The 93,413-nt window shown below is 41.4% G+C and carries 82 protein-coding genes and 10 tRNA genes (1 of these 92 only partly in view); 32 read left to right on the top strand and 60 right to left on the bottom strand.

All coding sequences use genetic code 11. From position 1 onward, the window contains the following. Positions 1-43: 43 nt before the first annotated feature. The 4 genes from J3455_RS17525 to J3455_RS17510 all read right to left on the bottom strand — a co-directional run bounded on the left by J3455_RS17525 (position 44) and on the right by J3455_RS17510 (position 503). Positions 44-119, bottom strand: a tRNA-Thr gene (locus tag J3455_RS17525). A 51-nt stretch (positions 120-170) separates the two neighbouring features. Further along, positions 171-246 (bottom strand) — tRNA-Phe (locus J3455_RS17520). A 35-nt stretch (positions 247-281) separates the two neighbouring features. Continuing rightward, positions 282-357: transfer RNA gene (locus J3455_RS17515), tRNA-Thr, on the bottom strand. A gap of 70 nt (positions 358-427) precedes the next feature. Continuing rightward, positions 428-503: transfer RNA gene (locus J3455_RS17510), tRNA-Phe, on the bottom strand. 393 nt (positions 504-896) lie between these two features. On the opposite strand from J3455_RS17510, the gene J3455_RS17505 reads away from it, so the two are divergent. Beyond that, a complete protein-coding gene (locus J3455_RS17505) occupies positions 897-3,659 on the top strand; it encodes a hybrid sensor histidine kinase/response regulator (RefSeq protein WP_167659065.1) in 2,763 nt (920 codons plus the stop codon). A 51-nt stretch (positions 3,660-3,710) separates the two neighbouring features. Here the strand turns inward: J3455_RS17505 and J3455_RS17500 are convergent, their stop codons facing one another. Together J3455_RS17500 and mutY are read right to left on the bottom strand one after the other, a co-directional pair. Further along, complete coding sequence (locus tag J3455_RS17500) at positions 3,711-3,983, bottom strand: oxidative damage protection protein (RefSeq protein WP_036970432.1); 273 nt, start codon at positions 3,981-3,983, stop codon at positions 3,711-3,713. A gap of 15 nt (positions 3,984-3,998) precedes the next feature. Continuing rightward, positions 3,999-5,075 carry an A/G-specific adenine glycosylase gene (mutY, locus tag J3455_RS17495; protein ID WP_175580500.1) on the bottom strand — a complete coding sequence of 359 codons (1,077 nt, stop codon included), beginning with the start codon at positions 5,073-5,075 and terminating at the stop codon, positions 3,999-4,001. Between the two features lie 203 nt (positions 5,076-5,278). Here mutY and trmB point away from each other — a divergent pair, with 203 nt between their 5' ends. The 5 genes from trmB (at position 5,279) to arcA (ending at position 10,134) form a co-directional block, all read left to right on the top strand. Next, a complete protein-coding gene (trmB, locus tag J3455_RS17490; protein WP_130050839.1) occupies positions 5,279-6,004 on the top strand; it encodes a tRNA (guanosine(46)-N7)-methyltransferase TrmB in 726 nt (241 codons plus the stop codon). A gap of 17 nt (positions 6,005-6,021) precedes the next feature. Beyond that, on the top strand, positions 6,022-7,050 hold the full coding sequence (gene rsmC, locus J3455_RS17485) for a 16S rRNA (guanine(1207)-N(2))-methyltransferase RsmC (protein ID WP_349562113.1): 1,029 nt from the start codon (positions 6,022-6,024) through the stop codon (positions 7,048-7,050). Between the two features lie 118 nt (positions 7,051-7,168). After that, a complete protein-coding gene (locus J3455_RS17480; protein ID WP_130050837.1) occupies positions 7,169-8,791 on the top strand; it encodes an ATP-binding protein in 1,623 nt (540 codons plus the stop codon). Beyond that, a complete protein-coding gene (locus tag J3455_RS17475) occupies positions 8,791-9,312 on the top strand; it encodes a YfiR family protein (RefSeq protein WP_130050836.1) in 522 nt (173 codons plus the stop codon). Before J3455_RS17480 ends, J3455_RS17475 begins: the two co-directional genes overlap by 1 nt. A gap of 105 nt (positions 9,313-9,417) precedes the next feature. Further along, positions 9,418-10,134, top strand: coding sequence for a two-component system response regulator ArcA (gene arcA, locus J3455_RS17470; protein WP_054551295.1), 717 nt, complete (start codon positions 9,418-9,420; stop codon positions 10,132-10,134). A 6-nt stretch (positions 10,135-10,140) separates the two neighbouring features. On the opposite strand, the gene arcB is transcribed toward arcA, so the two are convergent. Beyond that, positions 10,141-12,468, bottom strand: coding sequence for an aerobic respiration two-component sensor histidine kinase ArcB (gene arcB, locus J3455_RS17465; protein WP_130050835.1), 2,328 nt, complete (start codon positions 12,466-12,468; stop codon positions 10,141-10,143). 174 nt (positions 12,469-12,642) lie between these two features. On the opposite strand from arcB, the gene folE2 reads away from it, so the two are divergent. The 4 genes from folE2 to J3455_RS17445 all read left to right on the top strand — a co-directional run bounded on the left by folE2 (position 12,643) and on the right by J3455_RS17445 (position 16,001). Further along, on the top strand, positions 12,643-13,563 hold the full coding sequence (gene folE2 / locus J3455_RS17460; protein ID WP_130050834.1) for a GTP cyclohydrolase FolE2: 921 nt from the start codon (positions 12,643-12,645) through the stop codon (positions 13,561-13,563). A gap of 81 nt (positions 13,564-13,644) precedes the next feature. Further along, positions 13,645-14,238: a DUF2726 domain-containing protein gene (locus tag J3455_RS17455; protein ID WP_349562112.1), complete on the top strand. Its 594-nt coding sequence runs from the start codon at positions 13,645-13,647 to the stop codon at positions 14,236-14,238. Between the two features lie 103 nt (positions 14,239-14,341). Then, positions 14,342-15,049 (top strand): 5'-methylthioadenosine/S-adenosylhomocysteine nucleosidase, encoded by a 708-nt coding sequence (gene mtnN, locus J3455_RS17450; RefSeq protein ID WP_130050832.1) that lies wholly within the window; start codon positions 14,342-14,344, stop codon positions 15,047-15,049. Between the two features lies 1 nt (position 15,050). Beyond that, a complete protein-coding gene (locus J3455_RS17445) occupies positions 15,051-16,001 on the top strand; it encodes a cobalamin biosynthesis protein CobD/CbiB (RefSeq protein ID WP_130050831.1) in 951 nt (316 codons plus the stop codon). Between the two features lie 61 nt (positions 16,002-16,062). Here J3455_RS17445 and tyrS read toward each other — a convergent pair whose 3' ends face one another. Beyond that, positions 16,063-17,262: a tyrosine--tRNA ligase gene (gene tyrS / locus J3455_RS17440; protein WP_130050830.1), complete on the bottom strand. Its 1,200-nt coding sequence runs from the start codon at positions 17,260-17,262 to the stop codon at positions 16,063-16,065. A gap of 398 nt (positions 17,263-17,660) precedes the next feature. Here tyrS and J3455_RS17435 point away from each other — a divergent pair, with 398 nt between their 5' ends. Beyond that, on the top strand, positions 17,661-18,977 hold the full coding sequence (locus J3455_RS17435) for a peptidoglycan DD-metalloendopeptidase family protein (RefSeq protein WP_130050829.1): 1,317 nt from the start codon (positions 17,661-17,663) through the stop codon (positions 18,975-18,977). Positions 18,978-19,127: 150 nt separating this feature from the next. Here the strand turns inward: J3455_RS17435 and J3455_RS17430 are convergent, their stop codons facing one another. The 4 genes from J3455_RS17430 to J3455_RS17415 all read right to left on the bottom strand — a co-directional run bounded on the left by J3455_RS17430 (position 19,128) and on the right by J3455_RS17415 (position 22,581). Next, positions 19,128-19,304, bottom strand: coding sequence for a hypothetical protein (locus tag J3455_RS17430; protein ID WP_165385086.1), 177 nt, complete (start codon positions 19,302-19,304; stop codon positions 19,128-19,130). Positions 19,305-19,401: 97 nt separating this feature from the next. Continuing rightward, positions 19,402-20,532 carry a sodium ion-translocating decarboxylase subunit beta gene (locus J3455_RS17425; RefSeq protein WP_130050828.1) on the bottom strand — a complete coding sequence of 377 codons (1,131 nt, stop codon included), beginning with the start codon at positions 20,530-20,532 and terminating at the stop codon, positions 19,402-19,404. A 12-nt stretch (positions 20,533-20,544) separates the two neighbouring features. After that, complete coding sequence (gene oadA, locus J3455_RS17420; protein ID WP_130050827.1) at positions 20,545-22,317, bottom strand: sodium-extruding oxaloacetate decarboxylase subunit alpha; 1,773 nt, start codon at positions 22,315-22,317, stop codon at positions 20,545-20,547. Between the two features lie 15 nt (positions 22,318-22,332). After that, positions 22,333-22,581, bottom strand: coding sequence for an OadG family protein (locus J3455_RS17415; protein WP_130050826.1), 249 nt, complete (start codon positions 22,579-22,581; stop codon positions 22,333-22,335). Positions 22,582-23,115: 534 nt separating this feature from the next. Here J3455_RS17415 and J3455_RS17410 point away from each other — a divergent pair. Both J3455_RS17410 and J3455_RS17405 read left to right on the top strand, forming a co-directional pair. After that, positions 23,116-23,289, top strand: a complete 174-nt coding sequence (locus tag J3455_RS17410; RefSeq protein WP_130050825.1) for a DUF1328 domain-containing protein — start codon at positions 23,116-23,118, stop codon at positions 23,287-23,289. 49 nt (positions 23,290-23,338) lie between these two features. Then, positions 23,339-23,530 (top strand): hypothetical protein, encoded by a 192-nt coding sequence (locus J3455_RS17405; protein WP_054551284.1) that lies wholly within the window; start codon positions 23,339-23,341, stop codon positions 23,528-23,530. 280 nt (positions 23,531-23,810) lie between these two features. Here the strand turns inward: J3455_RS17405 and J3455_RS17400 are convergent, their stop codons facing one another. Further along, a complete protein-coding gene (locus J3455_RS17400; protein ID WP_349562111.1) occupies positions 23,811-24,734 on the bottom strand; it encodes a hypothetical protein in 924 nt (307 codons plus the stop codon). A 123-nt stretch (positions 24,735-24,857) separates the two neighbouring features. Here J3455_RS17400 and J3455_RS17395 point away from each other — a divergent pair, with 123 nt between their 5' ends. Next, entirely contained in the window at positions 24,858-25,325 is a 468-nt protein-coding gene (locus J3455_RS17395; protein WP_130050822.1) for a YcxB family protein, read from the top strand. A gap of 27 nt (positions 25,326-25,352) precedes the next feature. On the opposite strand, the gene csrA is transcribed toward J3455_RS17395, so the two are convergent. From csrA to J3455_RS17365, 6 genes are all read right to left on the bottom strand, one after another. After that, a complete protein-coding gene (gene csrA / locus J3455_RS17390) occupies positions 25,353-25,544 on the bottom strand; it encodes a carbon storage regulator CsrA (RefSeq protein ID WP_036970495.1) in 192 nt (63 codons plus the stop codon). Between the two features lie 93 nt (positions 25,545-25,637). Further along, the gene (locus tag J3455_RS17385) at positions 25,638-26,855 is read right to left on the bottom strand and encodes an aspartate kinase (RefSeq protein ID WP_178927316.1); all 1,218 of its coding nucleotides are present in this window, start codon (positions 26,853-26,855) and stop codon (positions 25,638-25,640) included. Between the two features lie 6 nt (positions 26,856-26,861). Further along, positions 26,862-29,462, bottom strand: coding sequence for an alanine--tRNA ligase (gene alaS / locus J3455_RS17380; protein ID WP_348709243.1), 2,601 nt, complete (start codon positions 29,460-29,462; stop codon positions 26,862-26,864). A 17-nt stretch (positions 29,463-29,479) separates the two neighbouring features. Then, positions 29,480-29,932: a regulatory protein RecX gene (locus J3455_RS17375; RefSeq protein WP_130050819.1), complete on the bottom strand. Its 453-nt coding sequence runs from the start codon at positions 29,930-29,932 to the stop codon at positions 29,480-29,482. Continuing rightward, the gene (locus tag J3455_RS17370; RefSeq protein ID WP_130050818.1) at positions 29,932-30,726 is read right to left on the bottom strand and encodes a BPSS1780 family membrane protein; all 795 of its coding nucleotides are present in this window, start codon (positions 30,724-30,726) and stop codon (positions 29,932-29,934) included. The genes J3455_RS17375 and J3455_RS17370 overlap by 1 nt, the downstream gene beginning before the upstream one ends. 78 nt (positions 30,727-30,804) lie before the next feature. Continuing rightward, complete coding sequence (locus tag J3455_RS17365) at positions 30,805-31,431, bottom strand: GTP cyclohydrolase II (RefSeq protein ID WP_130050817.1); 627 nt, start codon at positions 31,429-31,431, stop codon at positions 30,805-30,807. A gap of 543 nt (positions 31,432-31,974) precedes the next feature. Between J3455_RS17365 and J3455_RS17360 the strand changes: the two genes are divergently transcribed. Next, positions 31,975-33,048 carry an energy transducer TonB gene (locus tag J3455_RS17360; RefSeq protein WP_167659071.1) on the top strand — a complete coding sequence of 358 codons (1,074 nt, stop codon included), beginning with the start codon at positions 31,975-31,977 and terminating at the stop codon, positions 33,046-33,048. A gap of 190 nt (positions 33,049-33,238) precedes the next feature. Here the strand turns inward: J3455_RS17360 and J3455_RS17355 are convergent, their stop codons facing one another. Continuing rightward, a complete protein-coding gene (locus J3455_RS17355; RefSeq protein WP_167659072.1) occupies positions 33,239-33,688 on the bottom strand; it encodes a low molecular weight protein-tyrosine-phosphatase in 450 nt (149 codons plus the stop codon). Between the two features lie 9 nt (positions 33,689-33,697). Continuing rightward, positions 33,698-34,204 carry a DUF3087 domain-containing protein gene (locus J3455_RS17350; RefSeq protein WP_130050814.1) on the bottom strand — a complete coding sequence of 169 codons (507 nt, stop codon included), beginning with the start codon at positions 34,202-34,204 and terminating at the stop codon, positions 33,698-33,700. Between the two features lie 118 nt (positions 34,205-34,322). Here J3455_RS17350 and J3455_RS17345 point away from each other — a divergent pair, with 118 nt between their 5' ends. The 4 genes from J3455_RS17345 (at position 34,323) to J3455_RS17330 (ending at position 37,634) form a co-directional block, all read left to right on the top strand. After that, entirely contained in the window at positions 34,323-34,970 is a 648-nt protein-coding gene (locus J3455_RS17345) for an energy transducer TonB (protein WP_130050813.1), read from the top strand. 6 nt (positions 34,971-34,976) lie between these two features. Further along, a complete protein-coding gene (locus J3455_RS17340; RefSeq protein WP_178927319.1) occupies positions 34,977-35,528 on the top strand; it encodes an RNA polymerase sigma factor in 552 nt (183 codons plus the stop codon). Beyond that, positions 35,518-36,117 (top strand): hypothetical protein, encoded by a 600-nt coding sequence (locus J3455_RS17335; protein WP_349562110.1) that lies wholly within the window; start codon positions 35,518-35,520, stop codon positions 36,115-36,117. Before J3455_RS17340 ends, J3455_RS17335 begins: the two co-directional genes overlap by 11 nt. A gap of 380 nt (positions 36,118-36,497) precedes the next feature. Then, positions 36,498-37,634: a PQQ-dependent sugar dehydrogenase gene (locus tag J3455_RS17330; protein WP_167659074.1), complete on the top strand. Its 1,137-nt coding sequence runs from the start codon at positions 36,498-36,500 to the stop codon at positions 37,632-37,634. A gap of 441 nt (positions 37,635-38,075) precedes the next feature. Here the strand turns inward: J3455_RS17330 and J3455_RS17325 are convergent, their stop codons facing one another. Then, complete coding sequence (locus J3455_RS17325) at positions 38,076-39,452, bottom strand: Na+/H+ antiporter NhaC family protein (RefSeq protein WP_297330955.1); 1,377 nt, start codon at positions 39,450-39,452, stop codon at positions 38,076-38,078. 94 nt (positions 39,453-39,546) lie between these two features. Then, the gene (gene pbp4b, locus J3455_RS17320) at positions 39,547-41,994 is read right to left on the bottom strand and encodes a penicillin binding protein PBP4B (RefSeq protein WP_349562109.1); all 2,448 of its coding nucleotides are present in this window, start codon (positions 41,992-41,994) and stop codon (positions 39,547-39,549) included. Between the two features lie 337 nt (positions 41,995-42,331). On the opposite strand from pbp4b, the gene J3455_RS17315 reads away from it, so the two are divergent. Both J3455_RS17315 and J3455_RS17310 read left to right on the top strand, forming a co-directional pair. Beyond that, the gene (locus J3455_RS17315; protein WP_054560797.1) at positions 42,332-43,177 is read left to right on the top strand and encodes a MurR/RpiR family transcriptional regulator; all 846 of its coding nucleotides are present in this window, start codon (positions 42,332-42,334) and stop codon (positions 43,175-43,177) included. Between the two features lie 377 nt (positions 43,178-43,554). Next, on the top strand, positions 43,555-46,575 hold the full coding sequence (locus tag J3455_RS17310) for a carboxypeptidase regulatory-like domain-containing protein (RefSeq protein WP_349562108.1): 3,021 nt from the start codon (positions 43,555-43,557) through the stop codon (positions 46,573-46,575). Between the two features lie 70 nt (positions 46,576-46,645). On the opposite strand, the gene J3455_RS17305 is transcribed toward J3455_RS17310, so the two are convergent. The 20 genes from J3455_RS17305 to xerD all read right to left on the bottom strand — a co-directional run bounded on the left by J3455_RS17305 (position 46,646) and on the right by xerD (position 64,348). Further along, a complete protein-coding gene (locus tag J3455_RS17305) occupies positions 46,646-47,077 on the bottom strand; it encodes an energy transducer TonB (RefSeq protein ID WP_349562107.1) in 432 nt (143 codons plus the stop codon). 153 nt (positions 47,078-47,230) lie between these two features. After that, the gene (locus J3455_RS17300) at positions 47,231-48,409 is read right to left on the bottom strand and encodes an exo-beta-N-acetylmuramidase NamZ family protein (RefSeq protein WP_256854177.1); all 1,179 of its coding nucleotides are present in this window, start codon (positions 48,407-48,409) and stop codon (positions 47,231-47,233) included. Beyond that, positions 48,409-49,344: an N-acetylmuramic acid 6-phosphate etherase gene (murQ, locus tag J3455_RS17295; RefSeq protein ID WP_349562106.1), complete on the bottom strand. Its 936-nt coding sequence runs from the start codon at positions 49,342-49,344 to the stop codon at positions 48,409-48,411. Before murQ ends, J3455_RS17300 begins: the two co-directional genes overlap by 1 nt. After that, positions 49,334-50,245 (bottom strand): glucosamine kinase nucleotide-binding domain-containing protein, encoded by a 912-nt coding sequence (locus J3455_RS17290; RefSeq protein WP_349562105.1) that lies wholly within the window; start codon positions 50,243-50,245, stop codon positions 49,334-49,336. The genes murQ and J3455_RS17290 overlap by 11 nt, the downstream gene beginning before the upstream one ends. Then, positions 50,246-51,814 carry a sodium:solute symporter gene (locus J3455_RS17285; RefSeq protein ID WP_349562104.1) on the bottom strand — a complete coding sequence of 523 codons (1,569 nt, stop codon included), beginning with the start codon at positions 51,812-51,814 and terminating at the stop codon, positions 50,246-50,248. Positions 51,815-51,894: 80 nt separating this feature from the next. Then, positions 51,895-52,644: a L,D-transpeptidase family protein gene (locus J3455_RS17280; protein ID WP_256854179.1), complete on the bottom strand. Its 750-nt coding sequence runs from the start codon at positions 52,642-52,644 to the stop codon at positions 51,895-51,897. Beyond that, positions 52,641-53,753, bottom strand: coding sequence for a dipeptide epimerase (locus J3455_RS17275; RefSeq protein WP_130050798.1), 1,113 nt, complete (start codon positions 53,751-53,753; stop codon positions 52,641-52,643). Before J3455_RS17275 ends, J3455_RS17280 begins: the two co-directional genes overlap by 4 nt. Positions 53,754-53,761: 8 nt before the next feature. Next, on the bottom strand, positions 53,762-55,138 hold the full coding sequence (locus J3455_RS17270; protein ID WP_349562103.1) for an SH3 domain-containing protein: 1,377 nt from the start codon (positions 55,136-55,138) through the stop codon (positions 53,762-53,764). 16 nt (positions 55,139-55,154) lie between these two features. After that, complete coding sequence (locus tag J3455_RS17265; protein WP_349562102.1) at positions 55,155-56,417, bottom strand: peptide deformylase; 1,263 nt, start codon at positions 56,415-56,417, stop codon at positions 55,155-55,157. A gap of 473 nt (positions 56,418-56,890) precedes the next feature. Further along, positions 56,891-56,967, bottom strand: a tRNA-Arg gene (locus J3455_RS17260). Between the two features lie 111 nt (positions 56,968-57,078). Beyond that, positions 57,079-57,155, bottom strand: a tRNA-Arg gene (locus J3455_RS17255). A 46-nt stretch (positions 57,156-57,201) separates the two neighbouring features. Beyond that, positions 57,202-57,278: transfer RNA gene (locus tag J3455_RS17250), tRNA-Arg, on the bottom strand. Positions 57,279-57,300: 22 nt separating this feature from the next. Next, positions 57,301-57,377, bottom strand: a tRNA-Arg gene (locus J3455_RS17245). 33 nt (positions 57,378-57,410) lie between these two features. Further along, positions 57,411-57,503: transfer RNA gene (locus J3455_RS17240), tRNA-Ser, on the bottom strand. Positions 57,504-57,615: 112 nt separating this feature from the next. Further along, the gene (locus J3455_RS17235) at positions 57,616-57,813 is read right to left on the bottom strand and encodes a hypothetical protein (RefSeq protein ID WP_130050795.1); all 198 of its coding nucleotides are present in this window, start codon (positions 57,811-57,813) and stop codon (positions 57,616-57,618) included. Positions 57,814-58,065: 252 nt separating this feature from the next. Next, entirely contained in the window at positions 58,066-59,601 is a 1,536-nt protein-coding gene (gene lysS / locus J3455_RS17230; RefSeq protein WP_130050794.1) for a lysine--tRNA ligase, read from the bottom strand. A 26-nt stretch (positions 59,602-59,627) separates the two neighbouring features. After that, positions 59,628-60,726 (bottom strand): peptide chain release factor 2 gene (gene prfB / locus J3455_RS17225; protein WP_130050793.1). Its coding sequence is split into 2 segments (ribosomal slippage): positions 59,628-60,650 and positions 60,652-60,726, totalling 1,098 coding nucleotides; the frame shifts between segments, so codons are not numbered across the junction. 143 nt (positions 60,727-60,869) lie between these two features. Then, entirely contained in the window at positions 60,870-62,591 is a 1,722-nt protein-coding gene (recJ, locus tag J3455_RS17220) for a single-stranded-DNA-specific exonuclease RecJ (RefSeq protein ID WP_130050792.1), read from the bottom strand. Positions 62,592-62,666: 75 nt separating this feature from the next. Further along, positions 62,667-63,401: a bifunctional protein-disulfide isomerase/oxidoreductase DsbC gene (gene dsbC, locus J3455_RS17215; protein ID WP_130050791.1), complete on the bottom strand. Its 735-nt coding sequence runs from the start codon at positions 63,399-63,401 to the stop codon at positions 62,667-62,669. A gap of 59 nt (positions 63,402-63,460) precedes the next feature. Beyond that, positions 63,461-64,348: a site-specific tyrosine recombinase XerD gene (gene xerD, locus J3455_RS17210; RefSeq protein ID WP_502508500.1), complete on the bottom strand. Its 888-nt coding sequence runs from the start codon at positions 64,346-64,348 to the stop codon at positions 63,461-63,463. A 128-nt stretch (positions 64,349-64,476) separates the two neighbouring features. Between xerD and fldB the strand changes: the two genes are divergently transcribed. After that, positions 64,477-64,998, top strand: a complete 522-nt coding sequence (fldB, locus tag J3455_RS17205) for a flavodoxin FldB (RefSeq protein ID WP_130050789.1) — start codon at positions 64,477-64,479, stop codon at positions 64,996-64,998. Between the two features lie 47 nt (positions 64,999-65,045). Here the strand turns inward: fldB and J3455_RS17200 are convergent, their stop codons facing one another. Beyond that, positions 65,046-65,474, bottom strand: coding sequence for a DUF2147 domain-containing protein (locus J3455_RS17200; RefSeq protein WP_349562100.1), 429 nt, complete (start codon positions 65,472-65,474; stop codon positions 65,046-65,048). Positions 65,475-65,578: 104 nt separating this feature from the next. On the opposite strand from J3455_RS17200, the gene J3455_RS17195 reads away from it, so the two are divergent. Beyond that, complete coding sequence (locus J3455_RS17195; RefSeq protein ID WP_167658778.1) at positions 65,579-66,016, top strand: hypothetical protein; 438 nt, start codon at positions 65,579-65,581, stop codon at positions 66,014-66,016. Here the strand turns inward: J3455_RS17195 and J3455_RS17190 are convergent, their stop codons facing one another. Next, positions 66,017-66,715, bottom strand: coding sequence for a tRNA1(Val) (adenine(37)-N6)-methyltransferase (locus tag J3455_RS17190; RefSeq protein WP_349562099.1), 699 nt, complete (start codon positions 66,713-66,715; stop codon positions 66,017-66,019). 76 nt (positions 66,716-66,791) lie between these two features. Between J3455_RS17190 and srmB the strand changes: the two genes are divergently transcribed. Continuing rightward, positions 66,792-68,024: an ATP-dependent RNA helicase SrmB gene (gene srmB, locus J3455_RS17185; protein WP_130050785.1), complete on the top strand. Its 1,233-nt coding sequence runs from the start codon at positions 66,792-66,794 to the stop codon at positions 68,022-68,024. 215 nt (positions 68,025-68,239) lie between these two features. Further along, entirely contained in the window at positions 68,240-68,578 is a 339-nt protein-coding gene (locus J3455_RS17180) for a BON domain-containing protein (RefSeq protein ID WP_130050784.1), read from the top strand. A 25-nt stretch (positions 68,579-68,603) separates the two neighbouring features. On the opposite strand, the gene J3455_RS17175 is transcribed toward J3455_RS17180, so the two are convergent. Both J3455_RS17175 and radA read right to left on the bottom strand, forming a co-directional pair. Then, positions 68,604-69,536, bottom strand: coding sequence for an aq_1923 C-terminal domain (locus tag J3455_RS17175; RefSeq protein WP_130050783.1), 933 nt, complete (start codon positions 69,534-69,536; stop codon positions 68,604-68,606). Positions 69,537-69,586: 50 nt separating this feature from the next. Then, positions 69,587-70,972, bottom strand: coding sequence for a DNA repair protein RadA (gene radA, locus J3455_RS17170; RefSeq protein ID WP_167658776.1), 1,386 nt, complete (start codon positions 70,970-70,972; stop codon positions 69,587-69,589). Between the two features lie 351 nt (positions 70,973-71,323). On the opposite strand from radA, the gene J3455_RS17165 reads away from it, so the two are divergent. Beyond that, entirely contained in the window at positions 71,324-73,804 is a 2,481-nt protein-coding gene (locus tag J3455_RS17165) for a PilZ domain-containing protein (RefSeq protein ID WP_349562098.1), read from the top strand. Here J3455_RS17165 and serB read toward each other — a convergent pair. After that, positions 73,787-74,806: a phosphoserine phosphatase SerB gene (gene serB, locus J3455_RS17160; RefSeq protein ID WP_130050780.1), complete on the bottom strand. Its 1,020-nt coding sequence runs from the start codon at positions 74,804-74,806 to the stop codon at positions 73,787-73,789. The two genes, J3455_RS17165 and serB, sit on opposite strands and share 18 nt — an antisense overlap. A 125-nt stretch (positions 74,807-74,931) precedes the next feature. Here serB and J3455_RS17155 point away from each other — a divergent pair, with 125 nt between their 5' ends. Next, the gene (locus tag J3455_RS17155) at positions 74,932-75,552 is read left to right on the top strand and encodes an AhpA/YtjB family protein (protein ID WP_167658774.1); all 621 of its coding nucleotides are present in this window, start codon (positions 74,932-74,934) and stop codon (positions 75,550-75,552) included. Here J3455_RS17155 and J3455_RS17150 read toward each other — a convergent pair. The 4 genes from J3455_RS17150 to prfC all read right to left on the bottom strand — a co-directional run bounded on the left by J3455_RS17150 (position 75,519) and on the right by prfC (position 80,602). Beyond that, positions 75,519-76,292, bottom strand: coding sequence for a TatD family hydrolase (locus J3455_RS17150; protein ID WP_130050778.1), 774 nt, complete (start codon positions 76,290-76,292; stop codon positions 75,519-75,521). The genes J3455_RS17155 and J3455_RS17150 overlap by 34 nt on opposite strands. Beyond that, the gene (pdxH, locus tag J3455_RS17145) at positions 76,293-76,931 is read right to left on the bottom strand and encodes a pyridoxamine 5'-phosphate oxidase (RefSeq protein ID WP_130050777.1); all 639 of its coding nucleotides are present in this window, start codon (positions 76,929-76,931) and stop codon (positions 76,293-76,295) included. A gap of 283 nt (positions 76,932-77,214) precedes the next feature. Continuing rightward, positions 77,215-78,957: an arginine--tRNA ligase gene (gene argS, locus J3455_RS17140; protein WP_130050776.1), complete on the bottom strand. Its 1,743-nt coding sequence runs from the start codon at positions 78,955-78,957 to the stop codon at positions 77,215-77,217. A gap of 61 nt (positions 78,958-79,018) precedes the next feature. After that, on the bottom strand, positions 79,019-80,602 hold the full coding sequence (gene prfC, locus J3455_RS17135; RefSeq protein ID WP_178927336.1) for a peptide chain release factor 3: 1,584 nt from the start codon (positions 80,600-80,602) through the stop codon (positions 79,019-79,021). A gap of 251 nt (positions 80,603-80,853) precedes the next feature. Here prfC and J3455_RS17130 point away from each other — a divergent pair, with 251 nt between their 5' ends. Further along, positions 80,854-83,508, top strand: coding sequence for a hybrid sensor histidine kinase/response regulator (locus J3455_RS17130; RefSeq protein ID WP_130050774.1), 2,655 nt, complete (start codon positions 80,854-80,856; stop codon positions 83,506-83,508). Here J3455_RS17130 and rimI read toward each other — a convergent pair. The 5 genes from rimI to guaB form a co-directional block, all read right to left on the bottom strand. Then, complete coding sequence (rimI, locus tag J3455_RS17125) at positions 83,505-83,951, bottom strand: ribosomal protein S18-alanine N-acetyltransferase (protein WP_175580473.1); 447 nt, start codon at positions 83,949-83,951, stop codon at positions 83,505-83,507. The genes J3455_RS17130 and rimI overlap by 4 nt on opposite strands. Further along, complete coding sequence (locus J3455_RS17120) at positions 83,938-84,240, bottom strand: hypothetical protein (protein ID WP_130050773.1); 303 nt, start codon at positions 84,238-84,240, stop codon at positions 83,938-83,940. The genes rimI and J3455_RS17120 overlap by 14 nt, the downstream gene beginning before the upstream one ends. A 68-nt stretch (positions 84,241-84,308) precedes the next feature. After that, positions 84,309-84,385, bottom strand: a tRNA-Trp gene (locus tag J3455_RS17115). Positions 84,386-84,531: 146 nt separating this feature from the next. After that, positions 84,532-86,109: a glutamine-hydrolyzing GMP synthase gene (guaA, locus tag J3455_RS17110; RefSeq protein ID WP_130050772.1), complete on the bottom strand. Its 1,578-nt coding sequence runs from the start codon at positions 86,107-86,109 to the stop codon at positions 84,532-84,534. A 100-nt stretch (positions 86,110-86,209) separates the two neighbouring features. Then, positions 86,210-87,679: an IMP dehydrogenase gene (gene guaB / locus J3455_RS17105; protein ID WP_054551225.1), complete on the bottom strand. Its 1,470-nt coding sequence runs from the start codon at positions 87,677-87,679 to the stop codon at positions 86,210-86,212. 134 nt (positions 87,680-87,813) lie between these two features. Here guaB and xseA point away from each other — a divergent pair, with 134 nt between their 5' ends. Beyond that, the gene (gene xseA / locus J3455_RS17100; RefSeq protein ID WP_178927337.1) at positions 87,814-89,148 is read left to right on the top strand and encodes an exodeoxyribonuclease VII large subunit; all 1,335 of its coding nucleotides are present in this window, start codon (positions 87,814-87,816) and stop codon (positions 89,146-89,148) included. Between the two features lie 2 nt (positions 89,149-89,150). Here xseA and J3455_RS17095 read toward each other — a convergent pair whose 3' ends face one another. Together J3455_RS17095 and cysE are read right to left on the bottom strand one after the other, a co-directional pair. Continuing rightward, positions 89,151-89,738 carry a hypothetical protein gene (locus J3455_RS17095; protein WP_239976539.1) on the bottom strand — a complete coding sequence of 196 codons (588 nt, stop codon included), beginning with the start codon at positions 89,736-89,738 and terminating at the stop codon, positions 89,151-89,153. Between the two features lie 86 nt (positions 89,739-89,824). Continuing rightward, positions 89,825-90,649 carry a serine O-acetyltransferase gene (cysE, locus tag J3455_RS17090; protein ID WP_167658768.1) on the bottom strand — a complete coding sequence of 275 codons (825 nt, stop codon included), beginning with the start codon at positions 90,647-90,649 and terminating at the stop codon, positions 89,825-89,827. Positions 90,650-90,987: 338 nt separating this feature from the next. On the opposite strand from cysE, the gene J3455_RS17085 reads away from it, so the two are divergent. From J3455_RS17085 to J3455_RS17075, 3 genes are all read left to right on the top strand, one after another. Beyond that, positions 90,988-91,392 (top strand): hypothetical protein, encoded by a 405-nt coding sequence (locus J3455_RS17085; RefSeq protein ID WP_130050768.1) that lies wholly within the window; start codon positions 90,988-90,990, stop codon positions 91,390-91,392. Between the two features lie 3 nt (positions 91,393-91,395). Further along, entirely contained in the window at positions 91,396-91,713 is a 318-nt protein-coding gene (locus tag J3455_RS17080) for a helix-turn-helix transcriptional regulator (protein ID WP_349562097.1), read from the top strand. Between the two features lie 323 nt (positions 91,714-92,036). Then, positions 92,037-92,978: a sensor domain-containing diguanylate cyclase gene (locus tag J3455_RS17075; RefSeq protein WP_349562096.1), complete on the top strand. Its 942-nt coding sequence runs from the start codon at positions 92,037-92,039 to the stop codon at positions 92,976-92,978. A 28-nt stretch (positions 92,979-93,006) separates the two neighbouring features. On the opposite strand, the gene J3455_RS17070 is transcribed toward J3455_RS17075, so the two are convergent. After that, positions 93,007-93,413, bottom strand: the 3' portion of a protein-coding gene (locus J3455_RS17070; RefSeq protein ID WP_349562095.1) for a M16 family metallopeptidase. It continues 2,479 nt past the right edge of the window; the window shows 407 of its 2,886 coding nt (coding positions 2,480-2,886); the start codon falls outside the window, past its right edge; it ends in the stop codon at positions 93,007-93,009.

Here is a 93,413-nt window from a genome sequence, read left to right as displayed (position 1 = left end):
ATCTGGGCAAAACAATTAGCTAAATGCTAACTATTAAAATAAATGGTGCCGACTATCCGAGTTGAACGGATGACCTACTGATTACAAGTCAGTTGCTCTACCAACTGAGCTAAGTCGGCACACTAAACCTGTGTGCGTTGTGCACTTAATCACATTGTGATTATAAATAATGGTGCCCAGAGGCGGAATCGAACCACCGACACGAGGATTTTCAATCCTCTGCTCTACCGACTGAGCTATCTGGGCAAAACAATTAGCTAAATGCTAACTATTAAAATAAATGGTGCCGACTATCCGAGTTGAACGGATGACCTACTGATTACAAGTCAGTTGCTCTACCAACTGAGCTAAGTCGGCACACTAAATTTGTGTGCTATGCACTATACTGATGTTTTAATCAAAAATTAAACACCAATATATTTAATAATGGTGCCCAGAGGCGGAATCGAACCACCGACACGAGGATTTTCAATCCTCTGCTCTACCGACTGAGCTATCTGGGCAATATTTAGTTTTATGCAGAATATCCACAAGGATTTTCAATGCAATTCCAAACGGCTCTAATACCGAGCTATTTTGGCACTAAATTTTAAACGCACTTTTAAGCAACAAAACTGGTTGTCGCTGTCTGGGCGTGCGGCGTATTAAACGGGTTTTGCCCTCTCAAGTCAACTTTTTTTTGAGGATTCTAACTGTTTGCACAGTTTTCAATCAAGATTGCTGTTTTTAATAGCTTTTAGCTTATTTAATCTACAAACTTAGCGCCTTTGAGTTGACCCTCATCATAAAAGGGTTACCTATGTTAAAAACGTGGTGAATTTTTCTTCGTAGATGATAGGATTATCTAATAATCAAGAATATGCTCAATGTTGCTGTTTAATTGTTGGACTAATGCCATGCCAAGTAAATCGAATTCACCTGTTAAAGGCCTCTTACCGCTTTTTATAATCACGAACCTTGTCATCGCCTTGCTAGCGGTTGTTGCTTATTCCTTTTATCCAACTAGTAATAAACCACAAAAGATAGATAAACCTCAATTAACAGCTCAGCAACTATCAGCTCAACTCACTTCTCCACTTGTCAGCGCATTAACTATGCCAGGTCAAGACAAAGTAAAAGAAGTTTTAGACTTAGCACACCTCCTTCAGGCTAACTTTGATTATTACTTGTATAGATACGAATTCAATGGTGACGTTTCACTGGTTTACGCTAATAACAAAAAGCTCATAACGCCAAGTAAAGTAAACCAACAACTAGAACAAAACTCACTCATTCACACTGTACTTGAACTTAATGACCAACCTGTCGGTGAACTTATAGTAAAACAACATCCATCTGAGCAGCCTGTTACACAATCAACAGGGGTTTCACTCGCCCTTGCAGCCATGACTCTTCTTGCATTAATTATTTTATCCTTCGCACTGAGCATTTTTATCAATAAACGTTTTAGTAAAAGCAGTAACGCTTTGAGTCAAGAGTTAAAAGCAATTACCGAAAATGCAGATTATCAGACCCACGTAACTGAAGAATTGGATTTTGGATTAAACTCTGTAGCTAGACACATCAACTTGCTTCTAAATAAAGTTCAGTCAGCTATAACGGAAAACAAAGCTTCTCAGGCTGATTTACAAAAACTACAAAGCAGCCTTGAAAATGAAGTACACAAGCGAACCCTTGCTCTTGAGCAAGCAACCCTAAAAGCCGAGCAGGCAAACGAAACTAAAACTACTTTCTTGGCGACCATGAGCCATGAGATTCGCACCCCTATGAACGGGGTTATCGGAACTATTGATTTACTGCGCCAAACAGAGCTAGATGGTGCACAGCACAGACTAAGCACAATTATTCGTGATTCTGCATTTTCATTATTAGGAATATTAGATGACATTCTCGATTTCTCGAAAATTGAAGCGGGTAAATTAAACATCGATAACATTCCTTTTTCTGTGTCAGACACCATAGAAGAAGTCGCTCGTGTTTTATCATCGGTTGCTAAAAAGCGTGATCTTGAATTAGAACTTGCTATTGCCCCTGATATTCCTACGAACTTGATTGGTGATACAGTGCGAGTTCGCCAAGTTCTTTATAACTTATGTAGTAATGCGATTAAGTTCACCTCAACAGACGACAAACGTAAAGGACATGTCAAGATTTCGGTAGAGGTGGCACAAAACACCACTGACCACTACACCCTGCGTTTTAGTGTATTAGACAACGGTAAGGGTATGACGCAAGCACAGCTTCGCGAGATCTTTAACCCATTCATTCAAGCTGAAGGCTCAATCACCCGTGAATACGGTGGTACGGGCTTAGGTTTATCTATTTGCAAAAGCTTAACTGAGCTAATGCTAGGAACTATTTCTGTATCTAGTGACCTAGGAATAGGCAGTGAGTTTGTTGTCGAATTACCTTTTAGTACACAAGGTAAAGTTGAATATGCTCATAAGCAGGTAATGAAAAACCAACGCGTAGTGGTTGTAACTAACCATGATGGTCGTAAAAAGATACTTACTCGTTATCTATCATTTATGGGAGCAACTCCTGTTATCGCTGACAACAGCGATATAATCGAAGTAGAACAGGATAAAAAAGATATTATTTGGATCCTCGATGGTATCGAGAGCATGGAAGATATTAACTATATCTTGCGCCGCTTACTCTACACCCTAGAAGATAATAAACAACAAGTTATAGTTCTAAGTAAACTGGACGAAGCCGCCGTTAATCATAAAAATATTTTCTACCTAAACGCAGCACCGCTATGCAAGTCCAACTTTATGATGTCGCTACTTGTGGCAGCTGGTTTACATAAACCAAAACAAATAACTTCAAAAAAATCACTTAACGACTACTTAAGTGTTGATAAAGCCCGCGAAGAAAATAAGCTAGTATTACTTGTTGAAGATAACGTGCTAAATCAACAAGTGTTAACCGATCAACTACACCTGCTAGGCTATGGTGTTGAGCTGGCTGAAAATGGTGAAAAAGGCCTTGAAGCATGGCGTGAAGGAAAACACTCAATTATTCTGACCGACTTACATATGCCAAAAATGTCTGGTTACGATATGGTTGAAATAATTCGTAATGAAGCGTCACAGCTTGAAGATATCAATGCACAACCTTACGTGATTGCCATCACAGCTAATGCTCTTAAAGGTGAAAAAGAGCGCTGTTTGAGTATAGGTATGAACGATTACATCACTAAGCCAGTTGAATTAAATGTACTAGAAGCCACATTACACAAATGCGCTTACAAAACGAACCCTGAGGCTACTAAGCTCGAAGTGAAAAGACCGGCAGCACCAATCGATATGAATGTATTGGCTGATTATGTTGGTACTGACGAGAACAAAAAACTACGCTTCTTTAAAATGTACTTAGAGCAAAGCTACCAGCTAAGTAAGGAAGTCAACAGTGGTGTCATTGAGCAGGATCTAGAGGCCATTATATCAGCCTGTCATCAGCTCAAGTCTATTTCAAAAACGATTGGCGCAATGAAAGTTGCAGAACTAGCTGCTGTATTTGAACAACGCTGTAAAGAAGATGAACTTTCTAGTGATGACTTAATTGAACTGCGTGACAGCTATGAAATTGAATATTCCAAAGTAGCGCAGTATTTAAAAGAACAAATAAAAAAAGCAGAGCAAGATACTGAATAACACCTATCAAAAAAGGGCCATAACGGCCCTTTTTGCTTTTAGATCATAGGCTTATTTTTCTGGTGGACGGTAGCCTTCTATTTCTACGTCTTTACCTTCAAATAAGAAACCTACCATTTGCTCTTCTAAAAAAGCACGGTGCTCTGGGTCCATCATGTTCAGATGCTTTTCGTTGATCAGCATTGTTTGCTTGTGTTGCCATTGGCCCCAAGCTTCTTTACTGATATTGTTGAAAATCTTTTCACCAAGCTCACCTGGGTATAGTTGGAAGCCTAAGCCTTCAGCTTCTTTTTGTAACTTTTGACAAAATACTGTACGTGCCATAATTGCTCTCTACTCTTATTGCGTGATGCTATTGTAATCTATTGCGCTTAATTGTTTAACCAGCTTTTTCGTAGGCGCTGCAAGACCAACTTCAACTGACTCATCAAGCGGATACCAAACTAATTGACGCTCATTGATAAGATCAGGAATGTTCGGCAGTGTTAAAACATGCGGATTAATAGTCAGCTCAAAATGCGAAAATATATGGGTAAATGCTTCAAGTGCCTGCGTATCGTTAGATAAACCATGCTGGGCTAAAAATGTTTCTAGCTCAGTTAACTCGCTAAACTCAAAAAAGCCAAACAAACCACCCCATATCCCTGAACTTGGGCGTTTTTCCATGAGTACTTTATTGTCACAGGCTAGAATAAGCTGATGACATGACTTTTTAGGCACTGCTTTTTTAGGCTTTGAATGTGGAAACTCTTTAACTTTACCTTCATTAAAAGCAAGGCATTTACTATTTAAAGGGCAAGGCTCACAGTCGAATTTACTCCGCGAACAAAGGCTTGCTCCTAAATCCATCATTGCCTGATTAAACTCAGTGACCGACTCTTTAGGCGTTAATTGCGATGATAATGACCAAAGTTGATTTTCGACCTTTTTCACTCCATACCAGCCTTCAACCATAAAAAAGCGTGCTAGTACTCGTTTAACATTGCCGTCTAGAATTGGATGATGTTGGCCAAGCGATAAAGACAAGATTGCCCCAGCAGTTGAACGTCCAATACCCGGCAAGTCCATCACCTCTTCAAGAGTTGTTGGAAATTTACCTTGGTATTTATCGCGGACTATTTTTGCCGTTTTATGCAAGTTGCGCGCACGGGCGTAATAGCCAAGCCCTGTCCAGTGGTGTAGCACCTGATCTTCATCCGCATTTGCAAGCGCAATGATGTCAGGAAAGCTTTGCATAAACTTTTCAAAGTAAGGAATAACAGTAACGACCTGAGTCTGCTGTAGCATAACCTCAGAAATCCATACTTTATAAGGGGTTTTATTTAACTGCCATGGCAGCGTTTTACGGCCGTGAAGGTGATACCAGTCAACCACTTGGTTTGCAAACCAAGTTGACTCCTTATTGCTTAAATTCAAAATAACGTCTTTACCTGCTGAAGCTCATTGCGGCCAAGTCTATTGCAGTTAGTTAGGCCAAGCAAGTCGAACAGCAGCAGCTTTACCTCAATGTCAAAATTAATCTCGCAAGATAAACAGGCCCTGACTATTGTACTCAAGGCGCTGGTCAGGGATAATACGCAACCTTTTTCTATAGTCAGTGTTTTTATCAGGCCAAATTTATGAATGATTCAAGCAACCCAAACCTCGAGCAAGCAAAGCAAGAGGGTAAATATATCCGCACGATTCGTAGTTTCGTTAAGCGCGAAGGTCGCCTAACAAAAGGCCAAGCCGCCGCCATCGAAAAGTGTTGGCCAACGATGGGCCTTGAGCACAAAAATGGCATGCTAAACCTAGCTGAAGTGTTTGGTAACGATAACGATGTCGTACTAGAAATCGGCTTTGGCATGGGCAAATCGCTAGTTGAAATGGCTAAAAACGCACCTGAGCTTAACTTCATTGGTATTGAAGTTCACCGCCCGGGTGTGGGTGCCTGTTTAATGGATGCGGACGAAGCTGGTATAACAAACTTACGTGTATTCGAACACGATGCGGTTGAAGTGCTTGCTGATTGTATTGCTGATGAAAGCTTATCTAAGCTGCAATTATTCTTCCCTGATCCATGGCATAAAAAACGTCACCATAAGCGTCGTATTGTACAACCTGAGTTTGCGCAAAAATTACGTAGCAAGTTAAAAATTGGTGGTGTTTTCCATATGGCGACTGACTGGGAAAACTATGCTGAACATATGCTTGAAGTAATGCAAGTTGCTGAAGGTTACAAAAACCAGTCAGAAACTAACGATTATGTTCCTCGCCCAGACTCACGCCCACTGACAAAGTTTGAACAACGTGGTCACCGCTTAGGTCACGGCGTATGGGATCTAATGTTTGAGCGTACTAAGTAATAGAAGGTAAAAGCAACATGAGTAAGTTAACCAATCCAAGTTTATTATTGCTTCGAAATGAAGACGAACTTATTGGAAAATCGATTTTAGTGGTTAACTTTGAGCAAGATGGCTTTTTACACGAACTTAAAACACTCAATCCTAACTCAGTAATTACCGCGTTCAGCTATAACCACGCAAATTTCATGTATGCCAGCAAAATTGCCGGCGTACATGCTGTGGTTGATCACACTATTCCACATGGTAACTACGATTTAGTTATCTACTATTACCCTAAAGCTAAGCCAGAAGCACAAATGTGCCTTGATAACATCCGTGCTGTTTGTCATCAAGATGTACAACTTTTTGTGGTAGGTGAAAATAAAAGCGGTGTTAAATCAGCAGAGAAACAGCTAAAAGACCACTGTAATTTTAGTAACAAAATCGATAGTGCTAAGCACTGTATTTTGTATTTATTCTCTGAGCTTACGCTAAACGATAGCTTTAATATCAGCCGTTACCATAAGCAATTTCAGGTAAAAGCGGGCGAAGTCGAATTTACTGCGATCAGTGTGCCAGGGGTATTTAACCATGGTGCTCTTGATGTTGGTACTGCGGTACTTTTAAATAATGCGCCAAGTATTAGCAAGGGCAAAGTACTCGACTTTGCTTGCGGCGCCGGCATTATTGCTACTTACTTAGGTTTAAAGCAGCCTGAGCTTGAATTTGTTTGTAGCGATGTAAGTGCATTGGCAACTTATGCCACTGAGCAAACACTGGCGTTAAATCACCTTAAAGGCCAAACGGTATTGAGTGATGGCTTGGCAAATATTAATGGTAAGTTTGACTTAATCATCAGTAACCCGCCTTTCCATACCGGTATTGCTACAGACTACACCATTGCCGAAGCATTTCTTAGCTCAGCTAAGCAGCACTTAAGTAAACAAGGTCAGTTGACCATAGTTGCAAACAGCTTCTTAAAATACCCACCTATTTTAGAAGCGCAATTTGGCCAATACAGTACCGATTTCAAGAATACTAAATTTGCAGTTTACTCAGCTAAATAAAAGTTGAGTAAATAGCTTATTCGTAGTAAAAATATTTTTTAAAATATTTAGTTACTTTCAATTGTCTTTGCTAGACTAAACTCTTACTAATAACAAAAATTCTGGCCTTCAAAAGCGCATGCCGACATTTTCGACACAAACAAGTATTCGTAAAGCGTTGACCAATGCGGTAATGCTAGTTACTGCGTTATGTTTGTCTTTGTCTATTTCTATTTCGACTTACTTAGATGTCAAAGAGCAAAAAGCACTGATTGTCGATAAAATCTCTATTCTATCGAAAATAATCGCCTACAATGCACAAATCACCGTGTTGTTTGATGATAACGAAACAGAATCTGAGCGCTTAAAATCATTTGAGTCTGTGCCGCTCATTAAAAACATCCACATCTACTCAATCGATGAATTATCAAACGAACCAGTGTTTTTTAGTAGTTTTAATGCCAACCGAACACCACCTGTACCCATTAAAGTCGGTAGCATCGATAATTTATTAGAACCGCGTTTTAAAGATGAAGATATAGAGCTAATAACACCTATCGTATACGAAGGCGACACGATTGGTTACGTTTACGTTCGCGGCGGCTTAGATAGGCTAAACCAGTACATTAATCGTAAGATTATCATCGATATTTTGCTCACCTTATTTGTTCTAGTTCTGGTGTACTTTGTTGCTCGACGTATTCAAAAACGCATTGCAAACCCTATTGATGAGCTGAGTAACCTGCTGCAAGATGTATCGAAAAATCATAACTATGAAACTCGTGCGAAAAAAACCAATATTGATGAAATAAATCAACTTGCTGGCAGCTTAAACATCATGCTCGCGCGCACTAAAAAGCAAATTGAGCGCCACGAAAAAGACAAACAAGAGATTAAACAACTAAACCAAAGCCTTGAAGAAAAAGTAAACCAGCGCACAATCGCATTACGTGAGGCTAACCAAGAACTACTCAATACCCTTGAGCGAATGCATCAATACCAAAACCAAATCGTCGAAAACGAAAAAATGGCTTCACTAGGCCAAATGGTTGCTGGCGTTGCCCATGAGGTAAATACACCTATTGGCTTGGGTATTACAGGCTCTACTCTACTCCGTGATAAACTCGCTGAAATTAATGCCCTATTTGAACAAAAAACTCTAACTTCAGCACACTTAAAACGCTTTATTAATGACGGCATTGAAAACTTAGACCTCATCTATCGCAACCTAAATCGCGCTGCTGAACTAGTTTCTAGCTTTAAGAAAGTTGCCGTTAATCAAGATGTCGAAGTCACCACTAAAATAAACTTAAATAATTTATTGAGCGATGTAGTGATGTCGATGCGCTCTGAAATTCAATACCGTAATCCAAAAATCACGATTAACTGCAACAATGATGTTAGTATTGAAACCAAATCTGGACCGTTACAACAAGTGCTACAACAGCTGTTAAGTAACTCGGTGATACATGCATTTAGTGACGATCAAAATAACGAAATCACCTTTAACGTTGAGCGCAACGAAAGTAGCTTGAGCATTCATTACTTTGATAATGGCCATGGTGTTGAAAAATCGATTCGAAAACGTATTTTTGACCCATTTGTGACGACTAAACGTGGTGAAGGTGGTAGTGGTTTAGGCATGCACTTGGTGTATAACTTAGTGACTCAAGCACTCGGTGGTAGCATCGTATACGATGAACTAGTCCAAGAAGGTACACACTTTATAATTACCCTGCCGTTGCAAGAAGGTGCAGCGTAATGAGATTAGTGAGTTGTATCTTATTAACTTTGCTTGTTGTGTGCCCGGTATCTGCAAAATCACCTGACCAGGTAAAATCGGCATTTTTGTATCAAATTGCCAAGTTCACTAAGTTTAATGAGCAAATGGATCCTCCACCTATTTCATTCTGTTTTTATGACTTAGATAAAGGCCCTGGTGCGTTTCTTAAAGATAGAAATGAACTGCAAATTAACAAAAAGCCAATCAAAGTTATATTAGTGAAAAAAACCCAGCAAATTTCTGAACTTTCTCAAGTTTGTGATATCACATACATTGATGAAACATTAGAAAATGATATACTTCCACTTTGGACCGATACAATTTCATTGGATACTTTAACGATAGGTGAAAGTATCAGCTTTTTAGAAAATGGCGGTATAGCCTCTCTGGTTCAAGAAGGAAATAAAATCCGACTGTATATCAATAAGCAGCACGTATTGCAGCATAACTTTAAAGTGCAATCTCGATTGTTAGCTATGGCTAAGTTTTATCCAAATTGATTTTACTTGTTAACAATTGGATCTAATCCTATAATCTCTAGTATTCGGTTTTGCTTGATAATACCGAATTTTTGTAAATAAAATTTCCGAAAAGGTTAATATACAATGCAAACGCCAGTCATTCTGATCGTAGAGGATGAAGACGTAACTCGACTAAACCTCGTTAGTTTATTTGAAGCTGAAGGTTACAAAGTTATTGAAGCCATTGATGGCGATGATATGCATGACAAGCTTACAAATAATGATGATGTGAACCTTGTAGTTATGGACATCAACCTACCAGGTAAAAACGGGCTAATCTTAGCGCGTGAATTACGTCAAAAACGTAACGTTGGTTTAATTTTCTTAACAGGTCGTGACAACGACGTTGATCGCATTTTAGGTCTTGAAATTGGTGCTGATGATTACATCACTAAACCTTTCAACCCTCGCGAATTAACTATTCGTGCTCGTAACCTTATTTCGCGCACAGCACTAGGTGGCGAAGAAGCGAATATCGAAACAAATGGTGTTATCACATTTAACGGTTGGGAACTTGATGAAAACAGCCGTTGTTTAACATCACCAAGTGGCGATGCGAAGCGTTTACCTAAAGGTGAATACCGCGCGCTACGCTTAATGCTTGACTCACCGGGCCGTATTTTCAGCCGTGAGCAATTAATCAAGCACATGACTGGTCGTGAGCTTCGCGCTAATGACCGTACTGTAGACGTAACGATTCGTCGTATCAGAAAACACTTTGAAAGCGATAACAGCACATCTGAGCTAATCAGCACCATCCATGGTGAAGGCTACCGCTTCATTGGTAAAATCGACAGCTAATTAGAATTAATCTTCTAACTGTTGCAAGAATAATTGGAGGGCTTCACGCCCTTCATTTATTTTAACTGCTAGTTCATCAAGCCACAGTTGTAACTCTTCACTACTTTCATCAAGCGCGCCGTGTTCCATCTTCTTAGCGTGTAACTGCACATCGTTTAAGCCTACAGAACCAGCCGCACCTTTTAATTTGTGTGCCACCGATTTGTACTCTTCTCTATCATCTGCCGCTAAGGCATCTGCCAGCTCAGTTTGGTACTGAGGGTTTAACTTATTAAATAACTCACAGCTACGATTAAATATAACCAGCCCCATAGAGCCTACAAAGTCTTCGATGGTTTCTATGTCGAGTAACTCAATGCGAATACCTGATAAATCTTTTTCAGTCACGGCTTTGATTGGCTCAGGCTGACAGTTTTTTTGCTGTTTGATATCAAATAGCTCGCCGAGCATTTTATCGAGTTTAGTGGTGTTGATAGGCTTGGCAAGTGCTCCTTGAATATTGATGCCAGCAAGCTCTTCTTCGGCGCTACGTACGTTGGCAGTCAAGGCGACGATTGGCAGCTTATCAAAGTGTTCATCGTCACGAATTTGACGAGCTACTTCATCACCATTGATATCAGGTAATTGCATATCAAGCAGAACTAGATCTAAGTCATCTTCTGTATAGACAAACGACAGCGCATCTTCACCAGTTTCAGCCCAAATAACTTCGTGCCCTCGCTGCTCAAGTAAGTTAGTAGCTATTTCAGCATTTAACGGCACATCTTCCACTAAAAGAATGTTTAAGCTACGAACTGCATAACTTTGCTCTGTAGGCGCAATACATAACTGAAGCGGTATTTCGACTACAAAAACACTGCCCTCACCTTCTGTACTGCTGACATTAATTTCACCTTTCATCGCGCTAACGAGTGCTTTCGTTACCGCAAGGCCGATACCAGAGCCAATGGCATTAGTACCATTGATATCAGGTGCTTTATAGTACATGTCAAAAATACGGTGTAGTTGCTCTTGCGGAATACCCTGCCCTGTATCACTGACTCGCATAACTAACCACGGACCATCGGCACGATTCTCACGACGACATTCAAGTTCAACATGGCCTTGTTGAGTAAACTTAACCGCATTGTTGATAAGGTTCCAAACGACTTGGCGTAAACGAGTTGGGTCGAGCGATGCGTAAACATCCAGCGTACCTTTGCGCTTAATATTGAACTCTAGCCCTTTTTGTTCAGCAATCAGACCGGCAAAGTTCACTACATCATTAATAAAGTCGGCCACGTTGACTGAGTCGGCAACAATATCGAGCTGCTCACGGTCAATTTTATCTAAATCAATAATATCGTTAAAAATATTGCCAAGGGTTTCGGCACTCGAAAATACCGTGTTACACCAGCTACGTTGCTGTTTATCTAGTTCAGTATCAAGTAGCATGCGGGTTAAACCCACAATACCGTTAAGCGGCGTTCTTAACTCATGACTTAAAGTCGCAATGAACTTACCTTTATCTTTATAGGCTGCTTCAAGTGCTTGTGCTGCTTCTTTACGACTGGTGATATCACGTCCAAAAGCAAGTAAACCAATGTACTCACCTTTTTCATTAATAAAGGGTAACTTACGCATTTCAAACCAACGCTTTTCACCCCCTACTGGATATTCAACATCAAGAGTGAGAGCTTGGTGAGTTTGTGATACTTTTTTATCGGTGCGCAGTACCTCAGGTAAATAATCACTTGGGTAGATTTCTTCAACACTTTTACCTATTAACTCATCGCTGCTTTTCCCTATCACTTGTTCAAACATTTTATTACAGCCAGCAAATACGCCGTTGTTGTCGCGGTAATAAAACAAATCGGGAGACGAGTCGACAATAGAGCGCAATAACATACCTTGTTGTGCAAGCTCTTGTTGGGTTTTCTTACGCTCGGCAATTTCACGCCTGAGTTCTTCGATTGCTCTGTGTTTGGCATGAAACGCCATTTTACGCTCATCAATCTCTTCATTTAAGCGACTGATATTGTCTTTTAGCGTTTGGTTGAGTAGTTTTTCTTGTTTGGTTGCGCTATCTAGATAGCTGTAAGAGGCTTCTAACTGACGAATTGAGTTAAGCAGCACAGTAATTAAAATCGGCGATACCACCGCAGTGAAGAACATCACCGCCAAAACATCAACTAAAGTCACCGTACCGACTGCTACATAATAAAACATGCACGATAAGATCAGCGACATGACCAATAATAAGGCATAACAGGCGGCGGCAGTTTTAAACTCACCGTATTTAGAAATAAAGCTTGAGAGTGTGCGAGCCCACGGACTCAAAGAAGAATCAATCATATATTAAAGCTTAGGCACATAATCGAAAAAAAACAGCATAGCTGATTTTATCACTATTCCTTTAGAAATATTCATATTGTGCGATAAACATAGAATTTTTTCATCAACGCCGCTTTTTTATATTTTTTCATGTAAAATACCGCGCTTTAATAATTGCAAAGAATGAGTATTACCATGCAAACCACGATGCCAGATATTGCTGATACGGCTCCCGCCCTACAAACAGGTAAATTAGACTGGGTTGGCATGGGCGAAATTGAACTTCCTTTCATTTTTGAAACTCGCAATATTGCCCCTGTAAATGTAATTGCCAAGGCACGAGCTTTTGTAAACTTGCATAAAGAAGACGCGAAAGGCATTCACATGTCGCGTTTATTTTTAGCGTTAGACACTTTATCAACCGAGCAGCAAGTTAATCCACAAACACTTGCCCAAGCACTTGATGCCTTTATTAGTAGTCATGATGATTTAAGTGACCAAGCACAAATCGAATTTAAATTTGAGCTGCCTTTACGTCGTAAATCTTTATTAAGTGGCAAAGTGGGTTGGAAAAACTACCCTATTCACCTGATCGCGAAGATCAACCAAGGTGTTTTAAGCTTTGAGTTAATGGTTGATGTAACTTACTCGTCAACATGCCCATGTTCAGCAGCCCTTGCTCGTCAATTAATTCAAAATGCGTTTAGCGAAAAGTTTGCAGAGCAAAATGTTGATAAGCAAACTGTTTTAGAATGGCTAGGCACAACTGACGGAATTGTTGCTACACCACACTCACAGCGTTCAATTGCAAACGTGAAAGTAAAACTCGATAGTAACGTTGACAGTTTTGATGTGGTTGGCTTAATTGATGCGTTAGAAGCTGAGCTAAAAACACCTGTGCAAGCGGCAGTTAAACGTGAAGATGAGCAAGAATTTGCCCGCTTAAATGGTCAAAACTTAATGTTCTGCGAAGATGCTGCACGTAAAATTAAAGGCTTACTTGAACAGCATAACTACGCAGATTATTGGTTGCAAATCAATCACTACGAATCACTTCATGCCCATGACGCAGTAGCAATCGCAGTTAAAGGGATTGCAGGCGGATACACAGCTTAAAAATTTCGAGTACCTCCACACACTTAGGCACGCTAATTGCTTTTAATTTTCAGTGTCAATTTGTTGTTGTGGAGTTACCGTATGGAATTCGCTTTATTATCAATTTTAGTTTTAGTCGTAGTAGCCTCTGTTGTTGCGTCGAAGTTTACCGATGAAGGCGGAAACCCCTATCCTTTCACTCGTAAGCAAACTGTTTTTACGCAAGTTGAGAGTGCTTTTTTACATCTTCTTGAACGTGCTGTAGGCGATCAGTATAAAATCGTAAGCCGCGTTAAACTGATTGATTTAATCGACTGTAAACAAGGTTTATCGGTAAAAGCTAAACGCGCAGCGATTGCTAAAGCCAAAAACAAACAGTTAGATTATGTACTTATCGACAAAGATAAACTAACTATTGTTGCCGCTGTTGATTTGGTAAATAACACCAACCGCGACGGCCACAAAGCTCAACGAGATTGGTTTGTTAGCGGCGCATTAGAAGCTGCAGGCATTCCACATATTCGTATGAAGGTAAAATCAGGTTATCAACCAAGAGAAGTACGTGATGCAATCATGTTTAAGCTTGGTAAACCTGCAGCAGCACCAGTTAGGCCCGCACGCAACCGCGTAACTAAACCAGCCGTGTTGTCACCATCACAAGCAAAAGCACACTCAACGGCGCTCGCTGAAATCTAGCCTGTCATAATATTGGCAAAAGCAGACTTTAAAGTCTGCTTTTTTGTTTGTTTCAGCTGTTTTTAGGTATAATCATTCTATTCAATCTAAGGAATCAAATATTATGCACGTTGGTATTATTGGCGCGATGGAGCCAGAAGTAAAAATCTTACGCGAAGCGATGGCAAACCCAAGCATCATGACTAAAGCTGGTTTTACATTTTACACCGGTGAATTAGCGGGTAACACTGTTACTTTAGTTCAATCTGGCATTGGTAAAGTAGCTTCTGCAGTAGCAACAACACTACTAATCGATAACTTCAGCCCAGATTGTGTGATCAACACAGGTTCTGCAGGTGGTTTTGAACCGTCACTAAATGTAGGCGATGTGGTTATCTCTTCAGAAGTGCGCCATCACGATGTAGACGTTACTGCATTTGGTTACGAAATTGGCCAAGTACCACAAATGCCAGCAGGCTTTGCTGCTCACCCTAAACTGATTGAAGCGGCAGAGCAAAGCGTAAACCAAATCAGCGATGTTAAAACCATGATTGGCCTAATTTGTACCGGTGATTCATTTATGTGTGACCCAGTACGAATTGAAAAAACACGCGCTGAATTCCCAACGATGCTTGCTGTAGAAATGGAAGGTGCGGCAATTGCTCAAGCTTGCCACGTATTAGAAACACCATTTGTTGTGATTCGTTCAATGTCTGACATTGCTGGTAAAGAATCGCCGCAATCATTTGAAGAGTATATCGAAACTGCATCTATCAACTCTTCTAAAATGGTGGTTGCTCTACTTGAAAAACTGACGTCGGTGAGTTTATAAGGTGATTACAAATATTGTTCAAAACCATTTGGACATTATTGTATTTTTTGTAGCGCTCTTAGCTGAGCGCTTCTTTCCTTTGGTTAGTTGGTATCATCCAAACACCTTTTTAACCGTTATTTTCTCTGCACTCGGCGAGCGTTTATACAACCCAACGAACCCCAAAAGCTATCAGTATTTAGCCTCAACTTTGGCTTTTACACTCACTATTTTAGTGATAGTGACATTGATCGTGCTGTTTTTAGAGTTTGCTTTTTATCCTGAGTTATTAAATGGCTTAATTTTATATTTGTTACTCAGTAGCCGCGCTCAAGAGAAGAAATCTTTACGTATTGCCAGATTACTCAAGCTCAATCAAAAAGCGACAGCTAGAGAGCTGCTAGCTAGCCTCGTTGCCCGTGATGTATCACGTTTATCAGATCCTGGAATTTGCAAAGCAACGATGGAGTCACTGGTGCTACAAAGTGCACGGCATTATTTTGCCGTTATTTTCTTTTATATACTTGGCGGCGCTATCCTTGCTTTGGTTTATCGCTTACTCACATTAATTCATCAAGCATGGCGAAAAAACCGCAAACCCGACAACCCGTTTTTGGCTCCCATTGCTAAGCTCCTGTTTGTATTGGAGTGGCTACCCACTCGATTAGTCGCATTAACGATTGCAGCAACCAATGCCAGCAAGCAATGTATTCATTATATAAAACACTATGGCAGACACTTTTATCAAACCAATACAGGGTGGCTGTTGAGTGTTACATCGGCTGCTTTGCAAGTGCAGTTAGGTGGCCCTGCCCTATACCAAGGTGAGCGCTTTAATAAAATGCGTGTTGGTACCGATCGCCTACCAAATGCTGATGATATTCCCGCATTAGTCAATCGTTTAAATCAAGCGAAAGCATTTTGGTTACTGCTTATAGTCGGGATTGAAGTAATTAGCCTATTCACAAACTAATCAAAATATAAGCACAAAAAAACCAGCCGCAGCTGGTTTTTTTATTCTGTAGCTTATTTAATTAAGCTAAGGTGATTTTAGCAAACTTACGCTTACCTACTTGGTAAATCTGTGTTGTACCTTTAGCAACTTCAAGCTTAGTATCCGTTACTTTTTCTTCACCATTAATCTTTACAGCGCCTTGCTTAATCATACGCATTGCTTCTGATGTACTTGCTACAAGGTTAGCTTCTTTTAATAAATTAGTGATGAACACAGTGTCTTCAGCAATCGTTACTGTTACTTCAGGGATCTCATCTGGTAATGCATTCTTTTGGAAACGCTTGATAAAATCTTGATGAGCGCCTTCAGCTGCTTCTTCACTGTGAAAGCGAGCAATCATTTCTTTCGCTAGCTCAATCTTGATGTCGCGTGGGTTCGCACCATCAGCAACACGCTGTTTAAGTGCAGCAATTTCTTCGATTGATAAGGCACTTAATAAGTCATAGTAACGCCACATTAGCTCATCGCTAATAGACATGACTTTACCAAACATATCGTTAGGCTCATCAGTAATACCAATGTAGTTACCTAATGACTTAGACATTTTTTGAACGCCATCAGTACCTTCAAGCAGTGGCATCATTAATACTGTTTGTGGCTTCTGACCTTCATCTTTTTGTAATTCACGACCCATTAATAGGTTAAAGCGTTGGTCTGTACCGCCAAGCTCTACATCAGCTTCTAATGCAACAGAATCCCAACCTTGTACCAGTGGATATAAAAATTCGTGGATAGCAATTGATTGACCGCCGGCATAACGCTTTTTAAAGTCATCACGTTCTAGCATACGTGCTACTGTTTGACGCGCAGCCAATTTAATCATACCTGCAGCACCGAGGTTCTCCATCCAAGTAGAGTTGAACGCAACAGTAGTTTTAGCAGGGTCAAGTATCTTAAATACTTGCTCTTTATATGTTTCAGCGTTAGCTAGAACATCTTCACGAGTTAACGGTTTACGTGTTACGTTTTTACCCGTTGGATCGCCAATCATACCGGTGAAATCACCGATTAAGAAAATTACTTCATGACCTAGATCTTGGAAGGTTTTCATTTTGTTGATAAGAACTGTATGACCTAAATGCAGATCAGGCGCAGTTGGATCGAAACCCGCTTTGATCTTAAGTTTCTTACCCGACTTTAGCTTTTCAACTAATTCGTCTTCAATTAATATCTCTTCTGCACCGCGTTTTATCTCAGCTAGAGCGGTTTGTAAATCCACTGTGTATTACTCCAAAAATTCAGCTACCGGGGCGTGGTGGCCTGTCAGGGTTATAAATATAGAGCTAAAAACTTTAAAATTTAGCTAGTTAGCACCAAAAAGCGACACTAGAAAAAAGCCTAACTTAAATAGTTTAAGAAACAGCCCTGAAGGCAGCGCGCATGATTGTTCTTTATACCGCGTTATTGCAATTTTATGAAGGTACTTTAGTTAACTAATCTAGATTTAGTTTAACCATAGGCATCTGCTGCAATTTCAACCAAAAAAGTTTAACGCGCAGGCCAATTCTAGCGTAAAATAGCGCCAGTTTAAATCTACAAAACACTGGTATTTGCTCTATTTTAGGTATATCCTGCGATATTAGTATTTAAATTTCTTGACAGCAGAAAAGGCACGATATGGTTCACGTAGTGCACAAACTTCCCAAAAAACACAAACTGCTTATTCTCGGTTTGGTTTCTGCTATTGTCGGCTTGGCATTATTGCCTTCTGAAAAAGCCACCGCATCAAAGGACAACAGTGCGAACGCACTTGAAATTGGCAAACGCTACGAATTACAAGTTAAAGTTGATGATAACGAAAAACTAACTGAGCTAAATTCGGAGCAAGCAGCAGCAAAACTTCCAGAATACGAGCTTATCGACCATGAAGTACGTAATGGCGATAATTTAGCACTTATATTCAAGCGTGCGGGTTTCTCAGCGCAAACATTACACAAACTAGTTAATACCAACGCTGAAACTCGTAAGTTAACAAAAATTCACCCAGGCGAAATCTTAAGCTTTGCAACGGCCGAAGATGGCTCTCTAGCGCAGCTTCGTTATGTGATTTCAAAAACAGATACCTTATACGTTACATTAAATGACGAAGGTAACTACGACACTGCTATTGATAGCAAAGAAATCGAAACGCTAAGTAAATCAGCTGGCGGTGAGATCTCTAATAGTTTTTGGACGTCTGGTATTGCCGCTGGTTTAAGCGAGCGTCAAATTATGAATTTTGCTGACATCTTCGGTTGGGATGTCGACTTCGCTAATGACATTCGTAAAGGTGACCAATTTGGTCTTATTTACGAAGCTCACTATGTTGATGGTGAGTACATTGGTGATGGTAAAATTATTGCCGCAGAATTTATTAATCAAGGCGAGCGTTATACCGCTATTCGCCATACAGATGGTAACTTCTACACGCCTGAAGGCCGTAGCATGAAAAAAGCCTTCTTACGTGCGCCAGTTAACTTTAAGTATATTAGCTCGAGCTTTAATCCTCGCCGCTTACACCCTGTGACTAAGACGGTAAAACCACATAATGGTATTGATTACGCTGCACGTACAGGTACGCCAGTGGTTTCATCGGGTAATGGTAAAGTAATTAAAGCTGGTTACAGTAAGTACAATGGTAACTACGTATTTATTAGCCATGGCACACAGTATGTGACTAAATACTTACACTTAAACAAGAAAATGGTTAGAACAGGCCAAAAAGTGAAGCAAGGCCAAAAAATTGGTACCGTTGGTGCGACAGGCCGCGTAACAGGCCCACACTTACACTATGAATTCTTAGTAAACGGCGTGCATCGTAATCCGAAAACAGTCAAACTACCTAAATCAGAGCCTTTACCGCGCGATGAGCTAGCTAAGTTTAAACCAATTGCTGATAACTTCTTAGCGCAATTACAGCGTAATAGAGAGTTACAACTAGCGTTAAATAAGTAGCTAAGTAAACATAATAAAGCCGCTTCAATTGAAGCGGCTTTTTCGTTTCTGAGACAATTCAAGATAAAACGGTTATGGCGTTATCAAACTAAACTTATTGCCGACTCTATTCATAACTTAAATTAAACACGCTCATTACCGATACAATTATTATCTTAATAATACATAGATAAGCTGAATAATTAGCGAAATCATCACTAGTGGCCAAATATACTTTGCATATTTAGTTGCGCCATCAAGCCCCATTTTAGACTGATACTTTTCAAGTAGCGGTATTAGAATAACCAAGGCAACAAAAAGGCAGAGTAAGATAATAAAAATATTCATGATGGCTTCCTTACACAAGAATCATTTAACTACCTAGTCTATAGACAAAAAAAAGCGCAGTAAAATTACTGCGCCAGTCGGTTGGAAGTAAATCGACTTAGCCAACAATAGCTAACAGAATACCTGCTGCAACGGCACTTCCTAATACCCCTGCTACGTTTGGCCCCATGGCATGCATTAACAAGAAGTTATGCGGGTTGCTCTCAAGACCAACCTTATTAACCACACGTGCTGCCATTGGTACCGCTGATACACCTGCTGCGCCCACTAATGGGTTGATTGGCGATTTAGAGATCTTATTAAGCCCTTTTGCCATAAACACACCTGAAGCTGTACCTATCGCAAAGGCCAAAGCACCTAACACCAAAATACCTATTGTTTCTACGGTTAAGAACTTATCTGCCGCAAGCTTTGAGCCCACCGCTAAGCCTAAGAAAATGGTGGTAATGTTGATGATTTCGTTTTGTGCACTATTACTTAAACGATCAACCACGCCCGATTCACGCATCAAGTTACCCAAGCAGAACATACCTACCAGAGGTGTTGCAGCTGGTAAAAACAAGATGGTTAAACTCAACACCATTAACGGGAAAACAATTTTCTCTTTCTTCGATACAGTACGAAGTTGCGGCATTTGAATTTCACGCTCTTCTTGTGTAGTTAGTGCACGCATAATTGGCGGCTGAATAATTGGCACCAATGCCATGTATGAATAAGCCGCAACTGCGATTGCACCAAGTAAATCAGGCGCTAACTTAGATGCTAAGAAAATAGCTGTTGGACCATCTGCACCACCAATTATGGCAATCGCAGATGCATCTTGTAGTGTAAATTCAAAGCCAGGAATAAAGTTAAGTAGTATTGCACCAAATAGAGTAGCAAAAATACCAAACTGTGCAGCCGCACCTAACAACAACATACGAGGGTTTGCTATCAAGGCACTAAAGTCTGTAAGCGCACCAACCCCCATGAAGATCAAAAGTGGGAACACCCCAGAATCAATCCCGATGTGGTACACATAATAAAGTAACCCACCCGGCTCAGATAACCCGGCCACAGGGATATTCGTTAAAATAGCCCCAAAGCCAATAGGTAATAACAACAGTGGCTCAAAGTTACGTGCAATTGCTAAATAAAGTAACAAGCAACCAACCGCAATCATGATCAATGCCGCAAAGGTAAAATTAGCAATACCCGTGGCATGCCAGAGGTTTAAAACACCATCCATCCTCTGCCTCTCCTATGCTAGCGCGATTAGCGCATCGCCAGTGGCAACAGAGTCACCCTCAGCTACTAATACTTCTGCAATTGTACCTGAGTGTACGGCGCGAACTTCTGTTTCCATTTTCATCGCTTCCATGATAATAACCACATCACCTTCATTTACTGTTTGGCCTGGTTTCACTTTCACTTTAAAAATATTACCAGCCAACGGCGCATTGAGTGTTTCGCCTGCTGACGCTGAAGCAGACTGAGGAATTAATTCACTGTCTTTTAAAGTTACTTCTTTAAGCTCACCACCTTGTGCTACGACGACATCGTAAACTTTACCATCAACTTTAACGCTGTATTGCTCCGCTTTTACAGGGCTTGAAGAAGCAGGTTTGCTTTCAGACTTGGCAACTTCACCTGTTGGAATTGCTTCAAACGCATCTGGGTTGTTGCGGTTTTTAATAAATTTAAGGCCTATTTGTGGGAATAATGCATAAGTAAGTACATCATCAATCACGTCATCAGCAAGTTCTAAACCTTGCTCTTTGGCTTCACTTAATAACTCAGCTTCAAGTTTCTCAAGCTCAGGCTCTAATTTATCTGCAGGACGACAAGTAATTGCCTCTGCGCCTTCTAGCACTCGTTCTTGCAGCTCTTTATTCATAGGTGCAGGAGTGGCACCATATTCACCTTTGAGCACGCCCGCAGTTTCTTTAGTAATGGTTTTGTAACGCTCGCCAGTTAATACGTTAAGTACCGCTTGGGTACCTACAATTTGCGAGGTTGGCGTAACCAAAGGAATAAAACCTAAGTCTTCACGAACACGTGGGATCTCAAGTAATACTTGATCAAGCTTATCAGCCGCGCCTTGTTCTTTAAGCTGGTTTTCCATGTTAGTTAACATGCCGCCAGGTACCTGTGCTAATAAGATGCGACCATCAACGCCTTTTAAGCTACCTTCAAAAGCAGCATATTTCTTACGTACATCACGGAAGTAAGCTGCAATTTCTTCTAATTGGTTTAAATCAAGGCCAGTATCTCGCTCTGTGCCTTCGACAATTGAAACTATTGTCTCCGTTGCGCTATGACCATAAGTCATACTCATTGACGAAATCGCCGTATCAAGCATATCAATACCTGCATCGATTGCTTTTTGATAAGTTGCAGTGCTTAAGCCAGTAGTAGCATGGCATTGCATCGCAATAGGAATAGACACGGTTTCTTTTAGGCCTTTGATCAACTGCTCACAATCATATGGCTTTAATAAACCTGCCATATCTTTAATACAAATCGAATGACAGCCAAGCTCTTCAAGCTGTTTTGCAAGTTTCAGCCACATATCAAGTGTATGTACAGGACTTACTGTGTATGAAATTGTACCTTGAGCGTGAGCTCCCACTTTAACAGCTGCTTTAATAGCAGTTTCAAGGTTTCGTACATCGTTCATCGCATCGAAAATACGAAATACATCAACACCATTTTTGTGTGCTCGCTCGACAAACTTTTCGACCACATCATCAGCATAATGACGGTAGCCTAAAAGGTTTTGTCCACGAAGTAACATTTGCTGCTTAGTGTTTGGCATTGCAGCCTTTAGTTCGCGAATACGTTGCCAAGGATCTTCACCTAAATAACGGATACACGAGTCAAACGTTGCCCCCCCCCATGATTCAATTGACCAATAACCCGCATTGTCGAGTTTTTCGGCTATGGGTAGCATGTCGTCTAAGCGCATACGCGTTGCCAAAAGAGACTGGTGTGCGTCACGCAATACTAATTCGGTTAATTTTAATTTAGCCATGTTCGAGCTGCCCCGTTATTTTTGTTTATTTCGAAATTGAGCGATTGCAGCGCTTATTGCTGCAATATGTGCCTGAGGCACACCCTGTTGAGGTTGAATTTTTGCTGTTCGCGTAGGTTCTGCACTTGCTGGATCATCAAATCGACCCACTAGTTTTGACATTAAAGTGACTGCTGTAATCAGAATAGTCAGAAAAACAAACACGCCTACCATGCCTGTTACCATCAAACTGGCCGCAGTGGTGAGTAATCCACCTATATCCATACGACTCCCCTCGCTTACTTAAAATAAAAAGTTATTTTTGTTAAATAATTATGCACCAATAATAACAAACCAAAATCATTTGTATAGCACCATTGTAAATTGGTAAAACCAATTAATTTTAAAATAACATGCCGCACATATAATTAACACCCTACATTTCCATCATTCAAAGCCTCGATATAGATGATATAAATAGTCGATATAGCCATAAGTTATATGTTCAGCTATTAACTAAAAACCAGCAAGCGTCTAAAAACCACACACAACAAGGTGTTAGACTTTACCAACCAATAAAAAGTTAAATTGGTCTTACCAATGCTGTGGCAATCTGATGTTTTCCTCATGCAACTCAATATGAAAAAATATCACTATGAATAACTTACATGCTTACTCGTAAATGTTACCAAGTGATGAACATCTACCAGCATCACAAATAAAGGTAAACCATTGAAATAAAACAAGTAAAACATCTGGCACAGAACTCGCTTCAGTTACATCGAACTTTAGAAAATTTAAATAGCCAAGGAGACCATTATGTTACGCTGGACCATTACTTTTTTAGTTATCGCGTTAATCGCAGCAGTGTTAGGTTTTGGTGGTATCGCAGGAGCCGCTGCAGGCATCGCTAAAATTATCTTTTTTATATTTTTAGTACTACTAGTTATTTCACTGGTATCTGGAGCTCTTAGAGGTAACGCCCCTAAGTAGTTATAAGCAAATAACCACTTAATTTATTTTATTTACAAGGAATTTCGTTATGAAAAATTCAACTTTGAAAGCCGCTACTATCGCTCTATTTTCAGGTCTATTCATCATGGGTTGTGAAGATAACTCGGCAGAAGATGCAGGTGAGCGTATTGATGAAGCAATTACTGATACACAAAATGCTGTTGAAGACGCATGTGAAGAAGTAAAAGAAGGTGTTAACGCAGAAGAAACTAACTGCTAATCACAACACTTTATGAAAAAAGCGGCCAAGTGTCGCTTTTTTTGTGTATGCAAGTTAGCAAGTTAGCAACTCCAGGCTGCCTGCTGCTTGTGTCAAGGAGCTTGCTAACTTTACTCTTTCCCCCAGAAACACGCTAACTTGTTGGGTTTCGCTCCGCTCTACCCAACCTACAGGCTCTTTTGTTTTAATCTGATAGCTGACGGCTGAAAGCTGATAGCTCCTTTCTCTAGAAGCTCGCAACTTTACTCTTTCCCCTAGAAACTCGCTAACTTGTTGGGTTTCACTTACAACCCGTTGTGAGGGGTTCATTTGTTGTTACACTCGCTATATGCCACTTCCCATCAACAAAGCTCACTTTTGCTACATCACTCATAGCAAAATCACCAGGTACATTCAAGCGTGTTAAGTTACTTGCTAACTGTTGTTTACAGTATGGACCTGTATCACCATGCATCACTAACACAGGCTTATTGGTGTGCTTTGCGAAGTCACTAATGGCATCACGGTATACTTTAAAAGCATCACAGTTTGAGCGCTGTGATTCACTACAAACTGGTTTACTGGTCGGGTGGTAAATATCAGCCTGAAAGCCAAACACATACGCCTTAGCATCTTGCTGAACGAGTGCTTGTTTTAACCAAATTAAATTGTATTTATCACGTTTGTCGGCTGCATCAAGTGCTGCGCTTTTGTCACTTTTTAAAATTTGCGAGCGACCATTAAAAGTACCTGGTATATGTAAGGTGCGAAACTCAATGCCATCGAATTGCCAACGAGCATTCTCTAGCATTTCAGCTTGTGTTAAATAACCCTGTAATTGTTTTGCTTTTTGTCTATAAGCATCGTCGAACATTAAGCCTTTAACAAAACTTAGCCGTTCGAGCTCATCAAATTGAGGAGTTAATGTGACGCGGTCGCAATCTGTCCACTCATTATCACCTGGGGTGTAAATAAAAGGCTGCGTAGTCAGCGATGTTAATAACGCCTTATTAGTTTGCAAAAGCTTATTCGTGCAAGCAAGCGCTCCTGATTTCATATCGCCAAGGTGCATTAAAAAGCCATGGGGTGTTGCAGCGATTGCCTTAGTAACTTTTCCGTCATTTGCGAGATTAATTTCATCAATCGGGGTGTATGGCATATCGCCCATAACTAAAAAAGTATTTGAAGTCATTGCAAGCGCTAATGACATTGAACTAACAAACATACAACTTACCCCTAAAAATACAGATACCTTAAGCTCTCATAATGACAACTAAATGAAAACCAACTGCGGCAGTTTTTTTCTATCAATGTTAAACTGCTGCCAGTCGAATAAGTGAGTCTGAGAATGACATTAAGTACAAATTACACACTAGATAAACCGTATTATTACGAATGCTTTGATGAGTCTTTACCTTATTCATCACAAGCCAAGCCTAAATACCCGCTGTTGGCATTGTTAATAACCTTAGGCTTATTAGCTTTTTATCAATTAGAGAACCATTATCTGGGCAGCTTTATGATTATGCTTGCTGTCGTTGAGTGTTTATCGTTTTATTACAAGCGCCCATGGTGGGTCGCAAGACAAATGATGAGCCGAGCATCAGGTAGCGAAGTGACCATCACCTTTGATGATGAAGGAGTGAAGGCCGAAAACCCACATAAAAGCTACCAATTAAGCTGGCAACAAATTAGTGAGATTATTGAAACTGAGCGAGGTTATATTTTAAAGGCGCAGCGCGGTATGCAATATATTTCTAAACAAGCGCTAAATGATGAAATAACAGCTGAACTAAATAAAAGAGCCACTCAATGAGTGGCTCTTAAAAATATCTATCGCTGATTAAACATTGCCCGGATTTGGGTTAGATTTCTCTGCTTGGATTCGCATGTAGATTTCTTCACGATGTACTGATACATCTTTAGGTGCATTTACACCAATGCGAACTTGATTTCCTTTAACACCAAGAACAGTAACTGTTACTTCGTCACCGATCATAAGGGTTTCACCTACTCTACGAGTTAGTATTAGCATTCTCTTGCTCCCATGTTCCAAAAAATTAAAAGATTCCGCGTCAAAAACATTCTAATGAAATCTAGACTTAAAAGTAAGTAAAAACTCTAGATCTTATTCATTTTCAGTTAAAAAAACTTTGTGTAGTGCACGTACAGCCAGTTCTAAATATTTTTCATCAATTAAAACTGATATCTTTATTTCTGATGTCGATACAAGCATCACTTTGATGTTTTCTTCGCCAAGCGCATTAAAAAATAAGCTTGCCACACCAGAGTGAGATTTCATCCCTACACCTACAGCAGACACCTTGGCAACATTGCTGACCCCTTTAATAGATTCTGCGCTGATACCACCTTGGTTTTTGGTCAGAATTTCGAGCGCTTGCTCAAAATCATTCGTGTGCACAGTAAAAGCATAGTCTATTTTTTCAAAGTTATGATTAACTTGATTAATCATATCTATTTCGATGCCGAATTCTGCGAAAAGTTTCAATATTTTTGCAAGGTTTTCCGTCCCTTGGTGCACGCCATTGACGTAAATCAAACTTTCGTCACGATTAAAGGCGATACCCGACACAATGTTTGCTTGCACATCCGGTTCCTCAAAACTGATCAAGGTTCCTTGATCCGGGTTAAAACTCGATAACACTCTGAGCGGTATATTGTATTTTCCTGCGGCTTCGACACTGCGAATATGCAGAACCTTAGCCCCAAGACTGGCCATTTCAAGCATCTCTTCGAAGGTAACATGGCTCATACGTCGCGCATTTGGTTCAATACGCGGATCAGTGGTGTATACCCCATCAACATCGGTGTAAATTTGACATTCATCCGCATTGACAGCACCTGCAATCTCAACCGCAGAAGTATCTGTACCACCGCGACCGAGCGTGGTGATATTACCTTCAATATCGCGCCCCTGAAAGCCTGCAATTATGGCAATACGGTTATGCTCAAGCTCATGCTTTAGACGAGTCGCAGCAACCTCTTCAATACGCGCTTTACCAAACATATTGTCGGTGCGAATATTAACCTGATCGGCAAGTAAGCTTACCGCTGAATGACCACGTTTAATGATAGCCATTGCCAATAAAGAGACTGAGACTTGCTCACCTGTGGTCAGCAATACATCAAGCTCACGAGCGCTAGGTCGAGAATCGATTTGTTTAGCGAGTTCAATAAGACGGTTAGTTTCTCCCGACATAGCCGAAAGCACTACCACAACTTGGTGGCCTTGTTGCTTAGTTTTTACAACAAGGTCGGCGACGGCCTCAATTCGCTCTATTGAGCCAACTGAGGTGCCACCGAATTTTTGGACGATAAGTGCCACTAGTGATTAAGAACGCTCAGTTAACCAGCCAGTTACACTTTCTAAGGCTGCAGTAAGGTTCTCTGGCTGAGTACCACCTGCTTGTGCCATATCAGGACGACCACCGCCCTTACCGCCTACTTGTGCAGCCATGTGATTTACAAGCTCACCAGCTTTCACTTTACCTGTTAGGTCTTTAGTTACACCCGCGATCAGGCTTACTTTATCGCCATTGGCTACACCAAGAGCAATTACACCTGAACCAATCTTAGTTTTCAGGTCATCAACCATGCCACGTAGTGCTTTAGATTCAGTACCAGCAACATCAGCGACCAGAAGTTTGATACCATTCACTTCAACTACAGAGTCAAGTAACGATGCCCCTGCCGCACTTGCTAGCTTGTCGTTAAGCTGGGCAATTTGCTTCTCAAGCCCTTTTGACTTCTCAAGTAATGCTGTCACTTTTTCAAGTACACTGCTGCTATCACCTTTTACTAGCGCTGCAACATCATTTAGCTGTTGCTCTTGCTCACTAACATAGGCAACAGCTTCTGCACCTGTTACTGCTTCGATACGGCGAATACCTGCCGCGATACCACTTTCTGACACAATTTTGAATAAGCCGATATCACCAGCACGCTTAACGTGAGTACCACCACATAGTTCAATTGAGTAATCACCAATGGTTACTACGCGAACTTCGTCGTCGTATTTTTCACCGAATAATGCCATTGCACCTTTTGCTTTGGCATCTTCAATAGCCATTAGCTCAGTTTCAAGAGCAAAGTTACGACGGATCTCATCATTCACTGCGCGCTCGATTTGACGTAATTCGTCTTTTGTTACCGCTTCAAAGTGAGAGAAGTCAAAACGTAAACGCTCAGGGTCAACAAGTGAACCTTTTTGATTTACGTGCTCACCTAAAATTTGACGTAACGTCTCGTGCAATATGTGTGTTGCAGTGTGGTTTTTCTTGATGCTATCGCGACGTGCTGCATCAATTGTTGCCTCTGCTTTATCATTTGTACCAATACGTCCTTGAACACGACCGTGGTGCGCAAATGCGTTACCAAGCTTAGTAGTGTTAGTGACTACGAACTCACCACCAGCGACTTTTAACACACCCGTGTCACCAACCTGGCCACCAGATTCAGCATAAAAAGGTGTACGGTCTAAGATTGCGATACCTTCTTGACCATCTTCAAGTACAGAAACTGATTGACCTTCAGAGAAAAGCTCAACCACAGTGCCAGTGTAATGCTCTGCATCGTAGCCTTTAAAGTCAGTGTGTTTTTCTGACTTAAGTTGTTGGTTGTAATCAGCACCAAACTTACCAGCTTGCTGTGCTTGCTTACGCTGTACAGCCATACATTCTTGGAAGCCGTGCTCATCAATCGTCATGAAACGCTCACGCGCCACATCTGCTGTTAAGTCAGCAGGGAAACCGTAAGTGTCATAAAGCTTGAACACTAAGTCGCCAGGGATCACATCACCTTTGATGTCAGTAAGACTTTCTTCAAGAATAGTAAGACCACGCTCAAGTGTTTTACCAAACTGCTCTTCTTCAATACGTAGTACTTTCTCGATAATTTCTTGTTGCTTAGCAAGCTCTGGGTACGCTTGGCCCATTTGTTCGATTAGAGCAGCAACTAGCTTGTAGAAGAACGCACCTTTCGCGCCTAGCTTATTACCGTGACGAACTGCACGACGAATAATACGACGTAACACATAGCCACGGCCTTCGTTTGATGGCATAACGCCATCAGATACTAAGAACGCACATGAACGAATGTGGTCAGCAACAACGCGTAGTGATTTATCATCTAAGTCTTGCGCGTTTGTTACTTTAGCCGCAGCGGCAATAAGTGCTTGGAATAAATCGATTTCGTAGTTTGAGTGAACGCCTTGTAAAATTGCAGAGATACGCTCAAGACCCATACCTGTATCAACAGACTGCTTAGGAAGAGGTTCCATTGTGCCGTCGGCATGGCGGTTATACTGCATAAATACTAGGTTCCAGATCTCGATGAAGCGGTCACCGTCTTCTTCTGGAGAGCCAGGAGGACCACCCCAAATTTCTTCACCGTGATCGTAAAAGATTTCAGAACATGGACCACAAGGACCCGTATCACCCATTGACCAGAAGTTATCGCTAGTTGCAATGCGAATAATGCGATCTTCACTTAGACCCACTTCTTTATGCCAAATGTTGAAGGCTTCTTCATCATCGTGATAAATGGTTACTAGTAGCTTTTCTTGCGGTAGTTTTACAACATCAGTTAAAAACTCCCACGCAAACTTGATTGCGTCTTGCTTGAAGTAATCACCAAAGCTGAAGTTACCTAACATTTCAAAGAATGTATGGTGACGTGCAGTGTAACCTACGTTTTCTAGGTCGTTATGTTTACCACCTGCACGCACACAACGTTGTGAGCTGGTCGCACGTGAGTAAGGGCGGCTTTCGGCACCTAAAAATACATCTTTAAATTGCACCATACCGGCGTTATTAAATAATAACGTGGCATCGTTACCCGGGATCAGCGAGCTTGAAGGAACAATTTGGTGTTGTTTAGAGGCAAAAAAGTCTAAGAACTGTTGCCTGATCTGTGCGGTAGTCATATGCTGCATGTGAAAATCTCACCCGTTTATTGCTGTGCTTGCATTGCAAAATCAATTTGTTCGTAATTAAAGCCTCGATACATCAAGTAGCGTACACGTTTCGCTCTTTCTTTATGGTCGAGTTCTTTACCTGAATTTGAAAACTTCTTTAAATATGCGTCCTGCGCGAGTTCGAACCAATCGACTTCGAACTCCTCGAGCGTCTTATCTAATAATGCTCGGTCTATCCCTTTTGCCATTGCTTCGCTCTGAATGCGTTTTGCACCATGATACTTAGCTAAATGGCGGCGTACAAACCCTTCACAGTAGCGCTGTTCGTTGATAAAGTTGTGTGACTCACACCAGTCTAACAAGCGTTCTGTGAACTCAGGCGACGCCTCTTTTTGCAGTAACTTTCGTGTTAAATCTCGACGCGAATAATCTTGTCGAGACAGTAACCAAAGTACATAATTCTTTAACTTTTGTTCTTTATCATCCATTACGCGTCAAAGCGTCCTGATTGTGACTGTGCTTCAGGTGCTTTTGTTTGGTCATCACCTTTTGGCACAACCGGCATAAAAATAGCCTGAAAAGACACAAAGAAACTAATGTAACAAATTGGCATTAAAACCAATAGAGGAATAAATGATAAAGGAATACAGATTACCATTAAAACGGCGCAAATTAGACCATAAACACTCAGTGGTGCCATATTATGGTAAAACACCATGAATGAGGTTTTTAAAACCTGAAACATATTGCTTTGTTTTTGAAAGTAAACCAATGGCACTGCATAAGCAAAAGCTGTTAGATACACACAGATAGCCAATAGAAATACCGCAACTTGCCCCATTGAAATGGTTGCCAATAAATCTGTAATGTGTGTTTGGTTCTGCGGATCAAAAGTCTGGCTCGAAATAACTGCGTAAGCATCAGCAAAAATGAAATTAGAAAGTAAGGCTAATAAAATACCTGCTGCCATCTGATACACTGCAACGCGCACTAAACCTATACGGTTTCCTTTATTACTAAACGGCTTAAAGATATCAGCTTGGCTGATAGTCCCGCCTTGTTGTTTTGTTAATACAGCTTGATAAAAACCAGCCATCAAAAACGGGGTTACAAATGCACCAACAACTTGCAGTAAAGGTAGCAGCAATGCCAAAAAGCTAATTATCACGATTAGCAGGTGCATTAAAATAAAGGTAAACGGTTGCAGCTTAAAGATTTCCCATCCAGCTTTAAACCATTTAACGCCTGCACCTGCTTTAAAAATACGTACTTCGATCGACATAGTTTCTCATTCAATAACAACAAAACGCACCGAGTATAACTGGGTGCGCTACTTGTTTATAGTCACCTATAGTGAAAATTACTCAGGCTTTTTAATTTTTTTAATATCAAGCATGTGCGAGCCATGTTTGATTTTCGTTTCGAGGTAAGCTCGGTTACCTACCACACCCGCTTTGATGTGTGCATGAGTGCCAACCACCGACTCAACCTCAATGCCTGCATCACGCAGTGCTTTAAGCTTATTTGGGTTGTTTGTCATTAACTTAACGTGATTTAAGTTAAGCGCTTCTAACATTAACACTGCGTCTGAAAAGTCACGCAAATCGTCAGCAAAACCCAAGTGGTTATTCGCTTCGTAAGTATTCATGCCTTGTGACTGCAATACATACGCATCAATTTTATTGTATAAACCAATGCCACGGCCTTCTTGGCGTAAATATAATAAGATGCCACCTTGCTGGTGCATCATTTCGATACACTCATTTAATTGCTCACCACAATCACAACGAGACGAGTGAAATACATCTCCCGTTAAACATTCTGAATGCATACGAATTAATGGTACGTCTTGCTCTGTGTCGGCTTGATTAAAAACTAAAGCAACATGCTCTTGGCCATCTTTTAAGCCACTGAAAGATACGATTTCTGCAGGGATATCACTGTTTTTGCCAACATTCAGCTGGACTCTTGCTCTTACTTGCGCCACGACAAATCCAAATTAAAAAATAAATGCGATACTGCAAATGTGATTACAACAGCTTGAAGGTTGTAAGGATGCAACATACGACGAGTGATAACTAATATTGAGGCAGTTACCAGCAATTCAAGTATTATACACTCAAACCACCCCAAGATACGAGCTTTGCGCCTCGCTTTAGTGGCGCTAATAAAGTACCTTAAAAGCTCTACCCTCTACAGCTAGGCTATTGAATTAAAAAAATTACTTAATAAACCTTTGCAAATATTCGAAAAAATAGATTAGTTTAATCTCAATAAACCGCTAAGCCTTTTTTCAAACCATTAATAAAAACAACAATAATAGGGAATGTTATGAAAAAAGCCTTCGTGCTAATTTGTAGCGCCCTGCAACTAAGCCTGCCAATCATCAGTTCAACGAATCATACTTCGTACCTTAAACCTTAACAGTGACACATCGAGTGTAATTTGCTACCTTGCACCTAATGATGATAATAATTATCATCAACAAGTATTAATCCCCCCTTCTCTGGGCAAAATAATAAGGACTATTATGAAAAAAAGCTCACTTGCCTTATGCATTACACTACTGTTTAGCCAGCAAGGCATTGCCAATGAAACGACCACCCAAGAATTTAACGAGACCTACCGCGCTTATGTCGCCGCTGTAGAAAATAAGCAAGACAGTAGTGAGCTTGCCAAAAAAGCGTTTGAGCTTGGCAAAGAAATTTATGGAGAAAGCGCCGACAACACCGCTAATCTTGCTATTAACTATGCAAACAGCCTTGCTGAATACAAACAAGAACAACGCTTTGAGTTATATCGTACAGCCTACGAAATACTAGAACAAAACCATGGCAAGCTAAGTGTACAAGTGTATGACTCATTAATCGGCATGGCAGAATCAACTCCCTCAGCAAAGCGTGCTGATACATATCTTGATGATGTCATTGCTATTGCTGAAAAACAAAACTCAGCCAAGCTTGTTGCAGATGCAAAAATGACCGCCGCTCGTATCCTCGCTTACAAAGGTAGTGGCGAGCGCTATTACACAGCAAAGGAATATCTTGAAGAAGCCGATAAGTACTACCAAGAAAACTTACCAAATAACGCAGTTGATCGGATCAGTGCAGACTTTTTAGTTGCCGCATTTGCAGAAAATCAACGTAAATACAGCACCGCCATTGAACGTTTAAATCACGTAGTTAGTGTATTTGATCAAGAGTTAGACTTTGATCATCAAACCGAATTAAACGCCCATTCAAAGCTAGTTCACTTATACGAAAAAACAGGTAAAAGCGACGAAGCAACTAAACATTGCTTAGCGATAGCGAAAATGGTGCCATGGAAAGAGAGCCAAGAACAAGAACCACTATACCGCGTGCATCCTAAATATCCAAAATCAAAAGTTCAACGTATGGAAGATGGCAGTGTCGTAATGGAGTTTGAAGTAACCCCGTCTGGCTTTGTAGACAACATAACTGTGGTAGGTTCTGAGGGTGGCTCTGCATTTGAAAGAGAAGCGATTAAAGCAGTAAAACAATGGCGTTATGCCCCTAAGTTTGAAAACGGTCAAGCGATTGCTGCGACTTCTCGGGTGCAATTAGACTTTAAAATCAACAACTAAATAACAGGGTCGCAGTGCGACCCTTTTTTATACCAATTCGCTTTATTAAGTGATCTATTTTGAGGCAAGAAAACCTCGTTGATAGCAAGGCAAAAATTTCGTTATTTAGTTGTTCTAAATCAGAAATTTTTAACGTAGATAGCGACAGGTTTAATCCCTCAAAATGATTAAGTATTATTGCGGATTGGTATCATAGCTTTTTAAGCAGGTTATCGGCTGCGTCCTCAATTAAATCGAGTACTTTTTCAAAGCCTTGATCGCCACCATAATAGGGATCGGGGATTTCGCTCTCTCCTGCATCACCATGACTTAAAAACAGCGACAACTTATATTCTAAGTGCTCTGGGCACATGGCATGTAAATCAGCAAGATTTTGCTTGTCGGCTGCGAGAATTAAGTCAAACTCATGAAAATCAGCTTGAGCCACTGGTCGCGAATAAATCCCTTTAAAACTATAACCGCGCTTTTCAGCTGCTGCTTTTGAGCGTGAATCTGGAGGATTACCTTGGTGGTAACCAGTGGTGCCAGCAGAATCAACTTTGACATTGACACCCAGCGCCTTAGCACGACTTCTAAGTACCGCTTCAGCAGTAGGTGAACGGCAAATGTTGCCTAAGCAAACAATCAAAATCTTTTTCATTATTCGTCCTTAAAATTGCTTTAAGATTGACTCATCATAACGTTCTGCATCAAGAGTAAGATTGTATTTATCTGCAACATTATCAAGCTCTGCCTGCTTAATTGCCAGCTCATCCATGGTAATGGTGTTGTCATCGAGCTGCCATAACAAACGCGAACCAGCATAGCTGTATTGAATTGCTAATAAAGCATCTGCATTGCCTTCACGCCCTGCTGCTTTTAACTTAGGCATTTTACGGGTGATTTTATTAAGGGCTTTTTTAAGCTCCCACACATACACTATTTCAGTCATGTAATCATGATTGCGGTATTTATTAAGCACAAAGCCCACCAGCAAACTACACACAACAACACCTAATAGGTTCCAATGAAAATGACTACCGCTTGAGTCAGGGAATAACGCAATTAGCGTTTGTGAAATAGCTAAACTGCCAATGGCTAAAGCAATTACACAGGCAATAATCACTTGGTTTAAATGTTTACGGTAACGTGCTTTGTCTATTTGAATAAGTTTCATAACAACCTAAAAAGTCACACTAAAATTAGTGAAGAAATAAAAAGTGAAAAAAATTTCACCCCTTTTTTATTTGCCAGCCGTTTTAGCTATGAAAGCAATTATCCAAAGAGGAACGGCTATGCATACTTTACCACTAAACTCAGCAAGCTTGAATAACAGCAAGGCGGCTTTAAAGACAACCGCAGCAATTATTGGCGGCGGTGTCATGACCTTTGCAGCATTTGCATTTATGCAGTACTTAATTTCTGCTGAGCAAAGAGCCGATGTAAAAACAGGCCCAGATATCACGGTTGAAATTTATGAAGTACCCAAAGACTCAAAAGTACAAGTAAAGCAAACACTGCCGCCACCACCAACTGCAAAAATGCCACCAAAAACGCCACCACGCCCAGCGATTGATAACCCTGATACAGTTGTGGTAGCAGATTTAACACCAACGATGACATTCGATAACATTGGCGACACGCTAAGCAAAAGCATTAATCAACCAACGGGAGATGCAACGCCAATTGTGCGCATAAACCCTAAGTACCCACCAGTAGCAGCTCGTGATGGCATTGAAGGCTGGGTGCAAATTAGCTTTAGCATTTCACCGACTGGTGAAGTGATTGACCCTGTTATTATTGATGCTGAGCCTAAGCGAGTATTTGACCGTGAAGCAATTCGCGCTATTAAACGTTGGAAATATCGCCCTAAAGTTGTTGAAGGTGTGGCACAATTACAAGCAAACCAAAGTGTTCAACTTGATTTTAAAATAGATGGATAACTGCCTATGCTAATGAGCATCAAGACATGGTTATTTGACAAGCCAAACACAGATTGTTTGGCGCAGTATGCCAAAACGGGCGACAACCGTTACCTTAACCAACTCGTTGCTCAATACGGGAACGATCTTTATCACTACCTAGTCACTCAGAGTGATAAAGATCTGGCCCTTGATATATGCCAGCAAACCTGGTTAAAAGTCATTGATAAACGCGACTTTTACAATGATCAGAACAACCCAAAAGCGTGGCTTTTCCGGTTAGCACGTAATTTATTAATTGATGAATTTCGTAAGCAACAAAAGTTCGTTGAGTTAGAAGACAACCAACTCTTTACTGAATCTCAGGATACAAGTTATCACTACGACTACGAAGCCTTTGATAAAGCACTTATGGGGCTTAGCTTTGTACAACGTGAAGCGCTGACCTTACAACAAGAAGGCTTTAGCCTCGAAGATATTGTTGCTATCACACAAAGTAACCCAGAGACCATTAAAACTCGGCTGCGATATGCCCGTCAAAACCTGAAACAACAACTAGGAGGCCATCATGAAGCGTAACGACGAGCAATTCGATGCTGATTTAAAAGCACATTTTCAAAAGCGTAAAGCACAGCACAGCTTAAGCAGCGACGAGCTTTCAAAAATGTCAAAGCCACAGTCAGCCACACCAACACCACAGCGCTTTTTAGGCCTACAAATGACCGGAGTTTTTGCTGCTTTAGCCATTCTTGGTTTTGTCATGCTGCAATACAACAACCGTGAGTTAACCGATGTTTATGCGGTAGATTTATCAGATTATCAATGGCTTGAGGTACACGAACTCGACGCCAAAGGCAGCTATGTGAGCAACCTTAAACAACAAAAACAAAACCTAGATACTAACTACCAACAAGCACTTGCAAATCACCAAGCCCGCACCAGCTTCACAGGGCGTTTAGTAAGCGTTGATAACGACTGGTATATCGCTGACTGCGAGCAAAATGTCCTTGTACAAATAAAACAATCACTCCTTAAAGAGCTACAAAAACACGGCACCCTCGATACCCACATTCACCAAGGTGATCTACTGGCTCTAGACCAAAACAAACAAGGCCAAATCATCGCACTCAAACAGTTAACCCATGAGGCGGAAAAGTGTAAAGCTTAAAAGCAGCGGTCAGCTCTCAGCCGTCAGCTATCAGATTTAAAACAAGTTAGCGAGTTACAAGGGAAAGAGTAAAGGAGTACCGTAGGCGTGAAATTTATTTCGCGCGATGGTTCAACGAGCCATCAACTTTCAGCCGTCAGCTCTCAGATTTAAAACAAGTTAGCGGGCTACAAGAGTAAAGTCGCAAGTTTTTAAGTAGCAGCGGGTTTACCCCGCGTAGCGATGGTTCAACGAGCCATCAGCTTTCAGACTGACGGCTAAACCTCCGCTCTTTACCTCGCTTTTCCTACCAATAATCGCACATTGCTCTAATGTTAATAACACTTTAATGCTGAACCAGCTAGGCTAGTAACATCGTGTTTAAATATTATGGAGTTACCATGAAAAGGTCTTTGTTTAACAGTTTAATCATCGCCTCGATTAGCTTGTCGAGTTTGCAAGCCTGTGCCCAGCCGGAGCAAAAAATTCCTCTGGACGCCAGCGCTAATAACTACAAACTAGAATTAGTAAGCGAAGGAATTCAAATACCTTGGGGTATGGCTTGGCTTAACGAGCGCGACTTACTCGTTACCGACAGACGTGGTGAGCTTAGGTTAATTCGTGATGGCAAACTCGTTGAGCAAACAGTTAAAGGAACACCTAAAGTACATGATGAAGGTCAAGGGGGCTTATTAGATATAGAGCTTGATCCGAACTTTACAGAAAATGGCTGGATTTACTTTTCGTACTCGGGCTATGAAGGCGATGGTGAGGGTTACAATACCTCGATTATGCGCGCCCGCTTTAAAGATATGACGCTCGTCGATCAGCAATTATTGTTTGATGGCGAGCCAAATATTAAAACAACAAAACACTATGGTTCGCGTATTGAGTTCGACAAAGAAGGTTACTTGTACTTCTCTATTGGCGACCGTGGCAAAAGAGACGTTCACCCACAAAGCCTTGACTATGATGCAGGCAAAATTCACCGTATCAATAGCGATGGTTCTATCCCTAAATCAAACCCGTTTTATAACCATAAAACAACTCACAAAAGCATTTATTCATATGGACACCGTAACCCTCAAGGTATGGCAATGCACCCTGAAACGGGGGTTATATGGAGTCATGAACATGGCCCTCGTGGCGGCGATGAAATCAATATAGTTAAAGCAGGTGCAAACTATGGTTGGCCTGAGATCACTTATGGGATCAACTACATTGGTACAAAAATTACCGACGAAACCAGTCGCGATGGAATGGAACAACCTGATTGGTATTGGGTGCCTTCAATTGCCCCATCAGGCATGGAGTTTATCACCAGTGATAAATACCCACAGTGGCAAGGTCACATTGCCGTAGGCTCGATGAAGTTTGGTCATCTTGTTTTGGTGAAACTTGATGGTGACAAAGTAATAGGCCACAGCAAGGTATTTGAAGGTGTAGGTCGTGTGCGCAGCCTTGCCACCCATCCTAATGGTGATTTATATCTTGGTGTTGATGGTGTGGGTGTTTATAAGGTTGTACCGAAAATATAGCTTTCAGTTTTCAGCCGTCAGCTATCAGATTTAATACAAGGTAGCGAGTTACAAGAGTAAAGTCGCAAGCTTTTAGGTAGCAGCGGGTTTACCCCTCGTAGGCGTGAAATTTATTTCGCGCGATGGTTCAAAGAGCCATCAGCTTTCAGCCGTCAGCTATCAGATTTAAAACAAGTTAGCGAGTTACAAGGGGAAAGAGTAAAGGAATACCGTAGGCGTGAAATTTATTTCGCACGATGGTTCAACGAGCCATCAGCTTTCAAACTGACAGCTGACAGCTGACAGCTGACGGCTGACGGCTGACGGCTGACGGCTGACGGCTGACGGCTGACGGCTATCAGACTTGAATATGCGAGTTATCGAAATTCAAGCAATAAAAAACCACAGACTTCTCTGTGGTTTTTTATTTATAACTTAAGGCTTACAGCTTAAAGCTATTACTTATAAAACAATAATACTTGTCACTAGGTAAGCGATGAAGGTTAACGCGCCGCCGAATAAGGCGTATGGCATTTGGGTTTTTACGTGAGTTAATAAATCACACCCAGATGCAATGGCCGACACCGCGCTGGTATCTGAGATTGGCGAGCAGTGATCGCCAAACACACCACCACCTAAAATAGCCGCAATGACCAATGAAGGTGGTAACCCTAAAGCTTGAATGAGCGGTACACCAATCGGAATAAGAATTGCGAAAGTGCCCCACGAGGTACCAGTGGTAAATGAAATCACCGCACCGGTTAAAAACAGTACTGGCACAACCAAGTATATAGGTAAGAAATCACCCACAAGGCCTGCTACAAACACACCTGTACCTAAGTCTTTTAAGCTGGCGCCTAAGGTCAGCGATAACAATACAATAGCAACCAGTGGTAACAGCTCTCCCATACCTTTAAAGCCGATATCCACCAGCTTATGGTGAGTAAAGTCACGAGAGCTGATCATTAAGAAGTAAGCTACAACACACGCTAAAATAGTTGCATACAGCACTGATTTAGAACCACTGCCACTGGCAATATCACCATCGCCAGTCCAGAACATAAAGCCAACCATACTACCAATTAAAGTAATAAGCGGAACAAGCATATAACGCGCTTTTGAGCCTTTAACTTCTTCAGTCAGTTCGGTTTCTTGTTGTTCAATATTTTCTTCAGCTTGCTTTAATGGGCCATGTACCTTGTCAAAAGTAATAGTGTAAAACACGATGAGCAAAGTAATAATGGCGTAAAAGTTATAGCCAATACTGCCCCACAATACCGATACCGCCGACTCTTCCATATCGTAATTGCCAAGTAGGCCCAGCACGTAAGCGCCCCAGCCATTTAGCAAGATTAAGATACACACAGGAGCGCTGGTACTGTCGATAATATAAGCAAGGCGTGCTCGGCTCATTTTGAATTTATCGAATAAACCACGCGATAAAATCCCCGAGGTTAATACACTTAAGTTCGATTCAATGAATACCGCAATACCTGAAAACATGGTTAAGTAACCCACTTGGCGCTTACTTTTGGCAACCCCTTTGTTCATCAGTAAATTAACTGTAGCAGCCACACCGCCAGATTCACGAATGTAAGCAAGTAAAGCACCAATTAGAATACTAAAAATAAGGATACGGCTATTACCAGGGGAGCTGGCAACTTCAATAACTCGCTCAATGGTATTGATAAAGGTGAAAAACAAGGTATTACCTTCACCATTCAGAGCAAGTAAAAACTCAGACGACGCAACCGCGACCAATAACGCCATGATCACTTCTTTGCGCCAAAACACAATTAAGATAGCAATCAAGGGTGGTAAAATTGAATACCAAGACATAAAAACCCTTTTAAATTAAGAACAACATTTTATTTTTATTATGCGAAAACTCGCTAAGCTTAATGGCTTTGCCACTAAACTCAACTTAATTCGACTAGTGATTTAATATACTCTCATAAATCAGTGAGATAATAGAGCCATACTTACCCGTTTCGAAACGTTTGCCAACAAACTCGTAATTTTCTTGCGAACCTTCAATAGGTGTATGACGAGCATTAGTTAGTAGTACGATGGCAAGGTTATACTCGGGATCTATTACGGTTACAGTGCCAGTCCAGCCTGTATGACCAAAAGCTCGCGGGCTGGCATAAGGGCCAAAATGCCATTTACGCGCTTGATGCCCCGCTCGTCGCCACCCTAAGCCATAGGTCTCATCACTCGCCTCTGGCTTTGTAAATTGTTCGAGTACTTGCGGTGTAAAAATCTGCTTGTTATCGTAGCCGCCACCATTAAGTAGTACTTGCATTAACACTGATAAGTCACTGGCGGTACTAAAAAGCCCTGCATGTCCTGCTACGCCACCCAAGGCATAAAACGCTTTTTCGTCATGTACTTCACCTTGTAGTACATCGGTACGAATATTTTCAAACTCGATGCGTCCACCTCGGGTGTTACCATTAATCTCAGTGGCGGCAATTTGTGAGGCTAGAAAACCTTTTTGCAGCGGGTTATAAACTGTATGCGTTAAACCAAGCGGCTGATAAATTTGGCTTTCAACATAAGTATCGAGCGCCATACCACTAATGCGTTCAACCAGTACACCTAGCAACATATAATCGATATCAGAATATAGGTGTTTTACGTTACGACCAGCCACGAAAGGGACACCTGTTAACAGTAGGTTTTTAGTACGCAGGCTGTTTTGAGAAAAAAAGCGCTCACCAAATTTATTGTCTTTACGATGAAAATCAACCACCGCAGGATAACCCGCACTGTGGGTGAGTAAATCTTTTACTAAACGCTGTTCACGGCCGCTGCCTCTAAATTCTGGTAGGTAATAAAACAGTGGCTTTTCTACGTCGAGCTTCCCTTCGCTGGCAAGCTTCATCAGCGCAAAATTAGTGGCAAACATTTTTGAGTTTGAAGCTATATCAAACAAGGTATCGTTTTGCATAGCTTGTGGGCTTGCAAGTTCACTGCCATCAGCATGATACTTCTTAGCCACACCATAATGGCTTAATTTAATCAGTTTGCCATCTTTAACAACGGCAAGTACAGCGCCCGGAAAGCCCTCTTTAATCTCTTGATTTATTAATTCATCAACGGCAGTAAAGCGTTTTTGTGAGCTGCTTTTGTCCAGCTTTGGATAGGGAAAACGCAAGGTTAAGCTTGCCCCCTCAGGCAATACATTCTCTACTTTATAAGTGTTAATGCCATTATGGGTACGCTTAGCTAAACTGTATTGATATATTTTTTCAGCTGTTAATGGCGATGCTATATTAATTTTTTCGCCATTTATAAAAATGTCAGCACTGGTTGCATCCTGATTTTCAATGATGATCTCCCCGCGACCTTTATAAGCTGTAAATGTACCTCTGTCGTTAACAAGCGCGCGACTACTCGGATCAAGCGCAGGAATTCGCGCGATTACTTGTGCATTAGAAAGTGTTTTTGGCTCTGGCTCAACCGCTTGCTGTTGTTGCTGGTATTCTTGGAATAATCGCTCAAGCTTTTTAGGAAAGTATTTATCTAATAAAGCAAATAACACTGCAGCACTTCTTGCATCATTATTACCGCTTACATGCCAAGGCAAAAAGTGCATTTGAAAAGCACTTAAAGCATCTAGCGTTTGCGAATCAAGCTGCCCCGTTGCAATCACCTCATAGCCGTAGCTGCGCAGCGCTTTTTGCATCAACTCAACTGATGGTTTTGATGCACTAAATACTTGCCAATATTTATCAAGGGTGTCGCTGTCGTACCACGCACCGATACCCGCTTTATATAGTTGATACCAAGGAAAGCGCGGACCAGGGTCGTTCTTACGGCTTGGGGCTATATCAGAATGGCCAATAACTTGAGTTGGGCCAATATCAGGGTTACGAGCAAGAATATTTTTACTTAACTTTATTAATAGCTCTATTTGCTTGGCGTCATAGTCTGGAAAAATACATAACTTACTAGCGTCATTTTCCATCGCAAGCTTAGTTTGCTCAGGAATATGACACGTTGGTACATTCACTATTTCAATACCAATTGAATGGTCATTTAAATCTTCTCGGCCTTGCCAAAAACTGCGTCCGGCGTGCCATGCTCTGTCTTTTTCATCAACGAGCTGAATAATTTCTAAATCGTCTTTTGGATAACTTGGATCGCCTGACTCAGGTAATAAATAATGAGAGCTCAAGCCCCCTTCATCGACTAAAGCGTGCATTGATTTTTCGTAATCAATTGCGGTGTAATGCATTACTAAAAACTTAACACGGTGGCTATAATTAGCTGACTGTGTGTAGGTATATGGATTACTGGCACAGCTTACTAATAATGCCGCACTACTGAGATAACACAGCTGTTTAAGAAATGTTTTCAAAGGGGTAAAACTCATAACAGATTCATACCTGATGATTTAAGCGTTGACGATTCTCAGCAATACAGTAGCAACACCTACTTAACATGTAAAATATTTTATTTCACAAATAAAGAATAAAAAGCATATATTATCGATAAGCTACTAAAAATAGAGCTATCTCAATAATTAGTGTTGTATCTATTATGGAATAAAACTATATTATTCCATCTAAATTAAGAAAAATATTCCAAACTTAGGTTAGCTAAAACAAAAATAAGTCGTCATGTTAAGCAAACAATGCGCCCAAGCCCTGTGTTTATAATTGAACCATTGCTTTGCGTTTTGACTAAGTTAAGCAAACAAAGTGAGCCCTATGTCTACTTTTGTAAAAATAAAAGCCTTACGTCAATCTCTATCGAGCAGCGAAGCCAAGCTTGCTGACTTTACGTTAAATTCAGCGAATGCTATTCGTAATTTATCATCGGTTGAACTAGCAAAAGTGGTTGGTGTAAGCCAATCAAGTGTGGTGAAGTTTTCACAAAAATTAGGTTATAAAGGCTTTCCTGCTTTTAAGCTTGCGGTAATTGATGCCCTTAATGATGAAAGCAGCGAACCTAAGCTACATGGTAAAATCACCCTTAATGACTCGCTAGAGCAAATCGCCGAAAAGCTATTAAGCAGTAAACTGGCGGTATTAACCGAAACCAAGAACCTAAACGAAGCGCCGGCAGTCGAAAAAGCAGTAGAGCTATTAAAATCTGCAAAACGCATTCTAATTTGTGGTTTAGGTGGCTCGGCTCTGGTTGCAAAAGATTTTTCTTATAAATTACAAAAACTCGGTATGCCAGCAATTGCGGAGCCGGATGGGCACGCACAACTTGCGTATGTGGCGACGTTTTCAAAAGGTGATTTGGTCATTGCGATAAGTGAATCAGGTATGACTCGCGAAATTGCCGAAGTTGTAAAGCAAGCCAAGAAAAATTCAAGCTCGGTGATCTCAGTCACAAAATTTGGTAGTAGCCTTGTAGCCGACTCAGCAGATGTAAAGCTTTATTCGGTTGCTGAAGGCGAATCTGTGCGTTTATCATCAATTTTAGCGCGTACGGCACAAGATTTTGTAATCGACATTTTGTTTATCGCCCTAACGCAATCGAGCCGCCAAGGTCGCAAGTTACTAGAACATTCTAATGAAGTTGTTGGGGAATTTAAGAATAACTAATTTCTTATTTTCTACGATAAGAACACAAATAAGCAGCTCTGGCTGCTTTTTTAGTGCCTGAATTTTACCTTAAATTAACGACTCAATACTGCCTTCACCCCATATAATGCTTCTGTTAAGCCACTGACTAAGAAGTCATAATTTCTTACAAAATTGTACTAAGAATAAATTAGCACCCTGCTAAAGCAAGTCATTACTGAGCTTTACCTAAAATCGGTTATATATTTTATTCCTAAAAACCAACCTTTAAATGAAAAAATATTCTTGACCAACTTAGATAACACCTGTTTAATATGTGGGCAACATAATTTTAAAGTTCATAAGTCTCAATTGGGTAAGTAGTCCAGCAAAGCATATAAATATAAGGACGGGAAACAATGAAACAACATGCATCCACACTCGCAATGAGCTATATAGCAAAAGCGACAAGCAATGCACTTCGCGCAAAGAAAACAGCCTTCACCGGTGTTGTTATGGCCGCAGCTCTAGCCAGCGCGCCAGCCTTTGCAAATCTAACCGGCGGGATCAAAGGTAAAGTATCATCACCTAAAGCGCAGCAGTCACTGGCGGGGATCACAGTTACAGCAAAAAGTAATGTGATGCCAAAACCACGTACAGTCGTTACGCGAGAAGATGGCAGCTACGACTTACCGCAATTAAAACCAGGTACTTATGAACTGACTTTCACTGATAAAAACGGTGTAATTCAAACCATGACTGTCGACGTTTTACTTGAGCAAACATCAAGCTTAAATGTCACTATGGGCGGTGCTAACGAAAACGTTGAAGTCATTACAGTTACTGGCAGTAAATTATTCCGCCAAGGTAAGTCTGCACTGACTAACTCATTAGGCGAAGAAGCAATCAACAGCGTGCCAGTTGGTCAAGATTACCGTGACCTACTAAAACTTGTTCCGGGTGTTGAGCTATCAGAAAATGCAACGCTTGGTCCATCAGCAGGTGGTTCGGGTGTTGATAACTCTTACGGCTTTGACGGCGTAGATGTTTCACTCCCAATGTTTGGTAACTTAGCATCTGAGCCATCAACCCATGACGTTGCTTACGTTACTATGGACCGCGGTGGTGCAAAAGCCGTTGGCTTTAACCGCTCAGGTGGTTTCTCAATCAACACTGTATCAAAATCAGGTACTGACGAATTCCACGGCAATGTTGAATACAAAGTTCAACCTAAGAGTTTAGTGGCAACACCAACAGGTCAAGAAAGCTATGAGCTAGATAAAAGCTGGTTAACAGCAAGTTTAGGCGGCCCGCTTATTGAAGATACCTTGTATTTTTATACATCTTATTATCGTCCTGAAGAAACTCGTACTAATAAAGATACAGCCTATGGTGAAGTAAAAGACTATAAAAATGTCCGAGATGAATACTTTGGTAAGTTAACCTGGGCACCTACTGACGATATTTTACTTAATATTTCACAGCGTACCTCAGAAAAAACTATCGAAGGTCGCTCTGTTGGCGCTTACGAAACTGATAGTGTTTCTGCGGGTGATGAAGCCGACCAAGATATCTTTACCTTAGATGGTTCGTGGCTTTTAGGTGATGCAACAACTCTTTCATTCCAATACAGTAAATTAGAGATAGAGTCTGGTACCACTCCGGATACAAAACTATCTGTAGTACCATCGTTAACGGGTCAACTTGACTTAAGTAATCTAACTGAAATGGGTTACTTCAGTGTACCAAGCTTATTAGATGCTGATGATAACTACACAGCAGAGCAAATTGCTGCATATAATGCAGGCGCTGCACCACTAATTGCACAATACGGTTATACCGAAGATGGGCAAATGCGAGGTGGCGGCGGTGTTGGTGCGTATTACCAATACGATAATATCGACTTTTACCGTGATAGCTTTGAGTTAAATCTAGAACATGAATTTAGCTGGGGCGATAGTTACCATACATTACATTTAGGTGGTGAATGGAAAGAAAGTAAAGAAGTACTGTCTCGCCTTTCAAATGGTTGGGGTAGAATTTCTTATGTTGGCGGCCTAGATGAAAGCTTAGAAGAAGGCAGCTCTGCGCCGGTTATTTACCGTGCTCGCGTGCAACAAATGAGCTTAGTAGCAGGTGGCGATGCGGTTTCTGCTATTAACTCAGAAATGGAAACGCTGAATTTCGAAATCAACGACACCATTGAAGTAGGTGATTGGACTTACAATGTGGGTGTGCTTGTGAGCCGCGATACTTGGTATGGTCAAGGTCTTAAATCGGCATCTGGTACCCTCTCTGGTTATGAGTTAGCACCAGGCGAAAAATACGAAATGTATCAAACAGATTGGACTGATATGATCCAGCCTCGTTTAGGTGTGAATTGGAATTATGCAGATCAAGACTCTGTATTTGCTAACTTCTCAATGTATAACCCTGAAGCAAGCTCACTTGCACGTGCCGCCTCTTGGGACCGTAATACCCGTGCCGAAATCGAAGTTGAATTTGATGAAGCGGGTAAAGTAATTTACGCAGAACCACGTCAAGGTTCATCTGGTAAAGTATTTGCTGATGATTTAACGCCTCGTCAAATCAAAGAGTTTACACTTGGTACCACTAAATATGTGGGTTCTGATTTAGTATTACGTGCTCATGTTCGTCACCGTAAGGCATCGCATTTCTGGGAAGATATGCCAAACAATGCCCGCTTAACTGACTACTCTGGCGTTGATGCTGATGGCGTACCACAACATATTGCAGACAAAGGCCTTTATGTCGATAACCTCGCTGAAATCCGCGATGAAATTGGTGGTTCATCTTATGTTATTGCCGAAGTAGATGGCGGCGAGACTAAATATTGGGAAGCAAGCATCGAAGCTGAATACCTAGGTGAAAACAGCTATATCAATGCTTCTTATGTTTGGAGTCATTACTACGGTAACTTCGACCAAGATAACACCACAGCAACAACAGATGCGAATACCTTCATTGGTTCATCAAACTATGGTGATGGCCGTGGTCGTTACCCTTGGGATTACAAATACGGCACATTATCAGGTGATAAACCGCATAAAGTAAAAGTCTATGGTTACTATACAGTGCCATGGGATGCAAACATTGGTGCATACTTTGTATTCCAGTCGGGTAAACCTTGGGAAGCATGGGATGGTTCAATCTACGGTTACTCAAATGGCACAACGCGTTACAGCGAGCCTGCAGGCAGTCGTCGTAGCCCAAGCCATTGGCAACTTGACTTAAACTACACCCAAGACTTTAAGTTCTCAGGTGACATGGAACTACAATTCCGTGCTGATATCTTCAATGTATTTGACCGTCAAACAGGTTACAACAATAACCCATATGTCTCGTCAGAAACCTTTGGTGAATATCGTAACTACTACAGCCCACGTCGCGTGCAGCTGTCGTTTAACTTCAAGTTCTAAGTTAATTTATCCTGTTGGGGCCGCTATTGCGGCCCTTTTTTTATGCCTGAAAAAAGTAAAAGCCAAAAGCTTAAATTGTACAAAATGCTTTTGCCGCAGCTAAATTAGTCGCTTCTTTCATAAAGTAGTCGAGCTGCACAGTGCGAATAATCGCTTGCGACTCGCTGTTACTTGTACTTGCCTGCCACTGCCAACTTTTAAGCGACTCTCGCGATACATCGACAAACAGCCCTTCTGGGAAGCTCTCCACAAAACGAATATCGGTGGTATTACCCTGATTATCAATGGTAATTACAAAGCGCGCACAGCCCGTCTGCTTAGATATTAAAGCTGCTTTTGGGTAGTTAGGCTTTGTTGCATTTTTAAGTGTCCACAACTGCTCTGCTGCGTTTTTATCATCACGAAGGTCGAGTACATCGGTTGAGTTACTTTTTGAAGTGTTAGGGAGTTGTGAGCAGCCAGCTAGTAAAGCAAGTACGGCAATGCTTAAATAAGCTTTCATGGTATATCCTTAATGATACCAACTCGTAATAATACATAATTGAATTAAGCAAATTGGTATGAAAACAAGTTCCTGAATATACCACAATTAATTTTTAGAGATATTAAAAAACGAGGCAAGCGCCTCGTTCTTTTTTATCTAGTTATCTAGCTATTATTGATACAGCAAATATGGGGCTCGCTTGCGTTTAAAAGCACTTAAATCGGCTTGCCAGCTTTGCTTTATTTGCTGCTCAGTTTGGCCTGCTTCAATGGCTAAACGCAATTTATCAGTGCCTGCAAGTTTGTCCATAAAGTCAGCGCGTTCAAAAAATTCTTGATCATTCGCGCTCAGCTGTTGGTATGCCGAAATAAACACACTTAAATCTAAGCCATGAATATCAGCATCTCGTAAGTCTTGACCAAATACTTCAACTCCTTTGAATTTAGGGTTCATTGAAGCGCCTTTAATCGCCCTTGGCGTGAAACTAAATTCACCCAATTTTACTGGTGAATAGCCCACCACTTGGAACGGAAAGTCAGTGCCACGACCAATAGTCACGGGTGTTGCTTCAAAGAAACATAGTGATGGATAAAGCGCAATTGACTGTGCATTCGGTAAGTTAGGGCTAGGCTTTATTGGTAGCTCATAAGCCATAGTACGGTCATAATTCGCAACGGGCACAACGCTTAGTTCAAGCTTATTAGCATCATTTATCCAGCCTTCACCTTTAATCATTTGAGCAAGTTCCGCCACTGTCATACCGTGCAAAACAGGAATTTCGTGCATGCCAACAAACGAACGAAATTGTGGGTCAAGGATAGGTCCATCAACATAGGCAATATTCGGGTTTGGTCTGTCTAGTACCACAACCTCTTTACTATTTTCAGCAGCGGCTTCCATCACGTAGTGCATTGAGCTGATGTAAGTGTAAAAACGCACACCGACATCTTGAATATCAAAAATAATGACATCTAAATCTGTAAGCATCTCAGGGCTTGGTTTTTTGTTACTGCCATAAATCGATACAACATCGATGCCAGTTTTAGCATCTACTGTGCTTTTAACATGAGCTCCAGCGTCATGATCGCCGCGAAAGCCATGCTCAGGGGCAAATATTTTGCTAACGACAACGCCTCTATCCAGTAATGCATCAACCAAATGTTGACCATTAACGACTGATGTTTGATTAACCACTAACCCGACACGTTTACCTTTTAGTGCTGGAACGTAGGCTTGAAAATTAGCAGCCCCCACTTGCAAAGGCTGGGTTTTCTCAGGTGCTTGTACAGGCGTTTCTTGGCAACCTAAAAGCGCGAAACAACTAACGAGTAAAACAGCTAAAAAACGCATTATTCTTCAACCGCCTTACGTAAAAAGCCGCCGGCTTTTGAAAGTAACTGTTTTGCTTCAGGCGCAGGTTTTCCTGTTAGCACAATTAAAATAGCAAGTTTAGCACTTTGATCTGCTTGCTTTAATGCATCAACAGCTTGCTGCTGAGTACAGTCTGTTGCTTGCATAACAATACGAATAGCACGAGCATATAGTTTTTCATTACTAGCATTCACATCAACCATCAGGTTTTTATACACCTTGCCAGTGCGGATCATGCTAGCTGTACTTAGCATATTAAGTACGAGTTTCTGCGCAGTGCCAGATTTCATTCGTGTTGAGCCAGTTACGGCTTCAGCTCCAACAACAGGACAAATGCCGATTTGAGGTAAAAGCATCACTGCTGAATTTGGATTACATGTGACACCCACAGTCACACAACCGAGTGATTTAGCGTATTCAATTGCCGAGCAAACATAAGGAGTACGGCCACTGGCAGCAATGCCAACCACCACGTCTTTGCTGGTTAAATTAACATTTTTTAAGTCTTCAACGGCAAGTGTCGTACTATCTTCAGCACCTTCAACAGCCTTCTTAACAGCAGTGTCACCACCGGCAATAATACCCAACACTTGCTGATCGCTCACGCTATAGGTAGGAGCACATTCAACCGCATCCAAAATCCCTAAACGACCACTAGTGCCTGCCCCAATGTAAATCAACCTACCGCCATTTTGAAAGGCTTCGACTACGTGGTCTACCGCTTCACTAATTTGCGGGATAACTAATTTAACCGCCTCAGCCACTTTGTGATCTTCATTATTGATTTTAGTGAGGATCTCAGTGGAGCTGAGCAGATCGATATCCAAAGTGTCTGGGTTTTGTCCTTCGGAGACAATGCCGTTTAACTCTTCGAGTAACTCACGCTGTTGCTTAAATACGTGCTCAGGGCTCATTGGGTTGTCCTTTTTCAATAATGTCATGGTAATGCTCTGCTGCTAAAATCGCAGCACCAGTTAATGAATCTCCCTTGCAAGGAGATAATTCGTTTTGTAAAGCAAGTGGCAATAATGGTTGGCTAACTTTCGCCAAACCACCAATTAAAATCACTGGTAATAGTGAGTTTCCTCGGCTTTTATTAATTAACTGAACTACCGATTGAGTGTGCTCTGTTAATACACTACTTGCCGCTTTACAGTCATTTTTCAAGCTAAACACTAAAGGACTAAATGCTGCATAGTCCGCAGGTTTTGCTTGTTTAAGCCAACTACTAATTGCTTGTCGAGTGCATCCTAGCTGCTCACTCAAACGAATCGTTAATCGGCTTTTTGGTAAATCATAAATATCTATATCGTTTAATAATTGCTGCACAGCCATAAGACCTATACGGGCACCACCGCCAAAATCATCAACAGTAAAGCCCCAGCCACTAACCAACTTTGTTTGCTTTTGAGCATTTAATCTTGCTCCGACAGCACCTGTGCCAAGTGCAATAACTACACATGGCTCGCCAAGGTTTGCACCATATAATGAAGTAATTGCATCACTGGTGATTTGCAAACTGGCAAATTCAATTTCGTACACCAGTTTAAGCATCACTTTTAATTGCTCAGCAAGGCTTACCGATGAGCCACCAGCCACCCCCATAACGGTGACGATTTCACTTGGCTCTGCACCACTTTGCTGGCATACATCGCGGGTCACTTTAACAATATTTTCTAACGCTAAATCAAGATCATTCGAAATTGACGCCGAACCGGCCTGAGCATGAAAAACAGCATCACTTGCCAGCTCCTTAAGCTCAGCTAACACTTTAGTGCCGCCACCATCAATGGCTAGAATATAGCGAACTGCCATTTATGCACTCTTCTCGTTCGATGATTTACCAAAGCAACACACAAGTGTCGCAAGCAAAGTGCCTATACACAGTTGCCAAGTAAATCCTAGGTAAAAACGCATTGTCTCAGGTAGTAACCAGTCAATCATGTATGGCTGCATTAATAAGGTCACCATAAAACCTGCTATCAGCGCAGCTAACACTGAGCCTTCACTGCCACGTTTGGTGAACAACGTCGTAAAGTACACACCTAACAAGCCACTGTACGAGAACACCATCACACTTAAAGCAAATTTTAATAATGGCATATCACTGTATTGCTGCCAGAAATAACAAAGAATAGCCATTAGCGCTAAGGCAAGGCTCACCACTGCCATACCGACACGACCTGCTTTGACAAAGTGATGATCACTAACTTGTTTATTATGTTTTTCTAAATACGGACGATAGATATCTTGTACGATGACTGAAGACATCGAACTAAGCCCTGAGTTCAACGTAGAAATAGCGGCAGCAATAATACCAACGCTCACCAAACCTTTAACTCCTGCTGGTACTTCGTTCAATACGTAGTACATAAAGATTGTGATTTTTTCGCCATTAAACTCTTGTACAACGGCTTGGCCTGCCTCGCTGTTCATCAATGCAGGTTGCTGATAAACAATATAAAGCAGAAAACCTATAAAGATAAAAATAGCCATAACGGGAATCACCATCACTACAGATAGTAATAACGCCTTACTGCCTTCTTTAGAGCTTTTACAGGTTAATAAACGCTGCGTCATATCTTGGTCTAATCCAAATGCAGCGATGTTTAAAAGTACAAAACCTGTTAAAACAGAGGCCATGTTAAACACCCCAGACGGGCCAAAATCTAAATCAAATTTAAACAGTGCTAGTTTAGAATCTGCACCTGGGCTTGGCTCATTGAGTGTTGCGATAATAGTCGAAAAATCAGCAGGAATAACGGCAAGTAAGCTCCATATGACCGCTATAGCAGCACTCACGTAAACAATACTTTGCAACACGTCTGAGTAAATAACACTGCGAATCCCCCCCAAAAAGGTATAAAGCAAGCCAGCAAGTGCTAACACCAGAGTAGCTATAACCACACTGTCTGCATCTATATTTCCGTATAAAATCATCGCCACGGCAATGGCCGCCATGTACAAACGCGCACCACTGGCAAACACACGGCCAAATAAATACATCAAGCCACTACGACGCTTTGCCTTTGGACCGATGCGTTTTTCTAGTAGCTCATAAACCGTAAATACTTTTTGCTGATAGAACTTTGGAATTAAAAATGCCGATACGACAAAGGCGGCAATAAACGCACCGATATTAGTGGCTATGTAGGAAAAGTCACCTTGATAGCCTTGATCTGGCCCACCGATAAAGGTTGCTGCAGATTGTGAGGTAGCTAAAACAGAAATAGCCACCATCCAAGTTGGCATACTATTTCCGCCTAGAAAAAAATCTTGGCTTGAGTTAGCGCGTTTGCGATTAAACCACCAGCCACTTAGCAATAAAATTGCACCGTAACTTGCGAATACTAGCCAATCAAGTAAAGCGTAATTTGCACTCATTTATTATCCTAACCCAAACCTCAATGGAATATATTATTCCATCATTATGACAGAATTAAAATACTTTTATTTTATTATTTTTATTCAGCTAAGTTAGGTAATTGCCACTGACTTTGCTTTTGTTGATATTGCGCCTTGGTCAAGCTGACTAATAAAGGCTTTTTACGTTCATCTAACCAAGCAAGCAAAGCGTCCATATTGCGTTCTGTCATTGCTGTACAACCAGCTGTAGGCTTGCTAGGCGCACGCCATAAATGCATAAAGATACAACTACCCGCGCCATTGATATTGCTTGGATTATGCTTAACAACGATGCCTTTTTTATACAAATTATCTTGGCTGTATATATCACGGCGCATCCATTCTGAAGAGTCTTTTACTGCGTCTTCGCCTACTTGTGTTTTGTCGACCAGTTGATTGTAAAAAGGCGAGCCTTTCACATCAATGCAGTAATCGTTTGCAGTCATTGCTTGATAACTTAGGTTCGTTTGTAATGAATCTAAATACCCAAATGCAGTACCTAGCTCAAAAATACCAGCAGGCGCTTTACCATCCCCTTCTTGTTTTTGCTGACCTGGTTGTGCAGGGTGCAGCCCCACTCCCCAAGCAAGACCGGTACGACCAAGTACTACCGCATGTTGTTCGCCTTGTTGTTGCCATTTACCGGCGTCTTTTTCAAAGCGATACAGCGTGGCATCAATAGCATCACTGTCATTAGCGACCACCACCACGAGTTGCTGATGACTGTTATCAATAACAGGTTTAGGTGACTCTTTGCTTGCACAAGCCGTTAAACTCATAGCTGCAATAAGACTAACTAGTTTTTTCATGCTGGCCATACTCCGTTTGTTATTAGTTCAAGCCCTTTTATTGATTCAATACCAAGACCTGGTTTATCCGATAAGCTTATTTGAGGGCCGATAAACTCAACCCCACCTTGTACAGGGTCATACTGACCAAGAGCTGGACCATCTAGGTCAATTTTACTGATTTGTTGTGCTTTGGCAGAAGCTAAATGTGCAGCCCCTGCGACAGCAATACTGCCCTCTAGCATACAACCAATCATACATTCAGCTTGATATTGGGCTGTGATGTTAGCAATCTCAATTGCCCGGCTTAAACCGCCCGTTTTCATTAACTTGATGTTGATAATATCAACCGCTCCCAACTCTAAAAGCTGGATTACTTGCTTAGGTGAAAAGGCGCTTTCATCAGCCATAATCGGTGTATTCACCCGCTCAGTAATATATTTGAGGCCTTGAAAGTCACTGCTTTTTACTGGTTGCTCAACTAACTCTAACACCACGCCAGCTTGCTCAAGTTGTTGTAATGCAAACACAGTTTGTTTGGCATTCCAACCTTGGTTTACATCTAAACGTAATTGCGCCTTAGCAGCAAAGCCCGCGTGGATTGCTTTGACACGTTCAATATCTTGATTAAGGTTATTGCCAATTTTTATTTTTAATACGTCAAAGCCCTGCTCAACGGCTAGCTGACAGTCACTGAGCATTTTATCTATGTTATCGACGCTAATGGTAATATCCGTTTTAAGTTCTGACTTACCGCCGCCAAGTAACTTATATAAAGGTGCTTGATAGAGCTTACCCCACAAGTCGTACACAGCCAGCTCTAGGGCGGCTTTTGCGCTACTGTTGCCAACCACGGTTGATTGAATAATTTGAGTGAGCTGGTTGATGTTTTCAATTTCTTGCCCCACCAACTTAGGCGCAATAAACTGCTTAATGACCGCTATCATCCCTTGATGGGTATCACCAGTGATAACCGGTGTTGAGGCCGCTGAGCCATAGCCAGTTTGACCACATTCAGTGTCGATTAAAACCACTAAGTCTTCGATAAAACTCACTTCTCTCAGTGCTGTTTTAAATGGGGTAACTAACGGCACTTTGAGCTTTGCAAAGCGAACAGCTTTAATTTTCATATCGGCCTCTAGCGAATACGCTTAATGTTATAAACACGGTCTAAATAACTGGTTTCTTGAGATAATCTTAGTGGCAATAAAGGTGTCACAGACACCCCATTCAAGGCACTACTATAAAAGCTGCCATCGCCTTTGTTGTAACCTAATCCTTTGACATCATGAATAACATACGGCTCGCCGTGATGCTCCCCTAAGTACATCATCACGTGACCAGGAATATAGATCAGATCGCCAATCGCCATATTTTTAACCGTTGGTATCTTGGCATCCGCAGCGGTATTCTTATCAAAACGATTATTTTGCCCGTATTCACTACTGCCTTGCTGCCCTGAATTACGCGGCATTAATAGGCCAAAGCTTTTATAGATTTCACCAACAAACCCGGTGCAGTCGCGGCCATTGTAATCATGCCCCCAACCATAACGCTCACCTAAAAACTTAAAGCCTTGTTTAATTAGATTTTGCTCGTTGTAGTCTAAGTAACCTAAATTTACATCGGCAGTTTTGCTGATCATCGCTGGTTTAATTACAAGTTGACCTTGCTCATCACGAGTAGGTAACTGTACAACATGGCTGGCATAGCTATTTTGGCCGTTTAGCAAATAAGGTACTTTCTCACGATCAACTAAGGGTAAGCGTACCCCCATATCTAGTTGCACTTCTGAGCGGCTTTCATCGTTTGGCACATAAGCAGTATTTACTTTTGCACCTGTAACAACCAAGAAGTTATCTTGTTCACGATAAGCTTTTATTTTATCCGCATCAGCAAAGGCAAGATCTTCGGCAGGTGCCCATGCTAAGTAGTTGTAAGCACGTACTAACAACCACTTTTTATCTGCGCTTTGATGTAATACAGCCACAGCCTCACCCGGGAACATGCCACTTTCTTGGAAGCGATCTAAGTCTTGATCAAGGCCACTATTTAAAACCCGATCCCAAGTTGGAAATGTACGTAATGCAGTACGTTTAACTACCACTGCAAAACGCACCTTATTAGTATCTGCGACTTTGTTAAGATTTAAGTTAGCCTGATATTTAGCAAAATCTTTCGCAGTGAGTTGTCGGCCATCGGTAAAAAAACGCGGGCTTTTTGGAATTGCACTTGCAGAGTGGATGGCACTTGTTAGCTCGTCTTTACTGAGCGATTTTTGGAAAGACAGTGGATCAACAATGTATTTATTATCTTTAATAAGTTTTTCGTTGAAGGCAGCAATTTGAGCCTCCGTCATAATCATTTTTGCCGATGACCCTTGCGCTAACCAGTAGCTAGGAGAAAGCTGTGACTGCGTGACCCCGATAACATCTGATTGCCAACCTTCGGCATGCATGGGTGCACTAAAGGCAACACCTAAAGTAATTGATAAAGCGATAATTGAACGACGCATAGCTGTACCTTAATTCTTATTGAAAGCGTGAATCTAATAATTTTGTAAAAGCATGCTGCAATTTTTGCTGCATTTGCTTACCGACTGTCGGCAAATTGGCTTCGTCAGCCCCCTGAGTTGACTGCTGTACACTAAATGTAAACTCACGCCCACCTTGATAATTTCCTAGACACACATGTGCCAGCATCACGGCTTCTGTGGTGGAGCGCGTTTCACTTGGTCCCCAACCAATTTTTTGCCATACACGCCACTGCCCATTGGTTGCGCTATCGAGCACCTCTTTTGCAGAGCGACTATCATTTGGCGCAATAACATCTGCCAACGCATTTGTAACAATATGACTGATACCTACCATCATGCCGCCTACTTGAGCCTGTTCGTAGGTATGACCTGTGCCGTTAAGTAGCACATCAACATCACTTGCTTGTAAATAAGGCATTTGTGTACTTGGCTCACGCTGGTGACTAACCAAGCGCTTTAACCATTCAGCTTGAGCAAGTGTAGTCATTGCTTTGTTGCCCGTTAAGCCACAACTGTCGCAACGATATCCTAAATAGCCGGGATCATCACTGCTTGTTATATAATGAACGACTTTTGCATCAAGCTCATTATTTGCAGGGTTATGCCAATACTCGTCTGATGGCATAAACTGCTCTGAGCCATATGCGCCGTTAAATAACAAACGCTCATCCTGTAGTTTGAGCCAGCCATCATTAAAAAGTCCACGTAAGTACTCTCGCCCTGCCACATTCACAAAATAACTGGCAATAGCATTTGAGTTGCCATCGGCTTTACCAAATGCTTCATAGCTATTAATACTGCTGATCAAATCTGCCAGCGCTGTATCACCTGCATAGAGCGTTGCACCAAGCTCTGGGTGGGTTTGTCTTACTTTAGATAGCGCACCGCTAAATGCTTGAATTTTTGATGAGCTCCAAGGCTCATACAATTCATTATGGCTGCCATCACTTAAATAGCGATAGGCTAGCTGCCCTGCCTGTACTTGATAATCTATTAATAGAAATTTACCTGGCTGCTCAGAGGCTAAGAAATACTGCCAATCGGCCGCCACTCTGTTTTGCCAACCTGCCTGTTGATAATTAACCTCAGTTGCTGATTTATAGCCTGGCTGCTGACTTTCACCTTCCAGTGATAAGCAACCAGTATTTTTTAAATCTTTTGGCAAAATAGCGGGAGCTAACATTACCTGCTCAAAGTATTGTTGGTCGGTTAATGGGGTTTTTTCTGTGTTCGCTTCACAACCAGTCAAAAGCATCAAGCCGCAACTTATAGCCAGCCGTTTTTGATATGCACCTTTCGCATACATAAAATAAAATTCCCACTTGTTATTTTTTTTGGAATATTTTATTAAATCTAACACAATTTCTTCATGAAGCAAATTAACTCGGTTTTATTGCCTATAAGACGCTGGCTTAAAAAATAATTTAACGATTAAAGTCTATCGTCTCGAAGGAGTATTGTTCATCGTTTGGAGCGACATTATCTTAATGCGCGATGCGCGCGAAACAAGTTTCACGCCTACTGGGTGTATTTTTTGTATTTTGAGTTGGGGTTTAATTTGTGTAGTGGAAGCGTGATGTTCACGACTGAAGTCGCTGCTACGAATATTGCGATAATAAACGCGATATAAAATCGCTGCTACAGGTTTATATCGAGTTTTCAAGCTCCTACGCGAATTGCAGGCACAAAAAAACCGACTTTCGTCGGTTTATGTCACTTTCCAGAAGAAAGTGGCGGACGCGGGAGGATTCGAACCTCCGACCGCCTGGTTCGTAGCCAGGTACTCTATCCAGCTGAGCTACGCGTCCGCAATGGTTCTGCTTGTTTACGTCTTGCAATGACGGTGTTATTAAAACACAAAAAAACCGACATTTAGTCGGTTTGCACTTTCGAACATTGCAGTATGAATGTATAGAAAGTGGTGGGCGCAGGAGGATTCGAACCTCCGACCGCCTGGTTCGTAGCCAGGTACTCTATCCAGCTGAGCTATGCGCCCACATTCTATTTTAGTTAGTTTAAGTCTCACTAAGACTTTTCAAAAGTGGTGGGCGCAGGAGGATTCGAACCTCCGACCGCCTGGTTCGTAGCCAGGTACTCTATCCAGCTGAGCTATGCGCCCACATTTTGATTTTAGTAAAGGATGGTGGGCGCAGGAGGATTCGAACCTCCGACCGCCTGGTTCGTAGCCAGGTACTCTATCCAGCTGAGCTATGCGCCCATTCTTTACTTTACAAGAAAACCATTTAAAAAATGGTGGAGAAGGAGGGATTCGAACCCTCGATAGAGCTACAAACCCTATACTCCCTTAGCAGGGGAGCGCCTTCGGCCACTCGGCCACCTCTCCGTCTTGTGGGGCGTATAATAAAGATTTCAGGAAATATGTCAAACACTTTTCAAGGAAAATCGTATAGATGGTTATAGATTGTCCATAACGAGCTAAAACAACTTATTTTTGTTTATCCTTTCGCCACTTTTTCTTTATCACTCAACGGCTCAAGACCCGTCAATGGGATCAGCTCATCGGTTAATTCAGCGAGGTATTGATCTTGGTAACCTAATTGTTGAAATTCAGCTATACAAGCACGATAAAAATCTTCACGTTGATGCTCGTTTTTATTTGTATCTGTTGGCAACTGCGAAGGCTTTTTTGTCATTAGAATTAAGTCCATTTATGCGTTGAACGAATATGGCGCAATGATGTCATATCTTGGCTAAAAAAAACACTATCCAACTTTAGGTTTGTATAAAAAATTTACAATCTAGTAACTTTATTTGAAGGCTAATTCGGTATTTCTTTTTAGATCAGCTAATTACAATTTAGTAGTAAATTTGTGAGTAATAAAAATCAGAAATTTCTGATAAAAAAACGCCGCTAAAAAGCGGCGTTTTTAAAGACTTTTAGCTGATTAGTCAGCTTGAGGACGCATGTGTGGGAATAGGATCACGTCTTTAATCGTTGGTGAGTCTGTAAATAACATCACCAGACGGTCGATACCAATACCCTCACCCGCTGTTGGAGGTAAACCATACTCTAATGCGCGGATGTAGTCTTCATCGAAGTGCATTGCTTCATCATCACCCGCATCTTTCTCTTCAACTTGACGCGTAAAGCGCTCAGCTTGGTCTTGTGCATCATTAAGCTCAGAGAAACCATTCGCTAACTCGCGGCCACCAACGAAGAATTCGAAACGGTCAGTCACAAATGGGTTTTCATCGTTACGACGTGCAAGTGGTGACACTTCCCACGGGTAAGCAGTAATGAAAGTAGGTTGAATTAACTTATGCTCAGCAGTCTCTTCGAAGATTTCACATAAGAACTTACCAGGGCCCCATACACAGTTTTCAGGGATCTTAACGTGTACTTGTTTCGCATATGCTTTAAGTTCTTCAAAATGATTTTCTGGGTCATTAAATACCGCTGCATCGAAGTCAGGGTTGTACTTAAGAATAGCTTCGCTCATAGTTAGACGAGCAAAAGGCTGACCAAAATCGTACTCTACCGAATCAACCACTTCACCGTTTTCATCTTTAGTTGTGTTTACAACAATTGGTGAACCAAGTACGTCTGTAGCAACAGTACGTAACATGTCTTCAGTAATGTTCATCAGGTCAATGTAATCAGCGTAAGCCTGGTAGAATTCGATCATCGTGAATTCTGGGTTATGACGTGTAGATAAACCTTCGTTACGGAAGTTACGGTTGATTTCGAATACACGCTCAAAACCACCAACGACTAAACGTTTTAGGTAAAGCTCAGGTGCGATTCGTAAATACATATCGATATCAAGTGCATTATGGTGTGTTACGAATGGACGTGCAGACGCACCACCTGGGATCACTTGTAGCATCGGCGTTTCAACTTCCATGAAATCACGCTCAGCTAAGAAACGACGAATACCTTCAACAACTTTTGAACGAATACGGAACGTTTCACGTGTCGCATCATTAGTAATTAAATCAACATAACGTTGACGGTACTTTGTTTCTTGGTCAGATAAACCGTGGAACTTTTCAGGTAACGGACGTAATGACTTAGTCAGTAACTCGTACTCAGTCATTTCTACGTATAGGTCACCTTTACCAGACTTATTTAGTGCGCCTTTAACACCGATGATGTCACCAATATCTAGTTGACCGTATTTAGCTTTTAATTCTTTTTGTACATCTTTTGACGCGTACGCTTGAATTTGGCCTTTCATATCTTGTAACGCAAGGAAAGGACCACGTTTAGCAAGGATACGACCAGCAACTGATACAACGTGTTGTTCAGCAACTAATTCTTCTTTCGATTTATCACCAAACTCAGCTTGCAAATCAGCCGTGTAATGTTCACGACGGAATTGGTTTGGATGACCGTTGGCTGGGCAATTTTCGCGGATTGCGTCTAATTTGCCACGACGCTCAGCGATTAACTTATTTTCGTCTTGGATTTGATCAGTCATTTTTTAGCTCTTTTTTAGCTTGGTGGTTATAGGCCAGATTTAAGGCTGGCTTCAATAAATTTATCTAAGTCGCCGTCAAGAACCGCTTGAGTGTTACGGTTTTCAACACCTGTACGCAAATCTTTAATGCGAGAGTCATCAAGTACGTATGAACGTATTTGACTACCCCAGCCAATGTCAGATTTAGCATCTTCTTGACTTTGCTTCTCTGCATTCTGCTTTTGAATTTCAAGTTCAAACAACTTCGCTTTTAGCTGTTTCATTGCTTGGTCTTTATTCTTATGCTGTGAACGCTCATTTTGACACTGTACAACAGTATTGGTTGGTATGTGAGTAATACGAACCGCAGATTCTGTCGTATTTACGTGCTGACCACCGGCACCTGATGCGCGGTAAACGTCAATACGTAAGTCAGCCGGATTAATATCAATTTCGATATTATCGTCGATTTCTGGATATACGAATGCTGATGCAAACGAAGTATGGCGACGACCACTCGAGTCAAATGGGCTCTTACGTACTAGACGGTGAACACCTGTTTCTGTTCGCAGCCAACCGTATGCATATTCGCCAACAAAGCGCACTGTTGCACCCTTAATACCAGCCACATCACCGTCAGTTGCTTCAACTAGCTCAACTTTAAAGCCTTTTGCTTCACCCCAGCGTAAGTACATACGCAACAGCATGTTACACCAGTCTTGAGCTTCAGTACCGCCAGAACCTGATTGCAAATCAAGGTAAGCATCGTTTTGGTCATGATCGCCTGAGAACATTCGACGGAACTCTAGCTTTTCAAGTTGTGCGTTTAAATCGCCCAATTCAGCTTCTGCTTCAGCAAAGGTTTCTTCATCTTCAGCTTCAACTGCAAGCTCTACTAAACCTTCAACATCTTCGGTACCTGCCACTAGATTATCAATGGTCTCTACGATAGCTTCGAGTGCCGACTTTTCACGGCCAAGGGCTTGAGCTCGTTCTGGCTCATTCCACACGGCTGAATCTTCAAGTTCTGCGTTAACTTCTTCTAACCGCTCTTTCTTAAGAGGGTAGTCAAAGGTACCCCCGAAGCAGTTCAGTACGTTCGCGAATTTCCTTGATTTGATTAATCACAGGATTCACTTCAAACATGTACATTACTCCAAAATGGCTGATTTACCGTGCACCGATATCGACGATAATTACGGTAAATTATCTACAAATATTAAAAACGCCCGATTTTAACAAAAAACCGAGCGTTTTATTAGCCTTTTATGTCGATTATAACGATATTTTTATGTCGCTTTTTGTAGCTCTCGAATAATCAACTGTAAGGTAAATTTACCACGGAATTCATTTATATCGAGTTGGTAAGCTGCTTTTACATAACGCACTTCGGTATCTGGCCATGCACGCACATCCACGCCAAATGCAATCCCATCAACTAACCGCCCAGACTGATGTTTTAAAACCAGTTTTAGGTGTTTTTCGCCAACAATTCGCTGCTGTATTACTTCGAATACATGTTCGAACACTGGCTCAGGAAATTGCTGCCCCCAAGGACCTGCATTTTTTAGTTGATTGGCAAACTCCATCGAAAAGCAATCATTTGGCAGCTCACCATCGGTAAGTAAGATGCTTTGCTTATGCTCTTCAGTAAGAGTATCTGTCACCATTTGCTCAAACACTGTTTTAAACTCATTAAAACAGTGTTCATTGATACTCAGCCCCGCCGCCATAGCATGACCACCAAATTTACTGATCAAATGCGGATAGAGAGTATTTACTCGCTCTAGCAAATCACGCATATGCAGCCCTTCAATGGAACGACAAGAACCTTTTATTTCGCCGTTATCGCCAGCTGCAAAAATAATCGTAGGACGGTGATACTTTTCTTTTAAACGACCAGCCAAAATACCAATCACACCTTGATGCCAATCAGCTTGGTATAGACAAATGGCATCAGGCACGGACTCGGTTTTGAATGCTAAACGGTCAAGCACAGCTTGTGCTTCAGTTTGCATGCCCTGCTCTATTTCACGGCGCTCGTGATTAAGGCTGTCGAGCTCACTGGCAATACGGCGTGCTTGATTTATATCGCTAGATAACAAACAGGCTATACCTAAACTCATATCATCTAAACGCCCTGCTGCATTTAAGCGTGGCGCTAATGAAAAACCAAAGTCACTGGCACTTAAACGCCCTGCATTGCGATTTGCCACTTCAATAAGTGCACTAATTCCGGGCCGTGTTTTACCACTGCGAATGCGTGCTAAACCTTGATGAACTAAGGTACGGTTATTGGCATCAAGAGCGACCACATCGGCAACGGTACCAAGGGCTACAATATCAAGTAACTCAGCCAAATTTGGCATTGGCTGATGCTGAAAATACCCTTGCTCACGTAAGTGGCTTCGTAAAGCAATAAGCAAATAAAAAGCGACCCCAACGCCTGCTATCGACTTCGATGGAAACTGACAGTCATGACGATTCGGATTCACAATGGCATCAGCATCTGGCAGGGATTCACCTTGCAAGTGATGATCAGTCACCAGCACTTTAATACCAGCTTTCTTTACTATAGCAATACCATCAATACATGAAATACCGTTATCAACGGTGATCACAAGCTCAGGCTGCATAGAAACGATTTGCTCTGCAAGTGCAGGGCTTAGGCCATAACCTAGGCTGAATCTGTCTGGTACTAAATAATCAAGATTCTTTAAGCCAAACATAGCAAGACCTTGCATCAAAGTTGCAGTGCTGGTTGCACCGTCAGCATCAAAGTCTCCTACAATTAAAACGCGGCTTTGTGCGGCAATTGCTTCTTGCAATAACGCAACAGCTTTGTCGATGTCTTTAAACAGCTTAAAGTCATGTAATGTCGCAGCGCTATTATCGAGTTCAGTAGCATTTTGCACCTGTCGAGTCGCGTAAATCTGCTTGATAACAGGGTGTAAATGGTGCGGTAAGTGTGAATCATCAACACGTGGACGAGCTTGAATTATTTTTTCCATGTCGGAAACGGTACTTCTTAAGCAAAGGCAAGTAAAAAGGCCTACAACAAATAGGCCTTTTCGTTTAAAAAACAGTTATGAAGATGTTTTTGGTAAAGCATCAAGTGCTTGGCTGATTTGCGCAGCTGATTGATAACCTGGGATCATCGTGCCATCTTCTAAAATAATTGCTGGTGTCCCCGACATACCAAAACTTTGACCAAGTTGGTAATGCTCTGCAATTGGTGCGTGACAACCAGGCACCGCTGCTACTTCTGCACCCGCTTTTGCTTCTGTTAACGCTTCAGCAGGATCTTTAGCACACCATACATTCATTAAATCTTGATACCCTTTACCACGTAAACCACCACGTGGGAAAGCAAGGTATTTAACTGTGATACCCGCTTCTAAGAAATCATCAAGTTCACGGTGTAACTTACGGCAATAACCACAGCTAATATCAGTAAACACCGTGATTGAATGCTTTTCGTTTTTCGCTTTGTAAACGATCATCGAATCTTCGTATTCAGCTATACCTTCTTTACGTACATCGCTCAGTGCATGCTCTGTTAGGTTAACTCGGTTATTAAGGTCAATCAGTGTTCCTTGCATAAGAAATTGACCGTCAGGGCTTGCATACAGCACGCCTTTGTCAGTAATTAGTTCTTTAAGGCCTGCCACTGGGCTTGGATTGATTTGCTTAACGGTTACGCCTAATTCGGCAAACTTAGCAATAATTGGAGCATCAGCAGCGTCTGTTGTTGATACGCCATTGGCAAACACATTTAAGCTTGTGCCTAGTAGTGCTGTGGCTAAAACTAACTTTTTCATAAATATCCTATATCCTGATCATTTTTTATATAGACCGGTACATCTTTAAAAATCTTGCACTAAGCTCGTGGATGATGTTGCTCGTGTACCGACTTCAATCTTTCATTCGCTACATGGGTATAAATTTGTGTTGTTGATAAGTCACTGTGACCTAACATCATTTGCACGACTCTTAGGTCCGCCCCATGATTAAGCAAATGCGTTGCAAACGCGTGTCTGAGCGTATGCGGTGATAACGGCGATTCAACTGATGCCAAAATAGCATAGTGTTTGATGCGATGCCAAAAAGTTTGTCGCGTCATACCAATCCCACGCTTAGATGGGAACACAAAGTCAGTGGCATGCTTTATCATTTGCGAACGGCCCACTTTTAAGAATTGCTCAAGCCAATACATTGCTTCTTCACCCAAGGGAACTAAGCGCTCCTTATTACCCTTACCTTTTACAAAAACCACAGCTTGGCGCAAATTAATTTGCTCCATTCTGAGCCCCACCAGCTCAGTAACACGAAGCCCTGTAGCATATAAAAGCTCAAGCATGGCTTTATCGCGAAGTCCCATAGGGTCTTCTATGTCTGGGGCTGCAAGCAATGCTTCTACTTCGGCTTCGGATAAGGTTTTCGGTAATGATTGCCCAGCTTTTGGTTGAGCAATGTTTACCATCGGTGAATCTGCAATCATTTTTTCGCGCACAAAATACTGATAGAAACGTTTCAGTGCACTAATGCTACGTGCGGTACTACGCGACTTCAGCCCTAGATCGACGCGGTAAGCTAAATAAGCTTCGATATCATCTGAGCTAACGGCAAGAAGGTCTTTATCTTTTATAAATTGGCAAAACTTTTCAAGGTCACTGCGATAGGCCGCCAATGTATTTTCGCTGACGCCTTGCTCAAGATACAGAGTATCTAAAAATAACTCTAAATGTTCGGCGTTATTTGCTGTCATTACACCTTTTTGTGCTTGTGAATTATTATCAGCCACGCGTACTCTCATCCTTATCAAGGTATCAATTGATTATACCTTACGGTAAACTTAGGCCTATCATATCAGGCAAATACACAGTGATAAATACGATGCAGATTGGTTTATTTTATGGTTCTACAACCTGCTACACAGAAATAGCAGCAGAGAAAATTCGCGATATTATTGGCCACGACATAGTGAGCCTTCACAATATCAAAGATGAGCCATTAAAAAATGCAGAGCAATTTGATTTCGTTATCTTCGGCATCTCAACTTGGGACTTTGGTGAGCTGCAAGAAGATTGGGAATCAATCTGGGACGACATTAAAGATGTTAACTTAAACGGCAAAACCGTGGCTCTGTTTGGAATGGGTGATCAACAAGGTTATGGTCAATGGTTCCAAGATGCACTTGGCATGTTACACGATGAGATTTGTGATCAGAGTATTACCTTGCTCGGTAAATGGCCTAACGATACAAGTTATGAATTCGAAGCCTCAAAAGCGCTCACAGAAGATGGTAAACAGTTTGTAGGCTTAGCCCTTGATGAAGACAGCCAATACGAGCTGAGCGATGACCGTATTGCAACCTGGGTTGAGCAAGTAATGACTGAATACAGCGAAAGCTTGTAACATCCTGTTATTTATAAAAAGCCAAGCATTGCTTGGCTTTTTAATTTTTATTCAACACGTTGCCAATATTGATTACGGTAGAAAAAAGCAATATAGCCGCGCACTTCAAGTACCTTACCCTGTTCTTTTGGAGTCAATTTTAGGGTATAAGTTTTACCATTGTTTGGGTCCAGAATTTCACCATCTTGCCAGCTACCATCGCCAGCATCTTTAGCACCTTCAATAATTTGTAACCCAAGAATAGGCTGATTTTTCTTATCACCTTTACACTTTTCGCATATTGCATCTTGCTTGGCTGGGTTAAGTATTTTTTCTACACTGCCAATCAGCACGCCATCTTGCTCACTAATACGCACTAAAGATTTCGCTTCATTGGTGTCTTCGTCAATGGTTTTCCAAAGACCCACGGGTGTCAAAGCAGCAAAGCACAGCTTAGAAAATAATAAGGCAAATAAAACAATTGATAAACGGATCATAAAAAACTCGTATAAAACTTAAGACTTTGGCACTATATCAGGACTTAGTAAAACACACCATTTTGCTATTTTCAGAAATAGACAACACATTGCGAGGGAACACAATGAGTCAATTTACATTACTTACCGGTGATATTGTCAGTTATGACAGTAATCAGGTTACCAAAATTAACGCAGCAGGTGATATAATAATAAATCGCTTTGCTGAGCCATTGTTTATCCCTGATAGCGCTAAAGCCGCTCTTGAACTGGGTCGGCTTGACGACAACTTATTCAATTTAAATAAGTTAATGCGCTCAGGCTATGCCGATCCCTGCCCAACTACCCGCGTTCTTATCGAAACCACAAAACCTTTACCAGAAATTAAAGGCCTGTTGATCAAACGCCGCTTTAATATTATTGATTTTTGCAGCGCTGAAATAGAAAAATCACACAGTAAGTCGGTGTTAGATGCCTTATTAAAGCTTGAGTATGTTCAGCAAATTCAACTTGATGAGGTTATGCAATTACAGCCACCTTCCATGCAAAAACCACAGGTATAATTACATTTTTAGGTAATAAGCTTTACATAGCTCTTTGTAATCTTGGCTGTAGCTACCATCAGCTGCGTGTATCGTTAACGACGTTGTTTCACATTCACACTTGCTTTGGCTGAATAACAAAAGGCTACGACTTGGTTGCTTTTTCTCGGTAGTGCGTACCAAGCAATGACGTGTTAAGTACCAGTCTGCTTGCTCTGCCACAGCAATAAATAGTTGCGCTTCGACGCAAGGCAAAATTACATTCAATACAGTTTTGCCGTGGCTAAGCCGAGTACAAGCCGCAATTAAATCACTAAAGCTAAGACCATCTGTGTGGCGAGCAGTATTGCGAGCATCGTTATCACCTTTTAAGCTAGCATTAAAATACGGCGGGTTGGTAATGATTGCATCAAAAGGCTTTACAGCACTGAACGACTGCACCGCACCTTGAAAAAGACTAATATCAGGCCAAGGGCTATTGGCGAAATTTTCTCGAGCATCACTGCAAGCACCAGAATCAATTTCGATGGCACTGATATTTGCTTCAGGTGATCTTTGCTTTGCCATCAAAGCCAGTAGTCCTGTGCCAGTGCCTATATCTAAGATGCGTTCAGCCCTTTTCAGATTAGCCCACGCACCTAATAAAATACCGTCGGTTGAGACTTTCATCGCAGTGCGTGTTTGCGTTACTGTAAATTGTTTAAACACAAAGCCTGACATTTTTTCACCTTTTCATTCACCACAGCCGCGTTAACGCGTATAATTAGGCTTAATTGTCCTCTATTTATGTCACTCTATGCAATTTTCTGAATTTGATATTGATAACAAGCTGTTAAATGCCATTAATAAAATGGGTTTTGATACGCCAACCAGTATTCAACAACAAGCGATCCCTGAAGCACTTCAAGGTCGTGATATTTTGGCATCTGCCCCTACTGGTACGGGTAAAACAGCCGCGTTTTTGATCCCTGCAATTCAATACTTGCTCGATTTCCCGCGTCGTGAACCTGGTTTTGCACGTGTCTTGATCATGACACCAACCCGTGAGCTTGCGTATCAAATTCATGAGCAATGTGAATTACTTGCAGCACAAACTCATCTTAAAATTGGCGTTGTGACTGGAGGTATAAACTACGGGACCCACAAAGAAATTTTCGAAAGCAATAACGACATTCTAATTGCGACGCCGGGACGCTTAATGGAGTATCTCGAGACAGAGAACTTTCATGCCGAAAACGTTGAAGTGCTGATCCTTGATGAAGCAGACCGCATGTTAGACATGGGCTTTCGTAAAGAAATGCTTCGCATTTGTGATGAGGCGCGAAACCGCCGCCAATGTTTCTTATTTTCAGCCACCCTTGAAGGTGACAGCGTTGAGTTATTTGCAGAGCGTATCTTAAATGATCCTGCACTACTTGAAGCTGAATCATCACGAAAAGAGAAAGGCAAAATTCACCAGTGGGTTCACCTTGCAGATGACTACAACCACAAGCTGAAAATGCTAGTTGAAACGTTAAATGGTGATGACATTCAGAAAGCTATTGTGTTTGTTAAAACTCGTGAGCGCCTAGAAACACTGATTGGTGAATTAAACAACGAAGGCATTCGTGTTGCTTGGTTACGCGGTGAAATGCCGCAAGACAAACGAATGAAGACAATGGAGAATTTCCACTCTGGGCGAAATAATATATTAGTTGCAACGGATGTTGCCGCACGTGGTATTGATGTTGCTGATATCAGTCACGTTATCAACTTTGATATGCCACGCACCGCAGATGTATATGTTCACCGTATTGGTCGTACCGCTCGCGCTGGCAAAAAAGGCATCGCGATTTCATTTGTTGAAGCCCATGACGTAGCAATTGTTGGTAAAGTTGAACGTTATATCGAACAAAAACTCAAGCGCCGAGTTATCAAAGGGCTCGAGCCACAGCATAAAGAAGCTAAGCTCCCATCCAAAAAGAAGAAAGATCCAGAAAAAATGAAGGCAAAGAAAAAAGCCAAGTCTAAAACTAAGAAGAAAAAATAGTTTTACTGACACTGTTATAAAAATGCCGAGTTTGTCTCGGCATTTTTATGCCCTACCTTTTTTACTTATTAAGTGTGTAATTAGTTCACACTTTCTTACCCTCACATACTCAACACAAAAATAAAAGCATAAAAATCAATTAGTTAAATTTTGGAATAATAATTGTAACAGGTTCAGCAATAGTTCACAGCAGACTAGATTAACGAGGGAATTGTATGAGCCGCTTCAAATTAACCATAGCACTTACTTTATTAAGTTGTTTGTTTTTACTTGCTTGCGCAACTACTGTAAGCGCCAATACCAGCGTACTAACAACCAGCACATCGGCACAACCACGTCTACAGCAAATGGCATTGCAAAAATTAACGAGCAATCCAAATTTTCAAATTGAAAACCTACAAGTAATTGTTGATGGTGATACTGTTGAACTAAAAGGCATTACAGAAACAGGGTTTCAGCGAGCTTTGGCACAAAAGTTTTTAGAGCACAGCCAAGGTGTGATGCAGATAAAAAACAACCTTAAAGTGAGCAAGCTTAATCACTCATCACTTTAAGGCTAAGTTTACAAGTGGTGTGAGATTATTCGCCGCTTGCTTGTAAGTTAATAAATTTAGCAAGCTCTTCTGGTTGACCCATCAGCATTTGAATTTGCTGATTAATCTCCATCATGGTTTTACCTTCAGGTAATTTAGCAGACACAGAAAAAGACGATAAACCACTCACAAAATTGCTAATCGCTGTTGCAAGTTCTTCACTCACAGGCACTTGTTGTAACTGCATGGTAACGACTTGCTTAAATTGCTCATGAGTCATTCCTTGTGCAGTTAAAAAGCTTTCAAATACCGCTTTAAGCTCACCTTCGTCAGCAATCGACATATTTATGCTACGCGGTTCTAACTGAGTTAATGCTGCCATCATTTTCGATTGCTGTTGTAACTGCTGCTCTAATGTTAATTGACCGTCAGCTGCTTCATTTTGCATCTGGCTAACAGCCAAAGATGCTTCCATCAGTGCTGTGGTTTTAGCCAAGCCTAGATTAAAATTAACATCAGCCACCTCATTCGCAGTGACTTTAAGTGCAAAATCACTATCGCCTGAATCTTTATTGTAATCAAGAGATGAGTCAACGTTATAACTTGTTGATGCTAGCTTGTTATTTGAATTTTCAGGAAGCTGTGCCAAAAACTCATCGCTAAAACGAAAGTTTTTCATCACAAAACCTGTGTGCGGCGGTACAGCATCAACTTCGTAACCCGACACATCAATACTATCAATTGTCGCAACTTGCTCATTACTCAGGCTGTTCGAAACAGTGATTTCTGTTAACTGCATACTACTATCAAAAATACTGGCTGAGATATCGCTGTATTTAATATCTACACCGCTTTGTGTTGATAATGCACTGATTTGCTTATCAACCACCTTTTTCACTTCCTGTGTAGCTGCGTAATTTGCGTAAGCTACGCCACCGACAGCCGCAGCAACAACCGCTGCAATAATTAACTTCTTCATTATATTTCCTTTAATTGGTGTAAATTTTTTATCAGTGTATCAAATTGTATTTAGTTTATTAACGACAGTAATTCATGCACTGTTTTCACTGGCGTGATCTTAGCTCCAAGTCCTTCCATTGATTTATGGTAATTGCGATGCGGAATAAAAATTTCAGTAAAGCCGTGTTGGGCAGCTTCTTTAACTCTGGGTACTCCGCTGTCTATTGGTCTAACATCGCCATTAAGACTTAGCTCGCCCATAATACAAGTTGTGCGAGGCACAACAAACTCGTTCAAACTGCTTAATAACGCTGTTACTAATGCTAAATCGATACAGGTTTCTGATTCATCGATTTTTAAACCACCAACAATGTTAAAAAAGGTGTCATGAAAGATTTTTGTTTTTGTATGTTTGCGTAAAATTCCCGTAAGCATCTTGATACGGTTCATGTTTAAACCAACACACACCCGCTGCGGAAACTCAGCTTCTGTTTCTGTAGTTAAGCACTGGATTTCGAGAAGTAAATTACGGTTACCTTTACGAATACAAGTAATAGCAGATCCCGGAGACTCGGTACTAGAACCAGATAAAAAGATTTCACTCGGGTTATCAACACTCAGCATTCCGCGCTCACACATTCTGAAAATACCCACAGTGTCGATATCACCAAAACGGTTTTTATTAGCTCGTAGCGTTCTGATTTGCCCATCGTTAGTATCGATATGTAATAAAGCATCGACGATATGTACTAACGTTTGCGGCCCGGCAATTTCATTATTTTTGTTTACATGGGCAATGATGAACATAGTTACATCATTTTGCTTACAGTATTGCGTTAATGCTTGGGCTGCACTTTTTACCTGTGAAGGTGAACCTGGACTACCATTTGCCGTTTCTGTTACTACAGCCTGAATTGAGTCTATCACCGCAAACTTAATTTTATTTTTATCAAGCTCTTCAATAATAGCTTCAACGCTGGTTTCAGAAAGCAAATACAACTCTTCTTCGTTGTAATCTAAACGTAGGCGATTCACACGGTTTTTAAACTGCGATAAAGACTCTTCGGCTGTACAGTACAAAGACGGCATGAGCTTTGACATACGTGCAACCAAGTCTGACAACAAGGTGGTTTTACCTGCACCTGGGTCACCAGAAATAATATTGACTGAACCTGTGGTTACGCCACCACTTAATACTCTATCTAGCTCACCAATTTCAGTGAGACGTTTTTCAGCCTCAGCTGTGGCTACTTCATTTATTTTCTTTGAACCACCGCTTACGACACCGGCATAACCTGCCACAGCGGCGCGGCTTGCTGCTTGTTTTGATTGCCCTGCTGAGGGTTTAAACTCTGCGAGCGTATTCCACGCTCCACACTTACACTGTCCTTGCCAGCGCTGATAGTTCATGCCGCACTCAGTGCAGACAAATTCGATTTTTGCTGATTTTGCCATTCGGCCTTACCTATTTTGGTAGCTGATTTGTGACTATTTCTGTATTTTCAAGCATATAATAGCTAAAGTAAAACATACGACTCAGGCGATTTAATTAGAGCCAATTTATAGTCACAAATGATAACATGCTGTAACCTGCCCCTAAAAAGTACTTAATTTAGCTAAGCACTTAATTAAGAAATAGTTAAGGGCACAGTTTTTGCTTACAAATAAAACTTTACAGTGCTTGCCATTTAATTGGCGAATACATATAACAATAACTAATAAAATAAAGAAGTAGTCACACTGTTTTGGCTTTAAATAGCCCGCTAGTATACCTACTTTTTTAGATAGACGGTGATGGTTTTATAAATGGCTGAAGACATTCTGCTTAAATATGAAAGCCTAGTTGATGAACTAAAGGCACATTTAGGCACTCCCCAGTTCGATAAACTGTTTAAATCAAAGACAGCTAGCTTAACAAAGCCAGAGCAGTTTCTGATCAAAATGGAAATGTCGCGCTTATCTCAGCCTGTAGCTCGCTTTATTGATTTACGTGGTCAAGTAACCGGCCAAGTGAAACCTTACGAATATGACGGCAAGCAACACTTTATGGACGATACCGCCATTGAAGTGTTTGAGGATGCCATAAAACGCCACGGTGGTTACACGCTTGCCGTTTACGAAGCGGTGATGAACACTGAAAATAATCACCGAGTAATGCAAAAAAAGGCTGCAGAACAAGCTTTAACCGACGATAGTACAGCTGCAGAGCAGCCAGCCAAGGTCATTAAATTTGCATCTTACGAGAGTCGCCGCGAAGAGCGGATGAACTATTCAATTAAAATCACCGTTGAGCTTGATAAAGACCGCAAAGTTGCTGCATCAACCTCAGATATTTCTTTAAGCGGTGCCAAAATTAAGCTGGGGCCTCGTTACTCAGTTAAAAAAGGTCAATTAATTGGTTTACGCCTGGTTGGCCTAGAGCAAGACTTCGAACTGGGCCTAAAAAACGGTATTCAATACGAAGTGGTTGCGGTAGAAAAGGTCTCTCGTGAATACAATCATGTACGCTTAAAACGCACCTTTATTGAGAATAATGAAAAATTTGATGAGTTTTTAGAAAGCTTTATCCACGGCAACAAACGCCGCTATAAAGTTAATTTAGACAATACGCTAGATGCTGTTGTCTCAAAAGGCTACGAGCAATACTATATTCCACGCGTTACCTCGTTTTATGCTTTTTTAAGCTTACAAGGCGACAAACTTTACCCTAGCCTTGCATTAACCACTGAGAATAATATTTTTATTCAGCGCTATTTTTGTGATGAACGTAAGTTGTCATGTTTATACAGTATTATTAATCAGCAGCGTTTGGGTCACTTACTTAGCTCACCTGATGCAGTAAAAGAAGAATACCTTTATACTTTCACGCATACGGCTGCGGGCAAAATTTATTATTATTCCGCTACAAAAACTGAGCTTGAAAGCCAACCACACCTAAGAGATTTATTCCTCGGGTTTGGCAGCCAAAAAGACAGCTGGCAGTGCTTTAAGCTACAGTTGATGCCAAGCCATCCGGAAGACTCTTACATTCCATTGTCACTGCCAAGCAGTGCTAGCAAAAATATCGAAAAACTAAATAAACCACCTACACCACGAGTGCAGGGGTTGATCAAAGATGTTAAATATCTACTAATTTTAACTTCGGTTGGTACAAAGTTTGAACAACGAACATATCAACAACTTGATTACAGTAAAGATGCAGTAAACCAGCTCAAGCTTTTCGGTCACAGTAAGCACAAAACGCCCCCTCATTTAGAGCCTGTGGCGCTCGAATATGTAAACCTTAGAGCTCATAAACGCTACTTATACAAAACATCTGTCAGCATTGAACACCATGAGCAAACTATTACAGGGCATACCCGAGACTTATCAGTGATGGGATTGCAAATTGAATGCGACCAACCAGTTGAGTTCAAAAAAGGCGATATCATTAAGTTAAACTTGCCTGATTTGCAAAAAATTACCAAAAAGCATGATTTGACGAATCTTGCCTATGAAGTGATGGCTGTGAGTAAATCACTGACAACAGTAAACTTAAAAGTCCATCGGATTGGTGACCTACCACATATGGCAATTAAGTTTTTCACTGTTTTAATCGATAACAACAAAGACAAATTACGTGTCTGCGAAGAAACGCCTAAGATTCCGGGGTTATCGACCGCACTCAGAAACATGGTGACCAAAAGTGTATGCCAATTTCCGTTTTATTTACATAAAGAAGCAGCTCACTTTAAAGCTGGCGCAATTGGTCAAGGTTTATATCCAAGCCCACTACATGTGTTACTGCAAAACTTTGCGTTATTAAATGAGACGACCAGCATCGATGGTTTCTTATCGACGGATCAAATTACAGAGGTGATCACCCCGTTAATAAAAGATCGTAGTCGCCAAGATCCGCCATTACCATTTACTTTATTTTTACGCTTTGATCCGCGCCAAGCCGAAATTAGCGATGCAATTACTAGTCGCTGTATCAGTGAAGATGACTACAAACCACAAACTTTATTTGTGAAAAAAGCGCTGAAAAACGATTTAGTATTTGTGTTTCGTTTATATGTTTCACGTACTGGTCGACCTGATATTGATTACTTAGCGAATGAGCTTAAATATATTAGTCAGTACGCATTGCACAAAGCAAAAGATTTAGAAGAAGCGCTGTGGGCAGTAGCCGGTGTAGGTGATTTAATTGATATAACCGAAGAAGCGCTTACCCATTTTGATATTGACCAAAAGCTGATCACGGAAATGAGTAAACGCAAAGCGACTTGGTTAAAGCGAGTAATCTAACGGTAGAGAGAGTAAGTAAGCAACTTGCAGTAATGAACCTTCATTAATTGCAGTTTGTGCTTGCTCAACTACTTTAGGTTTACCATGCACAGCAACGCCAAGCCCTGCCGCAGCCATCATTTTCAAATCGTTAGCACCATCACCCATGGCAACTGTTTGACGATTATTTAAAGTCAGCTTTTGTTCGATTCGTTTAAGTACACGAGCCTTTTCTTCAGCATCAACAATAGTGCCAATGACTTTACCCGTTAAGCGATTATCTTTGAATTCAAGAGTATTGGCATGCACCTCATCTAAACCAAGCAGTGACTGCACTTGCTCTGCAAAAGGCACAAAGCCACCTGATGCGATTGCTAAATGCCAGTTATGCGCTTTTAGGTATTGGCATAATTCACTCACGCCCGGCATAAGCGGTAAACGCGCTTTTAAGCCGTCAATTAAATCTACATCGATGCCCTCAAGCTTCGCGACACGCTGCTTTAAGCTTTGTGCAAAGTCGAGCTGCCCGGCCATAGCTTGCGCGGTTACAGCGGCAACTTCGTCATACACATCAGCAAGACGCGCGATTTCGTCGATACACTCAATAGTAATAGCTGTTGAGTCCATATCCATCAACAATAAGCCTGGCTCATCCACTGTCGGTGGATTAGTTAGTTGCACCAGTTGAATACCTAACTGTTTGGCAAACTCAACTAATACGAGTGGGCTCAGTAAAATTGTAGCATCGCTATGAAAGCTCCATGCCACAGGTATATCTGTAATTGGTTGATAACAACAAAGCGATAAATTACTTAATCCATGTGACGCTAAAAAATCACTAATAGTAAGCAGTTTCTCTGCATTAAGCTCATTACCAAAGGCAACACTAAACACGCCTTGGTTTGCTTTTGGCGTAAAGTCTGTTGTAATAAGGTGTTTGTTTTCAATTTTATACCAACAATTTAGGCTGATTTGTTCTGCTAAATTTGCTGAAGGTGTAGCAGCTAAGCTAAGCTGTGACATAGTGGCTCCACATTAGACTTATGTCTGTCCTTGGTCGTGCATTTGGCACTCGCACACAAGGGGCTGTTAAAGTTATCATGTTGTACCATCAAAATTAAAAGCTGTCAGTAACGTATACGGTGACTATGAAAAATAACCAACTTAAAATTCCCTTTTCAGCCACTTATCGCCAGCGCTTTGTGCGCTTGAGTTTGGCTACAGCCTGCTTTGTGCTGTTAAGTTGGGTTGCCATGAATAGTAGCTTCCAAAGTCACCAATTACTTTACGATAGTGCTGATAGCACAGCAATAAGCTTAACCAAGTTTATGGCACTAAATGCCAAAACCCCACTACAAGAAAAAAATAAACCCGAGTTAAATGCTTTATGCGATCACATTGCTAAAGATGAGTATGTATTAGCTGCAACTATTTACGATCAACAAGGAATTCAACTTGCTGCCAGCGATAATTGGCAAAGTCATCACACATTTGGTTTATTACCAGATTCAACACCGGGTATCAGTAAACTCAAAACGCCATTTGTTGAGCCGGTGATAAGTGATGATGAAAGACCTATTGGTTTTGTATCAATTACCTATTTAACACAGGCTTCCATTGCGACCAGCCACAGTAGTTTTCATGATTTAGGTCGCCAAGTGTTATTAATGTTAGTGATCACCTGTATTTTTACTTGGCAGCTAGGTCGCGGGTTAAAACTCTGGCAAATCAACCGTTACATCAAAAAAAGCGCAGAGCAAGAATCGTAAAGTTCAGCAGCGAGTTGCTGCTGTGCATCACCTGTCACGCCTTTGAGCTCACATAAATGAGCGAATACGTTGCGCACTTTAAGTGGCGTATTAACCTGCCCCTGAAAGCCTGCCAGCGGCATTGACGGCGAGTCGGTTTCTAACACTAAATGCTGTGGCTCAATTGAGCTTATAACTTTACGAGTTTTAGCAGCTCGCGGGTAACTGATAACGCCCCCCACTCCGAGCTTAAAATTTTGTTTTATATAACTTTGAGCTTGTTGTTCAGAGCCTGAAAAGGCATGGATAACACCACCATACTTTGGTTTACAGCGTTTAAATGAGCGAGTAATCAAATCATGGCTTTGTCTGTGATGAACAATCAGTGGTAAAGCGAGTTGGTTGGCAAGCTCTATCTGCCCTTCAAAAAGCCATGTTTGTTTATCGAGGTTGTCGATACTACGATCAAGCCCGCACTCGCCGATGGCAATAAATTTTCCTAAATGGGCTTTTGCTAACTGCTCTAACTCAGCAAGGTGATGATCTTGGTGATCAGATAAAAAATAAGGGTGTAGACCTAAAGCAACTGAGATACTAGGCTCTGATTTAGCAAAAGAAAAAAGTGCTGTAGATTGTGCCAAGCTCACACCCGGCACAATAAAATGTTCGATCCCTACTTGCTTGCACTCTTTGATGAGCTCTGAACGAGTCTCATCAAACTCACTAAAATCAAGATGGCAGTGAGAATCGATGAAGTGCATTTACGGATTTAAACGACCAAACAGCCAACTGCCATCGGCATGGCGTTGATACATAAACCGGTCATGTAAGCGGTGTGCACCACCTTGCCAAAACTCAATTTTAGTAGGCTCAACGCAATAGCCCCCCCAAAAATCAGGCAATGGAATTTCACCATCAGAAAACTTTTGCTTCATTTTCGCAAATGTTTCCATTAATACCTTACGTGATGACACTGGACGGCTTTGCTGAGATGCCCAAGCTGCTAATTGGCTTTCTTTTGGACGCGATAAAAAGTACTTAGCCACAGCGGTTGTTGGTAATGGTTTTGCCTCACCATACACAATGACTTGTCGCTCCATATGATGCCAAGGAAAGTGCAAGGAAATTTTGTTATTACCTTTAAGTTCTTGCGCCTTGCGCGAGCCAGTATTAGTAAAAAACACAAAGCCATTTTCATCAAGATGCTTTAACAGCACGATACGCTGTGAAGGTTGGCCATGTTCATCAACCGTAGCAACCACCATCGCCGTAGGATCAGGTAAGTTAGTTGCAACAGCTTGTTCTAGCCATTTTTCAAACTGCTTAATTGGAGACGCATCAAGCATGTCTTCAGATAAACCATCCTGTAAATATTCACGGCGAATATCTTCAAGTTTCATAAAATTCCCTCTACGCTATCGGCTAAAGATTAATCAAGGTTATTGAGCTATCAATTTTGTTGGGTTTCGCTGCGCTCTACCCAACCTACGAAGCTATGAGTTCTTAAACGTTATGCAAGTGTAGGAGTGCTTTCAAAGCGAACTACACGAGGCAGAGTTCACCTAAGTAGTTTAGCCTAAGACAAGGCGGAAAACCGACTTATCCCTATGAGCATACGTGTTTTGTATGTGATTAGGGTCAGTCGGTTTGACAACGCAGTATTAGGTTAAAATACGACGGTGATTACATTTGCTCCATTACTTCGATACCTAAAAGATCCAATCCTGATTTCAGGGTCTTAGCAACCAAATTACATAACACTAAACGGCTGTCACGTACATTTGGCTCTACGCCTTCTTTTAGGACTGGGCACGCCTCATAGAACGTCATGTATAGGCTTGCTAGTTCATATAGGTATCCACATAATACGTGCGGTGTTGCTTCGCTGATCATTAGATCAAGTACTTCTTCTAATTGTAGAAGTTTAAGTGCGAGTGCTTTTTCTTGTGGCTCGTTGATTGCAACGTCTGCTGTTAATGACGCAGCATCAATACCTGATTTACGGAAGATACTGCGAACGCGGGTGTATGCGTATTGAAGATAAGGCGCTGTAGCACCTTCAAAGCTCAGCATACTATCCCAGTTGAAGATATAGTCGCTAGTGCGGTGTTTAGAAAGATCCGCATATTTCACTGCGCCAATACCGACTTTACGGGCTATTTCGCTACGCTCTTCGTCGCTTAAGTCTGACTCACGCTCAGCAAGTTTAGCTGCAGCACGAGTGATTGACTCTTCTAGCAAGTCTGCAAGTTTAACTGTACCGCCAGTACGAGTTTTGAATGGCTTACCGTCGGCCCCCATCATGGTACCAAATGGGCAGAATTCATAACTTGTTTCATCACGTAATAAACCAGCTTTACGTGCTGTTAGCTCAACTTGATTGAAGTGCAAGCTTTGACGCGCATCAACGAAGATTAGGATACGATCCGCACCCAGTTTGTTTGAACGGTAATCACAGGCTGCTAGGTCAGTTGTGGCATATAAGAAACCACCACCTGATTTCTGTACGATAAATACTGAAGGCTCACCGTCTTTATTAGCAAGCTCATCTAAGAACACCACTTGTGCACCATTAGATTCAACCGCAATTTCTTTGCCTTTTAATAGCGCAATAATGTTTGCAAGTTCACTGTTATAAGCACTTTCAGCCATGATGTCATCGGATGTAAGCGTTACGTTTAGACGCTTATAAACTTCTTCAGAATGCTTCACAGAAGTCGCAATGAATAGCTTCCATAGTTTTTCACAGTGTGCGTCGCCACCTTGTAATTTAACAACGTAATCACGCGCTTTATCAGCAAAACCTTCTTCATCATCAAAGCGTTTTTTCGCATCACGATAGAAGGTCTCTAAATCAGCTAGTGCAACTTTGTCTAGATCAACACCTTGGTTGATTTGATCTTCTAAGTGCGCGATTAGCATACCAAACTGAGTACCCCAGTCACCCATGTGGTTTTGACGGATAACTTCATCGCCACGGAACTCAAGGGCACGAACAACCGCATCACCAATGATAGTCGAACGTAAATGACCTACATGCATTTCTTTAGCAAGGTTAGGTGATGAGTAATCAACAACCACTTTTTGCGCCGTTGCATGCGGTGCAACAGCCAGCTTTTCATCTTCATTTGCCGCTTTTAAGCTAGCTGATAAAAACGCAGGCTTTAAGTGAATATTGATAAAACCAGGGCCTGCAATTTCAGTTTTTTCTGCGATATCAGCAAGATCTAGGTTATCGATAATTTTTTGTGCTAGCTCACGCGGGTTCGATTTTAGTTTTTTTGCAGCCCCCATCGCGCCATTGATTTGGTAATCACCAAATTGCGGGCGTGTGCTTTGCGTTACCGCTGGGTTTGTGTCTTCTGGTAACCCTGCTGCAACCATCGCAGCAATTGCTTTTTCGATTAAAAGAGTACGAATATTCATTGTAATTTTTACCTTTATGGCCCGTAGTACGGGCCCTTAAATTTGAAGCAGTCTTAGCGTATTAGTTTTCGCGCGTGTGGTTAAACTTGATATCTGGATAGCGTTCCATCGACAAGTTTAGGTTTACACGGCTTGGCGCGATATAAGTAAGGTTATCGCCACCATCAAGCGCTAAGTTGCTTTCGCACTTACGCTTAAACTCTTCAAGCTTTTTGTTATCGTCTGAGCTTACCCAACGTGCAGTATTAACACTGACACCTTCGTAAATCGCATCAACGTTGTATTCAGCTTTTAAGCGAGCAACAACCACATCAAACTGTAGTACACCTACCGCACCAACGATAAGGTCGTTATTTATAAGCGGTCTAAATACTTGCACAGCACCTTCTTCAGATAACTGAACTAAGCCTTTTAGCAATTGCTTTTGTTTTAATGGATCTTTTAAGCGAATACGGCGGAATAATTCTGGTGCGAAGTTAGGAATACCACCAAACTTCATTTTTTCACCTTGCGTAAAAGTATCACCTATTTGAATTGTACCGTGGTTGTGTAAACCAATGATGTCACCCGCATAAGCATCTTGCGCTCGCTCACGGTCACCTGCCATGAAGGTTACCGCATCAGAAATACTCACTTGCTTACCAATACGCACATGGTTCATCTTCATACCTTGGCTGTATTTGCCCGATACAATTCGCATAAAGGCAATACGGTCACGGTGTTTAGGGTCCATGTTTGCTTGAATTTTAAATACGAAGCCAGAGAAGTTATCTTCAGTTGCAGCTACTTGGCGGTCTTCTGTTTCACGAGGTAGTGGCGCCGGAGCCCATTCAGTTAAGCCATCAAGAACATGGTCAACACCAAAGTTACCAAGTGCCGTACCAAAATACACAGGCGATAGCTCACCCGCTAAGAACAGATCTAAATCAAATTCGTGTGATGCACCAATCACAAGCTCTAGCTCTTCACGAAGCTGCTCTGCAAGTTCGCTACCAATTGCATCATCAAGTTCTGGGTTATCTAAACCTTTAATAACACGTACTTCTTGAATCGTGTGACCTTGGCCTGTGCTATACAAAATCGTTTCTTCACGGTGAATGTGATACACACCTTTGAATTCTTTACCACACCCAATCGGCCAAGTAACAGGCGCGCAGGCGATGTTAAGCTCAGTCTCAACTTCGTCTAATAACTCCATTGGGTCACGAATATCACGGTCACACTTATTCATGAAAGTTACGATAGGTGTAGTACGTAAGCGTGTTACTTCCATTAATTTACGAGTACGATCCTCAACACCTTTCGCCGCGTCGATTACCATTAGACACGAGTCAACCGCAGTCAATGTACGATAGGTATCTTCAGAGAAGTCTTCGTGTCCTGGAGTATCAAGTAAGTTAACTAGACGCTCATTGTAAGGAAATTGCATAACAGACGTGGTTACCGAGATACCACGTTCTTTTTCCATTTCCATCCAGTCTGATTTTGCGTGCTGGTTTGAGCCACGACCCTTTACGGTACCCGCTTTTTGAATAGCTTGTCCGAATAACAGAACTTTTTCTGTAATGGTGGTTTTACCCGCATCCGGGTGCGAGATGATCGCAAAGGTGCGTCGTTTATTAATTTCGGTAGTTAAATTAGACATGTAAGCTGCTTTTAGTCATAACAAAGCGCACTTGGCTGCCCTATAAATTATAAAGCTCGGTGCGCACTGTAAAAATAAAATAGAATTGCCGACTATTATACCTTGTTTGTCTTAGCCAAAAAAGCAACGATTGTAAGTAATTATTCACCATAGGCTGGGTATATGGGTTGTTCACTTTTTTGCTAAGCTTGTGTAATCAAGTTGTAACGCATACTATTGATAAATTGCACGGAGGGATATCAATTTAGGTCATGAAAACCAGTAAGCTCAGTATTCGATTATTATGGTATATCACACCTTTAGTGATCTTACCTTTGTTGTTTTTAGGTGGCTTTACGTTAACCAATGTGACCAATTCAACAAAAAAACAAGCAGAGCTTATTGTCAGTCGCTTTGTTGAGCAACAGCAACAAAAAATCTTCAATTACATTGACTCATTTCATTCGATTACCCGGTTACTTTCGACTTCTCCAGTATTGGCGGACTTTTTAGCCCGTGAACCCGAATCAAAAAACCAATACATTGAACGCCTTGGCGAGTTAATGAATGTATTTGCAAGTTATTCAGAAGCTTACCCTGATATAGTCAGCATTAACTATGTTGCCCCAGACGGCAAAAGTGATGCATTTTATTCAAGCCAATTAACCCCTGCGCCTAAAAGCTACCCGTTTTTTGATCAAGTACTGCAATCAAATTTGCGCCAGCAGCAATTTATGATCCCCAAAGAAGATGGCTCCACCAGTTTGTACTTTGTGCACCCTATTTACAATATCGATTACTACTTAAAACAGCCGCAACAGTTAGGATTTATTGTTGTACATGTAGAACCATCGATATTAAATGCCAGCATTTTAGAAGCGCCTTTTAATAACACCCTAAATTTGTTTTTGACAACTAAAGGACAAATTTTATTTAGCTCAGACTATGACTTACGGGGCAGCTACTTAAGTGAATACGAGCTTGAACAAATTAAGCATTTGGCCGATTACGGAAAACTAGCCAGCATTGAGCTTTCGAGTATCGATAAAGAAGAGCGTATCATCTATGCGGTGCAAATGACCGACGGCGATTACTTCATCTCGACCACCCCCAAAGATTTACTGTATCAGTCAGGTAAAGCCATCAGTTTAATTACTGCGTTAATTGTAATTATCTCTGTGATTTCACTACCTATTCTTATTTACATTGTGGTGCGTAATTTACTACTCACCCCAGTCGAGTTATTAGGCGCTGCAAGCCATCGCGTTGGTGATGGTGATTTATCTGTGTATTTGCCCGCCCATACAAACGATGAAGTAGGCGTACTTTTTAACGACTTTAACCACATGGTGAACCAAATTCGTCATTACCAAGACGAACTCGAAGAATATAAGCATCACCTAGAAGAAAAGGTTGAAAGCCGTACTAAAGCGCTCGAAGCAATGAATAGCAAGCTAGAAGTGGCAATCGCGCAAGCCGAACAAGCCAACCAACTAAAAAGCCGCTTTTTAGCAAATATGAGTCATGAAATTCGCACCCCACTTACCGCAATTATGGGTTTTACAGAGCAACTTCTGCACAACAAAGATGCGGTGAATGATGAACAACATTTAAGCACCATTTTACGTAACTCTAAGCACTTGCTTGAGCTCATCAATAACATTCTTGATTTATCAAAAATTGAAGCTGAAAAACTCGCTGTTGAGCGTGGGCCATGTAATGTAGTGCAGCTTATTCATGATATTGATTCGATTATTCGCCCACTGGCTAATGAGAAGCAACTGGCGTTTAATATCAACTACAAGCTACCAATCCCCAAAACCATTAATAGCGATACCACACGTTTAAAACAAATCTTGATCAATATTGCCAGTAATGCGGTTAAATTCACTGAGAAAGGCAGTATCTCGATTGATATTAGCTACAACAGCGAAAAACAAAATTTACAATTTGCGATTCAAGACACAGGTATTGGTATGTCAGAGCGCGAAGTTGAACGGGTATTTAAACCGTTTGAACAAGCTGATGCGACGACAACTCGCCGCTTTGGTGGTACAGGTCTTGGCTTGTGTATTTCGAAGAACTTAGCCCAGTTATTGGGTGGTGATGTGCAACTTATCAGTGAACCTGGAAACGGCAGTTGTTTTACCGTGCAAGTTGCAGCTCACTTAAATGCCGAGCAGCTTAAGTATGAGGCCTTTATTCATAACTATGAGCAGCTCTCGCCGAGTAAAGACGTACAGCTTTCATTCGCTGCTAATAGCTTTGATGCCAATATACTGGTGGCCGAAGATAACCCAGATAACCAGTTGCTGATCAAACTACTGTTACAAACTTGGGGACTTGAGCCTGACATCGCAAAAAATGGTGCTGAAGCGGTAGAAATGGCATTGGTTAATGATTATCAGTTGATCATCATGGATATGCAGATGCCTGTAATGGGTGGCTTAGAAGCGACGCAAATGTTACGTCATGCAGCCTACGATGGACCTATTATCGCGCTTACAGCCAATGTGATGAAAACCGATGTCGATACTTACATAGAAGCGGGCTGTGATGAAGCCCTTGCAAAACCAATCGATAAAGACGCATTAGAGCAAGTTCTCGTAAGCTACTTACACATTGAAAAAGATAGCCAAAACAAATGGGAAAATTTACTGAAAAGTGAAAAATTCCAACAAATTAACGACAACTATCGTTCAAAGCTGCCTGATTACTTAAGCCAGGTCGTGCAGTTGTATCGCACTAAAGAGTGGGAAGCGCTGCGCTCAGTAGCGCATAGCCTAAAAGGCAGTGCTGGGTGTTTTAGTTTTGAAGCAATTCATAAGACCGCTGGACAACTTGAAAATGCCTTACGTAGTAATCAAACTGAACAAATCGAGCAATGCTACAACGCGCTTATAAGCGCCCTTGAAGAGGCATCTTAAAGGCTAAAGCTCATGCCCATTAAAATAGCGTCTTCATTCCCTGTTGCGGTTGGGTAGTAGTTCTTGCGCACTGACATATGTGAAAAGCCAGCACTTTCGTACAAGCCAATAGCAGGTGCATTAGACTCACGCACTTCTAAGAAGAGGTTTTCAGCTTGGTGCTGTTCACCATGCTCAATAAAAGCATTTAACAACTGCTTAGCAATGCCCTGCCCTTGGTGCTTTGGCGCAACACAAATATCCATCAGGGTGTAATCTGGGCCCGCTTGCTCACCGATATAAAAACCTAGCATATCATCGCCATGAAAAGCAGCCAGGTTAAAGTAACGGCCCGCTAAACACGACAGCATGGTTTTCTCTGTCCACGGGTGACTATGGCACGCATTTTCAATAGCCATTAACTGGCTGATATAAGTTGCATCTACAGATTTAAAGCTTATCAAGTTGTTCACCGATTAAAGACCAAAGTTGTTTTTTCTGTTTACTATTAAGCTTATCGCTCGGTAAACCCAAGCACCCCTCTTGCCAGCTAATACTTGTTGTTTTAACGATTTCAGTAATAACTAACGGCGCAAATGCTTTTTCGAGGTCTTGGTGAAACTGTAACGGTAGCGTAAGTGTTTCTTGTTGAGTATTTGACATCTCTTCGCTAGAAACGTCAGGCACAGTTCGATAGTGTTGATTCAACTCTAAAGATTGTACAGAGAATATCGCAGCGTAACTTGGATTCATAACGACTCAATCATGATTAAGAGCAAGTAATATAGGGAGATTTGCGATTAAAGTAAAGAAGGAAGAAATGGCAGGGGCGGAGAGATTCGAACTCCCAACCGTCGGTTTTGGAGACCGCTGTTCTACCAATTGGAACTACGCCCCTGCAATGACGACGAATTATATAGAGCTTTTTTCAAAGGTAAAGTAAAAAAACACAGTTTTTAGTTTAACTGCTTTTTAAATAAACAAAACGGCGAATTAGCAAGCTAATTCGCCGTTTTTGAACCAATTCAGGTCAGAATAATAAAATTATTCCCACTCAATTGTTGCCGGTGGCTTACCTGAAATATCGTAAACAACACGTGAGATACCATCGATTTCGTTGATGATACGGTTTGAAACCACACCTAAGAATTCGTAAGGTAAGTGTGACCAACGTGCCGTCATAAAGTCGATTGTCTCTACACAACGTAGTGATACAACCCAGTCGTATTTACGTGCATCACCCATTACACCTACCGATTTAACTGGTAAGAATACAGTGAATGCTTGGCTTACTTTATGGTATAGCTCAGCTTTGTGTAGCTCTTCGATGAAGATAGCATCTGCACGACGTAGTAAATCACAGTACTCTTTCTTGATTTCACCAAGTACACGAACACCTAAACCAGGACCCGGGAATGGGTGACGGTAAAGCATGTCGTAAGGCAGACCAAGCTCAAGACCAATTTTACGTACTTCATCTTTAAATAGCTCACGTAATGGCTCAACAAGACCCATTTTCATGTCGTCAGGTAAACCACCTACGTTGTGGTGAGACTTGATTACATGTGCTTTACCTGTTGCTGATGCAGCAGATTCGATTACGTCTGGGTAGATAGTACCTTGACCTAACCATTTAGCGTTTTTCAGCTTTTTAGCTTGCTCGTCGAATACTTTAATGAACGTATGACCAATCGCTTTACGCTTATCTTCAGGGTCAGACTTACCTGCTAAGTCTGCTAAGAATTGATCTTCAGCATCCACTTTAACAATGTTTAGGCCAAACTTGTTGCCAAACATGTCCATAACTTGCTGACCTTCGTTTAAACGAAGAAGACCGTTATCAACGAATACACATGTTAGCTTGTCGCCAATTGCACGGTGAATAAGCATAGCTACAACAGATGAATCAACACCACCTGATAAACCTAAGATAACTTCGTCATCACCTACCGTTTCTTTAATACGCTCAATAGCATCGTCGATTATTTTAGCGGGTGTCCATAGCTTTTCACAGCCACAGATATCAATCGCGAAGCGCTCAAGTAAGCGTAAACCTTGGTGAGTATGAGTTACTTCTGGGTGGAACTGTACGCCGTAAAAACGTTTTTCTTCCCAAGACATTGCAGCATGCGGACACGTTGATGTTTTAGCAGTTGTTTTGAAAGTCTCTGGTACTTCCATCACTTTATCGCCGTGGCTCATCCAAACGTCTAGTACGCCTGCACCGCCGTCAGTAATGTGGTCTTCGATAGCATCGAATAACGCACAGTTACCTACTTTTTCAACTTGCGCATAACCAAACTCTTTCTTATCAGAGCTGTGTACGCTACCACCTAGTTGCGTTGCCATTGTTTGCATGCCGTAACAGATACCAAGTACTGGAACGCCTGCGTTAAATACATACTCAGGAGCACGTGGGCTGTTTTCAAGTGTTGTAGACTCAGGGCCACCCGACAAAATAATACCTTGTGGATTAAATTCGCGGATTTGCTCTTCAGTTACATCCCATGCCCATAGCTCACAGTAAACACCAATCTCACGTATACGACGTGCGATTAACTGTGTGTATTGCGAACCAAAATCTAAAATGAGAATTCGTGAATCGTGAATGTCTTTGCTCATGGAGTATCTCGTTAGTCAGGAACTGCTCTCCCAAAGGGAGATGATCAATAAATTAGGGCTAGCAAATGCTAGCCCATGTAATTTCAATACCTTAAGGTAATTAACCTAAGCGGTAGTTTGGCGCTTCTTTGGTAATTTGCACGTCGTGAACGTGTGACTCACCCATACCAGCTGAAGTAACGCGAACAAATTGAGGTTTAGTGTTTAACTCTTCAATTGTTGCACAGCCTGTTAAGCCCATTGCACTGCGAAGACCACCCACTTGTTGGTGAATGATTGTCGCGATAGGACCTTTATAAGCAACACGGCCTTCGATACCTTCAGGAACAAGCTTGTCTGCTTCGTTCGATTTTTGGAAGTAACGGTCTGATGAACCTTCTTTTTGGTCCATAGCACCAAGGCTACCCATACCGCGGTATGATTTGTAGTAACGGCCTTGATACAGCTCGACTTCACCCGGTGCTTCTTCAGTACCAGCTAACATTGAACCAACCATTACACATGATGCGCCCGCAACAAGTGCTTTTACGATGTCACCAGAGAAACGAATACCACCGTCAGCAATAACAGGAATATCACGGCCTTTTAAGCCTTCAACTGCGTCAGAAATAGCAGTAATTTGTGGAACACCACAACCTGTTACGATACGAGTAGTACAAATAGAACCAGGACCGATACCTACTTTAACAGCATCAACACCTGCATCAGCAAGGGCAATCGCGCCTTCAGCTGTTGCAACGTTACCCGCTACGATTTGTAAATCAGGGTATGCTTGACGTGTTTGTGCAACACGGTCGATAACACCTTGAGAGTGACCATGTGATGTATCGATAAGTAGTACATCAACACCTGCTTCAACAAGCGCTGCGATACGCTCATCGGTACCCGCGCCAACACCAACAGCTGCACCTACACGTAGACGACCTTGCTCGTCTTTACATGCATGCGGCTTGTCTTGTGCTTTTTGATAATCTTTTACAGTGATCATGCCTTTAAGTTTAAATGCATCATCAACTACGAGAATTTTTTCGATACGGTGCTCGTGCATTAGACCTAAGATTTCATCACGGTCTGCACCCTCTTTAACAGTCACTAACGATTCTTTTTTCGTCATTACTGTAGAAACAGGTTGCTCAAGCTTAGTTTCAAAACGCATATCACGGCTTGTAACAATACCAACAAGGTTATTGTCAGCGTCAGTTACAGGGAAACCTGAAAAACCTTTGTCTTCTGAAAGCGCGATAGCATCAGCAATTGTAAGATCCGCAGTCACAGTAACAGGGAAAGAAACAATGCCCGCTTCGTAAGTTTTTACTTTACGAACGTTTTTAGCTTGCTCTTCGATTGTCATGTTCTTGTGGATGAAACCTAAACCGCCCTCTTGCGCTAAAGCAATCGCTAAGCGTGCTTCTGTTACAGTATCCATAGATGCTGAAACTAACGGCAAGTTAAGATTGATACCACGCGTTAAGCGAGTTGAAATATTTGCCGTGTGTGGCAAAACAGTAGAATGACCTGGTACTAAAAGTACGTCGTCAAAGGTAAGAGCTTCTTTAGCGATTCTTAGCATAGTGCAACTTCTCACATGTGGATCTGAGTATAAGGAATTGCGGCCAAATTTTATCAGCGTTGTGAGCACGAGTAAATAAAATTATTCATTTATTTGTGTTAAAGTACACACAGAATTTTTTACTGGGGTTATTAATGGCTTTTACGCACTCAACACAGCCTGTTTACACGGTCTCGCGCCTAAATAAGGAAATTCGCCATGTTTTAGAACAAGGCTTCTCATCGCTTATCTTAAATGGTGAAATTTCTAACTTTATAGCCCCTGCATCTGGACACTGGTACTTCACTCTAAAAGACGACCGAGCACAGGTAAAAGCGGCGATGTGGCGCGGCAATAATCGCGGCCAAACTTTTCGCCCAAGCAATGGTGCACAAGTAACTGTGCGCGCCCGCGTATCCTTGTATGAACCCCGTGGTGATTATCAGCTGATTGTTGAGCACATGGCCCCTGCTGGTGAAGGTTTATTAAAACAAGAGTTTGATGCGCTTAAAATGCGCTTAGCTGCCGAAGGCCTATTTAGCTCAGCTCACAAAAAACCATTACCAACCAATATCAATCGTATTGGGGTGATTACCTCAGCCACTGGGGCAGCTATTCGCGATATTCTTACCGTACTAAAACGCCGTGCTCCGCAGCTTGAAGTCGTGATTTATCCAGCGATGGTACAAGGCGCAGATGCCCACAGCCAATTAATAGAAAAAATAAGCATCGCCAATCAGCGTAATGAAGTGGATGTACTTATATTAGGTCGCGGTGGTGGTTCACTCGAAGATTTGTGGTGCTTTAACCATGAGCAATTGGCTCGCGCCATTTTCGCAAGTCACTTACCAATCGTTAGTGCCGTTGGTCACGAAGTCGATACCACAATAAGTGACTATGTAGCCGATATTCGTGCCGCAACCCCTTCGGCTGCTGCTGAGCTAGTTAGCCCAAACACGGAAGAGCTACATAATAAAGTTACGCAGTTAGTTAGGCACTTAAATCATGCTTTTAAACATTCCTTGGCAGTAAAGCGCAGTACTGCAACACAATTTGAGCATCGCTTACAACTATGCCATCCACGTAATCAACTAAATCAGCAAGCGCAAAAATTAGATGAGCTTAGTTTAGCCTTGCATGGTGCAATGAATAACAAAATTCAGCGATATGAGCGAGTACTTGCTAACTTAACACCACGCTTGATGCAACGTTCACCTGAAAATCAGCTCGCAAAAAGCGAGCATCAGCTCGCGCAACTACACGCCCGACTGAGACAAACGATGCAACAGCAACTTTCAAGTTCACGCAATCAGCTTTCTTTGCAAGCGAGCCGCTTAGATTCTGTAAGCCCACTCAGTGTATTAGCTCGTGGTTATAGCATTACCAAGAACCAGCAAGGCAAAGTGGTGAAATCAGTTAACGATGTAAGTTCAGGAGAGTTTATAACCACCGAACTTACCGATGGTCAGTTGCACTCGAAGGTCGTTTAACTTTACTCGGTACTAGCGATAACGGTTAGACTGCCATCACTCGAAGTGCTGGAAGTAAACTTAAACTGCTTCCACCAGCTTTGTTCCATCATTTTATCGCCTAAATCACGCCAATAACGGCTTGGTAAGTCATCTACACCCTCTGGTTGCAGTAGCTTAAACTGACAAACGGAGCTTTTGCACGTTGCGATTTTTAGCTCTGGTTGTACAGGTAAATCTGCCATGATTAAAAAATCGCTCATCGCAGTTTCAACTTGGTAAGCCCACGCTTCATCACGAGATTGCTCTTCTAACAAGGTATAAAGTTCTTCAAGATGTGAATCAATTTGCTGCGGGGGAATTGCACTTGAACGGTAGTTAGCAATCACAGCTTGTTGGCTTTCAACTTGTAGCTTTAGCTCAGCAATTTGTTGTTCAAGCTCACTTTTGCTAAGAGTTTCTGGTACGTCAGCTTTAGGTGCAGCGATTTTTTTAGCATTCACAGGGACTACCGACTTGGTTTGCTGTGGCGCCTCAACAGTTTGCGCTTCAATAAATTCTTGCTGGTGAGTTTGAGTCTGTTCTAGTGGATTAGACTGAAAGAGTGACATAGCAAGAGCGCCACAAAAAAATGACGCTATAACAGCTAACCCGAAGGATAATTTAGACAATTCCATTGCTCTTTATTGATGTAAAACTACAACATAGCACTGGTGTGTGAGGCATTACTAGCGGTAGTTGTGCCATCATCTAAAAAGTTTTGGTTCATGCTTTCGGCTGGACAGGGGCAGCTCGGTTTGCCGACCACTTTAGCAGGTACCCCAACCACAGTTGTGTGTGCAGGAACTGGACTTAACACCACTGAATTAGCACCAATACGCGCCCCCTCACCGACTTCGATGTTACCTAGTACTTTAGCACCTGCGCCAATCAATACACCGGCACGTATTTTAGGGTGGCGATCACCTTGTTCATTACCTGTACCACCTAAGGTTACAGATTGTAGAATCGAAACGTTATCTTCGATAACTGCAGTTTCACCAATTACAATCCCAGTTGCATGGTCAAACATAATACCATGACCAACTTTACAAGCAGGATGGATGTCAACGCCAAATACTTCTGAGGTTCTGCTCTGAATGAAACGAGCAAGCTCTTTTCGGTTTTGTTGCCATAAGCAATTTGCGAGTCGGTGTGCTTGTATTGCATGGAAGCCTTTAAGGTTCAAGATAACAGTTAAGTAACTATCGGCCGCAGGGTCGCGATCTTTAACTGCTTTTATGTCATGAGCCACATGTGTCAGCATGAGGTCACATTTAACAAAGGCTTGATCGAATAATTCACGGATAGTAAATGCTGATACCACCGCATCTGAGAGTTTATTCGCGACAATAAAGCTAAGCGCCGAACCTAAGCATTCATGATTTAACACACACGAATAAACGTGACTTGCTAAAAGCGGTTCACGGGAAACGACTTCGTTTGCTTCATCTCGAAGCTTTTGCCAAATTTCATGACGCATAATATTGCCTTTCTGGTTGTACCTAACTGCTAAGCCTTTAGTTTAACGGATTTGTAGCAAGATGTACTAACCCGTTATTTATTTGTTCTGGTTATATGTAATAACCAGAGTATCAAACCTTATTTTTGATCATTTGCAGGTGTTTTTAAATCAATCTCATATGACAGCTGCAAACTCTAATGACAGGCACGCGGTTTAATTAAAGTACTTATTTTTCAACAACAAAACAGATATGACATCTTATCTGTCATATGCCAAAATAGGAACTGGCGTATTACTGACGGCGTAAAAAACAAAAATAATCATTAAATTTACATCATCAACTTAACAAGGAAACGATGATGAAAAACGACGTACTAAACTCACACAAATTAGGTTATAAGTTCTACTTTCAAGATGGTGATAATCAAATCGCATGCTTTGGTCACATCATGAGTGGTAAAGAAAAAATATATGTAAACGATGAATTGGTTAGTGAAAAGCGCAGCTTCGGTTTTAAAAGTCACCACGACTTTAATTACCAAGAGAATGCTTATGCAGTCGAATTTGAGATGCAAAATATACTAACAGGTAAGCTTGAATGTTCGTTTTACAAAGCAGGTAAATTAGTTCAACAGAGCACACAGACTTCACTTACAGATAACCCAAAGCAAGTGGCTATGGTTACCTTAGGGTGTTTTATTGGTGGAGCAATTTTTGGTTTTGCCCTAATCACGTTAATTGAACCGTTCATTGGGAAGTAAGTAATGCAACTGAACCCTAATACAATTAAAGCACTGAGGCTTAAATTCGAGTGGACGCAGCAACAACTGGCCGATGCCTGTGATGTAAGCCTACGAACCATTCAACGAGTTGAAAAAGAAGGCGCTGCGTCAAAAGAAACTACCATGAGCTTATGCGCAGTGTTTGAAGTACGCCAAGGTGAGCTCATCAAGCTCGATGACGAATCAACTAATGACAGCAAAACACACGCAGTGAGTAAGCAAAACCTAGCTGTAATCGTAGCGACTTCTTCGTTTATTAGTTTCGCCCTTGGTATGGCAACAGTATTTGTTATTTTTTAGGAGTGAAATATGACCAAAGAACAACGCGGCTATGCCACACTTATCGGCTTTGTAATAGTAACCATGCTATTTGCGCTAGGTGTTAAAATTGGTTCTATACTTTAGCATTTCCTGATGCTTTACTTAGAGACTTAGGCCAACTGTCAGAACTGAACTTAAAATGCAGTACTGACAGCTGTTAACTACATGAGCTAAATAGGAGCTTTACACTACCCCTTCAGGACTCTAGCAAAACACTTTGATGAAAGCTTTAAGCGTAGCTTAGAGGAAAATTCGCCATTTATTGCTAACCTTAAATAACTAAGCACTGGCTAGGTTATAAAGTGGTTGAATCAAAAGAGTTTCTAAAGTTAATACTCGATACTATCTCTGAGCATATTGTGGTGATTAATGACTCGGGGGATATCACATTTGTAAATCGCAGCTGGCTATCATTCGGCGATGAGAATGGATGCGAGTGTAACACTCAGTGGGAAAGTCAAAACTATCTAGCTATTTGTAGATCAGCTGCGGCCCATGGCGATGAGTTTGGTGAAAAGGCCTACACCGGAATAAACCAAGTTATCAATCAACAGCTCGCAGAGTTTTACTTGGAATATCCTTGTCATAGTGATACTGAAAGCCGCTGGTTTATGATGCGCGCAGTACCTTTAAAACTTGGCAAAACAGATTATGTTGTGATCAGCCACTTAAATATTACTGAACGTAAACTTGCCGAGCAGCAAGTTCGAGAGCTTGCTCGTATCGATGGTCTAACGCAAGTTGCTAACCGACGTCATTTTGATGATTTTTATTCGCAAGAATGGAGTCGCTGTGCACGCTTAAAACATCCCTTATCCATAGCGATGGTCGATCTTGATAACTTTAAGTCTCTTAACGATAACCTTGGTCATCTAGTTGGTGATAATTGCTTAAAAGAAGTGGCAAAACTATTGTCTGAATTTACTCGCAGGCCCAGTGACTTGTGCGCAAGATACGGCGGTGAAGAATTTGTTCTAGTACTTGGTAATACGCAAAGCCATAATGCTCAATTACTCGTAACACGTTTTATGACAAAACTTGCTACGCTAAAGTTGGCTGAACTGGCTGGCTACCCATTAACAGTAAGTGTCGGGTTAGCCACGCTATATCCTAGTAGTTGTGATGATGCCATGTTACTCATTGAAATGGCTGATAGCGCGCTTTATCAAGCAAAAGAAGCTGGCCGAAATCAACTTGTAGTTGCTGATAACATCGAGCCATTAAACATAGAAAAATGCCCCTAAATAGGGGCATTGATTAGTTAATTAGTAATTATTGAAATACTTTTTCGACATCAAGTACTTTAATATTTTTCTCTGGTATTGCAAGTTTATAGTCTGCAATCACTTTATCTTCAGCAACAAGTTCTGCCGGTTTTTCAGCGTTATACACCATAGGTGATGTTTGCTCTGATGCTAAACGTTTTTGCATATCTTTGCCGTCACCGGTAATAAATACATAGTGAATATTCTCGGTTTGCAGGTTATCGCGAATAACGCGGTTAACATCATCAAGGGTTAGCTTTTCAAGCTTGCCGCGCACATAGTCTACAAAGCTCTCTGTGTTATAGAACTCACTATCAAGTGCATAGCCTAATTGACGATCTTGGCTTGCAACCATTTGCGGCACAAAGTTAATTAAGAAATTACGAGTCGCTTCAAAATCTTCCTTACTAATGC

The organism is Pseudoalteromonas sp. NFXS39 (genome assembly GCF_040148775.1).
Lineage (GTDB): Bacteria > Pseudomonadota > Gammaproteobacteria > Enterobacterales > Alteromonadaceae > Pseudoalteromonas > Pseudoalteromonas apostichopi.
The sequence above is the reverse complement of the archived record's forward strand: the minus strand, read 5'-3'. Positions and strand labels throughout refer to the sequence as shown.

Excerpts from the sequence above, each read along its gene's own strand:
- J3455_RS17305 (WP_349562107.1), bottom strand. The coding sequence starts at position 47,077 with ATGAAAGCTTATTTAAGCATTGCCGTACTTGCTTTACTAGCTGGCTGC.
- J3455_RS17505 (WP_167659065.1), top strand. The coding sequence starts at position 897 with ATGCCAAGTAAATCGAATTCACCTGTTAAAGGCCTCTTACCGCTTTTT.
- J3455_RS17275 (WP_130050798.1), bottom strand. The coding sequence starts at position 53,753 with ATGAAAATTAAAGCTGTTCGCTTTGCAAAGCTCAAAGTGCCGTTAGTT.
- J3455_RS17360 (WP_167659071.1), top strand. The coding sequence starts at position 31,975 with ATGAAAAAAAGCTCACTTGCCTTATGCATTACACTACTGTTTAGCCAG.
- argS (WP_130050776.1), bottom strand. The coding sequence starts at position 78,957 with ATGAATATTCGTACTCTTTTAATCGAAAAAGCAATTGCTGCGATGGTT.
- xseA (WP_178927337.1), top strand. The coding sequence starts at position 87,814 with ATGGCTTTTACGCACTCAACACAGCCTGTTTACACGGTCTCGCGCCTA.
- trmB (WP_130050839.1), top strand. The coding sequence starts at position 5,279 with ATGAATGATTCAAGCAACCCAAACCTCGAGCAAGCAAAGCAAGAGGGT.
- csrA (WP_036970495.1), bottom strand. The coding sequence starts at position 25,544 with ATGCTAATACTAACTCGTAGAGTAGGTGAAACCCTTATGATCGGTGAC.
- J3455_RS17410 (WP_130050825.1), top strand. The coding sequence starts at position 23,116 with ATGTTACGCTGGACCATTACTTTTTTAGTTATCGCGTTAATCGCAGCA.
- oadA (WP_130050827.1), bottom strand. The coding sequence starts at position 22,317 with ATGGCTAAATTAAAATTAACCGAATTAGTATTGCGTGACGCACACCAG.
- dsbC (WP_130050791.1), bottom strand. The coding sequence starts at position 63,401 with ATGAAAAAGTTAGTTTTAGCCACAGCACTACTAGGCACAAGCTTAAAT.
- J3455_RS17345 (WP_130050813.1), top strand. The coding sequence starts at position 34,323 with ATGCATACTTTACCACTAAACTCAGCAAGCTTGAATAACAGCAAGGCG.
- fldB (WP_130050789.1), top strand. The coding sequence starts at position 64,477 with ATGCAGATTGGTTTATTTTATGGTTCTACAACCTGCTACACAGAAATA.
- lysS (WP_130050794.1), bottom strand. The coding sequence starts at position 59,601 with ATGACTGATCAAATCCAAGACGAAAATAAGTTAATCGCTGAGCGTCGT.
- J3455_RS17200 (WP_349562100.1), bottom strand. The coding sequence starts at position 65,474 with ATGATCCGTTTATCAATTGTTTTATTTGCCTTATTATTTTCTAAGCTG.
- J3455_RS17355 (WP_167659072.1), bottom strand. The coding sequence starts at position 33,688 with ATGAAAAAGATTTTGATTGTTTGCTTAGGCAACATTTGCCGTTCACCT.
- J3455_RS17330 (WP_167659074.1), top strand. The coding sequence starts at position 36,498 with ATGAAAAGGTCTTTGTTTAACAGTTTAATCATCGCCTCGATTAGCTTG.
- J3455_RS17400 (WP_349562111.1), bottom strand. The coding sequence starts at position 24,734 with ATGTTTGTTAGTTCAATGTCATTAGCGCTTGCAATGACTTCAAATACT.
- xerD (WP_502508500.1), bottom strand. The coding sequence starts at position 64,348 with ATGACAGCAAATAACGCCGAACATTTAGAGTTATTTTTAGATACTCTG.
- arcA (WP_054551295.1), top strand. The coding sequence starts at position 9,418 with ATGCAAACGCCAGTCATTCTGATCGTAGAGGATGAAGACGTAACTCGA.
- J3455_RS17130 (WP_130050774.1), top strand. The coding sequence starts at position 80,854 with ATGAAAACCAGTAAGCTCAGTATTCGATTATTATGGTATATCACACCT.
- J3455_RS17120 (WP_130050773.1), bottom strand. The coding sequence starts at position 84,240 with ATGAATCCAAGTTACGCTGCGATATTCTCTGTACAATCTTTAGAGTTG.
- murQ (WP_349562106.1), bottom strand. The coding sequence starts at position 49,344 with ATGAGCCCTGAGCACGTATTTAAGCAACAGCGTGAGTTACTCGAAGAG.
- guaA (WP_130050772.1), bottom strand. The coding sequence starts at position 86,109 with ATGAGCAAAGACATTCACGATTCACGAATTCTCATTTTAGATTTTGGT.
- srmB (WP_130050785.1), top strand. The coding sequence starts at position 66,792 with ATGCAATTTTCTGAATTTGATATTGATAACAAGCTGTTAAATGCCATT.
- J3455_RS17150 (WP_130050778.1), bottom strand. The coding sequence starts at position 76,292 with ATGCACTTCATCGATTCTCACTGCCATCTTGATTTTAGTGAGTTTGAT.
- J3455_RS17095 (WP_239976539.1), bottom strand. The coding sequence starts at position 89,738 with ATGTCACTCTTTCAGTCTAATCCACTAGAACAGACTCAAACTCACCAG.
- J3455_RS17340 (WP_178927319.1), top strand. The coding sequence starts at position 34,977 with ATGCTAATGAGCATCAAGACATGGTTATTTGACAAGCCAAACACAGAT.
- J3455_RS17180 (WP_130050784.1), top strand. The coding sequence starts at position 68,240 with ATGAGCCGCTTCAAATTAACCATAGCACTTACTTTATTAAGTTGTTTG.
- J3455_RS17430 (WP_165385086.1), bottom strand. The coding sequence starts at position 19,304 with ATGAATATTTTTATTATCTTACTCTGCCTTTTTGTTGCCTTGGTTATT.
- alaS (WP_348709243.1), bottom strand. The coding sequence starts at position 29,462 with ATGCAGCATATGACTACCGCACAGATCAGGCAACAGTTCTTAGACTTT.
- mtnN (WP_130050832.1), top strand. The coding sequence starts at position 14,342 with ATGCACGTTGGTATTATTGGCGCGATGGAGCCAGAAGTAAAAATCTTA.
- J3455_RS17395 (WP_130050822.1), top strand. The coding sequence starts at position 24,858 with ATGACATTAAGTACAAATTACACACTAGATAAACCGTATTATTACGAA.
- J3455_RS17335 (WP_349562110.1), top strand. The coding sequence starts at position 35,518 with ATGAAGCGTAACGACGAGCAATTCGATGCTGATTTAAAAGCACATTTT.
- recJ (WP_130050792.1), bottom strand. The coding sequence starts at position 62,591 with ATGGAAAAAATAATTCAAGCTCGTCCACGTGTTGATGATTCACACTTA.
- J3455_RS17425 (WP_130050828.1), bottom strand. The coding sequence starts at position 20,532 with ATGGATGGTGTTTTAAACCTCTGGCATGCCACGGGTATTGCTAATTTT.
- J3455_RS17195 (WP_167658778.1), top strand. The coding sequence starts at position 65,579 with ATGAGTCAATTTACATTACTTACCGGTGATATTGTCAGTTATGACAGT.
- J3455_RS17235 (WP_130050795.1), bottom strand. The coding sequence starts at position 57,813 with ATGACAAAAAAGCCTTCGCAGTTGCCAACAGATACAAATAAAAACGAG.
- J3455_RS17310 (WP_349562108.1), top strand. The coding sequence starts at position 43,555 with ATGAAACAACATGCATCCACACTCGCAATGAGCTATATAGCAAAAGCG.
- arcB (WP_130050835.1), bottom strand. The coding sequence starts at position 12,468 with ATGATTGATTCTTCTTTGAGTCCGTGGGCTCGCACACTCTCAAGCTTT.
- pdxH (WP_130050777.1), bottom strand. The coding sequence starts at position 76,931 with ATGAAACTTGAAGATATTCGCCGTGAATATTTACAGGATGGTTTATCT.
- J3455_RS17270 (WP_349562103.1), bottom strand. The coding sequence starts at position 55,138 with ATGCGTCGTTCAATTATCGCTTTATCAATTACTTTAGGTGTTGCCTTT.
- J3455_RS17475 (WP_130050836.1), top strand. The coding sequence starts at position 8,791 with ATGAGATTAGTGAGTTGTATCTTATTAACTTTGCTTGTTGTGTGCCCG.
- J3455_RS17290 (WP_349562105.1), bottom strand. The coding sequence starts at position 50,245 with ATGGCAGTTCGCTATATTCTAGCCATTGATGGTGGCGGCACTAAAGTG.
- J3455_RS17080 (WP_349562097.1), top strand. The coding sequence starts at position 91,396 with ATGCAACTGAACCCTAATACAATTAAAGCACTGAGGCTTAAATTCGAG.
- J3455_RS17500 (WP_036970432.1), bottom strand. The coding sequence starts at position 3,983 with ATGGCACGTACAGTATTTTGTCAAAAGTTACAAAAAGAAGCTGAAGGC.
- J3455_RS17285 (WP_349562104.1), bottom strand. The coding sequence starts at position 51,814 with ATGAGTGCAAATTACGCTTTACTTGATTGGCTAGTATTCGCAAGTTAC.
- radA (WP_167658776.1), bottom strand. The coding sequence starts at position 70,972 with ATGGCAAAATCAGCAAAAATCGAATTTGTCTGCACTGAGTGCGGCATG.
- cysE (WP_167658768.1), bottom strand. The coding sequence starts at position 90,649 with ATGCGTCATGAAATTTGGCAAAAGCTTCGAGATGAAGCAAACGAAGTC.
- prfC (WP_178927336.1), bottom strand. The coding sequence starts at position 80,602 with ATGTCTAATTTAACTACCGAAATTAATAAACGACGCACCTTTGCGATC.
- J3455_RS17415 (WP_130050826.1), bottom strand. The coding sequence starts at position 22,581 with ATGGATATAGGTGGATTACTCACCACTGCGGCCAGTTTGATGGTAACA.
- J3455_RS17165 (WP_349562098.1), top strand. The coding sequence starts at position 71,324 with ATGGCTGAAGACATTCTGCTTAAATATGAAAGCCTAGTTGATGAACTA.
- pbp4b (WP_349562109.1), bottom strand. The coding sequence starts at position 41,994 with ATGAGTTTTACCCCTTTGAAAACATTTCTTAAACAGCTGTGTTATCTC.
- serB (WP_130050780.1), bottom strand. The coding sequence starts at position 74,806 with ATGTCACAGCTTAGCTTAGCTGCTACACCTTCAGCAAATTTAGCAGAA.
- rsmC (WP_349562113.1), top strand. The coding sequence starts at position 6,022 with ATGAGTAAGTTAACCAATCCAAGTTTATTATTGCTTCGAAATGAAGAC.
- J3455_RS17280 (WP_256854179.1), bottom strand. The coding sequence starts at position 52,644 with ATGAAAAAACTAGTTAGTCTTATTGCAGCTATGAGTTTAACGGCTTGT.
- J3455_RS17435 (WP_130050829.1), top strand. The coding sequence starts at position 17,661 with ATGGTTCACGTAGTGCACAAACTTCCCAAAAAACACAAACTGCTTATT.
- J3455_RS17455 (WP_349562112.1), top strand. The coding sequence starts at position 13,645 with ATGGAATTCGCTTTATTATCAATTTTAGTTTTAGTCGTAGTAGCCTCT.
- J3455_RS17325 (WP_297330955.1), bottom strand. The coding sequence starts at position 39,452 with ATGTCTTGGTATTCAATTTTACCACCCTTGATTGCTATCTTAATTGTG.
- J3455_RS17300 (WP_256854177.1), bottom strand. The coding sequence starts at position 48,409 with ATGCGTTTTTTAGCTGTTTTACTCGTTAGTTGTTTCGCGCTTTTAGGT.
- J3455_RS17405 (WP_054551284.1), top strand. The coding sequence starts at position 23,339 with ATGAAAAATTCAACTTTGAAAGCCGCTACTATCGCTCTATTTTCAGGT.
- J3455_RS17350 (WP_130050814.1), bottom strand. The coding sequence starts at position 34,204 with ATGAAACTTATTCAAATAGACAAAGCACGTTACCGTAAACATTTAAAC.
- J3455_RS17480 (WP_130050837.1), top strand. The coding sequence starts at position 7,169 with ATGCCGACATTTTCGACACAAACAAGTATTCGTAAAGCGTTGACCAAT.
- J3455_RS17155 (WP_167658774.1), top strand. The coding sequence starts at position 74,932 with ATGAAAAATAACCAACTTAAAATTCCCTTTTCAGCCACTTATCGCCAG.
- J3455_RS17315 (WP_054560797.1), top strand. The coding sequence starts at position 42,332 with ATGTCTACTTTTGTAAAAATAAAAGCCTTACGTCAATCTCTATCGAGC.
- J3455_RS17085 (WP_130050768.1), top strand. The coding sequence starts at position 90,988 with ATGATGAAAAACGACGTACTAAACTCACACAAATTAGGTTATAAGTTC.
- J3455_RS17370 (WP_130050818.1), bottom strand. The coding sequence starts at position 30,726 with ATGTCGATCGAAGTACGTATTTTTAAAGCAGGTGCAGGCGTTAAATGG.
- folE2 (WP_130050834.1), top strand. The coding sequence starts at position 12,643 with ATGCAAACCACGATGCCAGATATTGCTGATACGGCTCCCGCCCTACAA.
- J3455_RS17175 (WP_130050783.1), bottom strand. The coding sequence starts at position 69,536 with ATGAAGAAGTTAATTATTGCAGCGGTTGTTGCTGCGGCTGTCGGTGGC.
- J3455_RS17375 (WP_130050819.1), bottom strand. The coding sequence starts at position 29,932 with ATGGATGATAAAGAACAAAAGTTAAAGAATTATGTACTTTGGTTACTG.
- guaB (WP_054551225.1), bottom strand. The coding sequence starts at position 87,679 with ATGCTAAGAATCGCTAAAGAAGCTCTTACCTTTGACGACGTACTTTTA.
- J3455_RS17190 (WP_349562099.1), bottom strand. The coding sequence starts at position 66,715 with ATGTCAGGCTTTGTGTTTAAACAATTTACAGTAACGCAAACACGCACT.